The sequence below is a fragment of the Nitrospira lenta genome, from assembly GCF_900403705.1.
Lineage (GTDB): Bacteria > Nitrospirota > Nitrospiria > Nitrospirales > Nitrospiraceae > Nitrospira_D > Nitrospira_D lenta.
The window spans coordinates 286,505-399,342 of the sequence record NZ_OUNR01000017.1 but is presented as its reverse complement, the minus strand read 5'-3'; the positions used below and the strand labels follow the sequence as shown (position 1 = coordinate 399,342).

General features: G+C 57.8%; 109 protein-coding genes and 5 tRNA genes (1 of these 114 cut by a window edge). 61 read left to right on the top strand and 53 right to left on the bottom strand.

The features are described 5' to 3' along the window. Positions 1-210: the 3' portion of a BolA/IbaG family iron-sulfur metabolism protein gene (locus NITLEN_RS13615; protein ID WP_121990152.1), read on the top strand. The gene continues 30 nt to the left of window position 1, outside the view; 210 of the gene's 240 nt are visible here — the last part of the coding sequence; the start codon falls outside the window, past its left edge; the stop codon is at positions 208-210. Between the two features lie 9 nt (positions 211-219). Continuing rightward, a complete protein-coding gene (locus NITLEN_RS13610) occupies positions 220-543 on the top strand; it encodes a glutaredoxin family protein (RefSeq protein WP_121990151.1) in 324 nt (107 codons plus the stop codon). A 109-nt stretch (positions 544-652) separates the two neighbouring features. Here the strand turns inward: NITLEN_RS13610 and NITLEN_RS13605 are convergent, their stop codons facing one another. The 9 genes from NITLEN_RS13605 to NITLEN_RS13565 all read right to left on the bottom strand — a co-directional run bounded on the left by NITLEN_RS13605 (position 653) and on the right by NITLEN_RS13565 (position 8,083). Beyond that, entirely contained in the window at positions 653-1,057 is a 405-nt protein-coding gene (locus tag NITLEN_RS13605; protein WP_121990150.1) for a hypothetical protein, read from the bottom strand. Between the two features lie 151 nt (positions 1,058-1,208). Further along, positions 1,209-1,943: an SDR family NAD(P)-dependent oxidoreductase gene (locus NITLEN_RS13600; RefSeq protein ID WP_121990149.1), complete on the bottom strand. Its 735-nt coding sequence runs from the start codon at positions 1,941-1,943 to the stop codon at positions 1,209-1,211. Between the two features lie 27 nt (positions 1,944-1,970). Further along, the gene (locus NITLEN_RS13595) at positions 1,971-2,735 is read right to left on the bottom strand and encodes a TIGR04282 family arsenosugar biosynthesis glycosyltransferase (protein WP_121990148.1); all 765 of its coding nucleotides are present in this window, start codon (positions 2,733-2,735) and stop codon (positions 1,971-1,973) included. Between the two features lie 4 nt (positions 2,736-2,739). Continuing rightward, a complete protein-coding gene (locus NITLEN_RS13590; protein ID WP_121990147.1) occupies positions 2,740-3,432 on the bottom strand; it encodes a TIGR04283 family arsenosugar biosynthesis glycosyltransferase in 693 nt (230 codons plus the stop codon). 47 nt (positions 3,433-3,479) lie between these two features. Continuing rightward, positions 3,480-3,884, bottom strand: coding sequence for a hypothetical protein (locus NITLEN_RS13585; protein ID WP_121990146.1), 405 nt, complete (start codon positions 3,882-3,884; stop codon positions 3,480-3,482). Positions 3,885-3,886: 2 nt separating this feature from the next. Beyond that, positions 3,887-5,041 carry a 2'-deoxycytidine 5'-triphosphate deaminase gene (locus NITLEN_RS13580; RefSeq protein ID WP_121990145.1) on the bottom strand — a complete coding sequence of 385 codons (1,155 nt, stop codon included), beginning with the start codon at positions 5,039-5,041 and terminating at the stop codon, positions 3,887-3,889. Next, entirely contained in the window at positions 5,038-6,216 is a 1,179-nt protein-coding gene (locus tag NITLEN_RS13575; RefSeq protein ID WP_121990144.1) for a KamA family radical SAM protein, read from the bottom strand. Before NITLEN_RS13575 ends, NITLEN_RS13580 begins: the two co-directional genes overlap by 4 nt. Before the next feature lie 99 nt (positions 6,217-6,315). Then, on the bottom strand, positions 6,316-6,561 hold the full coding sequence (locus NITLEN_RS13570) for a glutathione S-transferase N-terminal domain-containing protein (RefSeq protein ID WP_121990143.1): 246 nt from the start codon (positions 6,559-6,561) through the stop codon (positions 6,316-6,318). Between the two features lie 73 nt (positions 6,562-6,634). Continuing rightward, entirely contained in the window at positions 6,635-8,083 is a 1,449-nt protein-coding gene (locus NITLEN_RS13565) for a hypothetical protein (protein WP_219999451.1), read from the bottom strand. A 270-nt stretch (positions 8,084-8,353) separates the two neighbouring features. Between NITLEN_RS13565 and NITLEN_RS13560 the strand changes: the two genes are divergently transcribed. The 6 genes from NITLEN_RS13560 (at position 8,354) to NITLEN_RS13535 (ending at position 15,221) form a co-directional block, all read left to right on the top strand. After that, positions 8,354-9,820 carry a phosphatidylglycerol lysyltransferase domain-containing protein gene (locus NITLEN_RS13560; protein WP_121990142.1) on the top strand — a complete coding sequence of 489 codons (1,467 nt, stop codon included), beginning with the start codon at positions 8,354-8,356 and terminating at the stop codon, positions 9,818-9,820. Next, complete coding sequence (locus tag NITLEN_RS13555) at positions 9,817-12,927, top strand: PAS domain S-box protein (protein WP_121990141.1); 3,111 nt, start codon at positions 9,817-9,819, stop codon at positions 12,925-12,927. Before NITLEN_RS13560 ends, NITLEN_RS13555 begins: the two co-directional genes overlap by 4 nt. A 93-nt stretch (positions 12,928-13,020) precedes the next feature. Next, positions 13,021-13,839 (top strand): CbbQ/NirQ/NorQ/GpvN family protein, encoded by an 819-nt coding sequence (locus tag NITLEN_RS13550; RefSeq protein ID WP_121990140.1) that lies wholly within the window; start codon positions 13,021-13,023, stop codon positions 13,837-13,839. A gap of 29 nt (positions 13,840-13,868) precedes the next feature. Further along, entirely contained in the window at positions 13,869-14,186 is a 318-nt protein-coding gene (locus NITLEN_RS13545) for a DUF167 domain-containing protein (RefSeq protein ID WP_121990139.1), read from the top strand. Next, positions 14,186-14,620 carry a glycine zipper family protein gene (locus tag NITLEN_RS13540; protein ID WP_121990138.1) on the top strand — a complete coding sequence of 145 codons (435 nt, stop codon included), beginning with the start codon at positions 14,186-14,188 and terminating at the stop codon, positions 14,618-14,620. Before NITLEN_RS13545 ends, NITLEN_RS13540 begins: the two co-directional genes overlap by 1 nt. A 166-nt stretch (positions 14,621-14,786) precedes the next feature. Beyond that, the gene (locus tag NITLEN_RS13535; RefSeq protein ID WP_121990137.1) at positions 14,787-15,221 is read left to right on the top strand and encodes a cell envelope biogenesis protein OmpA; all 435 of its coding nucleotides are present in this window, start codon (positions 14,787-14,789) and stop codon (positions 15,219-15,221) included. Between the two features lie 351 nt (positions 15,222-15,572). On the opposite strand, the gene NITLEN_RS17905 is transcribed toward NITLEN_RS13535, so the two are convergent. Together NITLEN_RS17905 and NITLEN_RS13525 are read right to left on the bottom strand one after the other, a co-directional pair. Beyond that, positions 15,573-16,190 carry a hypothetical protein gene (locus NITLEN_RS17905; RefSeq protein ID WP_146216190.1) on the bottom strand — a complete coding sequence of 206 codons (618 nt, stop codon included), beginning with the start codon at positions 16,188-16,190 and terminating at the stop codon, positions 15,573-15,575. Then, positions 16,187-16,618 carry a ferredoxin-thioredoxin reductase catalytic domain-containing protein gene (locus NITLEN_RS13525; RefSeq protein WP_121990135.1) on the bottom strand — a complete coding sequence of 144 codons (432 nt, stop codon included), beginning with the start codon at positions 16,616-16,618 and terminating at the stop codon, positions 16,187-16,189. Before NITLEN_RS13525 ends, NITLEN_RS17905 begins: the two co-directional genes overlap by 4 nt. Positions 16,619-16,734: 116 nt before the next feature. On the opposite strand from NITLEN_RS13525, the gene NITLEN_RS13520 reads away from it, so the two are divergent. The 9 genes from NITLEN_RS13520 (at position 16,735) to folE (ending at position 25,412) form a co-directional block, all read left to right on the top strand. Beyond that, on the top strand, positions 16,735-19,767 hold the full coding sequence (locus tag NITLEN_RS13520; RefSeq protein WP_121990134.1) for a nitric oxide reductase activation protein NorD: 3,033 nt from the start codon (positions 16,735-16,737) through the stop codon (positions 19,765-19,767). Between the two features lie 4 nt (positions 19,768-19,771). Continuing rightward, a complete protein-coding gene (locus NITLEN_RS13515) occupies positions 19,772-20,182 on the top strand; it encodes a hypothetical protein (RefSeq protein ID WP_121990133.1) in 411 nt (136 codons plus the stop codon). A gap of 124 nt (positions 20,183-20,306) precedes the next feature. Further along, a complete protein-coding gene (gene mdh / locus NITLEN_RS13510) occupies positions 20,307-21,245 on the top strand; it encodes a malate dehydrogenase (protein WP_121990190.1) in 939 nt (312 codons plus the stop codon). A 97-nt stretch (positions 21,246-21,342) separates the two neighbouring features. Continuing rightward, entirely contained in the window at positions 21,343-21,930 is a 588-nt protein-coding gene (locus tag NITLEN_RS13505) for a urate hydroxylase PuuD (RefSeq protein WP_245924472.1), read from the top strand. A gap of 224 nt (positions 21,931-22,154) precedes the next feature. Further along, positions 22,155-23,447 (top strand): NADH-quinone oxidoreductase subunit NuoF, encoded by a 1,293-nt coding sequence (nuoF, locus tag NITLEN_RS13500; RefSeq protein ID WP_181416861.1) that lies wholly within the window; start codon positions 22,155-22,157, stop codon positions 23,445-23,447. A gap of 9 nt (positions 23,448-23,456) precedes the next feature. Next, entirely contained in the window at positions 23,457-23,819 is a 363-nt protein-coding gene (locus NITLEN_RS13495; protein ID WP_121990131.1) for a 2Fe-2S iron-sulfur cluster-binding protein, read from the top strand. A gap of 64 nt (positions 23,820-23,883) precedes the next feature. Then, the gene (erpA, locus tag NITLEN_RS13490) at positions 23,884-24,204 is read left to right on the top strand and encodes an iron-sulfur cluster insertion protein ErpA (RefSeq protein ID WP_121990130.1); all 321 of its coding nucleotides are present in this window, start codon (positions 23,884-23,886) and stop codon (positions 24,202-24,204) included. 122 nt (positions 24,205-24,326) lie between these two features. After that, a complete protein-coding gene (locus NITLEN_RS13485) occupies positions 24,327-24,758 on the top strand; it encodes a 6-carboxytetrahydropterin synthase (RefSeq protein ID WP_121990129.1) in 432 nt (143 codons plus the stop codon). Between the two features lie 54 nt (positions 24,759-24,812). Next, positions 24,813-25,412, top strand: a complete 600-nt coding sequence (gene folE, locus NITLEN_RS13480; protein ID WP_121990188.1) for a GTP cyclohydrolase I FolE — start codon at positions 24,813-24,815, stop codon at positions 25,410-25,412. A 22-nt stretch (positions 25,413-25,434) separates the two neighbouring features. Here the strand turns inward: folE and NITLEN_RS13475 are convergent, their stop codons facing one another. Further along, positions 25,435-26,229 (bottom strand): alpha/beta fold hydrolase, encoded by a 795-nt coding sequence (locus NITLEN_RS13475; RefSeq protein WP_121990128.1) that lies wholly within the window; start codon positions 26,227-26,229, stop codon positions 25,435-25,437. Positions 26,230-26,343: 114 nt separating this feature from the next. On the opposite strand from NITLEN_RS13475, the gene NITLEN_RS13470 reads away from it, so the two are divergent. Together NITLEN_RS13470 and NITLEN_RS13465 are read left to right on the top strand one after the other, a co-directional pair. Next, the gene (locus tag NITLEN_RS13470; protein ID WP_121990127.1) at positions 26,344-27,639 is read left to right on the top strand and encodes a replication-associated recombination protein A; all 1,296 of its coding nucleotides are present in this window, start codon (positions 26,344-26,346) and stop codon (positions 27,637-27,639) included. Positions 27,640-27,688: 49 nt separating this feature from the next. Then, positions 27,689-28,078 (top strand): PilZ domain-containing protein, encoded by a 390-nt coding sequence (locus tag NITLEN_RS13465; RefSeq protein WP_121990126.1) that lies wholly within the window; start codon positions 27,689-27,691, stop codon positions 28,076-28,078. 70 nt (positions 28,079-28,148) lie between these two features. Here the strand turns inward: NITLEN_RS13465 and NITLEN_RS13460 are convergent, their stop codons facing one another. Both NITLEN_RS13460 and NITLEN_RS13455 read right to left on the bottom strand, forming a co-directional pair. Then, on the bottom strand, positions 28,149-29,993 hold the full coding sequence (locus NITLEN_RS13460; RefSeq protein WP_121990125.1) for an ABC-F family ATP-binding cassette domain-containing protein: 1,845 nt from the start codon (positions 29,991-29,993) through the stop codon (positions 28,149-28,151). A 101-nt stretch (positions 29,994-30,094) separates the two neighbouring features. Then, positions 30,095-30,170, bottom strand: a tRNA-Ala gene (locus tag NITLEN_RS13455). Between the two features lie 299 nt (positions 30,171-30,469). Between NITLEN_RS13455 and NITLEN_RS13450 the strand changes: the two genes are divergently transcribed. From NITLEN_RS13450 to NITLEN_RS13440, 3 genes are all read left to right on the top strand, one after another. Beyond that, positions 30,470-31,783 (top strand): adenylosuccinate synthase, encoded by a 1,314-nt coding sequence (locus tag NITLEN_RS13450; RefSeq protein ID WP_121990124.1) that lies wholly within the window; start codon positions 30,470-30,472, stop codon positions 31,781-31,783. Positions 31,784-31,857: 74 nt separating this feature from the next. Beyond that, positions 31,858-31,933 (top strand) — tRNA-Lys (locus NITLEN_RS13445). A 202-nt stretch (positions 31,934-32,135) separates the two neighbouring features. Then, the gene (locus tag NITLEN_RS13440; RefSeq protein WP_121990123.1) at positions 32,136-32,795 is read left to right on the top strand and encodes a MarR family winged helix-turn-helix transcriptional regulator; all 660 of its coding nucleotides are present in this window, start codon (positions 32,136-32,138) and stop codon (positions 32,793-32,795) included. A 43-nt stretch (positions 32,796-32,838) separates the two neighbouring features. On the opposite strand, the gene NITLEN_RS13435 is transcribed toward NITLEN_RS13440, so the two are convergent. Continuing rightward, positions 32,839-33,228 (bottom strand): hypothetical protein, encoded by a 390-nt coding sequence (locus NITLEN_RS13435; RefSeq protein ID WP_121990122.1) that lies wholly within the window; start codon positions 33,226-33,228, stop codon positions 32,839-32,841. Between the two features lie 226 nt (positions 33,229-33,454). Then, positions 33,455-33,937 (bottom strand): hypothetical protein, encoded by a 483-nt coding sequence (locus NITLEN_RS13430; RefSeq protein WP_121990121.1) that lies wholly within the window; start codon positions 33,935-33,937, stop codon positions 33,455-33,457. A 211-nt stretch (positions 33,938-34,148) separates the two neighbouring features. Between NITLEN_RS13430 and NITLEN_RS13425 the strand changes: the two genes are divergently transcribed. From NITLEN_RS13425 to NITLEN_RS13415, 3 genes are all read left to right on the top strand, one after another. Then, positions 34,149-34,226, top strand: a tRNA-Glu gene (locus tag NITLEN_RS13425). Between the two features lie 127 nt (positions 34,227-34,353). Beyond that, the gene (locus NITLEN_RS13420) at positions 34,354-35,208 is read left to right on the top strand and encodes a formylglycine-generating enzyme family protein (RefSeq protein WP_121990120.1); all 855 of its coding nucleotides are present in this window, start codon (positions 34,354-34,356) and stop codon (positions 35,206-35,208) included. A 132-nt stretch (positions 35,209-35,340) separates the two neighbouring features. Further along, positions 35,341-35,808, top strand: coding sequence for a hypothetical protein (locus tag NITLEN_RS13415; RefSeq protein ID WP_146216188.1), 468 nt, complete (start codon positions 35,341-35,343; stop codon positions 35,806-35,808). A 33-nt stretch (positions 35,809-35,841) separates the two neighbouring features. On the opposite strand, the gene NITLEN_RS13410 is transcribed toward NITLEN_RS13415, so the two are convergent. The 3 genes from NITLEN_RS13410 to bioF all read right to left on the bottom strand — a co-directional run bounded on the left by NITLEN_RS13410 (position 35,842) and on the right by bioF (position 39,414). Further along, the gene (locus tag NITLEN_RS13410) at positions 35,842-37,011 is read right to left on the bottom strand and encodes a PilT/PilU family type 4a pilus ATPase (protein WP_121990118.1); all 1,170 of its coding nucleotides are present in this window, start codon (positions 37,009-37,011) and stop codon (positions 35,842-35,844) included. A 25-nt stretch (positions 37,012-37,036) separates the two neighbouring features. Further along, on the bottom strand, positions 37,037-38,101 hold the full coding sequence (locus NITLEN_RS13405; RefSeq protein WP_121990117.1) for a type IV pilus twitching motility protein PilT: 1,065 nt from the start codon (positions 38,099-38,101) through the stop codon (positions 37,037-37,039). Positions 38,102-38,253: 152 nt separating this feature from the next. Further along, complete coding sequence (gene bioF, locus NITLEN_RS13400) at positions 38,254-39,414, bottom strand: 8-amino-7-oxononanoate synthase (protein ID WP_219999450.1); 1,161 nt, start codon at positions 39,412-39,414, stop codon at positions 38,254-38,256. A gap of 137 nt (positions 39,415-39,551) precedes the next feature. On the opposite strand from bioF, the gene NITLEN_RS13395 reads away from it, so the two are divergent. Beyond that, positions 39,552-40,307 carry a tetratricopeptide repeat protein gene (locus tag NITLEN_RS13395; protein WP_121990115.1) on the top strand — a complete coding sequence of 252 codons (756 nt, stop codon included), beginning with the start codon at positions 39,552-39,554 and terminating at the stop codon, positions 40,305-40,307. 57 nt (positions 40,308-40,364) lie between these two features. On the opposite strand, the gene NITLEN_RS13390 is transcribed toward NITLEN_RS13395, so the two are convergent. Next, positions 40,365-41,630, bottom strand: a complete 1,266-nt coding sequence (locus tag NITLEN_RS13390) for a lytic transglycosylase domain-containing protein (RefSeq protein ID WP_121990114.1) — start codon at positions 41,628-41,630, stop codon at positions 40,365-40,367. A 344-nt stretch (positions 41,631-41,974) separates the two neighbouring features. On the opposite strand from NITLEN_RS13390, the gene NITLEN_RS13385 reads away from it, so the two are divergent. The 12 genes from NITLEN_RS13385 to NITLEN_RS13330 all read left to right on the top strand — a co-directional run bounded on the left by NITLEN_RS13385 (position 41,975) and on the right by NITLEN_RS13330 (position 56,285). Continuing rightward, a complete protein-coding gene (locus NITLEN_RS13385) occupies positions 41,975-43,117 on the top strand; it encodes a pyridoxal-phosphate-dependent aminotransferase family protein (RefSeq protein ID WP_121990113.1) in 1,143 nt (380 codons plus the stop codon). A gap of 10 nt (positions 43,118-43,127) precedes the next feature. Next, entirely contained in the window at positions 43,128-44,711 is a 1,584-nt protein-coding gene (serA, locus tag NITLEN_RS13380) for a phosphoglycerate dehydrogenase (protein WP_121990112.1), read from the top strand. A 27-nt stretch (positions 44,712-44,738) separates the two neighbouring features. Further along, entirely contained in the window at positions 44,739-45,845 is a 1,107-nt protein-coding gene (gene hisZ, locus NITLEN_RS13375; RefSeq protein WP_121990111.1) for an ATP phosphoribosyltransferase regulatory subunit, read from the top strand. Continuing rightward, positions 45,842-47,194: a replicative DNA helicase gene (gene dnaB, locus NITLEN_RS13370; protein ID WP_121990110.1), complete on the top strand. Its 1,353-nt coding sequence runs from the start codon at positions 45,842-45,844 to the stop codon at positions 47,192-47,194. Before hisZ ends, dnaB begins: the two co-directional genes overlap by 4 nt. Before the next feature lie 84 nt (positions 47,195-47,278). Further along, positions 47,279-49,135, top strand: coding sequence for a tetratricopeptide repeat protein (locus NITLEN_RS13365; protein ID WP_181416860.1), 1,857 nt, complete (start codon positions 47,279-47,281; stop codon positions 49,133-49,135). Positions 49,136-49,635: 500 nt separating this feature from the next. Further along, positions 49,636-50,253 (top strand): type IV pilin protein, encoded by a 618-nt coding sequence (locus NITLEN_RS18715; protein WP_121990108.1) that lies wholly within the window; start codon positions 49,636-49,638, stop codon positions 50,251-50,253. Positions 50,254-50,340: 87 nt separating this feature from the next. Further along, complete coding sequence (locus tag NITLEN_RS13355; protein ID WP_121990107.1) at positions 50,341-51,267, top strand: hypothetical protein; 927 nt, start codon at positions 50,341-50,343, stop codon at positions 51,265-51,267. A 10-nt stretch (positions 51,268-51,277) separates the two neighbouring features. Further along, positions 51,278-52,243 carry an ABC transporter ATP-binding protein gene (locus NITLEN_RS13350; RefSeq protein WP_121990106.1) on the top strand — a complete coding sequence of 322 codons (966 nt, stop codon included), beginning with the start codon at positions 51,278-51,280 and terminating at the stop codon, positions 52,241-52,243. Continuing rightward, positions 52,240-53,001 (top strand): ABC transporter permease, encoded by a 762-nt coding sequence (locus NITLEN_RS13345; RefSeq protein ID WP_121990105.1) that lies wholly within the window; start codon positions 52,240-52,242, stop codon positions 52,999-53,001. Before NITLEN_RS13350 ends, NITLEN_RS13345 begins: the two co-directional genes overlap by 4 nt. A 110-nt stretch (positions 53,002-53,111) precedes the next feature. Beyond that, positions 53,112-54,230, top strand: a complete 1,119-nt coding sequence (locus NITLEN_RS13340; protein WP_121990104.1) for a DegT/DnrJ/EryC1/StrS family aminotransferase — start codon at positions 53,112-53,114, stop codon at positions 54,228-54,230. A gap of 140 nt (positions 54,231-54,370) precedes the next feature. Continuing rightward, positions 54,371-55,390 carry a S1C family serine protease gene (locus tag NITLEN_RS13335; protein WP_121990103.1) on the top strand — a complete coding sequence of 340 codons (1,020 nt, stop codon included), beginning with the start codon at positions 54,371-54,373 and terminating at the stop codon, positions 55,388-55,390. Between the two features lie 58 nt (positions 55,391-55,448). Continuing rightward, positions 55,449-56,285, top strand: a complete 837-nt coding sequence (locus tag NITLEN_RS13330; protein ID WP_121990102.1) for a hypothetical protein — start codon at positions 55,449-55,451, stop codon at positions 56,283-56,285. A gap of 63 nt (positions 56,286-56,348) precedes the next feature. On the opposite strand, the gene ilvD is transcribed toward NITLEN_RS13330, so the two are convergent. The 15 genes from ilvD to NITLEN_RS13255 form a co-directional block, all read right to left on the bottom strand. Then, positions 56,349-58,022, bottom strand: coding sequence for a dihydroxy-acid dehydratase (ilvD, locus tag NITLEN_RS13325; RefSeq protein WP_121990101.1), 1,674 nt, complete (start codon positions 58,020-58,022; stop codon positions 56,349-56,351). Positions 58,023-58,199: 177 nt separating this feature from the next. After that, complete coding sequence (locus NITLEN_RS13320) at positions 58,200-58,553, bottom strand: PepSY domain-containing protein (RefSeq protein WP_121990100.1); 354 nt, start codon at positions 58,551-58,553, stop codon at positions 58,200-58,202. Positions 58,554-58,577: 24 nt separating this feature from the next. Then, on the bottom strand, positions 58,578-59,204 hold the full coding sequence (locus NITLEN_RS13315; RefSeq protein ID WP_121990099.1) for a Spy/CpxP family protein refolding chaperone: 627 nt from the start codon (positions 59,202-59,204) through the stop codon (positions 58,578-58,580). 48 nt (positions 59,205-59,252) lie between these two features. Beyond that, positions 59,253-59,888, bottom strand: coding sequence for a MarC family protein (locus NITLEN_RS13310; RefSeq protein WP_121990098.1), 636 nt, complete (start codon positions 59,886-59,888; stop codon positions 59,253-59,255). Between the two features lie 32 nt (positions 59,889-59,920). After that, positions 59,921-60,940 (bottom strand): DnaJ C-terminal domain-containing protein, encoded by a 1,020-nt coding sequence (locus NITLEN_RS13305; RefSeq protein WP_121990097.1) that lies wholly within the window; start codon positions 60,938-60,940, stop codon positions 59,921-59,923. 215 nt (positions 60,941-61,155) lie between these two features. Then, entirely contained in the window at positions 61,156-62,130 is a 975-nt protein-coding gene (locus tag NITLEN_RS13300) for a 3-keto-disaccharide hydrolase (protein ID WP_121990096.1), read from the bottom strand. Positions 62,131-62,192: 62 nt separating this feature from the next. Further along, positions 62,193-63,284, bottom strand: a complete 1,092-nt coding sequence (locus tag NITLEN_RS13295) for an SGNH/GDSL hydrolase family protein (protein WP_121990095.1) — start codon at positions 63,282-63,284, stop codon at positions 62,193-62,195. A 108-nt stretch (positions 63,285-63,392) separates the two neighbouring features. Beyond that, entirely contained in the window at positions 63,393-64,289 is an 897-nt protein-coding gene (locus tag NITLEN_RS13290; RefSeq protein WP_121990094.1) for a phytanoyl-CoA dioxygenase family protein, read from the bottom strand. Next, positions 64,289-65,419: a glycosyltransferase family 4 protein gene (locus tag NITLEN_RS13285; RefSeq protein WP_121990093.1), complete on the bottom strand. Its 1,131-nt coding sequence runs from the start codon at positions 65,417-65,419 to the stop codon at positions 64,289-64,291. The genes NITLEN_RS13290 and NITLEN_RS13285 overlap by 1 nt, the downstream gene beginning before the upstream one ends. A 217-nt stretch (positions 65,420-65,636) precedes the next feature. Beyond that, entirely contained in the window at positions 65,637-66,260 is a 624-nt protein-coding gene (locus tag NITLEN_RS13280; RefSeq protein WP_121990092.1) for an acyloxyacyl hydrolase, read from the bottom strand. 22 nt (positions 66,261-66,282) lie between these two features. Continuing rightward, entirely contained in the window at positions 66,283-67,221 is a 939-nt protein-coding gene (locus tag NITLEN_RS13275) for a PP-loop family protein (RefSeq protein WP_121990091.1), read from the bottom strand. After that, on the bottom strand, positions 67,218-67,436 hold the full coding sequence (locus tag NITLEN_RS13270; RefSeq protein WP_121990090.1) for a MoaD/ThiS family protein: 219 nt from the start codon (positions 67,434-67,436) through the stop codon (positions 67,218-67,220). The genes NITLEN_RS13275 and NITLEN_RS13270 overlap by 4 nt, the downstream gene beginning before the upstream one ends. Before the next feature lie 91 nt (positions 67,437-67,527). After that, on the bottom strand, positions 67,528-68,910 hold the full coding sequence (locus NITLEN_RS13265; protein WP_219999449.1) for a CCA tRNA nucleotidyltransferase: 1,383 nt from the start codon (positions 68,908-68,910) through the stop codon (positions 67,528-67,530). Beyond that, positions 68,911-69,915 carry a galactose-1-phosphate uridylyltransferase gene (gene galT, locus NITLEN_RS13260; RefSeq protein ID WP_121990089.1) on the bottom strand — a complete coding sequence of 335 codons (1,005 nt, stop codon included), beginning with the start codon at positions 69,913-69,915 and terminating at the stop codon, positions 68,911-68,913. A 112-nt stretch (positions 69,916-70,027) separates the two neighbouring features. Then, complete coding sequence (locus tag NITLEN_RS13255; RefSeq protein ID WP_121990088.1) at positions 70,028-72,232, bottom strand: glycoside hydrolase family 57 protein; 2,205 nt, start codon at positions 72,230-72,232, stop codon at positions 70,028-70,030. A gap of 76 nt (positions 72,233-72,308) precedes the next feature. Between NITLEN_RS13255 and NITLEN_RS13250 the strand changes: the two genes are divergently transcribed. The 3 genes from NITLEN_RS13250 to NITLEN_RS13240 all read left to right on the top strand — a co-directional run bounded on the left by NITLEN_RS13250 (position 72,309) and on the right by NITLEN_RS13240 (position 74,749). Further along, the gene (locus NITLEN_RS13250) at positions 72,309-72,746 is read left to right on the top strand and encodes a VanZ family protein (protein WP_181416859.1); all 438 of its coding nucleotides are present in this window, start codon (positions 72,309-72,311) and stop codon (positions 72,744-72,746) included. Positions 72,747-72,902: 156 nt separating this feature from the next. Next, positions 72,903-74,006: an aminoglycoside phosphotransferase family protein gene (locus NITLEN_RS13245; RefSeq protein WP_121990086.1), complete on the top strand. Its 1,104-nt coding sequence runs from the start codon at positions 72,903-72,905 to the stop codon at positions 74,004-74,006. Between the two features lie 5 nt (positions 74,007-74,011). Continuing rightward, complete coding sequence (locus NITLEN_RS13240; RefSeq protein ID WP_245924485.1) at positions 74,012-74,749, top strand: nucleotidyltransferase family protein; 738 nt, start codon at positions 74,012-74,014, stop codon at positions 74,747-74,749. Positions 74,750-74,756: 7 nt separating this feature from the next. Here NITLEN_RS13240 and NITLEN_RS13235 read toward each other — a convergent pair whose 3' ends face one another. The 3 genes from NITLEN_RS13235 to NITLEN_RS13225 all read right to left on the bottom strand — a co-directional run bounded on the left by NITLEN_RS13235 (position 74,757) and on the right by NITLEN_RS13225 (position 78,691). Beyond that, positions 74,757-76,166 carry a sigma-54-dependent transcriptional regulator gene (locus tag NITLEN_RS13235; protein WP_121990084.1) on the bottom strand — a complete coding sequence of 470 codons (1,410 nt, stop codon included), beginning with the start codon at positions 76,164-76,166 and terminating at the stop codon, positions 74,757-74,759. Positions 76,167-76,257: 91 nt separating this feature from the next. Further along, positions 76,258-77,589, bottom strand: a complete 1,332-nt coding sequence (locus NITLEN_RS13230) for a DUF1015 domain-containing protein (RefSeq protein ID WP_121990083.1) — start codon at positions 77,587-77,589, stop codon at positions 76,258-76,260. A 133-nt stretch (positions 77,590-77,722) separates the two neighbouring features. After that, complete coding sequence (locus NITLEN_RS13225; protein WP_121990186.1) at positions 77,723-78,691, bottom strand: polyprenyl synthetase family protein; 969 nt, start codon at positions 78,689-78,691, stop codon at positions 77,723-77,725. Between the two features lie 264 nt (positions 78,692-78,955). On the opposite strand from NITLEN_RS13225, the gene gltB reads away from it, so the two are divergent. The 8 genes from gltB to NITLEN_RS13180 all read left to right on the top strand — a co-directional run bounded on the left by gltB (position 78,956) and on the right by NITLEN_RS13180 (position 90,690). Further along, positions 78,956-83,473 (top strand): glutamate synthase large subunit, encoded by a 4,518-nt coding sequence (gene gltB, locus NITLEN_RS13220; RefSeq protein ID WP_121990185.1) that lies wholly within the window; start codon positions 78,956-78,958, stop codon positions 83,471-83,473. Positions 83,474-83,486: 13 nt separating this feature from the next. Continuing rightward, complete coding sequence (locus tag NITLEN_RS13215) at positions 83,487-84,923, top strand: glutamate synthase subunit beta (protein ID WP_121990082.1); 1,437 nt, start codon at positions 83,487-83,489, stop codon at positions 84,921-84,923. Positions 84,924-85,235: 312 nt separating this feature from the next. Continuing rightward, positions 85,236-86,396, top strand: coding sequence for a hypothetical protein (locus NITLEN_RS13210; protein WP_146216187.1), 1,161 nt, complete (start codon positions 85,236-85,238; stop codon positions 86,394-86,396). A 10-nt stretch (positions 86,397-86,406) separates the two neighbouring features. Continuing rightward, positions 86,407-87,054: a hypothetical protein gene (locus tag NITLEN_RS13205; protein ID WP_146216186.1), complete on the top strand. Its 648-nt coding sequence runs from the start codon at positions 86,407-86,409 to the stop codon at positions 87,052-87,054. A gap of 665 nt (positions 87,055-87,719) precedes the next feature. Then, a complete protein-coding gene (locus NITLEN_RS13195; RefSeq protein WP_181416858.1) occupies positions 87,720-89,147 on the top strand; it encodes a Fic family protein in 1,428 nt (475 codons plus the stop codon). Between the two features lie 29 nt (positions 89,148-89,176). Continuing rightward, positions 89,177-89,632 (top strand): DUF5069 domain-containing protein, encoded by a 456-nt coding sequence (locus NITLEN_RS13190; RefSeq protein ID WP_121990077.1) that lies wholly within the window; start codon positions 89,177-89,179, stop codon positions 89,630-89,632. A gap of 9 nt (positions 89,633-89,641) precedes the next feature. Then, positions 89,642-89,857: a hypothetical protein gene (locus NITLEN_RS13185; protein ID WP_121990076.1), complete on the top strand. Its 216-nt coding sequence runs from the start codon at positions 89,642-89,644 to the stop codon at positions 89,855-89,857. Between the two features lie 416 nt (positions 89,858-90,273). Next, positions 90,274-90,690 carry a hypothetical protein gene (locus NITLEN_RS13180; protein WP_121990075.1) on the top strand — a complete coding sequence of 139 codons (417 nt, stop codon included), beginning with the start codon at positions 90,274-90,276 and terminating at the stop codon, positions 90,688-90,690. Positions 90,691-90,806: 116 nt separating this feature from the next. On the opposite strand, the gene NITLEN_RS13175 is transcribed toward NITLEN_RS13180, so the two are convergent. The 6 genes from NITLEN_RS13175 to NITLEN_RS13150 all read right to left on the bottom strand — a co-directional run bounded on the left by NITLEN_RS13175 (position 90,807) and on the right by NITLEN_RS13150 (position 95,744). Beyond that, a complete protein-coding gene (locus tag NITLEN_RS13175) occupies positions 90,807-91,238 on the bottom strand; it encodes a hypothetical protein (protein WP_121990074.1) in 432 nt (143 codons plus the stop codon). A gap of 118 nt (positions 91,239-91,356) precedes the next feature. Beyond that, positions 91,357-91,740, bottom strand: a complete 384-nt coding sequence (locus NITLEN_RS13170; protein WP_146216185.1) for a hypothetical protein — start codon at positions 91,738-91,740, stop codon at positions 91,357-91,359. 84 nt (positions 91,741-91,824) lie between these two features. Then, the gene (locus NITLEN_RS13165) at positions 91,825-92,508 is read right to left on the bottom strand and encodes an NlpC/P60 family protein (RefSeq protein WP_121990072.1); all 684 of its coding nucleotides are present in this window, start codon (positions 92,506-92,508) and stop codon (positions 91,825-91,827) included. After that, the gene (locus NITLEN_RS13160) at positions 92,498-94,060 is read right to left on the bottom strand and encodes an AAA family ATPase (protein WP_121990071.1); all 1,563 of its coding nucleotides are present in this window, start codon (positions 94,058-94,060) and stop codon (positions 92,498-92,500) included. Before NITLEN_RS13160 ends, NITLEN_RS13165 begins: the two co-directional genes overlap by 11 nt. Positions 94,061-94,113: 53 nt before the next feature. Then, positions 94,114-95,019, bottom strand: coding sequence for a formylglycine-generating enzyme family protein (locus NITLEN_RS13155; RefSeq protein ID WP_121990070.1), 906 nt, complete (start codon positions 95,017-95,019; stop codon positions 94,114-94,116). Then, a complete protein-coding gene (locus NITLEN_RS13150) occupies positions 95,019-95,744 on the bottom strand; it encodes a hypothetical protein (protein ID WP_121990069.1) in 726 nt (241 codons plus the stop codon). Before NITLEN_RS13150 ends, NITLEN_RS13155 begins: the two co-directional genes overlap by 1 nt. Here NITLEN_RS13150 and NITLEN_RS13145 point away from each other — a divergent pair. Then, complete coding sequence (locus NITLEN_RS13145) at positions 95,738-96,514, top strand: hypothetical protein (RefSeq protein ID WP_121990068.1); 777 nt, start codon at positions 95,738-95,740, stop codon at positions 96,512-96,514. The genes NITLEN_RS13150 and NITLEN_RS13145 overlap by 7 nt on opposite strands. Before the next feature lie 28 nt (positions 96,515-96,542). Then, the gene (locus NITLEN_RS13140) at positions 96,543-97,184 is read left to right on the top strand and encodes an MBL fold metallo-hydrolase (protein ID WP_121990067.1); all 642 of its coding nucleotides are present in this window, start codon (positions 96,543-96,545) and stop codon (positions 97,182-97,184) included. A 7-nt stretch (positions 97,185-97,191) separates the two neighbouring features. On the opposite strand, the gene NITLEN_RS13135 is transcribed toward NITLEN_RS13140, so the two are convergent. The 9 genes from NITLEN_RS13135 to NITLEN_RS13100 form a co-directional block, all read right to left on the bottom strand. Then, positions 97,192-97,494 carry a hypothetical protein gene (locus tag NITLEN_RS13135; protein ID WP_121990066.1) on the bottom strand — a complete coding sequence of 101 codons (303 nt, stop codon included), beginning with the start codon at positions 97,492-97,494 and terminating at the stop codon, positions 97,192-97,194. A 274-nt stretch (positions 97,495-97,768) separates the two neighbouring features. Further along, complete coding sequence (locus tag NITLEN_RS13130; RefSeq protein WP_121990065.1) at positions 97,769-98,044, bottom strand: hypothetical protein; 276 nt, start codon at positions 98,042-98,044, stop codon at positions 97,769-97,771. A gap of 120 nt (positions 98,045-98,164) precedes the next feature. Beyond that, positions 98,165-98,473 carry a hypothetical protein gene (locus NITLEN_RS13125; protein ID WP_121990064.1) on the bottom strand — a complete coding sequence of 103 codons (309 nt, stop codon included), beginning with the start codon at positions 98,471-98,473 and terminating at the stop codon, positions 98,165-98,167. 227 nt (positions 98,474-98,700) lie between these two features. After that, positions 98,701-98,850 (bottom strand): hypothetical protein, encoded by a 150-nt coding sequence (locus tag NITLEN_RS18170; protein ID WP_181416857.1) that lies wholly within the window; start codon positions 98,848-98,850, stop codon positions 98,701-98,703. 318 nt (positions 98,851-99,168) lie between these two features. Further along, entirely contained in the window at positions 99,169-99,585 is a 417-nt protein-coding gene (locus NITLEN_RS13120; protein ID WP_121990063.1) for a hypothetical protein, read from the bottom strand. A gap of 220 nt (positions 99,586-99,805) precedes the next feature. After that, positions 99,806-100,483 (bottom strand): SAM-dependent methyltransferase, encoded by a 678-nt coding sequence (locus NITLEN_RS13115; RefSeq protein WP_245924468.1) that lies wholly within the window; start codon positions 100,481-100,483, stop codon positions 99,806-99,808. A 157-nt stretch (positions 100,484-100,640) separates the two neighbouring features. Further along, the gene (gene trpS, locus NITLEN_RS13110) at positions 100,641-101,636 is read right to left on the bottom strand and encodes a tryptophan--tRNA ligase (protein ID WP_121990061.1); all 996 of its coding nucleotides are present in this window, start codon (positions 101,634-101,636) and stop codon (positions 100,641-100,643) included. Between the two features lie 166 nt (positions 101,637-101,802). Next, positions 101,803-102,543 carry a site-2 protease family protein gene (locus NITLEN_RS13105; protein WP_121990060.1) on the bottom strand — a complete coding sequence of 247 codons (741 nt, stop codon included), beginning with the start codon at positions 102,541-102,543 and terminating at the stop codon, positions 101,803-101,805. A 12-nt stretch (positions 102,544-102,555) separates the two neighbouring features. Next, positions 102,556-104,514, bottom strand: a complete 1,959-nt coding sequence (locus NITLEN_RS13100; protein ID WP_121990059.1) for a penicillin-binding protein activator — start codon at positions 104,512-104,514, stop codon at positions 102,556-102,558. Positions 104,515-104,708: 194 nt separating this feature from the next. Here NITLEN_RS13100 and xerD point away from each other — a divergent pair, with 194 nt between their 5' ends. From xerD to ybgF (NITLEN_RS13050), 10 genes are all read left to right on the top strand, one after another. Next, positions 104,709-105,638 (top strand): site-specific tyrosine recombinase XerD, encoded by a 930-nt coding sequence (gene xerD / locus NITLEN_RS13095; RefSeq protein ID WP_121990058.1) that lies wholly within the window; start codon positions 104,709-104,711, stop codon positions 105,636-105,638. 128 nt (positions 105,639-105,766) lie between these two features. Beyond that, positions 105,767-105,842 (top strand) — tRNA-Val (locus NITLEN_RS13090). A 129-nt stretch (positions 105,843-105,971) separates the two neighbouring features. Further along, positions 105,972-106,048, top strand: a tRNA-Asp gene (locus NITLEN_RS13085). Between the two features lie 77 nt (positions 106,049-106,125). Then, on the top strand, positions 106,126-106,827 hold the full coding sequence (locus NITLEN_RS13080; protein ID WP_121990057.1) for a MotA/TolQ/ExbB proton channel family protein: 702 nt from the start codon (positions 106,126-106,128) through the stop codon (positions 106,825-106,827). Further along, positions 106,824-107,267: a biopolymer transporter ExbD gene (locus tag NITLEN_RS13075; protein ID WP_121990056.1), complete on the top strand. Its 444-nt coding sequence runs from the start codon at positions 106,824-106,826 to the stop codon at positions 107,265-107,267. Before NITLEN_RS13080 ends, NITLEN_RS13075 begins: the two co-directional genes overlap by 4 nt. Before the next feature lie 14 nt (positions 107,268-107,281). Then, a complete protein-coding gene (gene tolA / locus NITLEN_RS13070; RefSeq protein WP_121990055.1) occupies positions 107,282-108,319 on the top strand; it encodes a cell envelope integrity protein TolA in 1,038 nt (345 codons plus the stop codon). Positions 108,320-108,322: 3 nt separating this feature from the next. Continuing rightward, positions 108,323-109,645 (top strand): Tol-Pal system beta propeller repeat protein TolB, encoded by a 1,323-nt coding sequence (gene tolB, locus NITLEN_RS13065; protein WP_121990054.1) that lies wholly within the window; start codon positions 108,323-108,325, stop codon positions 109,643-109,645. Between the two features lie 85 nt (positions 109,646-109,730). Continuing rightward, positions 109,731-110,429 (top strand): peptidoglycan-associated lipoprotein Pal, encoded by a 699-nt coding sequence (gene pal / locus NITLEN_RS18320; protein ID WP_219999448.1) that lies wholly within the window; start codon positions 109,731-109,733, stop codon positions 110,427-110,429. 72 nt (positions 110,430-110,501) lie between these two features. Beyond that, positions 110,502-111,995 carry a tol-pal system protein YbgF gene (gene ybgF / locus NITLEN_RS13055; protein ID WP_181416856.1) on the top strand — a complete coding sequence of 498 codons (1,494 nt, stop codon included), beginning with the start codon at positions 110,502-110,504 and terminating at the stop codon, positions 111,993-111,995. A 5-nt stretch (positions 111,996-112,000) separates the two neighbouring features. After that, positions 112,001-112,774 (top strand): tol-pal system protein YbgF, encoded by a 774-nt coding sequence (gene ybgF / locus NITLEN_RS13050; RefSeq protein ID WP_121990052.1) that lies wholly within the window; start codon positions 112,001-112,003, stop codon positions 112,772-112,774. Positions 112,775-112,838: the final 64 nt, after the last annotated feature.

Sequence of the window (112,838 nt, the reverse complement as noted above, 5' to 3'; positions counted from 1 at the left end):
GTTCTGAAGAGTATGCCGGATGCGGCGGTGACGGTCACCGATCGCACCGGGACGATGGATCACTTGAAAGTGATCGTGGTGTCGGAGGCGTTTCGGGAGAAGAATCTGCTGGATCGGCACAGGCTCATCTATCAGGCACTGGATGTGCCATTGAAGGATGGGCGGATCCATGCGTTGGAATTGACGGCCCGCACTAAAGACGAAGCATAGGAGGATACGATGGCCGAACCGATAGAAGACGAAATCCAGAAGGAAGTCAAAGCGCATAAGATCCTGATCTACGGCAAGGGGACGAAGACCATGCCGATGTGCGGATTCACGCGCGAGACGATGCAGTTTTTCGAGAAGTACGGATACCCGTATGAACTGATCGATGTGCTCTCGCAGCCGACCAAGCGGGAGGCCCTCACTAAGATGACCAATTGGCCGACGCTGCCCAAGGTGTTCATCGACGGGACGTTCTATGGCGACACCGACATTCTCGATCCGATGGAAAAGAAGGGTGAGATGGAGCCGCTGCTGAAGAAAGCGTTCGGCAAGTAGGCGGTCGTCACTCGCGGGTTATAGATAACGGTAAAACGGAAGCCGGCGGGGTGCTCGTTGGAGTACCCGCCGGCTTTCTTGTTTGGTGCCGCGTTGAGAGAAGGGCGGTCTATCCTTTCGCTTCCGGCGGCGGCCAGTTCATTTCCGTATGACGCCCGCAGTAGAAGCAGGTGAGTCGGTAACGGCCTTTTCGCCTGGGATTCGGCATGGAGATGAAGGTGATGGGGGTGTCGTCGAACGGACAGGTTGGCTGATCATGCAGGAGGTGTACTTCGGCCATCATCGTGATCGAAGCCACGTCCCAAGCCGGTGAGTGCTCCTCCTTGCCCGTGATCTTTTCTACCATATGACAGCGTTCGCACGTCGCTTCATAGGCCTTGATGCGGGCATTATGCGGAGTGAGGTCGGCGACATCCATCGCTCCGCCACAACCGGGCTTGGAGCAGGTCAGATGCTCATGCTGGAGCGCTTGGACAAATCGATGATGGGCTTCGCGTTCTTGATCCGTTTTCATTTCTTCTAGTCTCCCTCTTCTCTCTCAGGGACTGTGCCCGTGGCGGTTTCCCTGCGCACATTGAGCGAGCACCGCCCTTAATCTAAGGTTTCGATTGTTCCGGGTGCGCGTTCAGTGAGCAAGGAAGCGCCACGGGTACAGTCCCATTTCCCTATATTCCCCATGCCCCGCTGATCTGAATGTTCGCGCCGTTCACGTAGCGCGCATCCTCACTCAATAAGTAGCGCACGGCGGCGACGGTGTCGTCGATAGTGCCGATATAGCCAGCGGGAATCCGTTTCGTCATGCCGGCCAGTTCTTCCGGCGGCGCGCTGCCGGAATCGATGAAGCCCGGCGAAATCGCATTTACGGTGATGCCGTGCGGCGCCAGCAACTTGGCGAGCGTCCTGGTCAGGATGAGCACGCCGGCTTTGGCAATGTAGTGTGCCGTGACATCCGGTTGCGAGATCATCTGTTCCGCATTGGCCATGCTGAAATTGATGATGCGGCCGGATTTTCGGGCTTTCATGCCCGGCGCGATGGCTTTGGCCAGATAGAAGATGGGGTGGAGATTGCCGTCGAACATTTCGTTCCATCCCTCGATCGTCTCTTCGAACAGATTCACGCGGTGGTAGGGCCCGGCGCCGTTGACGAGGACATCGATGCCGCCCCACGTGTGTTCAACCTGAGTCACGAGGTCTTTGGCCGCCGCGGGGTCTGCGACATCACAGCGAATGGCCAGCGCCTGCCCGCCGCGCTCGGTGATGGCCAGCGCAGTCTTCTGCGCCTCGGCTTCACTGGTGCGGTAGCAGATAGCGACTTTCCAATGCTGCGCAGCCAGGTCCAATGCGATCCCACGCCCGATGCCTTTCGCTCCGCCGGTGATGAGTGCGACACGTTCGTTCATGGTCGATGTCCGTGGTGAAAGTGGTGGTTATGTCTTTGCCCGTAAGCGCTTGGCCAGATGCTGGAGCGCACCGGCGGTGCGTGCTGAAAAGACCTGCTCAGTTTTCGGCTTCTTTGCGTCCGCAGCGCTAGCGTCCATCAATGCCTGGAGATCGTCGATGGTATCAACATCGCGCCAGGCAGGAAGCAACGCCACCTTCAAGCCGAGGCCGACAGCTTTCTCCTGTGTGGCCACGAGTACGCGATCGGTCGACCAGACAATGTCGGCGAAGAGTTCGGGCCGGGGTTGCGTGAGGCCGATCAAATAATATCCGCCGTCTAGTGCCGGTCCTAAGACGACGTCGTGGGCATCCAGCAGAGCCAGGGCCTGCTTATAATGATCGAGCGGCAGCGACGGGACATCGGCGCCGACGATGAAGACCCGTTGATAGCCCTTCCCGAAGAGGGTCGCGAACGCCTGCTGCATGCGCGCACCTAGATCGTCGCCGACTTGATCAATTAGCTTCACGCTCTGCCGCTCTTCCATGATCTGGAAGAAGACCAGTGTGGAGGATGGCGCGCAGGCCAGGTAACGATCAAAGGGTAACTTCAGCTTTGCCGTGGCGACTTTGGTGCGCTCAAGCATGTCGATGACAAAGCTGCCGTGCAGAGTGGCGGCTTCGTCAGGCGTCAACGGCGGGCACAGGCGGGTCTTCACTTGGCCCGGGACAGGCGCCTTCGCGAAGATCACCAGGGCGGCGGACGGTGGTTGTGTCGATGCAGACTGGGACGATTTGGGTGATGGTTTGTTCATACGCTTATCGGACTGCACGATACCATTGGTTGAGTCGAGTGGGGCTGACCCCCAGCCAATACAGGAAGCGCAGCGTCCACATCAAGAAAATTGTGCGCAGAGGCCCGTTTTTCTCCCAGCGCCGGAACGAGGTCGTGACGCGATCCGCGAGCGCGGCGGTTGGCCCCCGACGTTTCAAATGCCGGCTGAATGCAATATCTTCCATCAGCGGAATATTCGGGAAGCCGCCCATCTGTTCAAAGATCTGACGGCGGACGAACATGGCCTGGTCGCCGGTGGCGATGCCGGTGAGACGTGAGCGCCGGTTCATGAGCCAGCTGATGATCGTGCCCCATCGGGACGGACGATCGAAGCGGACATCGAACCGCCCGCCGACGATCTGAGGATTCTTCACTGCGGATTCAATCGCCGTTTTCGCATGCGGCGGAAGTTCCGTGTCGGCATGGAGAAACAGCAGGATGTCGCTGCGGCAGGCTTTCACGCCTTCATTCAGTTGCCGGGCTCGGCCGGTCGGTGCGGTGACTAACCGTACGACCGGCACTCTGGCACAGCAGGCTTGGACCATCTGGAGCGTAGGATCGGTGCTGCCGCCGTCACTGACGACAATTTCGTCGAATCCCAAGGCGACGGTGTGTGTCAGGGTGCGCGCAATCGTCGAGGATTCATTCAGGGTGGGGATGATGACGGCGATGGTCATCTGGGCAGCTTGTCGAGATGGTCCGGCGGCGGCGGACAGCGGTCGTACTACCGGTCCGGCGTTTTCGGTTCTCTGAACATGAAGTACATGACGACGACCACGGTCGTCCAGAAGACGACTTGTTTGTGCCAGAAGAGCACTTCGCCGTAGTGGAAGAAGCCCAAGCCGATCGCGATCGCGACGATCATGACGCTATAGCGCCAGGTGGGATTCTCGATCACGGCATTGGCCCACACGGCGATTCCGCCGAAGTAGATCAGCAAGGGGACGGCATTGATTTCAAATCCGCCGCTGATCGACAGAAAGACATTCAGAAAGCCGATAAAAATCAGCGCGGTGCCGGTCATCATGCCGGCGACGCTGAGTTGCTTGTCTTCGCTCGTCTCGCCGTCCACATGGCCCGGCGACGAAGCCGGAGCGGGATCTTTTTGCGGAAGGTCTGTAGGTGCCATGGTTACACTTTGAAATGTTTGCTGAGTGTGAGCGCTTGCCCTTGATACGACGATCCTAACGTGGTGCCGTAGAGCTGTGAGGGTACGTCGAGCATGCGGTCATATACAACCTTAAAAAATGTCTGCCCGTCGTGGATCAAAAATGGCACATCGTGGGGGCGGACTTCCAACACCACTTGCGTCCCTTTGATCTCTCCTTTTGCTCCATACCCGAAGCCCGGGTCGAAGAATCCGGCGTAGTGTGTGCGCAGCTCTCCGCAGGCTGCTTCGTACGCGACCATCTCAGCGGCGTATCCGGCCGGCACACGAATCCGTTCCTTGGAGGCGAGGATGTAAAACTCTTCGGGTTCCAGGAGCAGGCTGTCATGCCGGTGCCGATGGAGCGGTTCCCAGAAATCTGCGGCGCTATAGTGCCCGACCTTGGCCAGATCGATGACGTGGCTGTTCTTCTTGGCCCGATAGCCGATGATGCCCGAGTCCGTCCGGTCGTCGCCTTTCAGGTCGATGCGCAGGAAGAGCCCGCGCTCGGCGCGGAACTCGCGTTGTCCCAGTACTTTTCTGGTCGGGCTGTTGTGATAGAGCAGCGGGGATTTGCTGTGCAGCGTCTTCAGCGACGCATCGCTGACGGTGGCTTCGCCGCGGACGAACCGGATCTGATTCAGCGATTGGCCGGTGCGGACTTTGACCGCGAACGAACGAGGCACGACTTCGAGGAACAGGGGCCCGTGATAACCGGAACGGATTTCGTCGAAGCCCGCATTCAAATCCGTCACGACACGGGTAAAGACATCGAGCCGGCCGGTGGTGCTTTTGGGATTGGCCCGCGCGCGCAGATTTTTGGGGAGTTTCAGATGTTCCAGCAGCGGGACAAGATAGACGTGCCCTTTTTCCAGGATGGCTCCTTCCGTCAAATCCATCTCGTACATGACGAGATCCGATTGATAGAAGTCGAGCACGTCGAGCCGTGAGGAAATAGGGGAGAGTTCCGGCAGAAAACTGCTGATCAACCGGTAGGCTTTGCGCCCTAGGCGCAAGTCAAGACTGGCCGGTTGAATCTGCCGGTCTTCGATCGCGGGGGATGCCGTGAGGGCCCCGGTGACGATCAGCTGCTTGATGTCCTGATAGGGGAGGATGCCCTGGGTCGGTGTTTTGCTCACAGCTCGTCTGTATCTCCCCCGCAACTGTTGCCCAACGAAGAGAACCCGTCGCGGTCAGGGTAGCTATTTTCGCTGGCCTCGTAGTCGAAGCCGGCCCGTGCGCCGACCATCGGCAACTCGCGGCTGCTACCGGACTTCGGTTGCGGATAGCGGAACGTTTTACTCTCGTAATTCTGTAGCACGGCACCGTCTTCATCCAGGTGCACCAGGTAGTCGCTGGGGAGGAGCGGGATTTTCCCTCCGCCGCCGGGCGCGTCGATGACAAAGTGCGGAACGGCCATCCCACTGGTGTGACCTTGAAGGGCCTTGATGATGTTGAGGCCGGTCTCAACCGATGTGCGGAAATGGTTGGTGCCCTTGGTCAGATCCGCTTGATAGAGATAGTACGGCTTGACCCGGGCTAGGAGCAGTTGATGGACCAGGCGCTTCATCACCTCGGGGTCATCGTTGACCCCTTTCAACAGCACGGTCTGGGCTCCGAGCGGCACACCGGCATCCGCGAGCATGCCGCAGGCGGCTTTCACGGCCGGCGTGAGTTCGTCCGGGTGGTTGAAGTGCAGGTTCATATAAATCGGATGGTACTTTTTGACGAGTTCGCACAACTTCGGTGTAATCCGTTCCGGCAGCGTCCCGGGGACTCGCGATCCGATGCGAATCAGTTCCAGATGCGGGATGGACCGCAACGCTTTAAAAATGCGTTCCAAGAGATAGTCGGGCAGCAGCAACGGATCGCCGCCTGAAAGAATGACGTCCCGTACCTCGGTATGTTCGCGCAGGTAGGCGATAGCGCGATCCAGTTCGCCCTTCTTCAGAAAGCCCGGCTTCCCTACCAGCCGCTTTCTGGTGCAAAAGCGGCAATAGATCGGACATTGGTTGGTGACCATGAGGAGGACGCGGTCGGGGTACCGGTGGACAAGGTGGGGCACCGGACTCATCAGGTCTTCTTCGAGCGGATCGTCTTCCGCATCGATATCGTCCAGCTCCGCGATCTCCGGGACCACCTGTTTCCAGATGGCGTCGCCTTTTGCCTTCATCGTCCCGAGGACGGTCGGGGTGATCCGCATGGGATACGGACCGACGATGGCTTCTATTTCTTTCTCGTCGAGTCCGAACCGGTCAGCCAGATCTTTCGGCTTCACGATGCTCTCAGCGAGTATGCGTCTCCATTCCTCCACGGGCGTCAGGGCCTCCTGTTTGAGAGATGCAACCACTCGCGGCAGGGGTGGACACACCCTGTCGCCGATCGTGCGGGAAGGGAGGGATTCTGGATAGGTCTACGAGGATGTCTTGGCATAGTGCTGATCGAGGTAGGCCAAGATGTCGTGTGTCTCGGTCAGGACGGTGTCTCCGTCCGTGAGCACCGGCACATAATATTGGCCTGACACGTCATGGACCTGTTTCCGCATCGGGCGGATGTCGGGAACGATGATGCCGTTGTAGGGCACCCCGAGTTCCGCCAGCTTGTCGCGGACGACTTCGCAGTCAGGACACCAGTCGACATGATAGAGCGTTAACGCCATCGTGGCCTTAGGCTACCATGGAAAACGGTAAAAGTGGAATGAGGCATATGGGGAAAAGGACGTGGGGCTTGCGTTACGATTGCGACAGCGCGCAGGGAACCATGATGGCATCTTTCATCCCATGGATAATTTTCTTTTCCGCGGAACAGACGGTGGCCAGAATCCCGGCCAATTCAACCTTGCCGTCGGCCACGAAATAGTACGGTGACAGGCGTGCCCGTCCGTTCATCCGCACGAGCTGGTTGGCTGCCGGATCCCAATAGTCGAGTTCGTAGATGCGGCCCTTATGGAATTCCTGGAGGATGTAGGGCGTCGCCGAAAACGACGCGAGGGCCTGATCGATGGCCGCGGCCCATTCGGCTTGCGGAAGATCGTGCCCCACCGATACGCCGCGACTGCCCCAGGCCAGTTCTGAAAATCCCGACGGTTTGACCACGTAATGCCGTTCTTTTTGCGTGGCGGCGGCGAGATCGCGCCAATTGGTCACGGCGCGGTCGCCCATCCGCAATCCGGGAATTGTCGCGGACGGGGGAATCGGCGCCGGGTCAAGCAGCCAGGTGCGCGGCATGATGGTTGTGAGGTCCAGCAGGGTGGCCTCGCCGAGTTCTTTTTCCCAGAATGGGCGGAGCACCGGATGGTGCAGGAGCGCAAAGGCCGACTTTTCTTCCAACGCTGGTTTGTAAGGCGGGGTGACCGCCACGAATTCTTTTTTGGCGGCGTACTGAATCAACTCGGCTTTCGGGATGTTCAAGAGATCGAACAGTTCGTAAAACCGATAGAGCACGGCGATAGGCTCCTCACCGGTCTCCAGCCCAAGTCGCAAGCCCGCTTCCGTGAAGCGCACATCCCGCGGCTCGACACAGTAGGCGGGTACGCCCTGCTCACGGAGTCGGGCGGCCAGCCAGGTCATTTCGGGGCGGTACTCTTTCGCCTCTTCCGATGCGACGATGGCGATGCAGCCGGTTCGTTCTCGCTGGATCGCCTTCAACATCGTGGCAAATCCGCGGACCATGCCGTCGCGGCCGCCGACGAGCGGCAGAGGAATATCGTCGAGGCCGCTATAGATGGCGGACAGGCACGCGGTCAGGCCGATCCCGCCCGGGACCGAGTCCAGCTCGGTAATGACCATGCCGTCTTGGGTCGGAATCACATCTGGTCGGATGACTGCGGGCAGATCGTCCCGGAAGCGCTTCATGCGGCTATACGCAATCAAGGCGTCGGGTTTGCCCTGGTCGAGATACTGCGCGACCCATTTCGGCTGAGACCCCTTCACGCTTTCGAGATAAAGGCGGTTGTGGGCCCGGTAGAAAGCCAGGAGTTGGGGGCCCAGTTTGGTGAAGAATGCCGTCTGCTCCGGTGAGAGGAAAAGCGGGCAGGGGCTGATTCGCCAAGAGTTGGTCGCCTGCGGTGCGGCCGCCGAAGCAAACAGGCCGGCGGTTTCCAGCTGTGCGCGGATATCGGCACAACGGCGGACGGCGAGGTCCGGCGCCAGGGACGAACAGGGTGACGGTGCGTGTGCCAAAGGACGCTTCCTTCGTGGGGCGTTGTGCGAGTCTCAGAATGTCAAGGATGTGTGCGCGAATGCTACCATGTGGGGCAGGGACGGACAAGGGGTGTTTGGGCCGCGGCGGCCTATAGCTGGCGATAAAGCATGGACGCAGAACATTCGGAGAGGGCGAGGGACGGTGCGGATGAGTGATCGCTCCTTGCTCGATGGGCGAGCCCATCGTAGTATGCAGCGTAGTACGGTGGGGCCGTCATGACGCGTGAATAGCTGGAGTCCAAATCGCACGTGAGCCTGTCCGATCCACTGCCGCAATTCGTTCCCGGTTCCGTGTGTGTGCAATGTGATGTCTGTTGCCGATTTCCCGAGTCGGATAGTTTTCTTCGCCCCTACTTTACGCGGAATGAAATCGAGGCTGCGGTAGCGCAGGGCCTGTCGCCCGCGCTGTTTTCGGACCCCGTCGGATCTCAAATTGCCCTGGTCAAAGATTCACAAAGCGATGGCTACCTGTGTCCGGCCTTCGATCCGGCGACGTCACGCTGCGGCATCTATGCTCACAGGCCGTTCGATTGCCAGCTCTATCCGTTGGCGCTGATGTGGAGTGAGGATGGCACCGCGGTCGAATTAGGCTGGGATACCAAGTGCCCTTTCATGCGGGAGGCCGTTCCCGCAGAAATTCACCGGCATGCCGGGTTGGTTCAAGCGCTCCTTCAGCGGGAGACGACGCTGCGGATGCTGGCGAACAATCCGCGTTTAATCGGCCGGTTTCAAGAGGATGTGATTGTGCTTGCCGCGCTGCCGGAATTGACGGACCGTCTCCGTCTCCATCAGCCGGATCCGCGTCTCCGTCCGCTGCGGCTGGAGGATGCGCCCCGGATGAAGCAGGCGTTGGAGCGGTCCGAATGTCCGGGCCATGAGGCACTAGCGGCCTACGCGTTTGTGTATCACTATATATGGGCGACGACATTGTCCTATTGGTGGATGGAGCGGGACGGTGTATTCTTCCTGTTCGCCCATTCTCCCGATGGCTGGTTTATGCCGGTGCCCCCGCTTGGGGCACGATCGCTGGAAGAATCGGTGGGAGAGGGGCTAGCCGATTTGCATCGATGGAATCACGGTTCTTCGGTCAGCCGGATCGAGAACGTCACGGACCGTCAGAAGCGTGATCTTGCCGGCAGCCCTCTGCAATGGTCGGACAAATTCCCGGACTATCTATACCGGGCCGACTCGCTGGCGCAGCTGGCTGGAGATTCCTATAAGTCGCAACGCGCGCTCTGTAATCGGATTGAACGGGCCGCGTCGGTGACACTCCGTCCATATACGGAGGCCGATCAGCCCGCGTGCCGTGACCTGTTCCGTCGATGGGTGTCGCAGAAACGAGAAGGAACGCTGGATACGATGGGTCAGTTCCTGCTAGAGGATGCCGACGCGGCGCATGAACTCATTTGGGCGGTGGGTGATCGGCTGGGTCTTGCCGGCACCGTGGCCTGTGCGGAGGATCGAGTGGTGGGCTATACGTTCGGCTACTGGCTGGCGCCCGAGACGTTTGCGGTGCTGGTCGAAGTCGCCGACCGATCCATGCCCGGCTTGGCGCAGTATGTGTTTCGTGAGACCTGCCGCGCCGCGCGCTGCGGTGGCGCCGAATATATCAATGCCATGGATGATGCCGGCCTTCCCGGTCTCCGAGCCGCCAAGCAGGCGTACCATCCAGTGGCCACAATTAAAAGTTGGATAGCGAGTCCGTTGCAGCCATGAGTTTTCCCGTTGCCTCACCGCTTGCGCAGTCTTCACGCCGTTACGGATGGCTTCCGTTTCTGATCGTCTTGGTCACGATCCTCGCGCTGGGCATCGGGGCGGTGTTGCTGCGGTATGTCGAGCGGCGGTTGGTGTGGGCCTCGGGAGAACAGTTGACGCTCGCGGCGGCGGAAGTGACGGACAAGCTGGACCGGTTGTTGTTTGAGCGGTACGGCGATGTGAAGATGATGGCTCGCGCGTTCGCCCTGCGGTCATCGGACCGACCCTATCTGGCCAGCTATCTTGCCTGGATGAAGACCGCCTATGCGCCGATGTATTTCTGGCTGGGCGTCACGGACCAGCAGGGCGTGATGATCGCCTCAACCGACGACGTCCTGGTTGGAAAAGATTTCAGCCAGAGCGAGTGGTTTCGAGGTGCGCATGAGTCCCGGCGGGTCCTGATGGGGGATGTGTCGAGACATGAGATCGATGAGGGCGTGGAAACGGTGGCCTTTACGGCGCCAATTCTTGATGCCGAAGGAACGTTCTTAGGGGTGATCACGACGCGGGTGGCGGTGCCGGTATTAGAGGACGTCACGACGCGGACTATTCGGTCGCTGCAACGGCGCGAAGGGTTTGGCGGCGCGGTCGAATATCAGATGCTCACGAAGTCCGGCGAGGTGTTCGTCGATTCGAGGGTGCCGGTACACGAGAAGATCAATCTGCTCGAAATGGGGCTTCCCTCCGTGAAGCTAAGTCAGGCGGGAGAGCCGGGCTATGTGATCGAAGAGCATCTTCGCCGGCGGGTGCAGGTCGTGACGGGTTACGCGGTGACGACGGGCTACGGAGAATTTCCCGGCCTGGGATGGACGGTGCTGGTGCGGATCGACCGCGACGCGATTCTGGCGCCGATACGCTCCGTCGTGCTCTGGAAGGTCGGCGGTGCGGCGCTGGTCATCTGGTTCCCGCTCCTGGTGTTGCTGTTGTGGTCGACGGTGCGGCTGCGGGCGGAGTATCGCCAAGCCCAACAAGAAAGTGCCTGGGCGCGTGCGGCCGAAGCCGCACTGCTCCAGAGCCAGGAGCGCAATCGCGCCATTGTCGATACGGCGCTGGATGGGGTGATTACCATCGACGCGGCGGGTGTCATTACCGATTGGAATGCCCAGGCGGCGGCGATTTTCGGTTGGTCTCGCGACGAAGTCCTGGGGCGGATCCTGTCTGAAACAGTGATCCCCGAACGAGATCGCGCGGCGCATAACCACGGGCTTCGGGAGTTTCTCCGGACCGGCGTCGGGCCGATTCTCAATCGCCGAATCGAAATCACGGCGCGGCATCATGACGGCCGGGAGTTCCCGGTGGAGTTGTCCGTGTCTCCGGCCCGGATCGGCGAGGCCTATATTTTCAGCGCGTTTGTGCGCGATATCACCGATCGGCGGAAGGCCGAGCGGCGGTTGGCGTCGCAATATGCGGTGACCCGGGTTTTATCCGAGTCCTCGACACTGGAAGAAGCCGTTCCGAAGATCGTGCAGGCGGTCGGCGAAAGCCTGGAATGGGACCTCGGGGTGTTTTGGCGGTTTGATAAGCAGACCGGCGTGCTGCGCTGTTTGGATCAATGGCAGGCGCCGACGTTTCAGGGCGATGCCTTTGCTTTGGCGGCATGGCACCAGTCGTTTGCGTCGGGGGAAGGATTGCCGGGACGGATTTGGGCCAGCGGTCAGCCCTGTTGGATCGTGGATGTGGCGCTCGACTCTCAATTCCTTCGGGCCGATGTGGCGGCGCAGGTCGGGCTGCATGGCGGTTTTGGGTTCCCGATTCGAGTCGCGGGCGAGATCGAAGGCGTCATTGAGTTCTTCAGCCGGTATGTGCGGGAACCGGATGACGAGCTGTTGAAAATGGTCACGGATATCGGATTGAAGATCGGCCAGTTCGGCGAGCGCACCAAGGCTGAAGACGCGCTGCAACAGACCGAGGCGCAACTCCGGCAGTCGCAGAAGATGGAAGCGGTGGGACGGCTCGCCGGTGGCGTCGCGCATGACTTCAACAATCTGCTGACGGTGATTCGAGGGTACAGCGAATTGATCCTGGGCCGGCTGGCAGCCGGCGATCCGGCCAAGCGCGAAATGGAAGAGGTCAAGAAAGCCGCAGACCGTGCGGCCGGCCTCACGAGTCAGCTGCTGGCGTTCAGCCGCCGCCAGTTTGTCGCGACGAAAGTGGTCGATCTGAATGCGATTGTCACGAATATGGATGGGATGCTGCGGCGTCTGTTGGGCGAGGATATCATTGAGTTGTGTTCGGAGCTGGATCAAAGTTTAGGGGCCATCAAGGCTGATCCGGGACAGATCGAACAAATTGTGATGAATCTGGCGGTGAATGCCCGCGATGCGATGCCGACCGGAGGCCGGTTGACCGTCGAAACGCGGAATGTCTCGATCGGCAAGGGGCCGCGCCGGGAGACGATGCCACTCGAATCCGGCGACTATGTGCTCCTGGCCGTCAAGGATACCGGGCAGGGAATGAGTGAGGAGACGCAGTCGCATCTCTTCGAGCCTTTTTTCACCACGAAGGCGAAGGGCAAAGGCACCGGGTTAGGTTTGTCGACGGTCTATGGCATCGTGAAACAAAGCGGCGGTACGATCGGGGTCGAGAGCAAGATCGATAAAGGAACGACGTTTAAGATTTTCTTCCCGCGAGTGGATGGGGTGGCGCAGAGCGGCCAGGCGGTTCCTGCGAATGCCGATCGCGTGCATGGACGCGAAACGATTCTCCTTGTCGAGGATGAGCCGGCGGTGAGGGGGTTGGTCCATGAGACGTTGCGGCTGCATGGCTATACGGTGCTGGAGGCCCGGCACGGCATCGAAGCCTTGCTGACCGGCACGCGGCATCTCGGCCCGATTCATCTCTTGTTGACCGATGTGGTGATGCCGCAGATGAGCGGTCCGGAAGTCGCTGAAAAGCTCACGTCGGTCCGGCCTGAAATCAAAGTGCTGTATATGTCGGGCTATCCCGATCATCCCGTCTTTGCGCAAGGCGGGATCAAACGGGACACCGCGTTTCTTCAGAAACCGTTTACCCCGAACGTCTTGGTGCAGAAAGTCCGTGAAGTCCTGGATGGTGTCAAGGTCGCGTAGCCAGACGGCCTGATCTCTCGCCGATCGGCTTGATCTTCCCCCTTGGTTCCGTTTATCGTGCCCCAAAATACTTCACCGCAGGATGGAACAGGTATGAGCCAGTCAGGATGCGAACTCGATATTCAGGCCTTTCGTATTGAGCGGGAACCGTTTTACGCCGAAGTGCGCGGCGAAGTCGGTTTGTTCACGATTGCCGCCAAGAGCAAAATGCCGGTGATGCTGAAGGGGCCGACCGGGTGCGGGAAGACCCGATTTGTGCAACACATGGCGCACAAGCTGGGCCGTCCGTTGATTACCGTCGCCTGTCATGAAGATCTCACCGCATCCGATCTGGTGGGCCGCTATTTGCTGAAGGGGCAGGAGACCGTGTGGATGGACGGTCCCTTGACCGTCGGCGTGAAGCACGGGGCGATTGTGTATCTCGACGAAGTGGTCGAAGCGCGGAAAGACACCACCGTGATCATCCATCCGCTCAGCGACGATCGTCGCGTGCTGCCGATCGAGAAGAAGGGGCAGATCATCGAGGCGGCGGATGACTTTATGCTGGTGATCTCCTACAACCCCGGCTATCAAAGCGTGCTCAAGGATTTGAAGCAAAGCACCAAGCAGCGATTCATGGCGATCGAGTTCGACTATCCCTCCCCCGTCGTCGAAACGACCGTGGTGGAGCGAGAGGCCGGTGTGAGCCGTGACCTCGCCGAGAAGCTGGTGAAGCTCGGCGGCAAAGTCCGCAACCTCAAGAACCATGGGCTGGAAGAGGGTGTGAGTACTCGGTTGCTCATCTATGCCGGGACGCTCATTAGGCAAGGGGTCGCGGCCGATCAGGCCTGCGACGTGGCCATTGCCCGTCCCATCACCGATGACGGGGATATGCAGCGCAGTATTCATGAACTGGTCAAGGCCATTTTCTAGTCCACGCCGAGTCGCGATTCCATACGTGCATGACGCATCCGATTGTGCAGGATACTAAAGGCGGCGCGATCATCACGATTCAGGTCCAACCCAAAGCCTCGAAATCCGAGTGTGTCGGTCTGCACGGTGATGCGCTCAAGGTTCGTGTCGCGGCGCCGCCGATTGATGGCCGTGCGAACGACGCCTTGCTCGCGTTTCTCGCGGCGCAGCTCAAGGTACCTCCGTCCACGCTGGCGATTCAGGCCGGGGCCGTGGGGCGGCATAAACGGGTGCTGTGCACGACGCTGCATGCGGCGGAGGTGCTGGCGAGACTGGGCCTGACCGCAGCAAAAGGACCGGTGGTCTGATGAACAGATGGGGCATGGCGGTCGTGGGTGCGCTCTGTATGGCGGCGTCGGCCTGTTCGGGCGCGAAGCCGGTCTTGTACCCCAATGCGCACTTGCAGTCGGTCGGCAAGGACGTCGCCGCGCAGGACATCGAGGCGTGCAAACAACTGGCTGAGTCTGCCGGCGCCGAAGAGGCGAGCGGAAAGGGAAGCCGGGTTGCGACGAGCACGGCGGTCGGAGCGGGTGTGGGTGCCGCGAGCGGCGCAGTCGGAGGCGCGATTTCCGGTGCAGCCGGGAGTGGGTCGCTCATTGGCGCGGCGAGCGGCGCGGTCTGGGGCCTCCTCACAGGAATTTTTTATGCGTTCGCGGGTTCCCCACAGCCGAATCAGGCCTACGCGAATTTCGTGAATCGGTGTTTGCAAGACAAGGGATATGAAGTGACGGGATGGCAGTGAGGGGGAGTGCCAATCACCTTGGTCAATGCGCTGTGCTCGCTGACCGCCCACGCAAGACGCAATCAAATGTTCAATTGAGGGCGGTGGCCGATCGATGCGCGCAGTGGCGCATTGACCAAGGTGATCGGCTGGTAATTTGAGAGAAGATGATCGGAGGAGCAACGTCGTGCTGAATCAATCGATGTGCCGCATCGTCGCTGTTTTACTGCTGCTTAGTCTTGGAGCTTGTACGGCGCCGGGGCCGGTGTTGCGCTCGAACAAGCATCTGCAATTGAACGGGAGGGAAGGGGCGGAACAGGATATTGCCGCCTGCCAGGACAAAGCCGAGCGGGCCGGGTTGAAAGCCGGTGTGAACCGCACGGGGAGTATCGCCAGCGGCGGGGTGTTGGGGTTGATCATCGGGGGCGTCGGTGGAGCTTCAGCCGGGTTGATCGGAGGCGGCGTGGGTGTGGCGATCGGCGCGGCGGTTGGTGGCGGCTTGGGTTTCATCGGCGGCCTAGCCGCCGGCGCATACAAACCGGCGGATCCTGACCCGGCCTATGCCGACTCTGTCGTGCACTGTCTCATTGGCAGGGGCTACGACGTCAGCGGATGGGAGTGAGGGGTGAGTAGGACGGATCGGTGAGTCTCCTTGCTCGCTGTCCGCGCACGATCAGACTGTGCTCGGACAACGCGCGCAGCCAGAGACTCACCGATCCGTCCTATGGGTGGTAGAGAAGAAGAGTCGGAGGTAGGGTAGTTGGGTTATTTCCGTGCTCGCCCAACGCGCGGCCTAGGGGGAGTGGGCGTCTCGGCGCCGCGAGGGCGGGCGGGTGAGAACGGACCTGGCCCTCGTTGGATGCGCGCAATAGAAACAACCCCCATGCCCAGGCCTATAGTGAGTGAGGAGAATGGTCGCTCAATGCGCGCAGTGAAACCAATCGCAGTAGAAGTCCTAAAAGGAGGGATTCGGTTAACAGAGGGTGCTTTTGCAGTCGGTGATGACGAGGTTGGTCGCTTTTTCTCCTGCTTCAAGTTCTATGTTCAGCCATGCAATTCCTGCTGGTCCGTCCTCTTTTTGTGAGCTGCCCTCAATCGCGCTGACGATGTAATAGCGCCCTGCCGGAATCTTGGTGAACCAGAAGTGGCCGGTTGGATTGGCTCTGGTGGTGCGGAGATAGGGGAGAAGGCGTTTGTCCATCTCCAGTTGGCGTACTGCCTCCTGGGCGCAGTGCAAGGGTTGGGGTGACGTTGGTGTGCTATTAGTTGTCGCTGGATCACCCGGTGGCGGACAGGCGGTTGTCTTTACGCTATGGTCGAACCAATAGCGGGTGTATTTCGTCACTGGAATCAAATGAACTGGCACACCGGCTTGTGTGACGGCTTTCCCCGACGAGGCTCCGAGGAAGACTTGGCCTGACAAGGTGCCATGGCCTTTCTGTTTATAGGCAACAAACTCTTTTTCATTGAAGACCGGAGCGGGCGCGGGGCTTGATTCCACGGCAGCCCCGCGACTTAGGCAGAGGATGCTGGTCAGAACCAGTACGGCTGTCCCGAGCGAGAGGCGCTGGACCGGTCGCAGGGCGGTCATTTTACGGAAGGGGCCGGTTCGTCGGGAGGAGCCGGCGTTGTGGCAGCCTTGTGTTTCAGCGCACGGCCTTTATCCGGCGTTGGATCGGTAATGAGGCCGTAAATTTCCCGCCCCTCGTGGCCTTCCGGGAGATATTCGGTGATCGGCATGCCGTCTTCTCTGACAAACAGCAAGCAGTGGCAGTATTTGTAGATTTGCATCTCATCGCAGGCGCACATCCACCGGCGGAGTTTGGCTTCAGCCTGTTTGTCTTTGTAGAAATTGCATGGGCAGAGGGGTTTTCCCAGCTCATCGATATGCATCGCCAGCCCCTTCACCACGGCTTCGGTGACCGCGGGGGTGGGGTGCATGACGGTGCCGCTCTTCTCGGCGAACCCTTTCACGTATTTCAATATTTTGTCGAGGCTCTCTTGCTTGGGTTCGGCCATGGTGTCTCCCTTCGCATACGCGCATCTGGCGCTGTACACGCTAGTTTACAAGCGCCAGGGCGTCCTTTACAATCCACCACTTCTCAAATTCGGCATCAATGTGGATAGATCGGGCCATGGCGGACTCTCGCGCGGCAACAGAGTTGATCAATCGGATAAGCGGCGATCTGGGGCAGGCCTCGGCGGAGCAGCTGGTCGCCCAATTAGCTGCGGTTGGGGGGAAGCCGGAGCCGGTTGCGGCGGTCCTATCGCTCTTGGAAGAATTGAACGAGGTATCTGAAAAGGTCGGCCGCGCTGCGGTCGAGGCCCTTCCTGAATTGGCGCGCCGGGCCGGTCTTGCGCCGGTCGTCGCCTGGCTCAATCTTGGTATTGTCCTAGTGGAATCCTCCGGTGCCTCTGCGCTGAAATACTTTAAAGAAAGCCCGCGCATGCTGGGAGTGGTGGAACAGCCGGCGGCGCGCAGCGCCATTCTTGCCATTGGCGCCGAGCTGGCGGAGCAAGATGCCAATGTGACGCTGGAATATCTTCGGACGGCGCCGCTGCTCCTCGACGTGATTCCCGCGGAGCAGTTACAGCCCTGGCTTGAGGTCGGGGTGGAATTGACGCAGATCGATGTGGTGGTAGGCCTGGAGTATATCCGGCAATTGGCCGCCATTGCGCCGGTCCTGCCGCTGAGTGAGGTGCGGGGGTGGGTCGGGTTCGGCATGAAGCTGATTCAGCCGAATGCCATCGGGAACCCCGACTATCTGGGCACGCTGGAGTTTCTCCGGACCAGTCCGGCGATTCTCGGAGATCTGGAGCATGCGGCGCTTCGTCCGAAAGTCTTATCGCTCGGGGCGGTATTGGCTGAGCATTCGCCGGAGTCCGCCATTGCCTGGTTAGCGGAGGCGCCGGCATTGCTGCGGGCATTGGCTTCGGTCGAGTGGCAGCTCAAAGTGGTGCAGTACGGGGGACTCATTGCTGAACGGGATGCGGCGGCGACACTCGCGTATTTGCGGCGCGCTCCTGAGATCGTCGCCATGATCGGAGTTTCCCCCGATGCCGGCGTGCGATTTGAAAACTGGTTCAAGGCGGGAATGGAAGTCCTGGCCTACAGCGTAGAGGGCGCGCGCGCGTACTTCGGGTTGGAGTCGCAGCGGTCGCTGGCGTCGGTAGAGCAGGCGTTGAGCGGCGTGCCGCTCCGGCAAGTGGCCCGGACGATCAAATTGTTTGTGCAGGGACTCTGTGGCTCGGACGTGCAGATTCAGGCGCTCCCGGATACGGTGACGGATATCCCTGCTCGCGCAACAGTCAGTGCCGATGGACGTATCATCGCGCTTCCGGCGCTACTCAGGAAATATCAGACCTATGATGAAAATGTGCGGCTCTATCTGGTGATGGCGGCGCATGAAGCGGGACATATTGAGTGTGGCACCTATCGACTGACGCTCGGCTCGCTTCAGGATGTGGTGACGGCCGTGTGTGACCGGTATGGGCGTGGGGCGCAACAACCGGCATCGCTGGCGGCGCTCTTCCGGCTCTATCCGCACCCACGCTTGATGCAGGATCTCTGGACGGTGCTGGAGGATGCGCGAGTTGAGGCGCATTTGCAGCGGGAGTATCCCGGTCTTCAGCGGGATCTTCAGCGGGTGGCCGGCGAAGCGGTAACCCCGCGCGATCCGGCGCATGGACTGACCGTAAAGGAACTGCTGGTCGATTGCCTATTGCGTCTCTCGACCGGCGAATCGATCGAATCGGCGGTGCCTCGGGCAGTGCAGGGTGAAGTTGCGTTGCTCTGGTCGATGTGCGGTCCGGTGTTGGCGCCGGGGGTGTCTGCGGAAGAGGCGCTGCGCCTTGTCCACGCGGTGTATGTCCGCATGGAAGAGTTGTTAGCGCCCAAGGCCGAGATGATTCAGGGTGATCCGGTTCAGGACAATCCGGAGGAGTTGGGCGTGGGGCCGACGGGGTCCGAAGAGACCGGCGAGCCCTATCGTCCGATGACCAACTGGGTGTATCGGGGAGAGATGAATCCCGAGTTTATCTCGCGGGATCAGGCCCCGGGACAACAGGATATGGATGCCGAGGGGCAAGCGCCCGGCGAGCGTGTGGCCAGCGGCGGCGGTGGATCCAAGGAACACAGCGGCAACCAGAAAAGTTCAGGCGGTGAACGGCACGATTCAATGAGCGACGTGATGGGGGGCGGTCGTGCCTTGCCCGCCGTCGTGGATGAGTTGTTGGCGTTGCCGGTCGAAGAGCGGCCATTGGGCAAGGCCGCCGGTGCGAAAGGGATTCGGTATCCGGAATGGGATGTGACGATCCAGGATTACCGGGTGCAGTGGTGCCAGGTCGTGGAGCAACCGGCTGAATCCGGATCGGATGACGCTGTCGTGGCGGCTCTGACGACTCATCGAAGCGCGGTGAAATCGCTCCGCCGGTTTTTTGAGAGTCTTCGTCCCCCGGCCTTCCGGCGCACAGCGGCGCAGGCCGACGGCGAGGATTTGGATATCGACGCCCTGGTTCGCCGGGTGGCGGAACAGCGGGCGGGCATGGAAGGCAGCGATCGTATCTATGTCCGGCATGAGAAAAAAGAGCGGGATGTGGCCGTGGCCTTTCTCGTGGATGTCAGCGGGTCGACCAGCCGACAACTTGAAAGCGGACGGCGGGTGATCGACATCGAGAAGGAAAGTCTGGTACTTCTGTGCGAAGCGCTGGAGGCGGTCGGCGATCAGTATGCGGTCTATGCCTACTCCGGACAGGGCCGGGCGCAGGTCGAGTTTTCGATTGTGAAGGAATTCGATGAGCCCTTAGGCCGTGCCACGGCACATCGGCTGGGTGGGTTGGTGCCACGGCAGCAGAATCGCGATGGTGCGGCGATTCGCCATGCGACAGCGAAGCTGCGGGCCTGTGAGGCTAGAACGAAACTCCTAATGCTGGTGAGTGACGGCCGTCCTCTGGACGGGGACTATAAAGACGACTATTCGCTCGAAGATACCAAGGCGGCGCTCCGCGAGGCGCGGCAGGCTGGGATCGATCCGTTCTGTGTCACGATCGACGCGGCAGCCGATGCGTATCTTCGGCGGATGTATGGCGATGTGCGGTTTGCCGTGATCGACCGGGTGGAATCTTTGCCGGCCCGGTTACCACGAATTTATCAACGATTGACGACGTAGGCCTATGTCCGATACATCTGCACGACCTGCGGTTCCGCCCTGGCTCTATAAATTGTTTACGGGGCACCAGTATCCCTATGTCCGTCGGCTGGCAAAGTTCGGCCAGGCGGTGATTCCTGGCGAGGACCGCCAGGAGCCCACCAAGGACATGATCGATGCCAAGTTCTGGGAGGTCTATCCGCGCTGTTGGGCCAAGATTCTTCAAGAAGTCAAAGTGGGGATGATCGTGGTTTTTCATGACTTGGGTGAGTATCCGGCAGGCGGGTATCAGGCGCTCGTGGACGATCCCGAAGCGTTCCTGTCGGCGACCTACGGCAAGAAGAAGATCAAGGTCAATTTCTACGACGGGGATAACTTTGTCTGCACGATCAATTTCAAGGTGGCGGGTTGGACGGAGCATGAGGGCGGGCATTGACGGGTTCTGCGCCTCCGTTGTATTCGCGCGTGCGCGCAGTGGCCGTGAGGGTTGCGCTAAGCCCGTCAAGGGGGATGGGGAATAGGAAGCGAAGAGGATAAGACCTAGGAACTGAGGTGTGATGATGGGGCGACCGAAGATTACAGTGGTGGGCGCGGGCAACGTGGGCGGGACGGCGGCGCAACGGTTAGCCGAGCGTGATCAGTACGATGTGGTGCTGGTCGACATTGTCGAAGGCGTTCCCCAAGGGAAGGCCCTCGATATGGCGCAGGCCGGTCCGGTCTGCGGCTACAGCACGCGCGTGGTCGGGACCAACGGATATGAGGAAACGGCCGGCTCGTCGGTGGCGGTGATCACGTCGGGGATTGCCCGGAAGCCAGGCATGAGCCGTGACGAACTGCTGGCCACCAATGCCAAGATCGTGCAGTCGGTGGTGAAGGAGCTCATCGCCCGTTCGCCGGAGGTTATCTTACTGCTGGTCACCAACCCTCTGGATGCGATGGTGCATGTGGCCTTGAAGGTCAGCAAGTTTCCCAAGTCGCGGGTGATCGGCATGGCCGGCGTGCTTGATTCGGCGCGCATGCGCGCGTTCATCGCGCACGAGCTGAACGTGCCGGGCCCTGATGTGGAGGCGATGGTGCTGGGTGGACACGGCGATACGATGGTGCCGCTTCCCCGGTACACGACCGTCAAAGGCAAGCCGGTGTCGGACCTCATTTCCAAGGACCGGCTGGATGCAATCGTCAAGCGCACGCGAGAGGGCGGGGCGGAGATCGTGGGACTGCTAAAAACCGGCAGTGCCTTTTACGCCCCCTCTGCGTCAGCGGTCGATATGGTCGACGCGATCATGCAGGATCAGAAGCGCGTGGTGCCGTCGGCGGTGTTGTGCGAAGGCGAATACGGGTTGAAGAATGTCATTATCGGAGTGCCGGTGAAGCTGGGCCGCGGCGGGGCCGAGCAGGTCATTGAATATGAGTTGACGGCGGGTGAGCGCGCGGCGCTGGAGGCTTCTGCCACGGCGGTAAGAGAGCTATGTGCGAATGTCGATCGATTGATGATGTAGTGTCAGTGTGCCGGCATTGTGTCGGTGGCGTGACAACTGTGAGGGGGCTGCAGCAGGATGGGCAGTCGAGCAATAAACCGTGTGAGGAGAGGGAGCTATGAAATTTCTTGAAGATCCGATGCAGACGATCGGTGCGGGATTCGCACTGGCCGTCGTTTTGATAGTGGTGTTTCTCGGCATGTCCGGGATTGGCGCAGGCGAGGTCGATTGGGTGGGTATGATCATGCGCTGGGTGCACTTCTTGGCAGGGATTACGTGGATCGGGCTGTTGTATTTCTTTAATCTTGTCAATGCTGCTTTTCTGAAAAGTCTGGATGGGCCTACGAAAAACATCGTGATTCCGAAGCTGATGCCGTTAGCACTCAACTGGTTTCGGCATGGGGCCACGGTGACTGTGCTGGCGGGCATTGGGTTGTATGGCTATCTGTACGCCAAAGGCGGAACCGGCGCCATGGCGTTGGGGATCGGCGGGTTGTTGGGCATCATCATGATGGCCAATGTCCACGCCATCATCTGGCCCAATCAGAAGAAGATCATTGCGGCAGTGACGGCAGCGGCGCAGGGAACCCCGGCACCTGCCGAGATGGCAGCGTGGGGGAAGACCGCGCTCTATGCGTCACGTGTCAACGTTATGCTCTCGATTCCCATGTTGTTTTTCATGGGGGCCGGCAGCCATTTCAAGTAAGTGGATTTTCGCCATTTCGCCGGTCCGGGAATGTCCGGCCGGCGAAATGGATCCGCCCTACTGGTTACTGCTCCCGATTGCCCTACATGCCTAGCAACGCCATAGGGCCCTTGCCCTAACTGCTTGAGATTCAGGCCTATTCCCCATGAGTTGCCTTGACGGAGACGCGCAGTCAGCCGTATAGTACGGCTTCTAAACTCGCGGATTTTTTCGAAGGAATGTCTATGTCCATCGCGACCGAGCCCCGTCTAGTCCAAAAGCTTGAAGGATCTCCCTGGGAGATTGAAGGCTACCTCAAGGTGGGGGGCTATGAGGCGTGGAAGCGGTGTGTCGACGGCATGAAAGCCGACGACGTCGTGGCCGAATTGAAGAAGGCTGGGCTGCGAGGGCGGGGCGGCGCCGGATTCCCAACCGGGGTCAAATGGGACAAGGTGCTGAACCATCGAATCAAGGAACACTACTTTGTCTGCAACGCAGGCGAACATGAGCCGGGGACGTTCAAAGACCGATTTCTCCTCAAGACGCTTCCGCATCAATTGATCGAAGGCTGTTTGATTGCCGCCCATACTGTTCAGGCCAAAGCCGCTTTTATTTATGTGAATCATGAGTACGAAGAAGAGCGGGAAAATCTGAAGAAGGCCTTGGCTGAAGCTCGTACGCGCGGGCTGGTTGGGAAAAATGTGTTAGGGAAGGGTTTCGACATCGAGTTGCAGGTATTCGAAGGCCACGGGAGTTATGTGGCCGGTGAAGAGACCGCGATGTTGGAGTCGATGCAAGGCCGTCCGGCGATGCCCCGTCAGAAGCCACCGTTTTATCCTACTGATTTCGGCCTCTACGGGAAGCCGACCTTAGTAAACAATGTGGAGACGCTCTGTAACATTCCGCGGATCCTGTATAAAGGCGCCGCCTGGTTTACGCAGGTTGGAACGGAGAAATGTCCCGGCACGATGATGTTTTCGTTAAGCGGCTCTGTGAATCGCCCGGGTGTGTATGAAATGCCCATGGGTGTGACGATCCGCGAGTTGATTGAAAAGTGCGGCGGCGGCGTCAAGGGTGGCCGGCAGATCAAGGCGGTTTTCCCCGGTGGCCCGGCCTTCTCGATGGTGACGGCCGATCAACTCGATTTGCAAATGGATTTCGATTCACTTAAGAAAGCTGGAACCGGATTGGGGTCGGCGGGAACGATTGTGATCGACGATGCGACCTGCATGGTGGCGGCGACGCTGAAATATTCGAATTTCTTCAAAGGCGAGAGTTGCGGGCAATGTCCGCCCTGCCGGATGGGGACGAACAATCTGGCCACGTTGATGGCGAAGATCGAAGAGGGGCAGGGGACGCAAAAGGATATGGATAGCCTGTTGCAGCTTTGCGGGTTCGTGAAGGGAACGGGCTACTGTACGTTGGTGACCGGTGCGGCTGTCCTGGTGCAGAGCAGTGTGAAGCTTTTCCAGAAAGAGTACGAGGAGCATCTTCGGTTGCAGCGTTGCCCGTTTACGCCGGCGGCGGTAGAGGTATAGGGATCGATTATGCCGCGTGTGACCTTCATTCATCCTCAGGGGAAGAGCGGGACGGTGACCAGAAACCTGACGTTGCTGGATGCCGCCAAGGAGCTGGGTTTCTCGCTGAATCATGATTGCGGAGGCAATGCATCGTGCACGACTTGCCGAGTAGAAGTGCAGTCCGGCAGTGACCAGTTGTCCGAGATCGACTTTGACGAGCAGGATTTGTTGGATCGGGAAAACTTGAGTGAGCCCTGGCATCGACTGGGTTGTCAGGCCAGAGTGCTAGGCGATGTCGTCGTACGGGTTCCGGAGTCCAAGTTTGCGGATCCTAAGTTTATGGAGCCTTCGGCCATACAATCAGAGACGCAGGGAGTTGATATTCGGTAGAGAGGTGTTACACTAAGCCAACCCGGGTCGCAGGTTGCGGATCTGGAGATACAGGAGGAAGACCATGGTTACTATTTCAGCGGTTGCAGAACAGAAGATCCGAGAGCTTATGGCGGAAGAGAAGGATGTAGTCGGCCTTCGCGTCTATGTCCGTGGCGGCGGATGCCATGGCTATCAATATGGGATGGCGTTTGAGTCCAAGATGGGCGAAGACGACACCGTCGTGGAAAAGGGCGATGTGAAGGTCATCATGGATTCTCAGAGCGCTCCTCTCTTGCAGGGTGCCGAAGTCGACTATGTCGACAGCGTGCAGGGGTCAGGATTCTCGATCAAGAATCCGCAAGCCAAGACGACCTGCGGCTGCGGCAGTTCCTTCAGCGCCTAAGCGGATTGACCGGAAGGAAGAGGACTCGCACTCTGCCTACAGTTTTCAGATAGTGGAAAGCCAGGGTTGCCCGCGAGGGGAATCCTGGCTTCGTCTTTTTCACCGATCTCAGTGTGAATGGTATGGGACAGGGCAGCATTACCAGGCGGTATCGATTCTGTGCGGCCCATCGGTTACACACCGACTATTTATCGATTGAAGACAACCGGGCGGTCTTCGGTAAGTGTAACAATCCCAACGGGCACGGGCATAATTACGTGGTGCTCGTGACAATCGGGAGTCCCGGTGTCTCGCAGAGCGGGCGAACGATGGATATCGACGCGCTTGATCGCATCGTCACCGAGCGAATTGTGACTCGATTCGATCACCGGGATCTCAACCAGGACCCCGAGTTTGCTACGCGGACGACAACCGGTGAAAATCTGGTGCTGCTGATCTGGGATTTGCTCGTCACACAGGTTCCGGAAGGGCAACTCAAGAAAGTGGCCGTCGTTGAGACGAGAGACAACTATTTCGAATACACGGGGTCGGCCTTGGTTGCGGCGAGATCCTAGGGAGACACTATGGCCAAGCAAGCAGCGAGCCGCCGGCGGAAGCCGGTTGAGGATATGAGCGGGACGGGACGACCGGCAGATCTGGGCGTATTGCAAGCTCTCGTCACAGAGACTTTGCTGGCGCTGGGAGAGAATCCTGGCCGTAACGGATTGCTCAAGACTCCCGAGCGTGTGGCCAAGGCGCTCGCATTCATGACGCAGGGATATCACCGTGACATCGATCAGCTTTTGAACGGGGCGCTTTTCCCGATTGAGTACGATGAAATGGTCATCGTGAAAGACATCGATTTCTACAGTATGTGCGAACATCACCTGTTGCCCTTCTATGGCAAAGTGCACGTGGGGTACTTGCCCAACAAGAAGGTGGTCGGGCTCAGCAAGATTCCCCGCATCGTCGATACCTTCGCGCGGCGGCTCCAAGTGCAAGAACGGCTTACCGTGCAGATTGCGGAGACGCTCAAGACAAAACTGAACGCGCATGGCGTGGGCGTGGTTGTCGAGGCTCGTCACCTGTGCATGATGATGCGCGGCGTGGAAAAGCAAAATACGGTCGCGGTGAGCAGTTCCATGCTCGGCGCCTTCCGGACTCAGCAGCAAACCAGGCTGGAGTTTCTGAAGCTCATACGCCGCAGTGGTGTCGGCACTTCGGACTAGATCGCAGGATAGTGCCCGCCAGTTAGTTCTTCAGTCCCGATTGAAATTCTGCAATAAGGCGGGTAAACGCTTCTGGCTGTTCCAAGTTCGCGAGGTGCGCGGCGTTGGGGATGATGGCCAGTTTCGCGTTGGGGATCTGTTCCGCCATGAGTTTCGCATCGGCCGGTGGTGTCGCGTGGTCCAGCTCGCCGACAATGATCTGTGTGGGGCAGCTGATCTGTTTCAAGAACGGTACTGAGTCTGGCCGTTCGGCCATTGCCATCAAGTCTCCGGCGATCCCGCTGATCTGATTTCCTTCAATCATCGCTCGAACCCGCTGAACGATCTCTGGTCTGCTCTGAATGGTTGCTGGACTCAAGAGCTTCGGAAGCATGATGTCGGCGATCGCAGACGGTCCCTGTTTGTAGGCGATCTGGGCCATCTGGAAGCGCCCCGCTTTTCCCTCGGGCGTATCGGCCTGGGCCTTCGTATCCGCCAGTACCATTCCCTTCACCTGATTCGCATATATTCGATAGAACGCTAACAGGATGTAGCCGCCCATCGATAGGCCGACGAAGAGGGCCTGCCGGATCGAGAGATGATTCAGCAACGCGTGAACATCATCTGCGGCCTGATCGAGGCTGTAGTGCCACAATGGGGCATCGGATTCCCCGTGTCCCCGCAGATCAATGGTGATGACTCGATGGCGTGATGAGAGGGCCGCTTCCTGCTCAGCCCACATGGTGCGATTGAGGGGGAAGGCATGCAGAAAGACTATCGGAAGACCGGTCCCGGTATCATTGTAGGCCAGCGTGATGCCGTTGAGTGTTGCTTGCATCAAATCCCTCCTTACGCTGGCGCTGTTCGTAGCATCGGCGGTATCGATGGTCAAGGGGCGGTTTGCGATCACGGTATATGGCGTATACAATCGGCTGCTTAATAGAGGTAACTGATGGCGACCCCGCGGGAACCAGGGCCTGATTTGTTTGCTGTGCCTCAAACGGAGAGGAAGGCCGACGCACCGTTGGCGGAGCGGATGCGCCCGCGGGAGTTCGCCGATTTTGTCGGGCAGGATGAGATTGTCGGCCAGGATCGGCCGCTGCGGAAGGCCATCGAGTCTGATCGCCTGTCCTCGGTAATCTTCTGGGGCCCGCCAGGATCGGGCAAGACCACGCTGGCGCATCTCATCGCCAGACATACAAAAGCCCACTTCGTAGCGTTTTCAGCTGTCACGGGCGGCATTCCAGAGCTACGCGAAATCATCAAGGCCGCCGAGCACCGGCTCGTGTTGCAACAGCAGAAGACGGTGCTTTTCGTCGACGAAATCCATCGCTTTAACAAAGCCCAGCAGGATGCTTTTCTTCCCCACGTCGAACGAGGGACGGTGATTCTCGTTGGGGCTACGACCGAGAATCCCTCGTTTGAAGTGATCAGTCCGTTGATGTCGCGATCGATCCTGGTTGTGCTCAAGTCTCTCTCTGATGAGGCGCTGGGGATGATCCTGGACCGTGCACTTACCGATTCAGCCGTCGGTCTGGGGCAATTGAAGGCGCGTCTGTCGCCGGAGGCGCGGCAGCGCCTGATCGCATTCGGTAACGGGGATGCGCGTGCGTTGTTGACGGCTGCCGAGTTTGTGGTGACGCAGGCGCCGGTCGGCGCGGATGGTACTCGGTCAATCGATGAACGGCTGCTCGCGGCCTCGCTGAATAAACAGGCGCTCCGTTACGACAAAACGGGAGAGGAACATTACAACGTCATTTTTGCCTATATCAAAAGTCTACGTGATTCCGATCCGAACGGGGCCCTCTATTGGCTTGCCCGGATGTTGGAAGCGGGCGAGGATCCGAAATTCATCGCTCGCCGCATGGTGATTTTTGCTTCGGAAGACGTTGGCAACGCCGATCCCATGGGGCTCTTGGTGGCCAATGCCGTGGCTCAGGCCGTGCAATTTGTCGGGCTCCCCGAGGCTCAGATCAACCTCGCTCATGGGACGACCTACCTGGCGGCTGCACCTAAAGACAATGCATCCTATATCGGCTTATTGGAAGCCAAGGAGGATGCTCAAGCCCATGGAAATCTTGGAGTCCCGCTGCATTTGCGGAATGCCGTAACCTCCCTCATGAAGGGAATTGGATACGGGAAAGGGTATCGGTATGTTCACGATGATCCCCAGGCCAAGGTTGACCAGGCGCATCTCCCGGATGTCTTGAAAGAACGGCAGTACTATCGGCCGAAGCCTCGCCCATAAGTCTTTTTAGGTGGTTTACAAAGTTTTCTAATCGGTTATACTTAGGCCTATGAAGCGCGGAGAGTCGAAGCAAGCAGTTGCCGCCGCGGTCGTCAGCGAACGACGGAAGTTCGTTCGTGCAACATTGGTGGGGTCTGCTCTCATTGCGCCGAAGAGCGGTGGCCGTGCCAGTACGGCCGTGCTCGACAACGTAAATAAGATTGGGGCCGGCCTGCACACCAAGGATCGTTTTCCCATCAATGAGCGAGTGACCGTGTCGCTTGCATTTTTAGATTCAGACGGCGCCGACCAGCAGGAAAAGCTGGAGGGGACGGTCGCCTGGGTGAAGGATTGGGAAAAAGGATTTTTGACGGGAGTGGTGTGGGACGATCTGGTGACGAGAGAAAAGAACCGCTGGCTTTTCTACTACCTTGAAGAAACGATCAGGTCTTCCGTCTAGTTGACGAGGCAGGTCCTTCCGGGTTCGCTTTCCATCGTACAATGCTTCGCCTGATGTATTCTGGATTCCGCTAGGCGAAGGCCGTCAGCTTCTGCTTGACGTCTTCCAGTTCAGCTGAGAGGGTTTCCCACCGGGCGGTGAGTCGCACCAGGTCCTTCTTCCACCCATCATACTCGATCTGCAGATCGCTCCATGCCGTGGACTTCTCTTTGTAGAGAGAGGGATTAGCCAGTTCAAGGTCCCGCGCTTTGATTTTAGTTTCACACTCGGCAATCTCGGCTTCAGCCCGCGCAACCTGTTTTTCCAGTCTAGCCTGGGTTTTGTTCAAATCTCGGCGATCTCCGGCAGCGGACTTGGCTGGAGCCTGTGACGCCATGGCCCTGGTTGGTCCGGCGTTTTTCCCGCGATCCGCGCCCTTCAAGTCGTCGCTCGATTCCTTGATGGAGTCGATTTCCTGTGCCTTCTTCCACAAGTAATACTCGTAGTCGCCCGAAAAGCTGCGGGCCTTGCCTTCTTCGATTTCAATGACGCGCGTGCAGACTCTGGTCAGAAAGGTCGGGTCGTGCGAAATGAAGATGATCGTACCGGGGAAGTCCGAGAGGGCATCGGTAAGCATATCGACCGATGCTGGGTCGAGATGGTTGGTCGGCTCGTCGAGCAATAACGTATTGGCCGGTTCGACCAGCATGCGCGCGAGCGCGACGCGATTGCGTTCCCCTCCGCTCAGCGCCTTGATCGGTTTCTTTTGATCGTCGCCGGTGAAGAGAAAGGCGCCGGCAATTCCACGGAGGAAGTTCATCTCCGCTTGATGGGATACTTCTGAGAGGGATTGGAGAATCGAATGTTCCGGATTCAAGGTCTCGGCCTGGTGTTGCGCAAAGTAATGGAGCGTGACGCCATGGCCGACCGATCTCTTGCCTTTATCCGGTTCTAACGCTCCCGCCAGCATCTTGAGCAGCGTGCTTTTTCCGGCTCCGTTTTCTCCCACCAATGCGACGCGCTGTCCGCGCTCGATCGAACAATCAACTCGATCATAGACCACTTTTTCGCCATAGCGCTTGGCCGCGCCTTCAAGTTCGAGGACCTGCCTGCCGCTTGCTGCGGGGAGCGGGAACTTAAACTTGACTCGTTTGGGATCGCGCTTGATCTCGATCATCTTGACCTTCTCAAGCTGCTTGATGCGCGACTGCACCTGACTGGCTTTGTTTGCCTGGTAGCGGAAGCGATCCACGAAGGTTTGAACCCGCGCGACTTCCTTGGCCTGACGCCCGGCGGCGGCTTCACGCTGCGCGTCCCGCTCGGCCTTGAGCCGCTGGAACGCCGCATAGTTGCCGCGATATTCTTCGATCTTATGGTGCCGCAGATCCCAGATGTGGGTCACGACGCGATCGAGAAATGCCGTATCGTGGCTGATGAGTAACAGCGTCATTTCCGAGTCCAGAAGGAATTGCTCGAACCAGCGCTGGGTTGGTTTGTCCAAGTGGTTCGTCGGCTCATCGAGCATGAGGACGTCAGGGTTGGTCAACAGCAGGTGCGCTAACGCCACCCGCATTCGGTATCCTCCGGATAGCTTTTCAACCTGACGAGTAAAGTCGATCTCCGAGAATCCTAATCCCATGAGGATCCGTTCGGCCTCATGTTCTGGGTAGAGGTCGCGATGGGTGGCGTCCAGCACATTTTTGCCGATGATCGTTTCGAGCTCCTGCGGCAGGTACCCGACGCGGAGCCGCGGGCGCTTGCGGATCGAGCCTTTGTCCGGGGATTCTTCTCCGAGGATCATTCGAAAGAGCGTGGTCTTGCCGGCCCCGTTCGGTCCGACCAGCCCGACCCGTGAATTCGGACGGAGATGCGCGGAGGCGCCTTCAAGCAGAATTCTCGTGGAGTATTGCTTATGGACTGATTCGATTTGTAGCATAGCGATTATTCAATCGAGCAGAGAGGTGAATGAGACGTGGTGGCCCGCGCGCGCAAATTACTTTAACGATCTAGCGGGCGTGGTTCAACCGAGGGTTGGTTTGGTGGAGCTGGCCGGGATTGAACCGGCGACCTCGTGAATGCCATTCACGCGCGCTCCCAACTGCGCTACAGCCCCACACCGTTGGTCTAGAGATACGTACTCCGCGAGAAGTTCTGGCATGCTAACACGCAGGTCACACCCAGTCAAGAAAGCGAAACATGGAGGAGAGCTGGAAGCGGTCTTCATCGGGACCGCCAGCGGGGTTGATGCCGATGTGCGTGGGGTGAGGGGATGGCGCTGCGCTGAGTATTTTAGACGGAGATTGGCTTGACAAACGGGTGGGCGGTACCTACGATGGGCCCCCGCGGCTCTGATCTCCCCATCGGGTCAGAGCCATTTTTTCGTGATTGAACGGGCTGAGAGGAAGTGGTGGTATGGGAAATCTCGTCATAATCGGCGCCCAATGGGGCGATGAAGGCAAGGGCAAGATCGTCGATATTTTGGCGAAGGATGCCAATATTGTCGTGCGGTATCAGGGCGGCTCGAACGCGGGCCACACCGTGATCAATGAGCGCGGGACCTATATTTTCCATCTGATTCCTTCCGGGATTCTTTATCGCGGCACCACGTGTGTCATCGGGAATGGGGTGGTCGTCGATCCGGGAGCGCTGATTGAAGAGATGGATCGGCTCCAATTGTTGGGCATTGCCTTTGGGAAGAATTTTGCTGTCAGCCAGCGGGCGCACATGATTCTGCCGTACCATAAAGCGATCGATCGGGCATCCGAGCAGTCGAAGGGGTCGCGCAAGATCGGCACGACCGGTCGCGGGATCGGGCCATCCTATGCTGATAAAATGGCTCGCGTTGGGATTCGTATGGGCGATTTGTTGAACCCGGCGCTGTTCAGAAAGAAGCTGGAAGAAAATCTCATCGAAATGAATTGGTTTTTGGAACGGCTCTATAAAGTTGAGACCTTTCAGGTCGACAAGGTTTTCGACCAATACATGGGTTATGCGGAACGCCTCAAGGGGTATATCGTCGATACGACCACACTGTTGAATCGGGCGATCAGCAAGGATAAGACGGTGTTGTTTGAGGGGGCGCAGGGCACGCATTTGGATGTCGATTTTGGAACCTACCCCTTTGTGACGTCGTCCAGTTCTGCCGCCGGCGGGGCCTGCACCGGGACCGGTGTGGGGCCGACGATGATCGATGCGGCGATGGGGATCGCCAAGGCCTATACGACCCGGGTCGGAAGCGGACCGTTTCCAACGGAGTTGACCGACGAAGTGGGCCAGGGGCTGCAGGAGCGCGGGCGTGAGTTTGGCTCGACCACCGGGCGCCCGCGGCGATGCGGCTGGTACGACGCGGTCGTAGTGCGCCACGCGGTTCAGGTGAACGGCCTGACGTCGCTGGCGGTCACAAAGCTGGATGTGCTGGACGGATGCAAAGAATTGAAAGTGTGCGTGGGGTATCGGCATGAAGGCGTTCTCTATAAAGAAATGCCGTCTGATCTGGATACGCTCATGCAGTGCGAGCCGGTCTATCAACGGATGAAAGGCTGGACGGCTTCGACAACTGGGGCGACCACGTATAAACAGCTTCCTGCTGAAGCCAAGCGTTATCTGGCTCGTATTGAAGAGCTGGCGGATTGCCGCATTGATATGATCTCGACGGGATCCAAGCGTACCGAAACCGTCACGCTGCGCAATCCGTTGAAGTGTTCCCGACGTCGCCCACGTTCCTAGACGGCCGGATTGGCGCCCCTTGGACTCTTCAGGGGTTGACAATCGCCTGGCTGGATGACAGCATTTCGCATCGTGAGCCGGTAGCTCAGTTGGTAGAGCATCGCCCTTTTAAGGCGAGGGCCCTGGGTTCGAGTCCCAGCCGGCTCACCACGTTGCGAATGGCATCCGCGCCTGGCAGGATGCCCCCTCCCTCCGTGTCGATCCTGCGTCAACGCGCACGAACATACATCAAAAGAGACCGTTGTGATTTTTGGGTTAGGAAAAACGAGGGGGAGACTTGACGTCTCAATAATGCAACCAATACACTGGCTACTATACGTAGGTTTCCCACACTTTGAGCGAGGAACATAACATGCCCTTGATGAAGATTGATCGAGAGGAGCTCCCGGGTCGATTGGTAACGGGTCTTTCGAAAATTGGCCTGGCAATGAAGAGTCGGCCGTGGCGTCGGCAGGGACGGCAGGGAGTTGGGCCATTGCAAGTTCAGGTGTTGTCGTTTTTACGAACACAGCCCAATCGTTGCGCGATGGTCTCGGTCATTGCGAAAGAGCTGTCGGTCAAGCTTCCCACGGCGTCGGAAGTGATTCGTACGCTGGAATTGAAGCAGTTGGTCCGTCGCCGCCGATCAGATACGGATAATCGCGTGGTGACCGTCCATTTGACGGCGAAGGGAATGAAGGCCAGTCAGGTGGGAACGGGATGGCCGGAAGCATTAGCCGCTGCGACGCAGCAGTTGTCAGGGCAGGAGCAGGCCAACCTTCTTGCCATTCTCGTCAAGATGATTCGAGCCTTACAGTTACAGGGAGAAATTCCCGTGGCACGGATGTGCGTGTCCTGTCAGCATTTTAGTCCCAACGCGCATCCCAATAGTGCGGCATCCCATCATTGTCAATTTATCGATGCTCCGCTGGCGGATCAATCGCTACGCCTCGATTGTCCAGATTACACCGAGGCGGCTCCCTCGGTGGCCAAGCAGGCTTGGGAAAAGTTTATTCAAGCCAAATCTGCATAAGGGTGAAGCCGAGAGAGGCTGTGTTGTCTGTAGCGGCACCAGACTAGGATTTATCGCCTCCGACCGGTTCTTTTACCAGATACAACGACCGATCCGATTCAATACTCGTGAGGAGGTCTTCCAGCGCTAACTGGAGGGCCGCCTCAATGGGATCGCGATCGGATGCCGTAACCCACCGCACAGAGGATCCGGTCGCAGATCGTTCCACATCATAGGTCTTGATGGATCCTGTCGTTGTTCCCATGTTTGTCTGGAGGCGGACATGGTAGACGTAGGGGCCCCGTGCGATCATTGCTAGTCTGGCGGTTACTGTCATAACCAGATCTGCGGACCCTTCGGACACGGATGCGAATGTGCCACGGTTGCGGACGTATTCCATTGTGGCGCGAGAGAGATCCGAGGTGCGCCACTCCAGGAGTGTAATGCCCGGCATGTGATCGGCGCCTTGAATGGTCAAGCTGCTGATCGCCACCTGTAGTGAGCGGGGAATAGCACTACTTGCTGGATGGCTTGGGATCGGATGAACTTCAATCCGGCGCACGCATCCAGGAAGAGCTGTGAGGCTGAGCAACAGGAGGCCCAGCCATCCGCCTAGTAACAATCGAGTGAGAGTGGGGAATCTATAGGTCCAGCGCATGGTCGCGATATCGAGCCGAAGGCTAGGGAAGCGTGTGTGTCGTGGGCGGGGACAGGATCTCAAGGTCTTTCAGCGCCCGTTGAGCCTGCTCGCGGTATGAACGGTCGGTAGGATTAGTATAGGTATCGACAATTCTCTGGTAGGTGGCACGTGCTTGCGCGGGCTGCTTCTTGATCGAGAAATATTGGCCCAGCGCGAGCCAGTTTTGCGCCGCCGCTTCATTGGCCGTTTTCATCAAGGCAAATTCCCGTTCTACTTGTGTGGTGCCCTGCATCTGTGCCCGTTTCCGAACCGTCTCCCCCATCTGACTCGCCATGGCTTCAATTTGCTCGTTCTCGCGCACGGCTGCCTCGACATGGTTAGATTTCAGGTGTGAGTAGAATGCCTCGACATGGTCTTTCACGATGTCGGCTCGCTGTTGATAGGTATCGTGGGTACATCCGAAGCTGAGCGTCAGCAGGATTGCGAGGCCAGCGGCGGCCAAATGTAGGGTAGATCTGACCATAGCAGCGTCCTTTCTCGGTCCGGCCAACGCTAGTGTCATAGACGTTGGCCGGACGAGTTTACCACATTCAATCGAGAGTCGGTATGCGGTGTAAGGAAGGTGATGCCGACAGCTTAGAGCGGCCTCGAGCCGAGGTGCGAAAGGCGTAGTGACAGGGCGTTCATGAGTGTGGTACAACTCCCGCGGTTCTTGCCACGATCGTTGTTTCTATGTCCCCATCGTCTAGCCTGGCCTAGGACATTGCCCTTTCAAGGCAGTAACACGGGTTCAAATCCCGTTGGGGACACCAACCATTCTTTAACTCAATTTTTTCAGTATCCCGTTGAGGCTTCCGTTGTGTTTGCGGATCCTGCCGGGTACACTTTCTTTGCTAGCCGTGTGTGCTGATGGCGATGACTGCAAGAGGGGGGCGGACAATGCGGCGGGGAATCTACTGCGGTCTGTTCATTGGCTTGGTAGCTGCGCTGTCATTGGTTGAAGCGGCTGATCTGCCTTCCGCGAAAAGCGCTCCGTCAAAATCTGTCGAAGCCATCAAAGGCAACGATGGTGCTCCGATGCTCCTGGTTCCCTCCGGGCCATTTCTCATGGGGACCAATGACGGATTGCCAAATGAACGGCCGGAACACACGGTGACCATCAAAGCGTTTTACATTGATCAATATGAGGTCACATCAGGGCGGTATCAGCAATTTCTTGAATTAGGCAAGCGCGGTGAGGCGGTCCCTACCGATGAGGATTCGGGGCGCTCTCTGGAGGATCGTCCTGTCGTTGGGGTGACTTGGACGGAAGCTGCCGCCTATTGCGTGTGGGCTGGAAAGCGGTTACCCACCGAAGCCGAATGGGAAAAAGCGGCCAGGGGGACTGATGGTCGGCGGTACCCTTGGGGGGCGATGCAGCCCTTTGTCGATATTGCGAACTACAACCGGGGTCTTTGGGTAAGTGAGGTCATCACGTTAGTGCCGGTCGGCAGTGGACTGGATGGAATGAGCGTGCGTCATGGATTGAAAGACGGGGGCCGGAGTCCCTATGGATTGGCACACATGGCGGGGAATGCCGCCGAATGGGTGAACGATTGGTATGATCGTGAGTATTATCAGAAGAGCCCCGACACCGATCCATCGGGTCCGAAGAGCGGAGAGAAACGGATTCTTCGTGGTGGATCCTGGGCGGATCTGCCGACGGCGTTGCGCGTGACCGCTCGATTTTCAGCAGAGCCAGAATTTGAAGATCGGACGGTTGGATTTCGATGTGCCTTGGATGCGGCGAAGTAGTCCGGATCGTCCCTTTACTCCAACGTAGAATAGCTGCCACAACACTATCCTTGAATTCGCATGCAGGTTGATCCATCCGAATCATCCGCTTCTTCTTCTCGCGCCACGCCACCTCCGGAACGTGCTGCGATCATGATCGTAATGGGGATAGTGCTGCTCTATGCACTGTGGACCCTGCGCATCGAGCCTGCTCCATCAGCCGGCCCCGTGGTTTCAGTGAATGCAGGGCCGACTTCGCTGACGGCAGAGATGATTCCGCTGGTGTCCGGTGACGAACCGATCGTAGAGGTTTTCACCAAGGTCGGTTGTCCGGTGTGCCACGTGATTCCTGGAATTCCTGGCGCGAATGGCCAAGTTGGCCCGCCGCTTACTCTCGGTGTGACGGGAGTGCAGCGGCTAGCTGATCCTACCTATCGAGGGAGAGCCAGCACCGTGCACGAATATGTCGTGGAGTCTGTTGTCGATCCGGCAGCATTCGTTGTTCCGGGGTATCCGGAGCGGACGATGCCGGTATGGTATGGGGCAAAGTTGAGCGCGCTGGCATTGGAGAAGATCGCGGAGTACCTGGAGCATCAGACGGGGAATGTCCCGGCAAAGTAAGCGATTGAACGGCATGGGTTTGCCACGCGTGCGTCAGCGCTTTTTGAGTGGGACTACATTCCCGTTTCCCTGAATCTTGAACGCGTCGCTTTGCTGATGTGAAGGGTGCTTATCCAGTAGGGCATTGACCGCGTCATCGCCTTTGAGCCCTTCCAGCTTGATCTTGAGACGGAGATTGTTGGCACTGTCTGCATTGATCAAGGCCTGTTCAAGGCTGATCTTATTGGCTTTGTAGAGTTGGAAGAGGACGTAGTCGAAGGTTTGGCAGCCTTCATCAACTCCCTGCTCCATCGCTTCTTTGAGTGTATCGATTTCCGCTTTCTTGACGAGGTCCTTCACGCGCGGGGTATCCAGCATGATTTCCAGCGCCGGCACGCGCCGTCCATCGAGGGAGGGGATGAGACGTTGTGAAATAATGGCGCGGAGGTTCAGCGAGAGCTGAAGGTAGATTTGTGGATGCCGCTCGACCGGGAAAAAGTTCATGATGCGCTCGATGGCCTGGTTGGCATTATTCGAGTGCAACGTCGCGATGCACAAGTGTCCGGTTTCTGCGAACGTGATGGCGGCTTCCATGGTTTCGGTATCCCGGACCTCACCGATGAGAATTACGTCGGGGGCTTGCCGGAGAGTATTCTTCAGGGCATTCTGAAAGCTCAGGGTATCGAAGCCGATCTCTCGCTGTGTGATCAGCGATTTCTTGTGGCTGTGGACGAATTCGATCGGATCTTCGACTGTGATGATATGCCCTTGGTGAACGGAGTTCCGGTGGTCGATCATGGCCGCGAGCGAGGTTGATTTACCGGAACCGGTGGCGCCGACGACCAACACGAGCCCGCGTTTCGTCATGGCGATGTCTTTGATGATCGGCGGGAGTTCCAGCTGATCGACGGATTGAATCTCTGCTTTAATCAGACGGAAGACGAGGCCGACATTGCCCCTCTGGCGGAAGATATTCACGCGGAACCGGCCCAGCTCTTTGTAGTAGAGCGCCAGGTTCATCTCCATTTTTTCTTCGAACTCTCCCCGTTGCTGCCCGCGCATGAGCGCCAGGGCCAAGGCTTCCAGCTGTTCGTTGCTGAACGGGGGCGCGTCCGTTTGTTGCGTGGATCCGTGGATTCGATAGATCGGGGGCGCGTCGACCGTGAGGTAGAGGTCGGAGGCTTCCCGATCGACCATGACTTTTAAGAGGCTGCGGATATCCATGCCTGTCTCCGTGGTCTTGCAGTGGTTACGCGGCGCCGCTGAGTGAAGCGGCCGATCCGAAGAGGTTCGGATTCATGCTGCGCGATTGCGCTTCGGCTTTCGTGACGACGCCACGCGTCGCCAGCTCGAGTAACGCCATGTCCATTGTCTGCATGCCATCTTTCTGGCTGGCCTGCATGATGCCGGGGATTTGATGGAGTTTGGCCTCGCGGATCAGATTGCGGACGGCTGTGGTTGCAACCATGATTTCCAGTGCCGCGACGCGTCCTCCCGTCTTTTTCTTGAGCAGCGTCTGAGTAATGACGGCTTCCAATGCTTCTGATAGCTGTGTCCGTATCTGCGCCTGTTGGGCCGGTGGAAAGGCGTCGATGATGCGGTCGATGGTTTTGGGCGCGCTGGAGGTGTGGAGCGTGCCGAAGACCAGGTGCCCGGTTTCTGCCGCAGTCAGTGCAAGCTGAATGGTGTCCAGATCTCGCATTTCCCCCACGAGCACGATATCGGGGTCTTCGCGAAGTGCGGACTTGAGGGCATTGGCAAAGGACAGCGTGTGGACGCCAAGCTCCCGTTGGTTCACCAGACATTTCTTCGACTTGTGTACGAACTCGATGGGGTCTTCGATCGTAATGATGTGGCCTTCGAAGGTATTGTTCAAATAGTCGACCATGGCGGCGAGTGTCGTCGACTTACCGGATCCGGTTGGCCCGGTAACGAGGATGAGCCCTTTTTCCTTGTCGCAGAGCTGACGCAAGGTCGGCGGCATGCCGAGCTTTTCAAGTGGAAGAATTTCCGTGGGGATGTTTCGGAAGACCGCTCCGAGTCCGCGCTGCTGCACAAAGACGTTCACGCGGAAGCGAGCGATATCGCCCAACTCGAACGAGAAGTCGCATTCCCGGTGCTCTTCAAAGTTTTTTCGCTGAGTATCCGTCATCATGTCGTAGATCAGGGCGTGTGTCTCATCCGGTGTAAGGGCCGGATGATCCAACTTCTTCAGATCGCCGTGTATGCGAATCATCGGAGGCTCGCCCGAGCTGATATGACAGTCGGACGCGCCCTCTTTGACTGAAAATGTCAGGAGTTTTGAAATATCCATAGGTATGACTCCGTAGTAAGGCTGGTCGTCGGTCGTGCGTGGGTACTGCGGCCGGTGCAGCGGTTTCCCCTGATGAATGACTTGTGAGCATCATGCCATAGCAAGGCGGGAAAGCAAGAAATTCACGGGAAGGTGCGGAGCGCGGGCCGCGGCTAGAGCAGGTGCACCGATTGTCCCGCACGCTCAAATGCTGACAATGCGAGGTCAATCTGTTCGGGAGAATGCTCAGCGGTGATGGTCACGCGAATGCGGCTGGATCCATCAGGGACCGTCGGTGGGCGGATCGCCGGTGCATAGACTCCTTGTGCCAGGAGTTGTTCGGCAAAGGCGAGCGCCTTCTCGGCGTGACCGATCAGAATGGGAAGAATCGGGCTGGCGGAGTCGGTGAGGTGAAATCCAAGGCGGGTCAGGCCTGCAAACAAATGGTCGCGATTGCGCCACAGCCTGGCGCGACGCGACGGGTCTTGCTGGAGTATGGTCAGCGCGGCACGCGCGGCGGCTGCCGAGGCGGGTGGCGGTGCGGTTGTAAACATAAAGGGGCGGCTGGTGTTCACCAGGTATTGAATCATGTCCGTAGGGCCGGCGATATAGGCACCGCTGCTGCCAAGTGCTTTGCCAAGGGTGCCCATGTGAAACGGAATCCGATCCTCGACTCCGAAATGCTCAAGTGTGCCACGGCCCGATTGGCCCATCACTCCAGTGCCGTGGGCATCATCGACGTAGAGTGTCGCCCCGAATCGTTGAGTCAGCGTTGCCAGTTCAGGAAGCGGGGCCAGGTCGCCGTCCATGCTGAATAAACCGTCTGTCACGATGAGCACGGGTCGCCCAGGGGGTGTTCGTTTGAGGAGGGACTCGAGGTGATTTAGATCTCGATGCCTGTAGACCCGCAGGTCGGCGCGACTGAGCCGAGCCCCATCAATGAGGCTGGCGTGAGAGAGCCGATCAGCAAAAATCTGCCCGCCTCGTGTGATGAGCGAGGGGATGACACCTATATTCGCAAGGTATCCTGATCCATAGACCAATGCGGATGGGGTCTGTTTAAAAGTGGCCAGGGCTTGTTCCAGCTCCGTGTGAGGAGGAAGTGTCCCGCAGACTAAGCGCGCGGCTCCCGCACCTGTTCCATACTGCGTCGTAGCCTGGATGGCGGCGTAAATGACGTCGGGATGGGTGGCGAGACCCAAGTAATCATTGGAGGCCAGCAGGATGACCGTGCGCCCTGCGAGCTGGATAGTCGGCCCAGTCGCAGAGCCAAGTGTATGGAGATGCCGTGTCAGTGATTGGGTATCTAGCTGTTGGAGTCGGCTACGAAACATGGAGGGACTTTCTCTGGCCATGTGGCGCTCGGGGCCCGTGGGTCGTATCAGGATGTGTTACGTTGACAAGGTAAATCAATCCCTAGTATAAGGCCCAAGTTCATTCGAAACGAAATCGCAGTTCGCCAGGATATCTTATGACCTATCGTATTAAAGTTCCACCACGGACTTTGCCGGTTGACGAGGCGCATCTGGTCAGCAACCTTGAGCATTGGCTGGATGGTGTGCGCGTCTATCGTGGTCCACTGTTGGTAGGAGCAGCGATTCTTGTGCTCGCGGCTGGAATTGTCGGCGGGGTGCTGTGGTATGACAGCCAGACGATGCAAAAAGCGCAGGACCTTGAGCGGGAGGCCACGCTCCACTACTTCACCAGGCCTGCAGATGATCCCAAGAAATCCGATACGAATCTCAAGGAAGCGGTGACGCTCTATAAGAGAATTGTGGAGGAGTATCCACGGACAGCAACCGCTCCGCTTGCGGCCTTCCAACTTGGGAATGCGTTGGTTCAGGCTAATGAGTTGGATGCGGCGATCGAAGCGTATAAGCGTTTTGTTTTGATGTATGGATCGAATGCGTCGCTGTTGGGTTTGGTTCAGCAGCGCTTAGGCTACGCGTATCTTTTGAAGGGGGATCGCGATCAGGCCGCCAAGGCCTATTCGGCAGTGCTCGATGTTCCCGGCGCGTTGAATCGAGACCATGCCCTGTTTGAGTTGGCCAGGTTGGAAGAGAGCCTATCGAGGCCCGAGGGGGCGCTGGCGCATTATCAAGACTTGATGAAGAACTATCCGAATTCCCCGTTGGCAAACGAAGCCGCCGTGCGACTCAAGGTGCTTGAAGTAAAGAAGTCGCCGGATCCTGCCCCTGCTTCTCCCGCTCCGCCTAAGAAACCATAACTCGCCGGCTTCTACGGTACTGCTGCTTCAGGCCTATGCCTGAAGCAAGGGTATGTATCAGCGTGCGATGATCAAGAGCTCTCCGGCTTTGAGGACGGAGCTGGTCAGGTTATTTTTCGCCTTCAGTGTTTTCATGGGTACGCGGAAACGCTTGGAGACTTTCTCGAGTGTGTCCCCTCCGCGTACGCGATACCATTTGCTGCTGTCGGCTTTGCTGCGTTGGGCTTTGACTGCCGGGAGCGGTGGAAATTTATATGAGGGAACGCGATCCAGAAGCTGGGCCACTTTGGAACTGGTTCCTACCGGGACTTTGAGATGATAGGCCGATTCGCCGGGCGGCGTGGCGTCGCGTCGGAGTTCCGGGTTCAGAAGACGGAGCTCTTCGTAGGGGATCCCGGTGGTATTGGCGATCGCATGGAAATGAAGCGGCCGATTGACCACGACTTCTTCAAACTGGTGGGGCGTGACGGGATTTTGCGGGAATCCGTATTGGTCAGGATTTCTCGCAATCACGGTGGCGGCCATGATGCGGGGTACGTATTGCTTTGTTTCGGTGCGGATCAATTTGGTGTTCGAGATGTCAGAGAAGGTCTCTCCTTGGACCTTATGGAGCGCTCGCATGACTTTACCTTCACCGGCATTGTAGGCCGCCATGGCGAGAGGCCAGGTTCCGAACAGATCATAGAGATCGCGGAGGTAGCGAGCTGCTGCGACGGTAGACTTGATCGGGTCGCGGCGTTCATCTACATAATTGTCGATGCGGAGACCGTAGACCTTTCCCGTACCTTTCATGAACTGCCACGGTCCGGTCGCTTTTGCGCGGGAGAAGGCGTAGGGATTGAAGCCGCTTTCGACTAATGAGAGATAGACCAAGTCGCTGGGAATATTGAACTCTGAGAAGATTTTCTCAACCAGGGGCTGATAGCGGCTGAGCCGTATCAGCCACTGCTCAAAGCGTGATCGGATCGATATATTGAAGAAGCGTATATGACTCTGCACGCTGGGGTCTATCACGATGGGGATGTTATAGACGGTCTCGCCATTGACGGATTGGATGGGGCTTGGAAATAGTATTGTCGAGTTTGACGGATTTTGCGATGCGGCTCCGATTGCGGAGCCTGAATCCTGCGCGAATTCGGTAAACCCTGGAGGGAGGATGGCTAATTCAGGCTCCAGGGGAACTAGATTGGCATCCTGTTCGTCGTCTTCTTCTGGAGTATTCACCTCTGCCACCCCATCCGGCGATGGAGCGTCGGCAAAACTTTCCGTGATCGGGGCTGAGAAGGTTCCGATCGCAAGGATGCAGAGTGCGAGAAATAGCATAGAGAGATATCGCTGGTTCAAAATGGACCTCAAGTTCTGGTGAACGACGTGTTTCTTTAAGTAGACTATCGATCAGATGATGAGTTGTCAAGAAATTGAATGGGTTAGAGCGTCCTTCTTTTGAGGCAAGTCTTCGTCCGCAGTAGGGTTGGAGGCACGAGTCTGCAACGTGGGAATATGCTGAGGATGCGCCAAGGATTGTGAGGCGAAACCTCCAGCGATTTTAAGCTCTTGCGGTCCTCCATTTCTTGACAGTCTTGTAGCGCTAGTGGTAGCGTACCGCCTCTTTTCTAGTCGCATCCCCACCGGATGATATTGCGGGTGATATTGAAGGAGGATCGTCAATGTTGAAGCGGTATTTGCTGGCTCCTGGCCCTACGCCTGTACCTCCAGAAGTGCTATTGGCGATGGCCCGCCCGATGATTCATCATCGGGCCCCCGAGTTCGATCCGATCTTCGCAGAAGTTCGTGAGGGGCTTAAGTGGCTATTTCAAACTCGAAATGACGTCATCATGTTGGCTTCTTCCGGTACTGGAGGGATGGAAGGATCGATCTCCAACTTTCTGTCTCCCGGCGACAAGGCCCTGTGTATCAATGGCGGGAAGTTTGGCGAGCGGTGGGGAAAGATCTGTAAAGCGTTTGGTGTGCTGGTCACGGAAATTAAGGTTGAGTGGGGTCATGCGGTCGATCCGAAGGTGGTGGCTGATGCGTTGAAGGCAGACCCTTCGATTAAGGCGGTCTATGTCCAGGCCAGTGAGACGTCGACCGGTGTGTCGCACGACGTGAAGGCGCTGGGCGAGATCGTCAAAGGGTACGAGAATACGATTTTAGTCGTGGATGCGATTACCGCGCTAGGTGTATTCGATATTAAGACGGATGCCTGGGGATTGGATGTCGTCATTACCGGTTCGCAGAAGGCCCTGATGCTTCCGCCGGGCATGGCATTCGTGAGTGTCAGCGACAAGGCTTGGGCGGTTGCAGAGAAAGCCAAGAACGCGTCGTTCTATTTCAACTTCAAGAAAGAACGCGAGAATCAGGCCAAGAACCAGACCTTATTTACGCCGACGGTGTCTTTGATCATCGGTCTTCAGGAAGTGTTTAGAATCATGAAGGCCGAAGGGTTGGATAAGATGTTTGCGCGGCAGGGACAATTGGCTCACGCCATGCGTGAAGGGATGAAGGCTGCGGGATTAGCGTTGTTTCCCAAGAATTCCCCCAGCGACGCCTTGACGACGGTCTGTGCGCCGGACGGAGTTGATGGACAGGCCATCTATAAGAATCTCCGTGTTCAATACGGGATTACCGCAGCCGGTGGACAGGACCAATTGAAGGGGAAGGTGTTCCGTCTTTCCCATATGGGCTATGCCGATCGATTTGATGTGATTACGGCCGTAGCCGCAACGGAAATGGTCTTGAAGGGACTGGGCCATTCCGTGAAGTTGGGCAGCGGAGTGGGTAAAGCGCAAGAAATTTTGATGGCGAAATAGGCAGGTCTTCATGAAAATCCTGATCAGCGACAGTTTATCGAAGCAAGGCGTCGAACTCCTCGAAAAGGCGGGTTTCACCGTTGTCGTGAAATCAAAAATGCCGAAAGAGGAATTGTTTAAGGAGATTCAGGACGCGGATGGGTTGATCGTGCGGTCCGGCACCAAGGTCACCGATGAGTTGATCGCGGCGGCGCCGAAGTTGAAGATCGTGGGGCGTGCAGGCTCTGGTCTCGATAACGTCGATACGCCGGCGGCCACGAAGCGCGGCATCGTCGTCATGAATACGCCGGGCGGCAATACCGTCACGACGGCCGAACACACGATGTCCATGATTTGCGCGATGAGCCGGCGAATTCCGCAAGCCACCGCGTCGGTAAAGACCGGCAAGTGGGAAAAAGACAAGTTCATGGGGGTCGAGCTCTATAATAAGGTGCTCGGCATCGTCGGCGTCGGCCAAATCGGCAGCCATTTGACGAAAATGGCGCAAGGCATCGGTATGCGAGTGATTGCGTATGATCCCTATTTGGCTGCGGATCGAGCAGAGAAAATGGGCGTGACGATGATGGCGTTGCCTGATTTGTTTAAGAGCGCCGATATCATCTCGGTTCATACGCCGTTGACGCCTGAAACGAAGGGCATCATCAACGCACAGGCCATCGCCACCATGAAACCCGGTGTAATGATCGTGAACTGCGCCCGCGGCGGCATCATTAACGAAGGCGACCTTGTCGAGGCATTGAAGAGCAAGAAAGTGGCGGCTGCGGCGTTTGACGTGTTTGAAGAGGAGCCGGTCAAGGCGGACAATCCTCTCTTAGCCTTGGACAATTTTATTTGCACGCCTCACATCGGCGCGCAAACGACGGAAGCGCAGGAGAATGTTGCGGTTGGGATTGCCGAGCAGGTCGTGGATTACTTTACGAAGGGTGTGGCCAGGGGGGCGGTGAATATTCCGTCTATTGCGCCGGAACTGTTGCCGCGGTTGCAGCCCTATCTCACGCTCGTAGAGAAAATGGGATCCTTACTGTCACAATTGTGCCAGGGTGGAATTGAGCGGGTCACGGTGGAATATAGCGGAGAAGTGGCGACGCTCTCGATTGCGCCGCTGACGATCGGCGTGTTGAAAGGCTTGCTGACGCCGATTATGGAAAACCCGGTGAACTACGTCAATGCTCCGGTTGTGGCGAAAGAGCGGGGCATCGAAGTCAAAGAGGTCAAAAGTACGGATGCAGGCGATTTTACCAGCCTGATTCGCGTCAGGGTCGAGGCCGGAAAAGCCTCGCACCAGGTGGCTGGCACGCTCTATCATAAGAAAGACGCCAGGGTGGTGGAGATCGACAGCTTCAAGGTCGAGGTGGTTCCCGAAGGGCACATGCTATTTATCCACAATGTCGATCGCCCTGGGGTGATTGGGATGGTGGGACAGGTGCTCGGCGAGAACAATATCAATATCGTGCGTATGCAGTGCGCGCTTGAAAAGCGCGGTGGGAACGCCTTATTGATCATTGCCTCGGATACTGTGTTTCCGGTGGGCGTACTGGATAAGATCAAATCCAGCTCAAATATTCTTTCAGTCAAAGTAGCAAATCTCTCCTAACCGGTCATAGACGCGCATCGGTCTGCTATGCCTCCTGCTCCTTTGAAGACGCGCGTTGATCTCGGTCAGACCCATCCCTTGCGTGATCGGTCGCTGGTCCCGTCTGGGATGGCGACCATCCTGCCTGCCGCAGCGAAACAAGTCAGAGCGCTTGAGGCGCAGTTACTCGGACGTCTGACCAGCCGGGGTTACGACGAGATCATTCTGCCGACATTTGAGTATCTCGATGTCCTGACTCCAGGGCTAGAGCCTGAGCTAATCGAGAAGTGCTACAAATTCGCTGATCGCACTACCGGTCGCATCCTACTCTTGCGACCGGACGCGACTGCTCAGATTGCTCGAACCGTGGCGATGGGTATGATGGGGGCGCAGTTGCCGTTGCGGTTGGCCTACCGCACGTCGGTGTTTCGCTATGAGCCGGAGCATGCCGGGCGCGATCGGGAAATTTTTCAGGTTGGTGCAGAACATATCGGGGCCGATGATGCCGGCGCTGATAGTGAAATGCTGATCCTTATGATCGAGTGTTTGAAGCAGGTCGGTCTCCGCTCCTTTAAGATCTCGCTCGGGCATGTGGGATTTTTTAAGGGCTTGCTGATTCGGGCAGGGCTCTCACCTGCTGGACAAAAGCGAGCCGAACAGGCTGCGGCTCGCAAAGATCTTCCTCGTCTACAAGAGATTCTTAGCAGTGAACGGGTCACGAGCCGCTACGCCACGTCCATTTTAGAAGCGCCCGAGCTATGCGGGCAAGTCGAGGTATTGGCCAGGGGCCGAGCGTTGGCAAAGGGCGATAGGGCCGCCGTACAGGCGCTTGATCGGTTGACCATGGTCTATGAGACGCTGTGCAAGGCCGGCCACCAAGATGCCTTCCTTCTCGATTTGGGCGAGTTCCGAGGATTCGATTACTATGATGGCGTGGTGTTTGACGTATTTGCGGATGGGGTTGGGGTTGAATTGGGAGGTGGGGGCCGCTATGACCATCTCATCGGCCGGTTCGGCCGGAATATTCCATCTACGGGTTTTGCCTTAAACGTCGATCGTTTGTTTCGTGGGTTGCAAGCGCAGTCTCCTGATGGTGCAGCAGGGGGGACTGATGCGTCCAAACGGATCCGAAAGGGATCGAAGAGGACGTCATGAAGCCATTCGCAACCGTCGATCTTTCTCAGCCGAAATTGCCGCCGCAGAACCTTGAAGCGGAGCAGTCTGTGTTGGGCGCTATTCTGCTGGACAATCAGGCCATGCCGAAAGCGATGGAATTGCTCGTCGAGGAGAATTTCTACCGCACGGCCCATCGCAAAATATATCGGGCGATGCTCGACCTATCCGATGTCGGAGAAGTCATCGACCAGATCACGTTGACGGAGCGGTTGAAAGCGAAGGGGGAGCTGGAGTCGATCGGCGGCGCGGCCTTTCTTGCTGAATTAGTCCAGTCGGTGTCCAGTTCAGCCAATATCCGGTACCACTGCAAGATTGTGCGCGATAAGGCAGTGGCGCGGGAACTCATTCACACCTCGACGGAAGTGCTGACGAAAGGCTATGAAGGGACGACCTCTATTGACGATCTGCTCGATTTTGCCGAGCGTTCCGTCTTCAGTATTGCCCAAGGCAAATTAGAACGATCGTTTACCCCGATCAACGACATCATCAAAGAGAGTCTTGATCTTGTCGATAAGCTGTCGAAGCGGAAAGAGCATGTCACGGGAGTCCCGACGGGGTATTACGATCTTGACGATCTTACCGCAGGGCTCCAGCCGTCTGACCTTGTGATTGTGGCGGCTCGTCCTAGTATGGGCAAGACCAGCTTGGCCTTGGGGTTTGCGACGCATGCCGCAATTCACGCCAAGGCCGTGGTCGGCATTTTCAGTCTCGAAATGTCCAAACCGCAAATTGTGTTGCGCATGTTGAGTTCAGAGGCGAGGGTCGATTCCCATGGACTCCGGACGGGCAAACTGCAAAAGGAAGATTGGTGGCGGCTGGCCGAAGCCGCGGGAAGGCTGGAGCAAGCGCCGATCTATATCGATGACACGGGTGGAATTACCGTGCAGCAGATGCGCGGGAAAGCTCGCCGCCTCAAAGCTGAAAAGGGGTTGGATCTTCTGATCGTCGATTATCTACAGCTTATGCAGGGGCGGAGTGATTCGGAATCGCGGCAACAAGAAATCTCCGATATCTCCCGGTCGCTCAAGGCGTTGGCGAAAGAACTGAATGTGCCGGTGGTGGCGCTCTCGCAGCTCAGTCGAGCCGTAGAGGCGAGAAAACCTCCGATCCCCATGTTGGCCGACTTGCGTGAGTCCGGTGCGATCGAACAGGATGCCGACGTGGTCATGTTTATCTATCGCGAAGATGTCTATGACCAGAACTCTGAGCGGAAGGGCATTGCCGAGATTATCATCAGTAAGCATCGAAACGGTCCGATCGGCAAGCGGGATCTGTTTTTCCATGATCGGTTCGCCAAGTTTGAAAGCCTCGACAATCGCGAATCGTAAAGTCGTTTGACGGGTCTTTTCTCCTATCGGTATAATTCCTTCCAGCTGACGATGCACTCCGAGTCCTTTTCCCCAAAGGCTATTGTGAATACACGACGCTGGTTTTCGTTCGCCTCCTCATTGTCATCCCCTGGTCCCCTGCCGCTGTGTGCGGGGCGTGGATTCTTGGGGATCCTCATTCCTCTCGTGGTGGCGGCCTGTGCGGCGGCGCCGCATCCGCAAGAAGCGGCGTCAGCTGGCGCCGTGCCGAAAAAGCCGGCCGTGGCTCCGGCTGCGGACGCCTCAGCGTCGTATCATTTCATGCTGGGATATCAAGCGGAGCTGGCCCAAGACAACGATAAAGCAATTCAAGAATATCGTACGGTGCTTAAAACCGATCCGAACTCGCGCTCAGTCAAAGCGCGATTGGCCGGGATCTATTTCGGATTGGGTGATCTGGCCAATGCGGCTCGTTATGCGGAGGAAGTCGGTGAAGGAACGGGTCAAGATGCTCAACAGCTCACGCAGATGGCCGGCATTCTTGCCAGTGCAGGCAAGCCGGATCGAGCGCTGCGACTGTTGGATCTGGCGATTGAGCGTGATCCAGGCCAGGGCGATGCCTATTTCCCCAAAGCGATTATCCTCGTCAATCAGAAGCGGCTGGCGGAAGCGGAGCAGACCGCAAAGCAGGGATTGAAAGTCTCGCCGGAGTCGCCGATCGGGCACTATTACCTCGGGCGGATTTTCCTCGAATCAGGCAAACAGGATGAGGCGCTGGCAAGTTTCGAACGGGCCATCACGGTCAATGCGGGGTTTGAACCGGCGTACCTTGCCCAGGCCTCGCTCTATGAAGCCCGCCAAGAACGAGAAAAAGCGATTGCAGTGCTCAAACGGTACCTAGAACGGGTGAACCCCAATAATAAAGATATCCGCCAGCATCTGATCCAGCTTTATGTCAGTACCAAGGACTACGCCGGAGGCCTCGCGGAACTCGACAAGATGTTGGCAGAAGAGCCTGGCGATCTCGATGCGCAACTGCGGATGGCACTGATCTATGGAGAGAAAAGAGAGTTTTCTAAGGCCATTGAGCTGCTCCAGGCGGTGCTGAAAGCACGGCCTGCCGAACTCAAAGTGCGAGACTATCTCGGCTATCTCTATGAGGAAACGAAGGAGTCTCAGAAAGCGGCGGAAGCGTATCAGTTCAATATTCAGCTTGACCCTACGTACGCAGACAGTCACATGCATCTCGGTGTGTTGCAGTATCGACTCAAAGCCTATCCCGCTGCAATCACCCACTTGACCGAGGCGACGCGGATCAATCCCAAGCAGCCGGAACCCTTTATCGTACTGGGACTTGCGTATCTCCAGTCCGAGCAATTCGAGGCAGCCCTGAGCGCCTTTGAAGAAGGCCTTCGCCATCATCCGAAGAATGCGGATCTGCATTTCAACCTAGGGACTGCGTACGATAAGCTTAATCGCTTTGACGATGTGGTGAAGTCAATGGAATTAGCTCTGAGCCTCGACCCGCACCATGCCGATGCCTTGAACTATCTCGGGTACAGTTATGCCGAGCGGGGCGTCAAGGTGGAGCAGGCCCTGTCTTTGACCAGACAGGCTGTCGCGCTTAAGCCCGACAATGGATATTATGTCGATAGTCTTGGGTGGGCATTCTATAAGGCCGGGCAATTCAACGAGGCATTGACCGAGATCAAGCGCGCAGCCGCGCTGGTGGGTGACGATCCAGTGATCTATGAGCATCTTGGAGAAATCTATGTGAAGCAGCAGAAGCTGTCCGAGGCGAAGGAAGCCTGGCTCCATTCACTGGAACTTGATCCTTCGAACGAAAAGCTGTTTCAGCGGTTTCGTGAGCAGGGCCTTGGTGATCCTGTCAGCGAGGATCGTATCCAACAAGCCAAACGTCGCGTATCAGAGAAGATACAGTCTAAACAATCCGCTCCGTAGTCGTATTTATTCCGATCAGTTGGTACGATCCGCCACGGATTGCTGCGCCCTTTTCTTATAAAGAGAGCGAGCAACCGGGCCCGGCAATCAACGATTCTTTGACGATCATTCACAAAGTTCATGAATAGTTTCAAGGAGATCATTCTCCATGGAACAGTCTCGATCATTTACTCTCCAGAGACTTCAGACTCCCGCTTAGAACTGAATCAGCCTATGAATTTCGTCCGCTTTCTGTGCAGGAAGAGGAGATAAGATGCCAATTATCGGCAGTTTTGAGCAGATTGTGGAAGAGATGTCGGCTATAGATCGGAAATTATCCGTCGGATGATTTCTTGTAACTTGTTGATTTCCAGGGAGATGGTGATACGTTCGTCTTTAGCACCGACCGGCATCAAACCTGCTATAGCCCTGGTAGGCGCCAACACGAGCGCCTCGGGTAGCAAGAAGAAGCAGCGTGTGAACGTGGGCGGTCAGTGAACCATCAACCAGGAGGCAGTACGATGTTTAAGGCATTGCGTAAACAAGAGGGTTTTACCCTCATCGAGTTGATGATCGTCGTGGCGATCATCGGCATCTTGGCGGCCATCGCCATTCCGAACTTCCTGACCTACCAGATTAAGTCTCGGCAGTCAGAAGCGAAGGCGAATCTTATGGCGATTAAGACCTCCGAAGTGTCGTGGCAGGGAGAGCGTGGTTGTTTCTTGACCACCGCCGCCTGGCCAGCTGCCGCCGTACCGGCTGCAGGTACCAAGAACACGCCGTCCAGCTGGTTCCTTCCGGCTGCCCCTGCGGTGTCGGCCAATCCTACCTGGTGCGTGGGCGCGGCTGGTGCGGGTGTGACGACGGGTTCGTTTGCAGATCTTGGTTTCGTGCCGAGCGGTCTCGTGATGTTTAATTATGCAACGGGTACCTACGCTGCCTCACATAGTTCGTGCATGGGTCCTGTTGCAGTGCCTGCTGCTAACATTACACGCGAACCAGGGACCGTTGATGGCGGTGTTGCTTCGAGTGGGTTTAGAGCGACGGCTGCTTCAAACCTGGATGGGGATGGAACGATCTCTGTGTGGGCATCGTCTGATGGCCAGGGTGCTCAGGACTGCACGACAGGCATCTACTAGAGTCGAGCCTGTTCGTGAGCGAGGCGTCCCGTCGGCTGGAAACAGCCGGCGGGACATCCTGTTTTAAGGATATGCATAGGTTCCAACATGTCTGCCAGTTTTTCTTTCATTTCATCAGACCAATCAACATCCGCGGCCTCGGTGAAGCTAGTCTATCCTTTAGTCTTTGCCACATTAATCGTACTTCTTGGTCTCTTGACCTTTCTTCAACAAAATCTAGATCACCGTTCTGATCGAGTCACAGCGAAAATTGAAGAACTGGCACAATTACCGCGTGGTGAGATCCTGCGGCCAGCCTTGCTGGGGTACCAGCATCTGGGAGCAGACATTCTCTGGCTCAGGACGCTCCAAGTTCTCGGCAAGAAAAAGAACTCCATAGACGAGCACGTGTGGCTGTATCATGCGATGGATGTGATCACCACGCTCGATCCCCTCTATGCCTATGTGTATTATGTGGGAGGGGTGGTCCTGACCGATATGGCAAACAGGGTTGATCTTAGCAATCAACTCCTGGAGAAAGGCCATGCGGCGAACCCTAGCGAATGGAATCTGCCTTTTCTGCTTGGGTACAACCACTATTTTGTACTTGGTGATCCGGCGATAGGGGCGGACTATATCAGCCGTGCAGCAAGGACTCCAGGTGGCCCCGGCTTTCTCCCAGGTTTGGCGACCAGGATGTATGCAGAATCAGGGAATCCCGATGTGGCATTGGAGCTTCTTGAGGCAGTATGGAGAGAGAATCCAGATGTTGCAGCTCGCGAGAAACTGAAGGAACGGGCAAGTGAGGTTATGATCGAGAGAGATCTTAGGCGCCTTGATGCGGCGATTCATCGCTATCAACAGACACAGCACAAATATCCAAAAACGTTGTCGGACTTAGTCTCGTCCGGCATACTTCCAGCAATTCCAGAAGAGCCGTTTGGAGGCTCGTATCTGCTAGATTCTGGAACGGGACAGGTCTTAAGTAGCAGTCATCCCAAACGGCTTAAAGTATTCAGGTTGGATAAAGAGTAAGAGTCTCAAGATGCGTTCTGTCACCGACCATGTTGTCAAGATTCAAGCCATCCATAAAGTGTTTCGTGTCGGATTCTGGGGCCGGCGCGTGACGGCGGTGGATCAGTTGTCATTGGATGTTCGTCGAGGTGAGGTCTTCGGCTTTCTCGGACCTAACGGAGCCGGGAAAACAACCACTATCAAGATGCTGATGGGGCTGATCTATCCTACGAGCGGATCTGCTTCAATCTTTGGTCATCCGGCTGGCGATCCTGCTGCCAAAGCCAAGCTCGGGTTTCTTCCGGAGTCTCCCTATTTCTATGATTATCTGACGAGCCGTGAGTTCCTCAGCTTCTATGGCCATCTATTCGGCCTGTGGGGGGCTGCTCTCAATAAACGCGTGGATGAATTGCTGGAGCTAGTGGGGATGACGCATGCACGGGATCTTCAGCTCCGCAAGTTCTCCAAAGGCATGTTGCAACGCGTTGGAATCGCACAAGCCTTGATCAATGACCCGGAGCTGGTGGTGCTGGATGAGCCGATGTCCGGGCTTGACCCGATTGGACGGAAGGAAGTGCGCGACCTTATCTTCCGTCTCAAGGAATCCGGCAAGACAGTCATGTTCAGTTCGCACATTCTGCATGATGCCGAACTGCTCTGTGATCGAGTCGCCATGATTATGAAGGGCCGCTTGGTGGCTTGCGGACAGGTATCTGAGTTGGTCCAACAAGGAACCACGCAAGAAGTGGAGATGGTCATCGATCGGCTTTCGCCGGAAGGTCTGGAGCAGCTTCGTGTCCTGGCAACGAAGATGGTGTTGAACGGGGAGCGAGTCATGGTCGTGCTGAGTAACCAGCGCCAGGTCGATGAGTCTCTTGAAGTGATTAGGGCGGCTCATGCCAAGCTGATTTCGCTGACTCCTCATAAGGCATCGCTGGAGGATCTGTTCATTCGTGAGGCCAAAGGGGCACAGTCGCCTGTGGAGGCGCGGGTATGAAGGTTCTATCGATTGCGCTCAATACGTTCCGTGAAAACCTGCGCGACAAGCTGCTCTACAACCTCCTGGTGTTTGCGCTGCTCATGATTGGGAGTTCTTTGCTGCTGATGCGGTTGACACTAGGAGAGTTCCATCGCTTGTTGCTGGATGTGGGGCTTGGGAGTATCAACATTTTCGGGGTGCTGATCGCAATCTTCGTCGGAATTGGACTCGTCAACAAAGAGATCGAGAAGAAAACGATCTATACCATCGTGTCGAAACCCGTCGCGCGCTACCAGTTTCTGGTTGGAAAATACCTTGGTTTGATACTGACGCTCTTTGTCAACACCCTGATTATGGCCGGGGGGCTGTTACTGGTGCTCGTCGCGCAAGATGTGCCGATTGAGAGCATGTTGTTCAAGGCGCTGGGATTGATCTTTATGGAGTTTATGGTCATCACGGCGGTGGCCTTGTTGTGTTCGACCTTCACCAGTGCGACACTCAGCGCTATTTTCACGCTGGCTGTCTATGTGATCGGCCACTTAACGGCGGATCTCAAGACCTTCGGCGAGAAAATGGATGAAGGTCTGCGCGCGGTGGTCACCGGTCTGTATTACATCCTGCCGAATTTAGAGCGGTTCAATCTGAAGGGGAATGTCATCCACCATATTGAGGTATCTGGACCCGACCTCTTGCTCATTGTGGTGTACGGGTTGACCTATGTCGCGTTTCTGCTGATGTCAGCGAGTATCATCTTCCAACGTCGTGATTTTCGCTAACGCGCACCTTGCCAGGTCTATTCTCTACTTGCAAAGACATTGCGTCCAATGTATTGATGGAGTACATGTAATGCGTACATAGAAGGTCTACTTCTGGGCGATTTGTATTCATGAATATTCCTCTCCTTGACTTAAAAGCGCAGTTTCAACCTCTTCGCGCCGAGATCATGGCGGCAGTCCAAACAGTCTGCGACGAGCAGGGATTTATTCTGGGGCCGCGCGTAGCCGCCTTTGAAGAGTCTCTGGCTAAGTATGTTGGTGCCCGCTACGCCATCGGTTGTGCCTCGGGAAGCGACGCGTTGCTGCTCTCGCTTATGGCGATGGGCGTGGGGCAAGGCGACGAAGTCATCACGATCCCGTTTACATTCTTCGCCACAGCCGGTGCCGTGTCTCGGTTGGGTGCGAAGCCGGTCTTTGTCGATATTCAGCCGGATACGTTCAATCTTGATCCTACGCAACTCGAACGTGCCGTGACATCTCGCACCAAAGCGATTATCCCGGTCCATCTTTTCGGGCAATGTGCCGATATGCCGGCCATCAACCAGATCGCCAAGGCAAAGCGACTGCATGTCATCGAAGATGCTTGTCAGGCCATCGGTGCCGGACAAGGAGGTCAGCGCGCTGGGGTATTGGGAGATACCGCCTGCTTCAGCTTTTTCCCCTCAAAGAATCTTGGCGCATTTGGCGATGGCGGGATGATCACGACCAATGATCAGGGACTCGCAGATGCGCTGGCCATGTTGCGCGTGCATGGGAGCCGGGTCCGCTATCTTCATGAAGCGGTCGGGATTAACAGCCGGTTGGATGCATTACAAGCCGTCGTGCTTGATATCAAGCTCAAGTATCTCGATCAATGGGCTGAAGGCCGCCGGCGCAATGCCGCCCGGTACGACCAGCTGTTTCGAGCGGCGGGTTTGCTGGATCGCGTGACCTTGCCATCGACGAAGGCGGGAAATTTTCACGTCTACAATCAGTATACCGTGCGAGTCTCGAAGCGAGACGAACTTCGGGCTCACCTGAAGGAGAAGGGCGTCGGGACCGAGATCTATTATCCGCTCCCTATGCATTTGCAGAATTGTTATCAGGATCTTGGCTATCGGAAGGGTGCCTTTCCCTTATCCGAACGGGCGGCCGAAGAAGTCATGTCCCTTCCCATCTATGCGGAACTCAGCGACGCCCAACTGACCTACGTGGTTGAGATGATCGCCGACTTCTTTAAGCGCCAATAGGTCGCTTCTCAGGTTTTCCACTTGCTCCCGTAACGTTCCCTGGTCAACGCCTCGCGGTTCTGTCCGTTGAGTCATGCAATATTGGCAGCGGGAACGGTCTCTCTCCAATACGGCGACTAGTAGAAGAGTAGGAGATATTGATGAAATATGTACTGATCTTCTTTGCGACTCTGATTGGCCATGGGTACATGCCTGTTGAGGCGAAGGGGCTGACGCCGCGCGAGATCTATGAACAGGCCGCTCCGGCGGTCGTCATGGTCATGGGTCATTCTGATAGCGGAAAGGGAGGTAGTGGGGGAACAGGCTCCATCATTCAGGCCGATGGAGTCGTGCTGACGAATGCGCATGTGGTCATCGATGAAAAGACCGGAAAGCCCTATCCGCGACTCTCCGTGTTCTTGAAACCGGCCCGCGTAAGCGGTGATACCAAAGCCGACCTGGCCCGCATGGTGCGCGCCACGCTGGTGGCCTATTCTTCTCCGCTGGATCTCGCGTTACTCAAACTTGAAAGCGTAACTATTCCGCTTCCGGTCATTGATCTGAGCGACTCGGATCGGACGAAAATCGGAGACCGTGTGCTCGCGATCGGTCACCCTGAGCAGGGAGGGTTGTGGACCCTGACGACGGGGGTGGTCAGTGCCGAAGTCGATAATTTCAACGGCGTAAAAGGGAAACATGTGTTCCAGACGGAAGCCAGTTTGAATCGGGGGAATTCCGGCGGTCCGCTCGTTGACAGTGAAGGACATATGATCGGGGTGAATACGGCGATTGCCCGCGTGGCGTCTGACGGCATGCCGATCACCAGCATCAGCTTCTCGCTCAAATCTTCGGTGGCCCGACAGTGGTTGCGTGAGCAGGGTACTGCATTCAGTCAGCAGCCGGCGCTCCCGCCGTCGGGGCCAACTCGTGCGGCGGTTGAAGTGCCGGCGGATCAGCCCTCGATGCAACAATCCCTCCCGGCGCCTCGACCAGTCCCCAGCCAGGCTCCAGCGCCCAAGATGGACAGCCAGAAAAACCAGCGCGGGCCTGCTCAGCCACTTACAACGCTCCCCGCGCCTCGTGCGTACAACTTGGACGAATTGGTGAGTGACCGCAGCAAGGCCGAGGCTGATCTGGATGGCATGATTTCCGAGATGCGCGGGCGCTTCAAGGAACGGTAGCCTTTCCGGGTTTGAGCGTTTCTTCACTGGAGTAGGCGGTGTATGATGCGCCACCGGCATGCAGATTGATCATCCATGGTTGTGTCGAGTCCTGTTCATCGTCGGGGTTCTCCTGTGTCCCGCCGCGGGCTCGGTCCTTGGCGAGACGACGAGCGATCTCTCAAAGCAAGAATTGACAGGGCCTGTGAAGATGGCGGTGACCCGTCATTCACAACTCCGTACCGTCCATCACTTCAATCGTGATGGACGCCTGACAGAAGTCGAACTATTCCCCACACAAGAAACTGATTCGGTGCAGTATCGCCTATCCTACGATGATGCCGGTCGGGTCACGGAAGAGCAGACGATCAAGCCGGACGGCCATGTCCTGTACCAGAAGTACTACCGATATGGGTTTGACGGGCAGGGCCGGCAAGTTGCCATGCTTGCGGCGACTGATGACGGCCAGCTTGCCTATGCAGAATTCAACCTGTATGACGAACAGGGGGCTCTCACGGAGGACCTCGCAATCACCGGGAATGGGACCGTGGAAAAATCGCTCTATGACATCGGAGGGAAGCTGATCTATCTCGCCCGATATTTTCACGGGCGGCTGGTTTTGGAGTCGACGCATCATCACGGAGCGTTAGACCGGCTTGAGGAGAGTCGGTTCTATTCAGGGAATGGGACGTTGATGCGGAAAGATGCCTATCGATACAACGCCGCCGGGCTGCGGATCGAACAGCAGAGTGAGTTTTTCCGGAGTGCGCATCTCCGCAAGTCTAGGGTGACATATGAGTTCGATACGGTGGGCAATTGGACGAAGGAAACGATTCAGCGATGGACCGAGAAACACGGGGCGCTCTCGCTCATGGAAACCGTGGTCAGCCGGGAACGGCAGATTACCTACCACTAAAAGAATCGGGGAGAAACACAGCCTGTGTTTCTCCCCGACATCACCCGCACAATGCCTGATTCGCTAGCTGGTCACCGCTCCTTCCGAAGCTGAGGACACATGCCGCGAGTATTTGCCCATGACGCCCGTCGTGTATCGGGGCTTGGGATGTTTCACTTTTTTGAGGCGCGCTTTGATTTCTTTGTCCGTGAGCGCCACATCCAGTCGCCGCTTGGCAATATCGAACGTAATCGTATCGCCGTTCTTTACCGCGCCGATCGGGCCTCCCTTGATCGCTTCCGGCGCCACGTGTCCGGCCATCAGGCCGTGAGTCGCGCCGGAGAAGCGTCCGTCGGTGAGCAAGGCCACGGAATCTCCGAGTCCGGCTCCCACGATGGCCGCCGTCACGCCTAGCATCTCGCGCATGCCCGGTCCGCCTGACGGACCTTCATAGCGGATTACGACCACATCACCGGCTTTGATTTTTCCGGCTTTGACTGAGGCGAAGGCATCCTCTTCCCGCTCAAATACTTTAGCCGGGCCTTGGAACTTCATGATCGAGTGGCCGGCGACTTTTACCACGCAGCCTTCCGGTGCCAGATTACCCTTCAGAATGACCAGGCCGCCTGTGGGCTTGATCGGGTTCGAGAGCGGCCGGAGTACTTGTTGCCCGGACGTTTCCTTGGCTCCTGCGGCTTCTTCGCCGATCGTGCGGCCGGACACGGTCGGCTGATTCGGATGCAAAATGCCCGCATCCAGCAACCGCTTGGCGACGAGCGTGGTCCCGCCGGCGGCAAAAAGGTCTGCCGCGGTGAATCGACCGCCCGGCTTGAGATCCGCGAGGAGCGGAACTTTCCGGTTCAGCTTGTCGAAGTCGTCGATGGTCAACTTCACGCCTATCTCCCGGGCCACCGCCAGCAAATGCAGCACGGCATTGGTCGATCCGCCGGTCGTCGCCACGGCGGCGATGGCATTCTCCAGCGACTTGCGCGTGATGATCTGTTTGGGACGCAGATCCTTCTTGAGGAGCTCCATCACCATTTTGCCGCTTTCGAAGGCGACATCGTCTTTGTGTTCATCCATGGCCGGCACACCGTTGCGGCCCATGGCCGACATGCCCAGGAACTCAAACGCGATGGCCATGGTGTTGGCGGTAAACTGGCCGCCGCAGGCGCCGGGGCCTGGGCAGGCGTGATCTTCGAGGTCTTTCAACTCGGCGTTCGTCATCTTGCCCGATGCGTGTTTGCCGACAGCCTCAAACACATCTTGAATCGTCACATCGTGCCCTTGGAAATGGCCCGGCATGATCGACCCGCCGTACAGCATCAATGACGGGACGTTCAATCGGGCGAGCGCCATCACGGTGCCGGGGATGGTCTTGTCGCAACCGGACAGCGCGACGACCGCGTCGAACAGATGGCCGCGAGCCACCAGCTCAATCGAATCGGCGATGACCTCACGGCTGATCAGCGAAGCCTTCATCCCTTCGGTGCCCATCGAAATGCCGTCGGAGACGGCGATCGTGTTGTATTCAATCGGCGTCCCGCCAGCGGCGCGGATACCGGCTTTCACGCGTTCCGACAACCGCCGGAGGTGAAAATTGCAGGGCATGACCTCGATCCAGGTGTTGGCGACTCCGACGATGGGCTTGGACAGGTCTTCATCGGTAAACCCGACCGCTTTCAGCATGGCTCGCGCCGGCGCCCGGCCAGGTCCTACCAATAAATCGTGACTCTTCAGTTTCAACTCTTTCGGCATAACATCCTTCTTTCAGGCTGCTGAAAATGCCCTCCAGCGTCGTTCTCAGTCGTTCGGACCCCTCAACGTACCCTGCCGCGTACGCCTCGGGGTCCTCTCTCCTTGCGGCCTTGCTGGACGGCATTTTGATCAGCCTGGGGAGCGGTCGACTGTTGGTGAGAGATCAGAGAGGAAAAACTACTTTCCTTTCTTCCCTTCTTTCTTCATTTCGTCTTTCTTGTCCTTGGCTTCCGTACCGATCACGGCTCCGGTCACGGCGTCGATGCAGACTTCGGTCATCTTGCCGTCCGCACCGAGCACGTCCACTTCCCAGGTAATTTGGCCGTGTTTGTTTTCAAGTTCCGCCTCGACGACCGTGCCGGGCACTTTCTCCACGGCAGTTTTCACCGCCTGTTCGATCGTGACCGTGGCGTCTTTCGCCCAGGTGGCCACCTCGCCTTCCGCGCCCTTCTTCTTATCACTCCAGGCAGGAGTCCCGAGAGTCAGCACGCTTCCCACTGCGAGTGTGAAGATGAGTGCGAGGGATTTCATGGGCCACCTCCTTCGGAACACAGGTTATTGCACGGACATGTTGCCGGGAGCCGACGGGGTGCTGGCGCCTTTGTGGGGATTGGCTCCGCCGTGGGGATTTGCCGCCCCGCCGCCGTGAGGATTGCCGTGTTTGCTGCCGGCGCCCTTGTGTTCCTGCATCACTTTGTCGTGTTCGGCTTTTTCCTTGGCGCGTTGTTCAGCGGTCAAGAGGCCTAGGACCTCGCGCTTGGTCTTGATGGACGTCATTCGCAGGCCGACCTGCATATCTTCGCTCTGTTTCAGCTTGGCTTCGACGGCGCCAAGATCGGACTTTTCGTCGTCGGTCAGCGCCTTCAGCTCGCGCTCCGCGATCTGGATATCCGCTTCCGCCTTGATTCTGGTTTTGTCCAGATTGAGTTGGATGTCCTTCAGCTTGGCGACTTGGTCCGCCGTGAGGCCGATGTCTTTTTCGTGTTTGAGGAGATGGCGGATCAAGTGGCCGGTGCTGCTATGCATCATGCCGCCCATGCCATGTCCGCCCATGGCGCTATGTCCGCCGCCGGCATGTCCTTCCTTGCCGTACCCTTCGGCCCAGGCGCCGGATGTGCCCAGCGTCAGGCTTACGGCGGTGGCGAGAGTGAGAGTCATGATTGCTGCACGAGATCGTTGCATGCGGTCCTCCTTCGGTTAAACTCGCGTGTGATGACGATGACGAGTGCGCTATTGCGGTAACAGCCCGCCTGCTCCCTTGAGTCCGTTAAACAAGAACTGCACGGCGAGGGCAGCGAGCAGCAACCCCATGAGCCGGGTCATGATTTTTTCCGCCATCGGAGTCAGCCAGATGGCTCCCTTCGCCCCGATCGCCAGGATAATGTAGCTTGCCAGACCGACTACCGCAAGGCAAGCCAGCAAGATGCCGCGCTGCGCCCATCCCGTCGCTTGGGCGTCCAGCAGGATGACGGTCGAAATAGCCGCAGGGCCCGCCAGCATAGGGATCGCTAGGGGAGTGATGGCGATATCGTCCTTTGCGCTGGCTTCCGCGGTCTCTGCGGCCGTTTCTATGACCGGCGAACGCTGAGCGCGGAGCATGTCCAATGCCACCAGGAGGAGCACCAGTGCCCCGGCGACCTGTACGGCGGGGAGGGTAATGCCCAGCAAGTTCAGCAGCGATTGGCCGATCAGCGCAAATCCGGCCAGCACTCCGACCATCACCAGGCAGGCGACGCGGGCCATGCGCAGGCGTTGTTGCATCGTATCGCGCGGAGTCATGGCGAGAAAGGCCGGCACGGTTGCGAGCGGATCGACGATGACAAATAGAGAGCTAAAGGCCAGCAGGGCGTATTCGACAAGCGGCATGCAGAGTCCTGTATCAGGAACGGTGGAGGCGGCTAGTTGTGTTGGGCGGCGGCCAATAGTTCTGCGCGCGGATCGCCCGTCCGCAAATGGCTCAGTTGTTCGTACAGCTTTTGTTCCCCCTCCGTCAAAGGGGACGGCAAGACGATCTGCAATGTGAGGAACAAGTCGCCATGGCCTCCGGCCGCCGTCGGGAGTCCTTTCCCTTTCAATCGCAGCTTGCTTTCAGCGCGACTGCCGGCGGGAATTTTCACGCGGACCGCGTCCGTCAACGTGGGCGCCATGACTTCGGCGCCGAGCGCGGCTTCCCAGGGCCAGACCGGCAGGTTGGCATGTAGGTCGGTGCCTTGTTGGCGGAAGATCTTGTTCGGCATGAGCGTGACGTGCAAGTAGAGATCACCGCGCCGGCCGCCGTTTGTTCCTAGCTGGCCCTTCCCCGGCACGCGGACTCTGGTTCCGTTCTGGACGCCGGCGGGAATTTTGACTTCGATGGAAGTGGACTCCATCCGATGGCCAGATCCCAGACAGGCTTGGCAGGGACGGTTTTTTACTGCGCCGCTTCCGCGGCAGGTGGAGCAGGGGACCGGCTCCATGAGGTTGATCCGTTTGGTGACGCCGCGCAGGACTTCCCGGAGGGATAGATCGACTTCCGTTTCCAGATCTTCACCGGATGACGAAAATTCGTGCTGGCCGGCAGCTCGTCCGCGGCCTCCGAAGAGATTCTCAAAGATATCGGAAAATCCCTCGCCGCTGAACGAGTGCGCCTGGCCACGGTTCTGGGCTCCAGCGGCTTGGCGGGCCCGCTCATAGGCTTCGGCCTGTTCCCATTGGGTGCCGTGTTGATCGTATTTTTTGCGCTTGTCTGGATCGGAGAGGACCTCATGCGCCTCGTTCATTTCCTTGAATTTCTTCTCCATCTCGGTTTTCTTGGCGCCACTGTGCATATCGGGATGAAACTGGCGGGCGAGACGGCGATAGGCCTTCTTGATCTCATCGGCCGAAGCCGTGCGCGGGAGGCCGAGAACCTGATAGTAGTCGCGACCAGAATTTGCCATGGTGCAGTGCTTTCGTGTCGAGTGTTCTGGAAGAGAAGATAATTCCGTAGCTTACGGGGTCAATCCCCAGCTTTGCAAGGGATGAACGGTCCGTGCGGCTTGTCTGCAATAGACATGATCAGGCTGGGCTCCCTTGGGGGAGTGAGCAAGGGGGCTAGTAGTGGGCTTGGGTCATTGGGCTGGTGTGTTGTCAAAATTGGTATCTGGGCGAGGCGCTAAGGGATTTCATTGAGAAATGGGGTGATCACGATATTGCGGAAAGATACACGACCATGATCTCCCTGCAGCATGATGGGGCCGGGCCGGTCTTCATTGCTGTCGAGGGCGGCACCCGTGGGTCCTGGAATGCGTTCGTTGGCGATCACAGTGTGATGGTTCAACCGTACGGCCACCTCTCTTCCGATGAGAGTGACCTCAAGTGTTTGCCACTCACCTGGTTGCTTTCCGACCGACAGGGTCGGCGCGATATGCCCAAAGATAGCGCCGGTCGAGCGAGTGCCAGGCTGCCCATTCCCATCGGTGGTGATTTGGACCTCGTATCGGCCTCGCAGGTATACTCCGCTCCCGCCTTCGTCATCTAGCCGGAACTCTAGATGGAGATGAAAATTCATGAAGTTGACGTTCGATCTCAAATCGGCGCAGGAGTGGTCGTTGAATAAGACGCTCTCTTCGATATGCCAACAATAGGGTGAGGATCCGTTACGCAATGTCCAACCAGAGAGTGTGTGGCCGGTAAAAAGGGCCAACGGCGCTCCTTGCCGTAGCGCAGTAGGTGTCCGCAACTCCGGCGCACGTACTCCAATCCATCGAATGGTAGAACGGTGGTCCGTTGCCGTTCCTGTTAGCGTGTTTCCTGCATATCTGGCGGTGAAGTGTAGCCGTTTCCCCATGAACTGATGAGAGAAGGACAGAATGCCTTCTGTGATCGAAACATCCTCTAGGGGCTCAGCCCCGCCGAAGATCCATACCAGCTGACCGCTCTTGTTCTTGCTTGCAGTGGGCTTAATTTCTAGCCAGGCAGAAGCATAACCATCCACTTCGAAAAGGGTGAGATTCCAGCGGCCGATGAAATCAGATTCTGTAGCCAAAACGGATTGAGTGAACAGGGCGATCGCTACAAGGAGCGATAGGGGAAAGACAACAAAAACCAGAAGGGTTGGACTCTTTCTCTGGATCAGGTTTCCGAGCATGGCATCATATCAAGGGATTCGGCTTACCGTGGCGTTGGTTCTTTCGTTCTGCTTTGTCATCTCTAGGGCTGTGAGGCCGGAGAGATATTGTTGCGAGCTTCTTGGATTGACTCACGTAAGGCTGGAAGGAGCGCGGTAGCTTGAATCACGTACCCCATCCGATTGGCATGTCCGTCGTACGGTAAATGATAAAGTTCTTCCTTCGTCAGCCCGGTTTCTCTGAAGGAAGGGAGGAGCGAAACCGTGGGTATTCCCATTTCCCTCGCCAAGGATTCAGCCCGGCTGAGTTGAATGCGACTCCGATCATCCGTAAATGTGTCGGCTCCGATCCGTTGATGTGTCGGATAGCCGTTGAAGATCAATCGGATATTTCTGTTGGATAGAGTCTGGAGCATGGTTTCCAGGTGATGGGCATATGTTGCCCAGAGCTGTTCATGCCGGGTTGCCGAGTCCTCAGGACTTGAACTGGGTACATCGGCGGATACATGGGGCGCCGAGTAGGTATTCCAGGTCGCTCTGACTTTTAAGAAGTAATTGAAGAGGGCTGTGTCTCGAATGAGTTCATAGACGGTTTTCAGTCCTGTCCGGCCCTTGACCCTCCGGTTTTCCGCAAGGGCTGCGAATTGAGAGGGCTCCGCTTCCAAGTCGGTAATATCATTTTCGCTGAATGTGAGAATGACGATGTCCGGCGCAAGGCTCATGCTTCGTTTGAGTATCTCTACTTGATCCACAATAGTTGTGCCGGGTACTCCACCATTGATGACCTCGACGGAATTCCCTTCTTGTCGTAGCATCCGTTCCAGATTTGCGGAGAGCGTTTCATCATCGTTCACAAACTGGCCGAATGTTCCGGAATCCCCGAGGCAGAGGATTCGAATAACGTGAGGAGGACTGATTCGTTGAAATTCAGGCCCTCGATAGCCGAGCGAGTTGATTGTCGCATGGTAGTGAAGTTTGGGATGAGGGGTCTCCTCCACGGATTGGCTCGGTTCGAACATGCCCGGCACCCGTACAAAGTCAGCGTTTGAGATGGCGTGGATGCTGGCGGTGGAGATGTGGCCTGAGGCTCTCAATGCAAGTTCAGAGGCAAAGGCCGTGACGGCGAGCAGGAGACCTGAAAAGCAGATCAATAGGAATATTCGTCTGGCGCGCATTGAAACCTTCCTAATTGGTGGAGAGGCGCATGAGCTCTGCCCGATGGAACGTCCAACGCAGTTCGGTATTAGGATGTCTAGGCCGAAGAGCGCTACCCAATAGTTCTCCTAGTGCCGTAAGAGGTTCCTGGCCTTGGCCAGAGCCCTCCGAGGATAATAGAGGGCTTGGTTTATCTGTAGTGAGGATTCTAGAAGGGATCGGCTGATGCCTTCTAGGAAGGCATGGCGACGTCGGCGTTCGAAGCCGTGCTGATAGTTCCTCTTGTCGCCAAATCCCAAGACCCGTTGGCCCTCCGGTGTGAGGTTTCCCAGAAAAGCGGCATTGAGAAGGAGAGGGTGGTATCGATAATATTCAACGTCTTCTTGCTGGAGCGGGATACTGGGGTCGTGATAATTCAGGAACACCGCTTGTCGAGGCTCCAAGACGGGCGTGGCCTGCCGGTGGATTCCAGAGGTGTCAAACAGAACAGCTGAGCCGGCAGTCCCCGGAACTTCCATGATCCGCTCCCTGGGAACTTGTGCTAGTTCATGACTCTGAACAAGCCGGGGGTGTTGTTTGCGGTGGCTCCCCTTGATATAGGTGAAAGCGCCCGAGCGAACATCGGTCAAGTAAATGGCAAGCTTCACTTCTCTGGGTATCGTTGAGACCGCGTGTTGATCATACCAGGCATCGCCGTGCCACCCGTGAAAGTTGTTCTTGGTCGGGAGAGATAGCCACCCCTTTGCTTCGACAAGCTGGAACTGAGACCCGATATATTCCTTGAGCACTTGGAGGATAAGCGGGTGCAGCGCGACGTCGAGGAATCCTTGGTCCAGAAGCAGCACATCCTGGATCATGTGGCGATACATCTCGGTGCGTTCATACCCCATCGTGTCGTTCCATGCCATGTGCCGCAAGCGAGTTTCAAAGGCTTGTTGCATCCCCAGTAGTTGAGGCCCGGCGATAAATTCCGGGAGTATCACAATGCCGTCACGGTCGAGTTGGTTCGTTAGATCATGTGCCATCACCGCACCTCAAGGCATGTTGTGTTGTATATAGCGACGGCATCGGAGACCCGCGACTCATGGGAAAACTGTGCGACTGCCAGGGCCCTGGCTCTCACCCGCATTTCTTCCCGCTGTGCCCCTGATGAATAGAGGTGGCAAATATGGGCTGCGAGGGCCACATGATCTCCGGCTGGAAAAAGCGATCCAGTTTGGCCTTGCGTAATGAATTCAGGGATGCCTCCGACAGCACTCCCGATCACTGGCAGACCGCAAGCCATCGCTTCAAGGATAACCAGGCCCGCTGCTTCTTCCCATAAGGATGGGCAAACGAAGCAGTCAGCAGCCTGCATGAACGGACTCACTTCTGCTTGCAGACCGCAGAACGTGATTCGCTCACGGACACCTAGAGATTCGGCCGTGTGTTCAAGCGACAGTCGTTCCGGCCCGTCTCCGACAATCCAGAGTGCGACATTGGTGGGAAGGTCCTTGAGGGCCTGGATGGCAACATGTACACCTTTCTCCTGAATGAGGTGCGCCACGACCAGGACCACAAACACTTTCTCAACCCCTTGGGAACATCGCATGGTTGAACGTATGACAGCGTCGGGCTGGAAACGGCTTGTATTCACGAAGTGGTGATATCTGCCAAGGTTACACCAAATGGCTTGTCGCTCTAATTCCAATAAGACATAGTTGCTGACAGCAAGAACTTTTGAGTAGCTCCCAAGCATCAGTTTCTTGCATGCGCTTGAGAGCGCATGCCGGGTGCGACGAAAAGAGGTTGGTCTGGAGTTGTGATCGGTAAGATAGTGCCGTAACCTGGGTCGCGTGAGACGCAAGGCCGCCGCATATCCGTTGATGGGATGGTAGAGATTCCAATGGACCACATCAATACGATGCTGATCGATCAACTGCTGTAGTTTGCGAAGGGTGAGGATGTTGAATCGCCCGAGGGGCAACGATGTCGCTGCCAGTCCTGCCAGTCTGTATCGTTGTTCTTCCTTTGCCGGCAGTGCTGCTGAGAAAGCAGGGATAAAGACCCCACCCTGTTTGGCAACGGCTTCGCTTGTAAGGAAGATCTGCTCTTCGAGCGACCCATATTTATTTGAGGGGTCGAGGTTCACCACATATAGGACGCGTTCGAGCATAGCCAGACATGCCTCGCAGTTCCAGGGAACGATGGAAGTGCCCTGGCTGATAGAGGCGATAACATCATATTGCGAGGGTCGTTACTACACACCAAAAGGGGGGGTGAATACCTACGGTTTCTTCATAGTGAGTGTTCAATTTTGTTGAAGCGGATTCTTAGGGGAGCCGGTAGCTGTTCGAACGATGTCGCGGGCGGCAGTTCGAGCAATAGACGAATCAGAATGTTTGATAGGTCAGGCCGATAAAGGGAAGTCCAAAATTCAGTCCGGAATTGGGAGAGCGAGTGCCTGCGTTAGAGATGTGCATGACGCGATACCCGGCTTGAACGGCCCAGCCAGGCGCGAACGTGTACGCGCCTCCGGCGCCTCCCCACACGAGAAAATTAAACTGTCCGGGCTGCTCGGGAGTCCGACCGCCCAGATCCGTCCACGCCGGTCCTCCGCCTCCTTCGATGAACGGGCGCACTCGTCCAAATGCCGTAGAGGTGTAGACTATTTTCGGGGTCAACCCGACGCCATAGGCTGTTATCGGACTATGCGTATGGATGGCGGCGAGTTCTGCGCCGAGAGCCAGTTGGCCTTGGTACCAGCCCGTACCGATTGGTTCCGTAATGGTCACCATCCATGAAGGCATGATGGCTTCCCCGAACAGCTTCGACGTTTGGCTGGGTCCTACGCGTAGAGGAAAGAAGGGGCCGGCTGTGAACCCTATGGTGTGAGTGCCGACCGGCGTTGACGCGGGCTCATCGGATGCGGCGGCTGAGGAGGGCAGCCCGTGTATTGTGAGGAGCAGTGGCAGGGCAAGGCTAAGAATATGAATCCAATAAGATCGTTGAGTCATGGGTAGATAAATCGTAAAGAGTTTATGAGGCAGAATGGACTTTGGCTCGCGCCATCATCTTACAGTAGGAACAGATTTCGGCGGTGGTCGGTTGCCCGCAGGTTGTGCAGGGGTGCAGCATGGCCTGGTCTTTCTCGGCCATCGTGGTCGGGGAGGCTTCCGGCTTGCGCTGCTTATCGAGAAAGCCGCAATAAAAGGCCTGTTTGGTACCGGGTGATTCCGTTTCAAGGCGATTCAACACTTCCTTATAGAGCAGTGTTCGAGCCCCTTTCGACATCGGGCATTCCTCAACGATGTAGTCGATCCGGTTCAACACCGAATAGGCGGCCAATTCGCGTTCGGACAAGCGAAAGAGCGGTTTTACTTTCTTGGCGAACCCGTCGAGCGAAGCTGGCAAGTTGGGCGACTGCTTATCCAGATATTCTTCCTGCCAGCGGAGCACGTTGCCCAGGAGGCGCGCCGCTTCGTCGTCGAGATTGTGGCCGGTTGCCATCACGTCGTACTTCTGTTCCAGCGCCACGCGATTGAACTGGTAGCGCTTGATCGTGCCACAGGTACTACAGGTCGGCCGGTGAATCAGCATCGCTAGTTCGCGAATGCCGGCGCCGGCTTCCTGTTCGACGGTGTGGACGTGCAGGACTGCGCCATGCGGGGCGGCCACGGTGTCAGAAAATTTGACCACTTTGGCATGGGACACTTCCGAATACCCGCCGATCCCGAGGTTCACGTAGAGCGCGTCGGCCTTGTAGCCCATCTTGAGGAGGACGTCCCAAAGCGCCAAGCTGTCTTTGCCGCCCGACACCGCCACGAGGATGCGGTCGTCTTTCCCGAACATCTTCTCGGACTTGATGGCCCGGCCGACCTGGTCGTGCACATAGTAGTTGAAACAATCTTTGCAGAAGGCGGCATTGTGGCGCGGGAGATCGATGACCGCTCTAGTTTTGCATTTCGTGCAATTCATCGATCGCTCGCGAGGCGCGGGGAACCGCCGGAGATCACCGGACGGATTTCAATCTGGTCCTGGTCATACAGCATCTCGTCTTCGGTCACCAGTTCATCGCCACGAATGACCAAGTGTGCCTCCACGACGAGGTTGAGCTCTTTCAGGAGGTCTTTGGCCTTTTTCGGACCTTTGATTTCAATGGCTCTGGACGGGTGGCTCAGTTGTACCTGCATGGGGAGATCATATGATGCCGATGCGTGAGGGAGCAAGAGGCGAGAGGTGTCGGGTGCGCGGTGCACTAGATTTGTGAAACGATAGGTGAGGTTAGCTCGACAGGGGGAGTTGTTGGCGTATATAAGCCAGGCCTCCGTCGAGCGTCGTGAACAAGCCGTCCAACTGAGCTTCGTAGCAGTCCTCGAGGTATGTGCCCATCTCCGGCCCCGGTGAAATTCCCATGGTGAGCAGATGCCGGCCCATTACGATGGGGGCCGGAGCCTGCGCTTCGACGTCCAAACCCCGAGCTTTTTCAAGCAACCACTCGCCGGCGGGAAAGCCATCGAACGGTTTCGGCGGCCGCCCGGCATGATCGGCGCGCGCCACGCGCACGAGGCGATCGATACGGCCTACGTGCCTGGCCAGGCGGCGAACCGCACTGTCGGACGCCTGTCCATCGTAAAGCGCGTAGGGGCGAAGGTGACATAGCACGAGGGCCACGACCTCATCGGCTAGGCCGGTTTGATTGGTAAGTCGGGCAAGGAATGCTCTGGTCGGGGCTTCCCCCCCAGCTTCGTGGCCGCGCGAGGTGATGTGCCCGAACTCTTCCTTTGTCGTGGCGGGTTTGCCGAAGTCATGACAGAGGATGCCAAGCCCGACCGTCAGATCATCCTCCGCCTGCCCGGTGCGTTCGCCGGCGAACCAATCCAGGCAATGGAGCGTGTGAATCCAGACATCCCCTTCCGGATGCCATACCGGGTCTTGCGGGCACCCGCGCAGCGCTGCGAGTTCCGGGTAGAGCCGGAGCCAGTCGCAATCGTTGAGCCACTGCAGCCCTTTCGAGAGTATGACGCCTCGGAGTAGAAACTTTTTCCATTCCTCCCAGATCCGTTCGCTCGGGAGACGGTCCTGTGTGAGGGAACGGCAGAGCGCCACGGTCTCCGGCGCCCCCGTCAGGTTGTAGCGCGCGGCGAGTTGCATCCCGCGCAGCACCCGCAGCGGGTCTTCTGAAAATCGTTCGGAGACATGCCGTAAGGTGCCGGTCTTGAGATCGTCGCGGCCGTGGAAGGGATCGTGAAAATCCAGCGTGTCGGGATCCCAGGCCATCGCGTTGATCGTGAAGTCGCGGCGTGAGAGGGCTTCGTCGATCTCCATCTCCGGATCGGCCAGGTGGAGCAGGCCGGGGATCGTGGCGTCATTCAAAGGACGGCGCATGGGGAGCGAGACATCAATCGGCAGGCCGTTGAGCTTGAATACGCCGAAGGCCCGACCGACGAACTGGACGGAGAAGTGCTCCGTGAGCATGGCGTGCAACTGGCCGGGAGGAATGCCGGATACTTCAAGATCCAGATCGCGCGGCTGCCGTTCAAGCATCAGATCTCGCACACACCCGCCCACCAGCCAGAGCCTACCGCCAGCCCGGCGAATCAGGTGTTCGATCTGGCGGAGAGGCGCGGCGAGCGTGGGATCTTCAATGCGGAAACGAACGGGCACCTAGAGCTCCGCTTCCCTCAGGAACTTGGCGGACTCTTCGGGCGCGACGGGATTGATGTAGAAACCAGTGCCCCATTCGAAGCCGGCCACCTGGGTAAGTTTGGGAATAATTTCCAGGTGCCAATGGTAGTAGTCGCCGGTCTTTTCGTGCAACGGGGAGCTGTGAAGGATGAAATTGTAGGAAGGGCGGCCGAGGGCTTTGTCCATGCGACGCAGGGACTCGGAAAGAATCGGAGCCAGAAATTCGAATTGCGATTTCTGGCTCTCTTCAAAGTATGCGGCATGGCGCTTCGGAAGGATCCACATTTCAAACGGGAAGCGCGGCGCATAGGGCGTGACGCAGAGGAATTCAGGATTCTCCGCCACGATTCGGTTACCGTCGGAGAGGTCCTGCCGGAGGATGTCGCAATAGATGCAGCGTTCTTTTTGTTCGTAATGGGCCCGGCAGCCGTCGAGTTCATCCGCCACGCTGGTCGGGACGATGGGCAGGGCGATAAGTTGTGAGTGGCTATGTTCCAACGTGGCGCCGGCCGCGGCGCCGTGGTTTTTGAAGATCAGGATGTACCGGAAGCGCAGATCTTTTCGGAGATCGATCATACGATCGCGATAGGCCCAGAGGACATCCTCGATTTTTTTCGTAGGCAGATCGGCGAGGCCTTCCTTATGGCCGGGCGATTCGATGATGACTTCATGCGCGCCCACGCCGTTCATCCGGTCATACAACCCGATGCCTTCCCGGCCCATGTCGCCCTCCACCTGCAAGGCGGGAAACTTGTTCGGGATGACGCGGACGGTCCAGTTCGGTGAGTTCGCTTCGCCGGGTTGCGGCCGATAGGCCATAATTTCTTTCGGGGTGAGCCGTTCCTGTCCGGGGCAAAATGGACAGATCGCGGTGGCGATGGGTTTCGCTGGTTGCATCTGGGCAAAATCATGCGGCCGGCCGTTTCGCTCGGTCGAAATGATCACCCAGCGACCGACAATAGGATCACGTCTTAAGTCAGGCATAGCATTACTCCGTAGTATCTGAACCGCACTGAGCGCTGAATCCCGAGGGTCTTAGGCAGCGCCAAATTTCACAACGATCAACACCTCGCCCAACGCGCAGGGACTATTCCACTCACACTCTCCACAGTCCCGCTTCAAACTCCGGCCCCGGTACCGTCAGGACGGCCGGTGCATGATGCGGGTAACGGGCCACTTCCAAGCCATGTTCGAGAATCACGAGACTCAGGCGCACCTCTTGTTCCGCTTCAAGGTGGAGGTCCTTCATCGGGATCGCCAGTTCTAAAATGGTGCGCCGGCAAATCGAACGATAGGGACCGATCTCCCGCCAGCTGTCCGACTCGCTCTGCTGGAAGAGGGTGAAGGACTCCGGTCCGGACGGAGCCAGCGAGCAGGAGAGGCGGAAGCTGTGCTGCGGCCCATGGAGTGTGATCTCCATCCCCAATCCATTGAGCCGTGGCTGCGCAGCGCTATCCGGGTCGAGCCGCAAGAGCAGATGGTCGTGGCTCCAGCCAAAGTAGATCGCGGTGAACAACCCTTCGGCCTTCCACATAGCTCCCAGCGGCGGTTGCGTCGTAATGGTCCCGGCTCCGCGCCATTCGAAAAAGTCTGTCACCAGGCCGTCGATGGTGGGGGTGAGGATGGTGACCGGCTGGGTAATGCGATCGGCTGCGGCTTGCTGGGTCATCGCACAGATCGGCTGGTTCAATCGATCGGGGGGCGTGAGCCCCATAAAGAGCCAGACGTTGCGCAAGTGGGTGCGGAAGAGTCGATCGAATTCCTGCTTGTAGTCGGTGTCGAAATCGTCGCCGTACCACCAGAACCAGTCGCTGCCTTCGGCGGCATAGAGTTCCTGCCAGGCCGCCTCCGCACGGTCTGCAGGCAGGGTTGGGGCGACCTCCATGAGACGGGTGCGAGTATGGCCGAGGAGGTCCCAGCCGCGGTTGTCTTCCTGATGCCCGATCCAGATTTTGTAATCCTGATTGATCCAGGATCCTGAATGGAGAGCGGGCAGGTGTTGTGTGGGCGGGACTGCGGCGAGGCCGTCCGACATGGTGGAGGCCGTCAGTTGGACGGCCTGTTCCTGATCTAATTCATGTGCGGTGAACGCGCGATAGAGGCGCGAGAGGAAGTGTTCGCCGCCGTCATGATAATGCTCCCAGGGATTTTCGCCATCAAGAATGATGGGGATGAGGATCTGTTCCTGCGAGGCGTTGTGAATAATGTTTCGGAGGCGGCGGAGCACATCGTCCGCGGCTGAGTCCGGGTTGGTTTTGTGGTACACGAAACCAAAGGCATCGGAAATATCGCGGTCGCGAAAGACCATCGTCATGGTGCGGCCGGATTCTCCCGCGCGATAGGCTTGGTAGAGATCGGTGTGCCGGTGCCATGAGCGATTGCTCAATTCGAACGAGCGGGCGAGTATGCCCTCATCGGTCGCCAGCCAACGGAGTCCGGCGCGATGGGCCAGCGGGAGCAGCTCAGGACAGACGGAGCCTTCTGACGGCCAGAGTCCGACCGGCGGCTGACCGAAGGTCTTGCGGTGAAAGTCGACGGCCTGCTGGAGCTGTGCTTCCGCATCTTCCGGCGCGCGAAACCGGGAGGGCAGGGGCAAGTCGGGACGCGCCCGGCGATTGATATCGGTGTCGATAACGAGCGGCAGGATCGGATGGAAAAACGGGGTGGTGGTGAGTTCGATCTGACCCCGGTCGAGGAGTCGGCGGTAGAGCGGGACAATCTCTTGAATGGCGACGCGCTGTAGGGCGAGGACTTCGTGTTTGTCGTCCTCGGTGAAGTTGCGGTTCTTGTTGCGGAGCGCAACCAGACGCGGATAGCGCTGGAGCGGGCCATATCCGAACCAGGCCAGGTTGTGCCAGACCTGCAGGTCCAGAAAATCCTGGGTCGAAAACTGGCGGGCGACTTTGGCGAGGTCCGGTCCCGAGACGTCGGGGCCGCGTTTCACCAACAGCTCGTGATAGCGTGAGAACGGACGCACCATCGTGGCCCAGTTGGCTGAGAAGAAATGACGAATCAGGAAGGCCTGTTCTTCCGGTGTCAATTCAGCGGCGGGACGTTGGGCCCGTTCAAGAAACAAATCGCGCACGGTGCCGTTGCCGATCTCCTGAAGCTGGAGTAACAACGACGGCGTGAAGTTGAAGGTCGCCTTCACTGCCGGGAACTTCTCCAGCAGATGGGCCATATCGAAATACGCTTTAGTGGCATGGAGGCGCACCCAGGGCATACTCGCCGTTCCCGCAATCGGGTCGGTGTAGTAGGGCTGGTGCATGTGCCAGACAAAACAGACGTGGACGTTCTTCATTGGCGCGTGATTTCTTTCGTTTTTTGAAGTATGTCATAGGGGTGCGAGACGCGCAACGAAGAGAGGAGTTTGTATCGTGACTGAGCAGACCGGAGAATCGGGATGGCGCCGCTTCGCAGCGTACTGGGGACCTGTCGTCGGCTATGCCGGACTGATCTTTTATCTGTCGGCGCAATCGCATCCCGATGACGATCTGCCGTCGCTGTTCGGGGCGGTGAACGACAAAGTGCTGCACGCGCTGGAATATGCAGGGCTCAGCGGGTTGTGCTATCGGGCGTTTCGCTGGGGAGTGCCGGGGACGGCGGCGTCCCGGGCGGTGGTCTTCTCGATTCTGACGGCGTCCCTGTATGGAGTGACCGACGAGATCCATCAATTGTTCGTGCCGTTTCGTGAGTCGAGCTGGCAGGATTGGCTGGCGGACGTGACGGGCTCGATGTTGGGGGCGGTGGCCGCTCACCGGTTGTCGGGCATGACCTGGATCGCGCCCTTTCTTCCCGGGGTCCGTTCGCGCTGACAGATTGAGGCTGTGTCCACGACAACCTTTGGGGCCACTCGATATAGCCCGGCGTATCTGACTGCTGCCAATGGGGCGTGCCTGGTCTGCTCTTGCTGATCAATTCCCGCAGCGTTCGTGACAAACCGTGAGATCGCTCTGTATAATCCGGCGCGTATGACTACTGCGAACCCGGCCCCACCCAAGGGGCCTCTCTCACCGCCAGATCAAGCCCTTGTCGCTCGCACCATTGAATCGCGGCTCAGCCCCGGTCTGGTCTTGCGTGAACTCCAGCCCTTGCCGGGGGATGCGTCGAATCGACGCTATTTCCGCGCGGTCCTGGCCGGCGGGCCGCCCCATTCCGTGATCCTCATGCAATTGGCGGAGCCGGAAGGGTTTAAGCAATCGGAAGAAGCGGTCAGCGGAGCGATGCATCAGATCACCGAGTTGCCGTTCCTGAATGTTCTGGCGCATCTCGGAAAAGCCGGCGTGTCGGTTCCGACGTTGCATTACTATGATCATGCTGCCGGGTTGTTGTACCTCGAAGATTTCGGCGATCTGACGCTGGCGGAAGCGGTGCGCGATGCCGATGCGCCGGGCCTGGAGGCCCGCTACCGACAAGCGATTAATATTTTGGTTCAGATGCAGGTGAAAGCATCGTCGCCGGCCGATCCCGGCTGTCTGGCGTTCCACCGGAGCTTCGACGTGCCGTTGCTTATGTGGGAGTTTGATCATTTCCTGGAGTACGGGATTGTCGCGCGCCAGGGCAAGCCGATGTGCTCGGACGATTGGACAGCGATCCGCGGGGAATTTGAAAAAATCTCCGAACATCTGGCGGGACAGCCGCGTGTGTTCACCCATCGCGATTATCATTCGCGCAATCTCATGGTCGACGGACTACGCCTGGGCGTGATCGACTTTCAGGACGCGCTGATGGGTCCGGCGACGTACGATTTAGCGTCCCTGTTGCGTGATGCCTACATCGCTCTCGATGAACCGCTGGTGGACCGGCTGGTCAATTACTACCTCGATCTGCTGGCCGAGCATCGGCATGTCTGGACCAACCGCGAGGCTTTTCGGCGGTTGTTCGATCTCACGAGTATTCAACGGAACATGAAAGCCGCCGGGCGGTTTGTGTACATCGACCGGGTGAAGGGGAATCCCAAATTCCTGGCCGATATCCCGCGCGTACTGGGGTATGTGAAACGGAATTTGCAGCACTATCCCGAACTCGCCGTGTTGCGCAAGCATCTCACGCCGTATGTGCCGGAATTGCAGTGAAAGCGATGATCCTCGCGGCGGGTTTCGGAACCCGCCTCCGGCCGCTGACTAACACGATTCCCAAACCGCTGCTGCCGGTTGCCGGCACCCCGCTCATTGTGTGGAATTTGATGCTGCTGAAGCAGCACGGATTCCGCGATGTCGTTATTAATCTGCATCATCTCGGCCCGATGATCGAGCAGGCGCTGGGGAGCGGCGCGCAGTTCGGGTTGCGACTGCTCTATTCGCACGAGCCCATCATTTTAGGGACGGGCGGGGGGATCAAGCAGGCGGAGCGGTACTTCTCGAATGAGGCGGTCTTGATTCTGAACGGCGATACGCTGTTTGATTTGGACCTCGCGGCGCTGTGCGCGTTCCATCATGACCGCAAGGCCCAGGCGACGCTCGTGCTGAGAGAAGATCCCGATGCGGTGAAGTGGGGACTCGTCGAAGTCGGGGCAGACGATCGCATCGTCCGGATCAATGGGAAAGGTCGGGCGGAGACGGCCCTGCCGACACAGCCGCGCATGTTTGCCGGCATCCACATTCTGCATTCCCGGCTCTTGCGGGATATTCCACGAGAAGTGGCGTCGTCGATTATCGATCCCTATGTGGCCGCGATCGGTCGAGGCGAATCATTGTTGGGCTATGACCTGAAGGGGTATTGGTCCGATGTGGGGACGCCGGAACGCTACGGACAGGCCGAGCGGGATGTGAAGGCCGGCCTGCTGCGTTTGGAGGACCGAAAGCTTCCTTCGGCCTGACCCCCCGCTAGCTCTCATGCGATTCTGTCCCGTGGTCGAATCGTCCTTCCGGCCGGTCACGTTGCTGCTTAATCAGGCGAGCCAGATAGGTGCGCTGCAAGTGCAGGCGTTCGGCTGCGCGCGTCTGGTTCCCACAGGATTTTTCAATCGCTCGTGTGATGATGTGGCGGCTGTGCGCGTCCATCGACTCGTGATACGGCAGATCGAGGTACGGGAGTCCTGGTCCTTCTTCCCGGCAGAGGTGGGCGTCCTCCGGAAGCAACGCGATCATGTCCGGTTCAATCGCATCGGTCGGACTGAGTACGACGGCCCGGGCAATGACATTGTCCAATTCGCGAATGTTCCCCGGCCAGGGATAGTGCGTGAGGGCCTCCAGCGAGGCCGTACTGAGCGTCGCCGTTGGGCGCTTGGCTTCCCGCGCATGCCGTTCGAGGAAAAATTGCGCGAGGGCGGGAATATCTTCGCGGCGCTCCCGCAACGGCGGCAGGGTGAGGGTAATGACGTTGAGGCGGAAGTAGAGATCTTCGCGGAACTGCCCGGCCTTCACCGCTTGCCGGAGATCTTTATTCGTCGCGGCAATGATCCGGATATTCACGGAGACCGTTCGGGTGCCGCCCACACGCTGAAACTCCCTGTCTTGCAAGACGCGCAAAAGTTTCGCCTGCAACGGCAGCGACATGTCGCCGATCTCATCGAGAAAGACGGTCCCTCCGTCTGCCATTTCCAGCTTGCCCTTTTGCTGCCGGTCGGCGCCGGTAAAGGCCCCCCGTTCGTGGCCGAAGAGTTCATTCTCCAGCAGGGTTTCCGTCAACGCGACACAGTTGATCACTACCAGCGGCATGGCGTGCCGATGGCTCCATTGATGGATGGAGCGGGCGAAGAGTTCTTTGCCGGTGCCACTTTCCCCAAGTAACAGGACGCTGGCGTCGGAGCGTGCGGCCCGCTGTGCGGCTTCGACGACGGTGCGGACGGTCGGGCTGGTGCCGATGATGTTGGCGTAACGGCCGTCGACTTCCGAGCGCAGGTAGGCGACTTGCCGCTTGAGTGAGTCACGCTCAAGGGCTTTGCGGATGACGATGAGGAGGTGATCTTTGTCCAGTGGCTTGGTGAGAAAGTCGTAGGCGCCTTCCTTCATCGCCTCGACGGCGGCGTTCACCGATCCGTGCGCAGTCATGACGATGACGGGCAGATCTTCGACGGGCTTGATCTGAGCGAGCCGCTTGAGGACTTGAATGCCGGTCAGTTTCGGGAGGTCGAGATCGAGGAGAATCAGGTTGGGGGATTCCTGTTCGATCTGATCCAGCGCCTGTTGTCCGTCCCGGGCGATGACCGTCGTATAGCCCGAGGCTTGCAGCCGATCCTCCAGCACGGTGACGATATCCGCGTCGTCGTCGACAATGAGCAGTTTGGCTTTCATGTCCTCAACTACCGCTATCAGATGAGGCGGGGAAGGGGTTCCTCATTGCGCGCATGCACCGAGCACGAGGAGCACTTTCCCAGCCCATCCCTCATCCCTCCATGACGTTCATGACCAGCCCGGTCAACGGTTTCGGGAAGAAGTAGGTGGACTTGTGCGGCATCCGTTCGCCTGCCGTGGCCACATCCTTGACCTCACTCACCTTAGTGGCGTTCAAGAGCAACGCGCCTGTGCCGGTGCCGTTTGCGGCCCAATCCAAAGCTTCGTGGTCGTCTTTGGTATAGAGAATGGCTTCCTGTTCCTGCTGTGTTGGACAGAGCTTCGCGACGACCAACTGTTGCAGGAGTGAGACATCCAGCTTGGTGCGGGGCGAAGCGCTGTCCGGCGGACGATGCGCGGCCTTGAGGGCCAGGGTCAGATAGGCCGCGCGGCCCTTGAGCGCCAATCCAAACATCGGGGTGGTTCGGCCTTGTGTCCGCATCGCGTCGATGAATTGTGCACGAACCGCGGCTTGTGTCTGGCTCGTAAACGGATATTCCTGCAGGTCGAAGGTGTCGGCAAACAGCGCCTTCACTTGATCGAACGACGGCAACGGCGTCGTCGTCACACGGTGTGTGGGCAACACGGTGAGTCCCGGATCTTCGATCGGCGTGAGGAGCATGAGGACGCTGTCGTAGGGCTGCAAACCCTGAACGGTCCCTGTTTGGCCGGCCTGCTGGCGGCGCAGCTTTTGATAATTCAATGCCGTTTCGTACCGGTGATGGCCGTCGGCGATGAAGATGGGCTTGCTGGCCATCGCCGCCACCACTTTCTGAGTGACGGCCGGATCGGAGATGGCCCAGAGGCGTTGCTCGAAGCCGACATCGTCGCGGAATTCTACGGATGGCGCAATCGATTTTGCCGCCTGTGCCAAGGCCGACAGGATGGTGTCCTGGGGATCGGAATAGAGCGACCAGATCGGACTGAAATTCGCGCGGCAAGCTTCCATGAGATTCAAGCGATCGGTCTTGGCGGCGGCGCGGGTGTTTTCGTGCGGATAGATGGCTCCGGTGCCGAACTCTTCCAGCTTGAACGTGGCAATGAATCCCCGCAGCGTTTTTCTCGGGCCCTTCGGATCGGCTCCCGGCGGAACATATTCGATGGTGTGGTAGTAAATCGTCGGCTGCGGGTCCCGTTTCAGCGCGCCCGATTGCATCCATTGCGCGAGCGTGGCGCCGGCTCTGGTGTAGCGGTTGTTGGTCGGGCCGTCACCGGGCTGGTCCATACCCAGTTCCAGGCGAATGACGTTGTGCGGGTTTCGGTCGTAGAGAGCTTTCTGACCGGCCGCGTCGATGATGTCGTAGGGAGGCGCAGCGACATCGCGTGCCGCACCGGCAAGGGTGGCATCGTAGCGCGCACCGCGAAAGGGGAAAATCTGGGCCATGATGGTTTCGTGCTCCTGTGAAAAGTGGTCGGCGTGAATGTGTGATACCGGAAAGGCACTCACCTGACGCCCGGCCCTGTGCCCGTCTTCTCGCCGACACCATGGTGGGGAAAAGAGTGAGCGGGAGGAAAGGTTACCGGTCGCGGGTAATCATGTAGTCGGCGGCGACGATCAGGGCCCGGCGCGCCGACGAGTCTTCAAAGGCTTCCAGTTCGTGCTGCGCGGCGGCAATGTAGGTTTTGGCCCGTTCCATCGCATAGGCCAGCGATCCGGTGCTCTGCATCAAACCCAGAATCCGTTCAAGATCTTCAGGGCTCAGGGTGCGGGTCTCCATCCGGTCCTTGATCATGTTGCGGTCCTGCTCGCTGCAATGGTCGAGCAGATGGAGCAGGGGCAGTGTTGCTTTTCCCTGCCGCAAATCTTGTCCCAGCGTTTTCCCCAAGCGTTCGCCGTCGGCATTGTAATCGAGTGTATCGTCGGCCACCTGGAAGGCGATGCCCAGATACTGGCCGAATCGGAACAGCGCGGACTGTCGCTCCTCGGACGCGTCGGCGAGGATGGCGCCCATGCGGCAGGCGGCGGCGATCAGGCCCGCGGTCTTATGTTCGACGATCTTGATGTAGTCGGATTCCGGCATTGAGGGGTTGCCGTTGTAATACAGCTGAAGGACTTCTCCTTCCGCCATCTTCGTGCAGGCTTCGGCGAGGACCTCATTCATGCCGTGGCTGCGAAACTCCACGATCTGCGCCATGGCTTTGGAGTAGAGATAGTCGCCGACGAGGATACTGATTTGATTGCCCCAGACTTTTCTGGCGGTGCGGCGGCCCCGGCGGATATCGGCTTCGTCGACGACATCGTCATGCAGGAGGGTAGCCGTATGGATAAATTCGATCAGGCTGCCGAGCTGATAGTGCTCGCGGCCGGTATAGCCGCAGAGACGGGCTGATAGCAAAAGAAGAAGCGGACGGACGCGCTTGCCCCCGCTGCTGAGAATATGAGCGGCGACGGTATTGACGAGAGCGACGCTGGAATCGAGATTTTGGCGAACCTGATGCTCGACACCGTCGAGTTCGGCGCGATACGCCTCCCAGACGTCTGCCATGCTATGGATGGTCGAGGTGCTGGGTCCGTTCGACATGCCGCGGATGGTAGGGCAGTAGAGTAAACAAAGTCAAGCAAACAGGGCCGGGATCGGCCCGCGCAATCTTGACAGGGCGGGAGCCCATCCAGTAATGTGCAGTGCAGAAAAGAACAAGAGAGAGACTGCCAATAAAACGACACGATATCGCGTGCTTGCCTCTGCATGTATGAGTGGCCGCTGACCGCGAAGTCATCACCTTCTTCCTAGCGACACGAGATTGCCATGATGCCGATACCCGGGCTTCCACCGAAGCAAGGCCTCTATGACCCTGAACACGAGAAAGACTCGTGCGGAGTGGGTTTTGTGGTCAATATTCAAGGCCAGAAATCCCACACGATTGTCCAGCAGGGCCTGCAGATTCTTGAGAATTTGACCCACCGCGGCGCGCAGGGTTGCGACCCGTGCACCGGTGACGGCGCGGGTATTTTGCTTCAGGTTCCGCATGAATTTTTGAAACGCGCGGCTGGTGATGTCGGCGTGGTCTTGCCGAATGCGGGCGAGTATGGCGTGGGCATGGTGTTCCTGCCGCCCCAGGCCGATCGCAGGCAGCAGTGCGAGCAGCTCTTCGCGAAGGTGATTGCCGAAGAAGGCGTGCGGCTGCTGGGTTGGCGCGATGTGCCGGTAAAGAGCGATGCGATCGGGCCGGTGGCGCGCAGTACCGAGCCGTTCATGCGGCAGATTTTCATCGCCCGCGATGTGCTTAATGAAGCCCAGTTTGAGCGGAAGCTCTATGTGGTCCGCAAGCGGGTTGAAAACGCAGTGGGCCAGTCGGCGATCCAGGGGCGCGAATATTTCTATATCTCCAGTTTGTCCGCGAACACGATTGTCTACAAGGGACTGCTGCTTCCGCATCAGATGTCGGCCTACTATCAAGACCTCAAGGATGCGAGCCTGACGAGCGCGCTGGCGCTGGTCCACTCGCGGTTCAGCACGAATACCTTCCCGACCTGGCCGCTGGCCCATCCCTATCGCTACATGTGCCACAACGGCGAGATCAATACGCTCAAGGGCAATGTGAATTGGATGCGCGCCCGCCAGGGCCGGCTCAATTCCGATCTGTTCGGCAAGGACCTCGAAAAGCTCTATCCGATCGTGTCCGAGCAACAGAGCGACTCGGCCTGTTTAGACAATGCCATTGAGTTTCTGACCATGGGCGGACGGTCGCTGCCGCACGTGATGATGATGCTCATTCCCGAGCCCTGGGTGGCCAATCCGCAGATGGATCTCGATCGTCGCGGGTTCTACGAATATCATGCTGCCATGCAGGAGCCCTGGGACGGTCCCGCAGCGGTCTGCTTTACGGACGGGAAGCTGATCGGTGCCACGCTGGACCGGAACGGCCTGCGTCCCTGCCGCTATCTCGTGACCACCGATGGGGTCGTGGTGCTCGCGTCGGAAGCCGGGGTGCTGCCGATGGAGACGCACAAGATCCGGCAGAAGGGCCGGCTCATGCCGGGCCGTATGTTCCTGATCGATACGGTCCAGGGGCGTTTCATCGATGACGAGGAAGTGAAGGCCGAGATCGTCAGCCGCAAGCCCTATCGCTCATGGGTCACGCAATACCGGATTTCACTGGATGAGTTGCCCGAACCGTTGAACGTGCCGCAGCCCGACCATCCCACCACGCGTCAGCGGCAGCAGGCTTTCGGCTATACAGTCGAGGAGCTCAAAATGGTCCTCACGCCAATGGTGGTGAACGGGGAAGAAGCCATTTCCTCGATGGGCACCGACACGCCGTTGGCTGTGCTGTCGGATCGCCCGCAACTCCTGTTCAAGTATTTCAAGCAGCTCTTTGCGCAGGTCACGAACCCGCCGATCGATCCGATCCGCGAGGAACTGGTCATGTCGCTCACGACGAGCATCGGCCCCAAGCCGAATTTAATGGATGAGAATCCGGAGTCCTGCCGGCGCATTCGGGTGAAGCAACCGATTCTGACGAACGCCGATCTGCAGAAAATTCGGGAGATTGCCGACCCCCAATTCAAGAGCAAGACCTTGAAGATGCTCTTTCGCGTTGCCGAAGGGCCGGAAGGATTGGGCGCGGCGGTGGACGATCTCTGCCGACAGGCGTCTCACGCCATTAAGGACGGGTACAAGTTCCTGATCCTCAGCGACCGCGGTGTGAATGAAGAGTGGGCGCCGATTCCGAGCCTGCTCGGCGTGGCCGCCGTTCACCATCATCTTGTCCGGGAATGCACCAGAACCGAAGTCGGGTTGATTGTCGAAAGCGGCGAGCCGCGCGACGTCCATCACTTTGCCTGCCTCATCGGGTACGGCGCCGGGTCGGTGAATCCCTATCTCGTGTTCGAATCGCTCGTGGACATGGAGCGTGACGGGTATTTGCCGGAAGGACTCGATGCGCAGACCGCTGAAGGGAAGTTCGTCAAGGCCATCAATAAGGGGCTGCTGAAAGTCTTCTCGAAGATGGGGATTTCCACGGTGCAGTCCTACTGCGGCGCGCAGATTTTCGAAGCGATCGGTCTGAACCATGATTTGATCGGCCGCTACTTCACCGGGACGCCGTCCAGGGTCGAAGGCATCGGTATGCGCGACCTCGGCGAAGAAACGCTGCGGCGGCATCGGCTGGCCTATGATCCGGCGCCGATCAGACAGTTGGATTTCGGCGGCGAGATTCATTATCGAATCCAGGGTGAGCATCACAACTGGAATCCGGACACGATCTACAAGCTGCAGCATGCGACGCGAAGCAACGATCCCAAGACGTTCGCCGAGTTTTCGCAACTGGTAAACGATGAGAGCAAGCGGCGCTCCAATCTGCGCGGATTACTCGATTTCAAGTTTCTGCCGGAGCCGATCCCGATCGATGAAGTGGAACCGGCCAAGGAGATCGTGAAGCGCTTTACGACCGGCGCCATGTCGTTTGGCTCGATCAGCAAAGAAGCCCACGAGACGCTGGCAATCGCCATGAACCGGCTCGGCGCCAAGAGCAACACCGGCGAAGGCGGTGAAGATCCTGAGCGATTCAAGCCGATGGCCAACGGCGATTCGAAGAACAGCTACATCAAGCAAGTCGCATCGGCGCGGTTTGGCGTGACCAGCCACTATCTGGTGAACGCGAAAGAACTGCAGATCAAGATGGCGCAGGGCGCGAAGCCGGGCGAAGGCGGGCAGTTGCCGGGCCACAAGGTCGATGAGAACATCGCCAAGTTCCGCTATGCCACGCCGGGCGTGCAGTTGATTTCACCGCCACCGCACCACGACATTTATTCCATCGAAGATTTGGCGCAGCTGATTTTCGACCTCAAGAATGCCAATCCTGAAGCGGCTGTGTCGGTGAAGCTGGTTTCGGAAGTCGGTGTCGGCACCATTGCAGCGGGCGTGGCTAAGGCGCATGCAGACAAGGTGCTCATCAGCGGCGATTCCGGCGGAACCGGCGCGTCGCCGTTGTCTTCGATCAAGTATGCCGGCGGTCCCTGGGAGCTTGGACTGGCGGAGACGCATCAGACTCTGGTGCTGAACGACCTGCGCGGACGGATTCGCGTGGAGACCGACGGGCAGATGAAAACCGGCCGGGATGTGGCCATTGCCACGTTGCTGGGAGCGGAGGAGTATGGCTTCGCCACGGCGCCGTTGATCATCGAAGGCTGCATCATGATGCGGAAGTGCCATCTCAACACTTGCCCGGTCGGCATCGCGACGCAGGACCCTGAACTTCGCAAGAAGTTCAACGGGCAGCCGGAACATATCGTCAATTTCTTCTTCTTCATTGCTGAAGAACTCCGGCAGATCATGGCGAAGTTGGGATTCCGGACGATCAATGAGATGGTCGGCCGCGTCGACAAGCTCAAAGTGCAAAAGGCCATCGACCATTGGAAGGCCAAGGGGCTTGATCTGACGCCGTTGCTGAAGGCGCCGGATGTGGCTGCGGATGTGCCGCGCCATTGCGTGCAGAAGCAGGATCACGGATTGGCCGATGTGCTGGACAATAAGTTGATCGAGCTCTGCAAACCGGCGCTGGATAAGGGCGAGAAGGTCACGCTCGAGCTGCCGATCCGCAACGTGAACCGGACCGTCGGCACGATGCTGTCGAGCCGTATTGCGAAAAAGTATGGGCTGGAGGGACTGCCGCCCGATACCATCTCGATCAAGTTCAACGGCTCCGCCGGGCAATCCTTCGGTGCCTTCCTCTCGCGGGGCATCACGCTGACGCTCGAAGGCGAGTCGAACGACTATATCGGCAAGGGGTTATCGGGCGGGAAGATTATCGTGTTCCCGCCGAAGAACGCGATCTATACGCCCGAGGAAACGATTCTCGTCGGGAACACCTCGCTCTACGGCGCGACGCAGGGCGAAGCGTATTTCTACGGCATGGCGGGCGAACGGTTTGCCGTGCGGAACAGCGGTGTGCGGGCCGTCGTGGAAGGCACCGGCGATCACGGGTGCGAATACATGACCGGAGGCGTCGTCGTCGTGCTCGGGCGCACCGGACGGAATTTCGCGGCCGGCATGTCGGGCGGCGTGGCGTTTGTCTTGGATGAACTCGGCAAGTTCCCGGCGCGCTGCAATACCGGCATGGTCGAGTTGGAGAAAGTCACCACGGCCGAAGACAAGAAATTGTTGCACGAGATGATTACGGCGCACTTTATGTGTACCGGCAGCCGGAACGCGAAGCGCATCCTGGATTCATGGGATGCCATGCTGCCGAAATTCGCGAAGGTCATGCCGGTGGATTACAAGCGCGTGTTGGAAGAGCGGAAGAAAAAAGCGGCGGCGAGCAAATAAAAGGACTACGGGAATGGGCGATCCAAAGGGTTTCATGAAATATGCCCGCGAGGGCCCCAAGCGGAAACCGATCGAGTTGCGCGTGCTCGATTGGAAGGAAATGTACGAGCCCATCGCCGAGGATAAGCTCAAGGTGCAGGGTGCCCGCTGTATGGATTGCGGTGTGCCGTTCTGCCAAGGGAGCACCGGCTGTCCGGTTGTGAATCTCATTCCCGAGTGGAACGATCTCGTCTATCGTGGCCGTTGGAAAGATGCGCTCAAGGCGCTGCACACCACGAACAATTTCCCCGAATTTACCGGCCGACTCTGTCCGGCTCCCTGCGAAGGCGCCTGTGTCCTCGGTATCAACGAGGATCCGGTCTCCATCCGTGTGTTGGAGTGGAACATCATCGACCGAGGATTCAACGAAGGCTATGTCGAGCCGATATTACCGGTCGTGAAGACGGGTAAGACTGTGGCTATTGTCGGGTCAGGTCCATCCGGGTTAGCTGCAGCGCAGCAACTCGCGCGCGCCGGCCATAGCGTCACGGTGTTTGAGAAATCCGACCGCATCGGCGGACTGCTGCGTTACGGTATTCCCGATTTCAAAATGGAGAAGTGGGTCATCGATCGGCGGCTGGAGCAGTTGAAGGCCGAAGGGGTCGAATTCAAGACCAGCGTGACCATCGGAAAAGATATCACCGGCGAGCAGCTGCGCCAGCAGTTCGATGCCGTGGGGTTGACCATGGGTGCCGAGCAGGCCCGCGAGCTGCCGATTCCCGGCCGCGAGCTGAAGGGTGTGCACCTTGCCATGGAGTATCTCGTCCAGCAGAACAGGCGGACGGCGGGCATCGCGGTTCCGGATGAAGCGATCACGGCCAAGGGCAAGCGGGTGATCGTCATCGGCGGCGGCGATACCGGATCCGATTGCGTCGGTACGGCGCATCGTCAGGGTTGCGCGGAGGTGCGTCAGTTCGAGTTGTTGCCGGAGCCGCCTCCGTCCCGCTCAAGTTCGACCCCTTGGCCCCTTTGGCCGATGCAGTTGCGGACCTCGCATGCGCACGAAGAAGGCTGCGACCGGCAGTGGAGCATCTCGACGACGAAGTTTACGGGCCATAACGGCCATGTCACGAAGCTGCACGGAAGCCGCGTGAAATTCGAAGGCGGCAAGTTTATCCCGGTGTCCAACAGCGATTTTGAGATGCATGCGGATCTGGTGCTACTCGCCATGGGCTTCACCGGTCCGGTGAAGAACGGCCTGCTCGACAGCCTTGGTGTGAAGTACGATCAGCGCGGGGCCGTGTCGGTGGATGAGAGTTTCATGACCAACCTCGACGGCGTCTTTGCCGGGGGCGACACCAAGCGCGGCGCCTCCCTCATCGTCTGGGCGATCGCCGAAGGCCGCAAGATGGCCGCGGGGATCAATCAGTATCTACAAGCAGGGAAGTCGGCAAAGAAGTCAGTCGCCTAGATCGATTCCTTCCATCAACCGGATACATTGCCTAGGTATCCCCCGTGCTGGTCACGCGTCTTGCGCCAGGTGGCTGTGCCGCGGAATGCGGCCAGGCGGGCTTCACACACGTCTCATGGTCTAGGGTAAGACCTCCTGAATTTGGTATGCTTGTGCCTTGTAAGGTGAGGTCTGCCGTATCTCGCTGAGCTCTCCTTCCATTTGGAAATCTGCTGGTCTGGTTTTCTGGGCAATGGTAAAGTTCCTAAGAAGGATTCCATTGTGCGGAAGCAGCGTGCGAGAACCGTACTGCATCACAAAGGACACAAGAAGATGAGATATCGAATAGCCATGATCGGGTTCATGCTCGGCAGTTGTGTGTGTGCGACGCAGGCGTTTGCGCAATCGGTACTGGTGCATGTCCAAGGCGAGGAGGGAAGCCGCGAAGCGTACTTCGCCGATATCCTTGTCGTGATGGACCGAACGCCGGTCGATCAACTCTTTGGTCCCACGCGGGTGAAGGAGCTTGATACGACCATCGTCTATGAACATCCTGATAAGCCAGAGTTCAGTTCGCTACGGCTGCAATTTGAATGCGTCGCTAAAGAAACCGTTGACGGGAAGAATATCCCGAAGCAGCCGGCGTTCGATGCCCCGGTGAAGGTGCGGATCGGCGAATTTAGCTGGAAGCTTCGGCGCGAAGATTTAAAGGATGAAAAATTGCCCGCTGGTGATTGGCGCACGTCGCCTTCTCCCGTCTTGTTAAAGCTGCAAAAAATTGCCTGCAATGAAGATGTGATGCGAAGCGCCATTATCAAAACGGCGAAAGCCAAGGATGATGGGGTCATCTTCAGAAAGGAAATTGCCAAGATCGGTCTTCCAAGCGACCTGCAGTTGGTGAAGGCGCAGAGCCCGCCGGACCAACTTGAATTTGTTTGGTGGGTCTTATGGAGTGGGGCGAAGCGCCCGGACCCCTCCGGCAAATGGTCCCGCCGCCCGACCAAAAAAGAGATGGAAGAATATCAAGCCAAGATGGCTCAGATTCAAAAGCAACATGATGAATTCGTCGCTGGGATCAAGCCGCAGCTTGAGGCGAATCTCAAGCACATGGATGCGGAATTCGCCTTCCACAAAATCGCCGCGGAGATCAGGGGCGGGCGAAAACTTTCTCGCAACGAAAGGCATATGCTGACGGTGTGGGAAGGAAAAACGGAACAAGACGTCGCTGCGAAAATGGGGGCTCCCATCGTGTCAGAGGCCGGGAAGCTGCATTTTTTCAGTTACGGTCAAGAGTTTGACAATCGCGTGATCGTTGGGAATCGGCAAGGCGCGGTATGGGAAGAGGGCGTCTATGAACATTGCAGTGTGCAGTACGTCTTGCATCCCGACGACAAGAACGTCTTCCGTGTTGTCGATGTCAGGATTTGGGCGAATTCCAGTCAGTTCGGCCAAGTCGTGTTTGCCTGTGATGGATTGTTGGACGTGCCAAATTAGAGGAGTGCACATGAGAACACGAGGGTGGCTTGTAGTCCTATCAATGCTGGTTGTTTCGGGCGTTGCCGCCGCAGCGTCCTATGATCCGATGGACGACTTGGTTTCAACCGCCAAAAAAGAGATCAATGCGAAGGAGGCCATCGAGAAGTCGAAGGACCGCGTGTTGAATGATCCAAGACGAGAGAAGATGGAGAAGGGGTTTTGGCAATTCTTTCAAGGCAAGAGCGACGCCAAGCCCGGTGAGTATTGCACGGCTGTCTATTGGCAACATGATCAGATGATCACGGTCGTGGGGCCGGGCGGTGAGTATCGAGGGGCGCTTCTGGGGTTTGTCGCGGTTGAGCCGAAACCGACCTTTCCACGGCCGGATAATCCCAAGGAGATTCAGAAGGTCAAGGTGACCTTAACGCAGGGGGCTGATCCCGCCGCAACCATCACGGCTTTTAACCGCACGATTGCGGACTTTGCCGATGAAATACAGTTTGCCGTTCCTACCATTGATGCCGCACTGGCTGGGATGGAAGAGAAGTTGAATTTTAAAATCGAGTATCAAGGCAGTAAAGTTTTTGAACTGGAATGGCATTCTGGTCTTGCCGCGCGGGACATGTTGAAGCGGTGCCTCAAGGGTGAAAATGTGACGGGGAAGGAAGTTCTGTGACGAGACCTTCCTCAGCTTCGGCGCGCAATTCTCATAGGGAAAATAGTGCCAGGAGTCACTGGCTGTCACATGACCAGGTTTGCCGGGGTCTTTACTGTCGACGACAGCAAGCGCGGTGCCTCCTTCATCGTCAGGGCGATCGCCGAAGACCGCAAGATAGCCGAGGATCAATCTGTATCTGCAAGCAGGAAAATCTGCAAAGCAGTCAGTGAAGTAAAGAGGGACTGGCTCCGGCCTCGCCTGTGCCTGTCCCTGCTCCAGCTTCTTGAGGCTGCGGGTCCTGTCACGGCGAACAGCCCCGCCGTGCTCACTCCACCCATCCCCCAGTGGGGCCCTTTCGTTGTGCGCGGCGGGGCGCTCAGTTCGACGTGCCACCCGCCAAATCCGTAGTTACTGCCTCTTGTCCGTGTGTGGGCATTTGTCTATCTCCTTTGGTTGACACGCTTCCCCACAAAAAGTAGCCTGTCCCTATTTCTAGCCTTCGTTCTCGTTTCACATAAGCCCACATGTGCTTAGACCGTTACGCCTCAGGCTCTTGCTCGCTTCAGCTTCGTTGGAAGATCTTTGGGGGGTGGTCGTTTGATTAAGAAGTCAGCTAGGTTCCTTGACGGATGGCGTGTTATGACCGTAGCTTATGTGAAAGGTTTTCACCCGATTGTATTTTTATGGATGAACAAGCTCCAGTAGCCATTGATCTTATCGGTCGTGCTGACAAATCTTACAAGCCTATAGTTGACTTCATAGATTGGTCATCGCTCGCACTAGACGTGCAGGCTTGGAATACCCATCTTTCTATTGTGCAGGAACTTGGTAGCGCCAATTCAGTAAAGCTTGATCGAGCGCGAGAGGTTGCCAAGCGTGCTGCAGCAATTGATACCGGAGCGATTGAAGGGCTTTACCAGCTTGACAGAGGTATCACAATCACAATCGCTGCTCAAACTGCGATGTGGCAGGTTGCATTTGAAAAGGAACAGGAAAAGGTTCGCTTGTTGATCGAGTCTCAATTAGATGCCTATGACTATGTCCTAGATTTAGCGACGAAGTCCGTTCCCATTGCAGAGGCTTATATTCGAGAGCTTCATAGGAAGATTTGCTCGGCTCAAAATACATTTAAAGCTCTGACTTCTGCAGGGATTCAGGAGCAACAATTAAATCACGGAGAGTATAAGAAGTTTCCCAATCATGTTCAGAAAGAAGATGGCACTCTCCATGCGTATGCACCTGTCCAGCAGACGCCTATGGAGATGGGGCGTCTGTGCGAGATCATGCGGAGACAAGACTTTGAATCTGCACATCCTGTGTTACAGGCTGCTTATGTACACCATGCCTTCACACGAATCCACCCATTTCAGGATGGGAATGGCAGAGTTGCACGAGCGTTGGCTTCAATATTCCTATATCGCGCTGCATCAATTCCGCTCCTCGTTTTGGTTGACCATCGTAATGCCTATATTGACGCATTAGAGGCAGCCGATTCTGGGGAGTGCCAAACATTTGTAAACTTTGTAACTTCAAGAAGCCGAGATGCATTTGTTTTGGTTGCGGAAAGCCTTAGGACGGCTGAAGTCGATGATCCAGTTAAGACATCAAGGGCTATAGGAGATCTCTATCTAACCAGGGGGGGATATAAGCACAATCAGGTCGATTTAGCGGGACAGACCTTGTTGCATGCGGTGCAAACGCAAATACAAAAGCAAGTCACCGAAGTTCCGAGGGCTGGAGAGTTACGTTTTGATGTTACTAGGTCTGGTGGAGACATCCAGATGCCACCCACTCCTGATGGGTATCGCACTTTGGTAAGTATCCCCAAAGAGTCGATTGTATTACAGGCGGAGTCGCTGCCGCCTGCTGCGACAAAAGTGAACAGGAATCTAGTAATCTTTGTGCCGAGAAATTGCGGTAGGGATGATGACATTATGATTCTATGCAGGGAGACCAATGATCTCTTGCGAGTGCCAATCTCTAGTGTTCTAGGCAAAGAAAGGATGGTCACTGATTTGAGAGTGGCAATTTTTTCTAACCGTGTTCTGGGAGAGATCCTGTGTCAACTGAAAGCACAGGCTGAATCAGAGCTTAAGCGACACGGTTACTGATTCATGATCTCGAAGAAAGGAATTTGTAAATGGGAGAAGGAAGTTTCAACGTGTCTGGACAATGTCCCCGCAGTCCCAAAGCCTTGCTCGGTGGCATTGCTCACTTGGGGCGGTTTATCGACAAGATTAAACTCCGCCATGCCGGTCAGATTCAGGACTACAACTACATCACGGTCGGGTTCGACAAGTACCTGGTCGATTTCCTGGGGATCGATCCGAAGGCGTTTGAACAAAAAGTATTAGCCAGTGGAACGGATGAGCAATTGCTCGCCTGGGTCGTGGCGAACGGCAAGCCGCATTCGCACGAGGAGATTGCCCAATGGTCGCAGGGGCTGCTTTCTTCAGGACCCAAAGAAGACGCCACGCGCCAACGTTTTCAGGGCCGTCTTGATGAGATTGCGAAGAAACGCGGCGTGCCGGTCAGCTCGCTCCCGCCGGCCTCCACGTGGGTTGATGCGATCGAACTTGACGAAGGCCGTATGTAGGAGATTCCTATGCAGATGGTGAGGCTGGTCTTCCGCTCGTCGCTGAAGGAGCAGGTCCATGCGTTGCTGCACCGCTGTGAGGTGAAGGCGTTCACGGAAGTGAATGAGTCAGTGGGCTATGGCCAGACCGGTCTTGCTGAAGGACTGGCCTTCTACCCCGGCATGAATTCGGTATTCTGGCTTCTCTCGATGACGACCATCAGGCCCGTGTGGCGTCGGCGGTGACAGGCTGGTATGAGGAGACGGCGAAACATCCCGGTTGGCAGAAACCTTCCATTCGCGTCTTTGCTTGGCCCTGTACACAGATTGTCTAGAGCCTTTCGATAGAGACTTGCTGCGGTCCGTTTGGAGTCACGACTTTCTCCTTCTGTGAGCCCTCCCTCTCAATAGCCTGAACGCAAGGCGCCTACTCCCAACGAAGTTTAAAGCTTGGTGTGAGGCGATCTGGATAAGGTGTACCCATTTTGCTGAAGCGTTGTAGCCTTTCTGGGGAGCTCGATTTCTGACCAGCTCACATGGGTGTGAAAGAGGCTTGAGGAAACCATGTTTCTTGTTGGCATCAAGGGTGCTGTATGGTTAGGTAGGCATTCCGTGAGGGATAGGCTCTCGCGAAAATCTGGTGTTCATGCATGGAGGATAGAATGATTCGAACCATCTCGACGGTGACTGCTGCGGCCGTATTGTTTGCCTTTACCCAGGCGCTTGCTCAAGTTCCCGCGCCAGCTCCGGAAGCCACTACACCCGCTCCGGCACCGCAGGCAACCACTCCAGCTCCTGCCCCGGCACCTGCTTCCGCTCCGACGGTGGAGGGGGAAAAGAAGAGCGAGAAGCATGAGATGGGCGATGATCATGAGGGCAAGCGAAAAGGGAAGGGGAAAGGCAAGGGCAAGGGCCACGGTCACGGCAAGAAGCATGGATTGGATCGGGCCGATGAAGCGGCTGGTGAGAACGGCAAGCATGGCCGTGACAATGCTCGGGGACGAGGAAAGCACGGCGATCGCGAAAAGCACGCGGATAAGGACAAGCACGAAGAGGGCGACAAGGCGGAAAAGAATTAAGCGACGTTCCTGCATCGGCAGGAGTGCAGGGTGAAACGGCGGCCGGCTCGAAAGAGCCGGCCGCTTGTTGTTTGTGCCGATGTTAAGAAAAGCAGACTGATGCGAATGCGGAAGAGTTACGCCGCGGGAAGCGTCAGAAGCTTTTTCATCTCGCAGTGCGCCATGACGACGTCAGGGGCGCGCTGTAAAGCTTCGTAGTAGCTGCGCTCAAATCCATCGCCCAGCTCAGAGGGGCGAATCATGCCTCGGACTTCCGTGAGGATTTGCGCAACATCCTCCAGGGTCAGGGTACACTCTTCATCCAGCATCTCATCGATGCGAACCACCACATTGGACAGCGGATGCAGCCAGGTGAACCAGGGATCATTCATCACCAGTTGCAGCAACTGGCCGGTCGAATCGACGCGGCCATAGATCCGTTCGAACGTGAGCTGCTCCGCCACGATCAAGGCCTTGTGAAGCCCCAGCAGCCCCTGCCGCACATCGGTCAGGGTTTGGCGAAGCGGGTTGGTTTTCTGTATCGAGGTCTGTTGCGATGTAGTAGCCATGGGAGAATTCTACCAGGGTTTTTAAATTTTGCAGGCCGTCCATTCCCGGCAATGCATGTCGGGGTCTGGCTACATTATCGGTAGGTCGCTTTCTACACTGTAGAGTCCGGTGATGGTGTTATCGGCCGAATCGACCGCTTCCGCTGGAAGGGGTCTGGCGGTTTGGCGGAGCGGCAGAAAATACGGCGCGATTCGGATTGAATGGGAGCATCGGAGCCGGTGTCAGGTTGTTCGGTGGCAGGGGCGTGCCGAACGCGGAGCGGTTCTGGATCTCAGTCTCGCTGTGTGGTTGTAATCTCACGGGGCTCTCAGTCCCTGGCTTGGTGACGATGTTCCGATTGCCATGCGGATCGGAAGAGAGGCCGATGTCGTCGCCGAGATGGGAGAGGCGCCCGCTGGTGCCGTCATGATTCTGAACCGTGCGACTCTCGGCCAAGCCGATCACGGCAGACAGCGCCAGGCCTGTCATGGCGAGTGCGCACGATGTGAGTATCTGTTTCATTCCCTTCGCGCAGTCCTCGCTAGGACGCACGGTACTTTCCGGTCGAGCGTTCTTCCTGGTACGTACCGGAGCAGCGCGGGTACGTTAATCGGTAATGCGCGTCCCATAAAACGTAAACAATTCTCCGGCCAGATGCCCCATCTCTTCTGAATCAGTCGGCCGTTTTCGGCGGATGTAGTCGTTGAGGATGCGTCCGTCGGCCGTTTTATGCACGTGGGGGAGGGCCAGATTCATGCGGTAGCGTTCGACGGCTCCGGCGACGCGGCTGATAAAGACCACGGTGCCGTCTGATTCGATTCGCTCCACCACGCCGACATGGGTCAACGGATCATTCAATCTGCCGTCGCCGTTGAAGTCCCAGGTGTTGTCGAAGAAGACGAGATCACCGGGTTGCACGGTCGGTCCCTGGTGGAGTCGTCCATGCTGACGCATGTGGTTGTAGATCAACCGAACTCCGTTTGCCCGTCGATCCGTGGTGTTGCTGGTGTACAGATCGATGCCGTGTTCGAGGTAGATGGCGCGGGTGACACCGGCGCAGTCATAGGCCACGCGTCTCCCGTTGCTCTCGATCAGTCTGGCGCCGAGGAGCTTGGTGGCGGTGTGGACGATTCCCGTTCGTGTGACAGTGGCGGAAGGCGACTTCTGGACCGGCGTGATTTCGAAGCGGGAGGCGGGCACGCGCGCGACGGGTGTGTTGGCACAGCCGACGAGTGTCAGGATGGCCACCGTGGCGCCAATCAGCGTGAGACGTCGCGGGTTAGCGGACATTCACGAAACGGCCCTGCGCCGTCTCCCTGAGTCGATCGATATCTTCCCGGCGTGTCACCGACAGCGGGATAGTGTGCGTCAATTCTTCGATCAGTAAATCGGTCGTGAGCGGCGTCTTTTGGTGCAGCGCGCGATAGAGTGCCGCGACGACGGCTTGTTCGATCTCCGAGCCGCTGAAGCCGTCGCTGGCGCTGACGATTTTGCCCAGATCGAATTGCGTGCGGTCTTGCTTGCGGAGTCCCAGGTGAATGTTCCAGATGGCTTCTCGTTCGCCGTCATCCGGCAGATCGACGAAGAAGATTTCATCGAACCGGCCTTTGCGGAGAAGTTCCGGCGGCAGCAGCGTGAGATTATTCGCGGTCGCGATGACGAACACTTCCTGCTTTTTTTCCTGCAGCCAGGTGAGAAACGCGCCGAAGAGCCGGCGGCTCAAGCCCGCGTCGGCATCGCCGCTCCCGCCGCCTGCCGCCATGGCCTTTTCGATTTCATCGATCCAGAGCACAATGGGCGAGAGGGATTCGGCGGTCTCGATCGCTTTGCGGAAATTCTTTTCCGATTCCCCGACGAACTTGTCGAACAGGCGGCCCGCGTCGAGTTTGAGCAGCGGGAGTTGCCATTCTCGCGCGATGGCTTTGGCCGCGAGCGATTTGCCGCAGCCCGGCACGCCGACCAGCATGATGCCCCGTGGCGGTGTCAGGTTGAGCGCTTTGGCCTCGGCCGTGAATCCGACCTTCGCGCGCTCCAGCCAGGACTTCAAATTCATAAATCCGCCCAGCTCAAAGCGGTTGTCTTCAAGCGGATAGTATTCCAGCAGCCCGCCGTCTTTGATCGCCTGGACTTTGCGTTTCAAAATCTTCTGCACATCATCGGCGGACAGCGTGCCGTCTTCGACGACGCATTGCGTAATGACCTGTCTGGCTTGATGCAGCGTCAGTCCACGCAGTGCGCGAAGGATGGCCTCGCGCTCCTGAGCCGAGAGGCCGGCATCGGCCGGCTTGGTGTCGGTGAGGGATCCAAGAATGCTCTGGGCGATAGTCGTTGATCGGGGACGACGGGGCGTGGTTCTGGTTCCGAGCGAGGAGAGGACGCTGTGGAGCATGGATTGCAGTTCGGTGCGATCCGGCAATTGGAGGTCAAGGCGGACGGCCATGGCTTCAAGGTCCGGCGGTAAGACAATCGGATGGCCGGTGAGGATGCAGGTGGATCTGGATCGGCCATAGACCGCCGATACTTCGCGCAGCTGTCGGGTGACGGCCGCGTCCTGTAGGTGGGGGACAAGATCTTTCAGCCAAAAGACGGCTTCGACCGTCAGCCCATTCAAGTGTTGAAGCAGCGCGAGGGGAGTCGCCGTCATCTTGCTGAGTGTGGGGCCGTCGTCGGCGCGGGTGAGGCCCTTTGTGATGGACCATTCGAACAGCGGCATCCGCTCTTGGGCGGCCACGGATTGCAGCAAGGCCAGCACGCGCTCTTCCTCCACCGTCTCAATGACGATCAGTGGGTGACAGGAGCGGATCAGGGTGCGGAGGTCATGGACGCTGGTTGCCAAGGCCATACGAGTGCCATGCTAGCATGTGAGGTGCGCGTCACCAAGCGAACGGATATTTGTTACTTGGACTCCGGCGCCGTGCTCGATACGGATTTCGCACAGCGAAAGCCGATGGTGGCCGAGCGTTGCGCCGGCGGCGAACCGCTACGGGTGGCGGTTCGCAGCATGATGATTTTGCTCTTCCACGATCCGCCGCGCACGCTTCGGTAGCGACCGCTCCGCGGTCCCGGCGGATTCTTTTCCGTCATGTAGGCGTAGTAGTCGAACCCGAACCAGTCCTGGACCCACTCGGCGACGTTCCCCGCCATGTGGTGCAGCCCGTAGGGACTGCGGCCATCCTCAAGCGACTCGACCGGAGCGAGAATCGGAATCTCATGCACATGATACTGCCCGAACATCGCCCGTTTCGGGTCGGGGGGCGCATCGCCCCAGGGAAACAGACCTCCCTCCGTTCCCCGCGCGGCTTTCTCCCACTCGGCTTCGGTGGGGAGCCGCTTTTGCGCGGACAAGCAGAGATCGCGGGCTTCTTTCCAGGTGACATAGAGCGCCGGCCAGCGTGACAGGGTCTCGTCGGTGACGGAGTGGACCGTGATGACATGCCAGATCAATTTTTGGAGCTCGTCGGAGGGCGGCGTCTTCCGCTGCTGCAGAAAGGCGAGATATTCGCCCAGGCTCACTTCGTCGCGATCCATCTCAAAGGCATCGAGCCAGACGCGATTCTGTGGGAGTTCCGTATCGTCGAATTGCGTGCCGATGCCGTACGGATCGTCGTCGATGCGCTTGCTCCCGAGGAGGAAGGTGCCGGCGGGTATGGTGATCGTCGGCGCCGGTTTCGCTAACGCCGCGATGGCGGCGAGGTGACGCGCTAATTCTTGCGACGGTTTGGGCGCGGGGGTGGATCCCGATGCCGGTGTCGAGAGAACCAGCAGAACGCATAGCGAGGGGAGCCAACGGAGGGGTGGCATCAGGTCTTGCTCGGAGATTCCAGCGCCTTGTGGATTTCACCGATCAAGCGCCGCTCGATCTCTGCCGTCTCTTCCTGGCTCACACTCAAGATCCGGCCGCCTTGCGCGACTTTTTCAAATTCGGCGCGGACTCCGAGTCTCGTGATATTCGCAGGAAGGGCCTGCAGGGTGATCAGATATTGATTGCGAAAGCCGGCGACTTCCAGTGAGGCGGGGTTCGACATCTTTCGTTCCGTCACATAGACCGCCTTCTGGTCGCTTTTGAAGCTGACTTTGATGGGATAGCCGTTCTTGGCCAACGATTCTTCTACGACTTTGGCGACGGCCGCCAGTGGCCGCGGCAGCGTCTCGATCTGCGTGCCTTTCTCCTCGATGCGCAGCTGTTGAGCCGCCTGAGCTGAGGCGGTTTTGACGGCTTCGGCACTCGCGCGTTTCGCCTGGGCGAGCTGCGTATTCAATTGATCGGTCAGCTGGCCCATCTCGGCCTTGGCTGATTCCGTGGCCTTCTTCGCATCACGTAGTTCCTGATTCAGCAGATCAATCTGCTGCTGCATAACCTTGTTGCCGTCTTGCAAGGATGAGAGCAAGGATTCCTGCTTCGTCACCTGCTTTTTTAAGGTTTCGTTCTCGGCCTTGAACGGCGACTCATCAGGCTTGCACCCGGCGGTCAGCAGGCAGCAGGCGAGCAGTCCGACGCCCGCTATATGGAAACACAGTCTTGTCACGCTGGGCTCCTGAAAAAGTTGATCGGCCGATTATCTACGGTTCACCCAAGCTTGTCCACGCCGTATTTCTAGAATTGACCGGTCTCCGGCCTGGCGGCTATGCTGAAGTGATGCGCACTAGGATTTATCTCTTCCTGATTCTGTTGAGCCTCGTGATGACGCTGCCGGTCGTTGGTCTGGCCGGGGAGGAGACGGTCGTCTCGATTCCCGTCGAAGACTACGCCCGCTACGATCAGATCATCACCAGTAAGTTTCTCCACTCAGAAACCCAACTCGTGTTGCTCGAACGGAAGACCACGACGCAGATCTCGCCGGAGCAGGACGGGCTGCTGACGAGCGTGTGGTTTCTCAAACAAGCGTATTTCGATGGAACGCTTCCCGTCGAGCTGGCCCGTGGTTTCGTCGCGGTGAATCAAGCGCCGGCGCGAGTAGAAGGCCGGTTTCAATTCGGAACCAGATATCGCTTTGTCTCCGGCAATGCCGTCGAAGAGCCGGAAGTGTCGCTGGCACGGCCGGTCTTGGCCGGCTGGCTCCGATCCGTGCAGGCGATGCCGGTGCTGGACCGGCTGGTGTTTTCGCGCATCGGGTACAACCTTCGCCAGACTGACGCCTTGGTCTATGTCGGCAATCCGCGTCCCGATGGCTCGGGGGCCGGCTTTCTTGTTTGGTTACGCCGGCAAGGAAGCGCCTGGTCGATTTGGGATACGGAAGTGCTGTGGACGGTTCGTATCGAACCGGAGTCTGACGGCGGGCCGTTGCTTGCACCGTGAGCCGTCTCAGCGGTAGCATGCGTGCGCCATGTCGAATCTCATCCGCAAAACTTTTTCAGTGCCCCCGCTCGGGTGCAATTGCTCCATCCTCGGCGATCCGGTGACAAAACAGGCTATCGTCGTCGATCCCGGCGGCGCGCCCGAACGGATTCTGCGCGAAGTGGAACAGTTGGGGTTGACCGTTCGCCATATTCTTCACACGCACGCCCACTTCGATCACTTTCTTGCGTCCGGCGAAATGCAGCGGTTGACCGGCGCCATGCTGTGTCTGCACCAGGATGATCTCGATCTCTGGACGAATCTGGAAGTGCAGTGCCGGATGTTCGGTGTGCCCTATGTGGCCGTGCCGCTTCCGGAGTATTGGATTCAAGATGAAGAGCGCATCATGGTCGGCGGCGTGACCGTCGTGGGCCTCCATACACCGGGGCACACGCCCGGTTCGATGAGCTTTCATGTTCCCGACGAGAGTCTGGTGTTGGCCGGAGATACGTTGTTCCGGGGCAGTATCGGCCGGACTGATCTCTGGGGCGGAGATTTCGATACGATTGAGCGGTCGATCCGCGAACGGCTCTATACGCTCGCCGACGAGACGACGGTGGTGACGGGACATGGGCCGGAAACGGAGATCGGGGTGGAGAAGGAATCGAACCAGTTTTTTCGTGTGGAATAACCGGCGGCTATTCTTTGGCCATCCGTTCTTTCAGGCGGGCAAGGCGCTTCTCGGTTGATTGCTTGATGAAGGCCATGTTCTCGGATAGATGCTGCTGCGCGTTAATCTTCCCTTCCTCGCGACGCTTCAATTGATCGAGTCCAAACTGGGAGATCGCTGCGCCGTCTTCCTTGTTGAGTTCTTTCCAGATGGTGAGACAACGTGCTTGTTTCGCCGGCGGGTAGGCATCGCAAGGGGGATCGACTGTCGCGGCGTGAGCGATGGCCGACGCTGACATCAGTACCGTGAGCGCAATCGTCAAAAGCTTCATATCCAGCCGGTCCTTCTTATTAATCCCTGACTACGCATCGTGAGCGGCACCATACCACAAGTCAGATTGTTGCGCCGACCATCCGGATCTATGAGCAAGGGGCGGTAACGTTTCTGAAGCGCTGGGGTGCTGTCGCAAGCGACCTTGGGCGGAAAGATGAGCTGGCTTGGGTTGCGGAGCAATCTAATTGCGAGTAGGACTGCTGGGTAATTCTTTTGAAGGGCAAGGGACCGGGCACTCGATCCCGAGTCACCCGGTCAGATGCGAGCGTACGTTATTCGGTTTTGGCTTTTATTTCATTGACCTTCCCCTTCGCGCGCTCCACGGCCCCTTTTGTTTTTCCCTTGGCTCGTTCGACGGCGGCGTTGACTTTATTCCCTTTCGCTTCTTCAATTGTGGCCTTCACTTCGCCCTTCGTCTCTTCTGCCATGGCCTTGGCTTCGCCTTTCATCGACTCCGCCTTCGCGGCAACTTCACCGGCCTGCACGATGGACAGGTGTCCGGACACGGCGACGGCGGCTAGGGCGGCGAGTAGAGATATGCGGTTCATAGAGTCCTCCTGTTGAATGGGTGAAGAGCGCGTTTGTCTAGGTGTCGTTTTCGATCCACGGAATATCGCATGAACAATTCTGGATCGGAATGCACCGCAGATCTGCGATCTCCAGAACGGCTACTTTCCTGTTTCCTGCAGAATCTGTTTGATCTCCTGCATGTCTTTCTTAATCGCCGCTCCCTCGGTTTTCATTTGTTCGACGCCCTGCTTAACGCCCTCCTTCTCAGCAGCGACGCGATCCTTGGCGCTCTGCGTGAGGACCTTGGCATCTTCCTTCATGGCTTCGCGGGTTTGGTGTACGGCGTTGACCCCTTGTGTAGTGGTGGTCGACACCGGCTGTGGGGCAGTGGCGCATCCGGACAGGACTGCTGTGCAGCTAAGGGCTGCAATACTCAGAGATACGCGGGTCAGTGAGATTCGATTCATGAAACCCTCCTGTGAGTTAGGACACGATTGACCGATGGGTACGCTTCAATACCTGCTTGGATGCCTATCATCTGATGTGATGCCGTAAAATGCACTCCACTGCTGGTCTATTTTGTCGTAAGGGCATTCTTGATGAGACCGACGATCACCAGAGAACCGCCCTCCGATGCCCGACCCGGCAATGTCGCCTCCAAGCCTGCCGCCGGCTCCGCTTCCGAAGAGGTGCCCTAAGATCTGCCCCCGAGACCGCCGTCGAGGACTCCTGCCAGCGTATTGCCGAGCAGCCCCAGGCTAAAATTTTTCAGCAGCGCGCTCGCCACATTCCCTCCGATGCCGCCGCTGATCAACTCTGCGACTATGCCGGCTAAACCGTCCATGCGAGGCCTCCTTGGTGAGCGAGGGGGAGATAAGAACACACGCCTGTTGCGAGTGTGCCGAATTGAAAATGTAATAGAAGTGTGTGCGTGATTTACTAGGAAAGTCAACCTACGAACGTGCTTGGATGGAGCTGCGCCGGCAGAGGTGCCTACGAAAGAAGAGTGAGTCTGGATGCTTGCCGTGATCCGTACGGTAGGGCGACGCGGCAGTCCAGAACACAGGGTCTTTCCAGAGGTGGCGAGTCTGGATCGTCAAGGCTAGGGCTTGAAACTCACCGAAAATATGGGGCACGGGATGAGGGGGCGAAGGCCGGTAAGCTACTTGGTCGTGACTGACTCGGACGTCTTCCGGTCGAGGGTGAAGTAGATTTTGTCGTCGAAGGTGTAATAGCCGCCTTCGTCGATATCGTGCATGATGCAGAACGGCGAGAAGATAATCGCGCAGCCGAGCACATCGGCGACCACCCACCAGGACCAGGTTCGTGTAATCGTATAGGTCGCGGAGTCGTAACCATCTTTGGCAAGGGTGGCGCGATGGTCCGCCTTGCGGCTGAGGTTGACGGTGCCCGGTGCGAGCAGGTGCACGACGTCATCGACGACGACGTTGGTCTCTGCCGGAGTGGTAAAGAGCGTAACGGATTGATGGTCTCCGTGCATCCAGGTGCCGCAGCCGGTGAGAGCCCCGGCCCATAGAAGAATAACTGCCGCACCGAACCAGCGTCGTGTCTTCTGCATTATAGGAACCTCTCATTCGCTGGGGCGAGAAGCTTCATCCAGCGCGGCCTGATGGTGAACAACTGTCGGCATCTTTCCATGCAGGCAGCCGTTCTTCTAGCATTTTCAGTAATTCTACAGAGCGTGGGCCGGTCGCTCGATCTGCGCCGCTTCGCGTCCTTCGGCGAGCGCATGCGGGCGAGGAACGCCGGTTGTCGGTGGATGCATCACGGCCGCGATATCAGGCCGGCGCGACAACCAGCATGGCGTTGCCGCCTCGCTGAAATTCGTAGGGGACGCGTGCGATTTCAGCGCGATGGCCCTGGCGCGAAAGGCGCTCGATGACCATCGGTACATGAGGCGAGGGGAAGCCGTCCAGGGTGAGCAAGGGGAACAGGCGGACTTCGTGCGCCACACGCAACATGTCGTTCAGCGCCTGCAGATGAAATTCTAAGGATAAGTGCGCGCTGTAGAGGAATAAGAAATGAGACGACAGGGCGATGTCGAACGTTCCGCGCTCAAAGGGAAGCGAGGGTAATTCTCCCGCAATGTACCGGTCGGCGCGTCGCCCGGCTTCAAAGTCGGCGAGAAAGGTTTCCATGGCGGACATGCGAACGTGTCCGAGCGCGTCGATGGAGGGAATGACATCCCAGACATAGTCGTGAGAATTCGCCCGCACTTGATCGAGGACTGTTTGGTAGGTGCCCGCAATGCGTCCCCTGATCTGCTCTTTGTTGAAGGCGTAGAGAGGATCGAGCGAGACGACGGTTCCACCACGTGCGGTCAGTGCTGCGTTGAAGCCGGCAGGGCCATCGCCACAGCCGAGAATCCTTTTGGTCAGGTCCGTATTGGTCAGGCCAAACATGGCGACGTACTCCTCGAAGGAGCGCCCCCAGGGTACGATTGTGTCCAGCGCCATTCCCATTGATCATCCGATCGGCTGGTTATTGATAACGGTCGGTAGGTCTGCGGTAAGAAAGCAGGAGCGGTTGCGTCGTGCGCCGATCCATCGACCTGTAGCGTAGCGAGCGCAGTTGAGGATCAGGGCCCCCTGCGTGGAATGATCGCGACGGGACTCAGATCTTCATCGCCTCGTTCACTTCGGCGAGCGTTGCTTTCGCGATGATCGCGGCGCGCTGGCTGCCCTCCTGCGCGATCTCGTCGATGCGCGAGGGATGGCTGATGAGGGATGCGCGGGCTTCCCACATGGGCGCCATGCGCGCGACTATCTCATCTGCCACCAGTTTTTTACAATCAATGCATCCGATCGCAGCGGTGCGGCAGTCGGTGTTGATCTGCGCCTGCACGGCTGGCGGTGAGTAGATCTTGTGGAACTCATAGACGGGGCAGACGTCGGGGTTGCCCGGATCGGTGCGCCGCACGCGTGCCGGATCGGTGACCATCGTTTTCAGTTTTTGCCGGACCACCGGTTCCGTATCCGACAGGTTGATGGTGTTGCCGTAGCTCTTGCTCATCTTGCGCCCGTCGGTGCCCAGGACCTTGGGAAATTTCGTGAGGTGTTCTTTGGGTTCCGGGAATACGGGCTTCTTATAGATGTCGTTGAAGCGCCGGGCGAGTTCTCTCGTCAATTCAAGGTGCGGCAGCTGGTCTTTGCCTACCGGAACGAAGTCCGGTTTGTAGAGCAAGATATCGGCGGCTTGGAGCACGGGATAACCGAGAAAGCCGTAGGTGCTGAGATCTTTCTCTTTGATCTCGTCCTGCTTTTCTTTGTAGGTCGGGTTCCGCTCCAGCCACGAGACGGGCACCATCATCGAGAGCAGGAGGTGCAGCACGGCATGCTCGGGGATATGCGATTGGATGAAGACGGTCGAGCGCTTGGGGTCGATGCCGGCAGCCAGCCAATCGATCAAGAGCTCGCGCACGAATTCGCGGATGCGGCTGGTATCGGCGTAGTTGGTCGAGAGAGCGTGCCAGTCGGCGACAAAGAAGAAGCACTCATAGTCTTCCTGTAGGGCCTTCCAGTTTTCCAGGGCGCCGAGATAGTTGCCCAAATGCATCAAGCCGCTGGGTTGCATGCCGCTGAGAACGCGCTTACGAGGGGCAGTGGTCATGATGAGGCTCCCGCGCCGAGGCCCAGGGTGTTCGAGAGGGTGGCTCCGGACAGGGCCGTGGCGATTGTGCTGGTGATAGTGTGGAGGACGCGGAGTGCGGTGTCGATGACTCTGATCTGGGCCGAGATTGGCCTGTCACGATGGATCGGGCTCACCTGTGTTGTGGTCACTGTGGGGCTCCCGCGCCGAGGCCTAGCGCTGTAGACAAGATCGTGCCGGACAGTGTCGAGGCGAATGTGCTGGTGATGGTGTGGATGACGCGGAGCTCCTTATCGAAGACGATCAATCCCATGAGGATCATCATGCCGTAGGGCTCCAATCGCGCGAGCGCGAGCGCCGGGGCCGGCGGCAGAAGACAGGTCAGGATGCGCCCGCCGTCGAGCGGCGGGATCGGAATCAAATTGAAGAGCGCCAGAAAGACGTTGATCATCACCGAGTAGAGGGCCATGACGCTGATGGGCAGCAGGATCATTGTGGCCAGGCTCGATGGGTCTGTATCGGCGTTGCCAGGACGTTTGGCCAGTAGGGATGGATCAAAGGCAAAGAGCGCCGCGACGACCAGCGCACCGATGACCGCCAGGACGAGATTCATCCCGGGGCCGGCGGCGGCGACGAGCGCCATGTCGCGCCTGGGTTGGCGCATGTTGGCCGGATCGACCGGCACCGGCTTGGCCCAGCCGAGGAGAAAGCTACCCGGCAAGGCGAGGCAGAGCAACGGCAGAATGATGGTGCCGAGCGGGTCGATATGCGCCAGTGGATTCAGCGTCAGGCGGCCTTGCAGCTTCGCCGTCGGATCGCCGCATTTATCGGCGACCCATCCGTGCGCATATTCATGCAGGACCATGGCGAAGAGGAGCGGAAGGCCCATGTATGAAATCTTATGGAGAATGGGAGCGAGTGTGTCCATAGGGTGGTCAGGCTAGTCGAGTTGGACAAATTTCCCGTGTTTGACTTGGAGCAGTGCGAGGGGGCGTTGGAGCGTGCCTTCAGCGCCGAAGCCGGCCGGCCCCATCAGTGTGGGAAGATCGTGCTGCGTGGTCAGGAGCTCTCGAACGGCGTCGCCCGAGGTTGCTCCTCGGCGGATCGCTTCCAGGACCAATCTGGCCGCATCGTAGCCTTGCATGGTGAACAAGGTCGGAGTGCCCTGAAATCGTTTCTGATAGCGTTGAACGAAATCCTGCACCGCGACATTGGCGCTCTCCGCAAAGAATCCATCCACAAATACGGCGCCGTCTACCGTGCGGTCCGCCGTGCGCAGGAAGTCCGGCGAGTTCCATCCGTTTGTGCCCAACAGCGGGACTTTGATGTCGTGAAAGGCGAGTTGTGCTGCGAGCAGGCCGATTTCACTGGCGCGGCTGGGGATGAAGATCGCGTCGAATCCCGGCGTGTAGAGGATCCGCTTATCGGTTTTGCTGATCGGCTTTCCCGCCGGGCGCGAAGGATCGTAGGGAACCGCGAGCCCGTATTTCTTGAGGTCTTCGGCCTTGAGCTTCTTGATCTGTGGCGAGAAGTCTGAATCGCCTTCTTTGAACGACTCCATGGCGATGATTTCGCCCTCATGCTGCCGGACTTCTTGTGCAAAGAGCCGCGCCTGTTCACGGCCATACGTGGTATCGGGATAGAGAATGCAAAATCGGCGGTAACCCTGCTCGCCGGTGGCATAGCTTGCGATTCGCTTGGCTTGCAGGGCATGGGTCAGGGTGGTGCTGAAGACGAAGCTCCCGAGTCGTCGGACGTTGGGGAACGTGGCTCCTGGAGTAATCAGCGGGACTTTTGCGCCTTCGGCCATTTCGGCCATGACGGGGAGATTCTTCGAGAGCATCGGCCCGATGACAGCCAATGGCCGCTCTTGGTTCAGGAGAGCGGCGTGGTCTTCGAGAAACGAGGGTTTGTCCGATTCATTATCTTTCACGATCAGTCCGACCTGTGGCATTCCCGGTTGTTCGTGGGCGCGTTCGACCGCCAGCTGAATGCCTTCAAGGACCTCGTTGGCGAACGGCGCGAGACGTCCGGACAGCGGTAGGACCGTGGCGATGAAGAATTGATTCGCCTTCAGTCTGGTCTTGAGCAGCGCCAGGGTCTCGGTTGCCTTTGGTCCGTAGGGGTGTTCGGGGAAGTGCGCGAGAAATTGTTGAATCTGGCGTTCAGCCAGATGGTCTTCTCCACGGCCCGTATAGAACTCGATCAGACGGATGGCGGCCAGATCGCCGGGGAACGATTTCGGATAGAGATCGTGCAGGCGCGTGAGCGCTTTCTTGTCCAGTTTCTCGTTGATGAACTCGCGAATCTGCGCACGCGTTTCCGCCACGTGTTCTTCGGTGCCGGCGGCGCTTTCTTGGAGCAAGGCTTCGATGGCGCGGACATATTCTTTCTTCTGCACTAGAAATTCGGCGGTGAGGCGGAGCGCTTCGTGCTTTGTATCATCATCGGTCGTACCCGTGCGCAGTTGGGTGAGCAGGGGAAGCGCCAGGTCGATATTGCCCATGGCTGCGTGGGTGCGGGCCAGCATGATCTTGCCCCGTTCGCCCACGTCGGATGCCGGAAATTCGGTTTGCAGTTGGTTTAAGTATTTGATGGCCTCGGAGTATTCCTTCATGCTGTACAGGGCGGCTCCGAGCAGCAGGTAGGTGTCGTCCAAATGTTCCGGACGCGGGGAGGTTGCGAGAAACCTCCGGAGGACGGTCGCGGCGGACTCTGCCTCGCCCTTGTCGATCAATCGTTTGGCTTGAGATAGCACCGGGGGATCGGGCAGCGGCGCTTTGAGTTCCACAGCCGGAGCCGGTTGAGGCTGGACCGAGACCCCTGCCAGACTCAAGGCAAGGGCGACGATCAGGCGGCGGCAGGCAAGCAGTCGTGAGTATGTGCGCTGAGAACCCATTTAGAGGCAGCAAAGAGCATGCGGATGGTTGTTAGATGACACGCTGTGACTAGTATCGGAAAGGGTGCGGAAGTGTCAAGGAGAACCGCGGTTGGTTCGTTGAGTTCATCTGACGAGTTGGCTATAGTCTTTTGATCGGCAGGCGGCGACGCCGCAGTGTTTCTGATTCGCCCACTCCTCGTGCCTTTCTTCTTATGGCTACATCCACCGATCAGATCCTCGATTCGCTGGTTGAACGGTATCTTGGGCAACTTCGAGTTGAAGGCGGGTTGGCGACGAATACGCTGGAAGCCTATCGGCGTGATTTGGTCAAGTTGCAGTCCTTTCTTGCTCAGCACCGGATCGGAATGGGAGGGGCGGTCGCGCCGCAACAGCTCACTGGGTTTCTCGCGTCCCTGAAAGAGCATCGCCTGTCCTCGGCGTCGATGGCGCGCACGATGTCGACGTTGCGCGGTTGGTTTCGATTTCTCGTACGTGAAGGGTTATTGCCGGTCAGTCCGATGCAGGATCTGTCGGTGGCCCGGCGGGCCGTGCGGTTACCCAAAACGCTGACGATGGCGGAGGTCACCGCGCTATTAGATTTGCCGCCGTTGCCCGCATTGGAAGATCAGCGTGATCGCACGATGCTGGAGTTGATGTATGCGTCGGGATTGCGCGTTTCGGAGTTAGTCTCGGTGGAGTTAGTACGTCTTGATCTGGGCGTGGGTTGTCTGCGGATTCTCGGGAAGGGGGCAAAGGAGCGTCTGGTGCCGATCGGCGAAGCGGCGCGGGAGGCGTTGGCGCACTATGTCGATCATGTTCGTTCCGCCATTTTGAATCGGCGGACATCGCGGGCGCTCTTTGTTTCTCGCCGCGGGGGGCCGTTGACCAGGCAGGCCTTTTGGAAGATCGTGAGCCGGCGTGCTCAGCGCGCGGGGATTGCCAAGCCGATCTCGCCGCATATGCTGCGACATTCATTTGCCACGCATTTACTCGAAGGGGGTGCCGATCTGCGTGCGGTGCAGGCGATGCTAGGCCATGCGGATATTGCAACGACGCAAATCTACACTCATGTTGAACGGGGCCGGCTGAAGCAGGTTCATCGACGGTTTTTCCCTCGGCAGGCCCGGAGTCTCAAGAAATAAAAATCTTGCCGCGCTCTCGTGACGAAGGAAAAGACGCAGGAGCTCAAGAAAACTGCAAGAAGAGTGCGAGAATCGGTTGACAAGGCCGGATGGACTTGGTAGCATCCGCCAACGTTGCTAAGAAAAACGGGCGGATAGCTCAGTTGGTAGAGCGCCACCTTTACACGGTGGATGTCGCAGGTTCGATCCCTGTTCCGCCTACCAGATGTATGCTGGTTGTGTAGGGGACAGATCGAAAGAGGAAGATCGTATCATTTCTTATTTCGGGACTTGAACGGCTGCTCAGTCAATCGTCTTGTCGTTCCGACCATCCGCCGTATAGAAGAATCGCGAGGGGCCGTCGTTCAGCTGGTTAGGACGCCAGATTGTCAATCTGGAGGTCGCGGGTTCAAATCCCGTCGGCCCCGCCATTTTTCTTCAGGGTTGAGCACACTCCATCACACTACGGTGTGTCATGAATAATAGAGGAGGGAGACGCTAGCGTCCTATGTTCCAGTCAGGTCCCATGGCTCTCATTGGATCACTGGGCGTGGTGTCGAAAGTCGTCCTCTTTCTTCTCCTCCTACTGTCAGTCGTATCCTGGGCCGTGATTCTCCTCAAGTTAAGAGTCTTCAAGTCCGCTGACGCGGAAGACCGACGGTTTATGACCGTGCTGTTGAAGGCTAAAGATGTCGATGAAGTGGTGCGTCATGCCCAGCGTTCAACCGGCAGTCCTTGCGCTAAAATTTTCCATGGCGTGGTTGATCGGCTTGGGACGGGGCGCGAGTTTCAGGATGGTGGCGTCGCTCTCCCCGTAGACCGCCACGTGATGGAGCGCACCGCTCAGCATATCGCGCAGGGACAACTCTCTCACCTCGAATCGTATCTTCCCTTTCTTGCCACAACGGGAAACATCAGCCCGTTCGTCGGATTGCTGGGGACGGTGATGGGAATCATCGATTCGTTTAGAGAAATCGGCTCACAGGGAACGGCCAGTATCGCCGCGGTGGCGCCCGGCGTGTCCGAAGCGCTGGTGGCAACGGCGGCTGGACTCTTTACGGCGATTCCCGCGGTGATTGCCTACAACTACTTCTTATCCCGTATTCGCGGCACGGCGTTCCGCATGGATACCGTGACGGTCGAGCTATTGACGTTGATGGCACCGAAGGTAAAACCGGCTTCTCCGGATTCTATAGGGACGAAGGGATGATCCTCGAAACGCGCCAGCGCCGCTTCATGGCGGAGATCAATATTATTCCTCTGGTCGATGTCGTGCTGGTGTTGCTGGTCATTTTCATGGTGACGGCACCGATGCTCTATCGAGGCATGGATATCAAGTTGCCGGTGTCTGCATCGAACACGATCAAGCCGGAAATTCGGGCGGTGCTGACGATCGAGAAGGATCAACGCTTGTATCTCGACAAGGATCAGGTGAGTGCCGTCCAATTGGAACGCAAGTTGAAACTCCTCAAGGAAGAACATGCCGATGTGTCGGTCTATCTTCGGGCCGATCGCGACGTGCCCTATGGCGTGGTGGTGCAAGTGATGGACGGGGTGAAGAAGGCCGGGATCGAGAAGCTGGGGATGGTGACCGATCCTGCCGGACCTGAGCGGGTGACAGACGTGGCGATCCCGCGTCGCAATAAATAGGACATCGGTTGGCCATGGTACAGGTTGCAGCGCACTCCCGGGCTTGGCTGGATGAGGGACTGCAGGACCAGGTGACCCGCCGCTTGAAGCAGGCGGTGATATGGTCCGTCGCGCTTCATCTGGGTGCCTTTATTCTCGTCACCTGGGTGCGATTCCCGCAACATGGCGAGCGGCCGTTGGCATCTATCGAAATATCTCTGGCCAGTCTGCCGACCCCTCCGGTCAAGGCGGTCGAGCCCGTGAAAGCAGTTGAGCCGGTGAAAGCGCCGGTCAAGCAGGTCGAGACTCCGGTCCCGACGCCTCCGGTGAAAGCTGCTCCAGTATTGCCGCCTGTAGTGCCGCGAGAGGTGGCTGCTCCCTCCAAGGCCGCGCAAAATCCGATGCGTGATCTGTTGAAGGGCATTGAGCTGCCTCCGGACGCTCCGAAGTTTGGCGATTACAGTCCGGCCGACAAGCCGAAAAAAGTGCAGGAGCCGGCGGTTGCGAATATCTCGAAGCTGAAGTTGCCGGATGTTCCGGTGGTGTCCGAGGCGAAGACCGCGACAAAAAAACCGGCGGAAACGAAGTCCCGAACGTCGTTGACCGACGAGCTCAATCGAGAGTTGGACGAAGAGCTCAACAAGATTAAAAAGCCGGAGTTGCCGAAAGAGTCCAAGGCGGCCCATGCGGAATCTCAACCGACGCCGGTTCCGCAGTTGGAGACGAAGGCGCCGAGCGTGAAAGCCGTGGACACGACCTTGAAGGTTCCGGGGATGGCCCCGGGATCCAATGTCTACTTGGCGCAGGTGCGCCGCAAGATCAGCAGCATGTGGTCCGCACCTCCCGTTGATGTGACGGCGCAGGTCTACAGCGTGGTGGTGAAGTTTCGATTGCATCGTGATGGGAGTGTGAGCGGCGTGGCGGTCGAGCAGTCGTCTGGAAACGAGTATTTCGATTTGGCGGGGAAGCGAGCGGTGGTGACGGCCAATCCGTTGCCGATGTTTCCCGCGGATCTCACCGAGTCCTATTTCGATGCCCATTTCACGTTTTCAGTTGGAGAGCAAAACGGATAAGCCATGACATTCAGAACGTGGTGCATAACGGGTTGTCTGGTCTTGGGTGGGCTCATCGGGATCATCGAATCCGGCGCGACCGATGTGTTTCTTGAAGCAACCCGGCCAGATTTTCAAAAGATTCCTCTGGGCGTGATCGGGATCCAGAACGTGGGCGGCCCGGAGTGGTTGGGCGGACGGCTGGAAGAGGTGCTGAAAGCCGATATCCGGCGCTCGCTCGTATTTTCGCTCGTGGATCTTCCGAGTCTCGGCATCAAAGTGCGGGATATCGGCACGGGCCCACATCCCGCGTTCAAGCAGGCAAAGGAAAACGGCGTCTCGGTCTTGGTTTGGGGAAAGGCCGGTGCGAAGGCCGGGGACAAGGACGCCGATGTCAGCATGGACGGATTCGTCTATGATGGCGAATCGGATGAAATTGTCGGCGGGAAGCGCTATGTCGGATCTTCTTCAGTCGTGCGGCTGATGGCCCATCGTTTTGCAGATGAGTTAGTGTTTCGGTATACCGGCGAACCAGGCATTGCCCGCACCAAAATTGCTTACGTGTCTGAGCAGGGAACGGCGCGGGAGTTGTTCGTGATGGACTATGATGGGTATGAGCCGCGCCAGCTGACCTCGGATGGATTTTTGAACCTGATGCCGCGCTGGTCGCCGGACCGCCGCTTTCTGGTATTTACGGCCTATCGCAATCGCAACACGCAGGATATCGATATGATCGAATTGGCTACCGGCAAGCGGTGGACGATTGTGTCGCTGGCCGGATTGAATATCACGCCGGCGCTGTCGCCCGATGGTAACTTTCTGGCCTTCGCATCGAGTCATGAGGGCAATTCAGAGCTCTATAAACTCGATACCAGAACCAAGGCCATGCAACGCATGACGACGCACGCGTCCGGAGATCTCTCGCCGTCCTGGGCTCCCTCAGGACGAGAACTGGCGTTTGCGTCGGATCGAAGCGGCGGCCCTCAGGTATTTCTCATGAGCGCCGACGGCACGAATGTTCGCCGCCTGACGTTTGAGGGGGACTACAATGCGGCCCCGGCGTGGTCGCCACGGGGAAACTGGATTGCGTATGTGTGCCGGACACCCAAGAAAGAGTATAAGCTGTGCCTCATTACGCCGGACGGGCAGAAGCGCGTGCAGCTCACGGCGGGGCCGGGGGTTGAGGATTCGCCGTCCTGGTCTCCGGACGGAAGGCATCTGGTGTTTAGCTCGACCGTGGATGGGAAGAGCCAGATTTATATGATTAACGCAGACGGAAAAGATTTGGAGCGGGTCACATTTACTGGCACGCACAACAGTGCGCCGGCCTGGTCGCCGGCGTCGTAATTCACCTGGTCGATACACACGATCACACATGGAAGAGGTCTCGCCGGATAGGCCGGGAGATATCTCTAGAAGAAGGAGTGAATCTATGAGCGCGACGTTATCACAGTGGTCTATTCCAATGCTGGCCGGTCTGTTGCTGGTCACGGTGCCGGGCTGTTCGAAGAAGTCTGTGCAGGCCGGCGGAGATACCCAGTCTTCACAGGCTGGCATGGCCAAAGGAACTCCCGGTGCCGGTGGAATCGGCGGACCAACCAGTGGCGGAGTCAGCTCCAATTTCCCCGACACGTCGCTGGCCGGTCGGGACGGATCGGGCGGGTTACGCGGACTTGATAAGAATCCCGGCGAGGAGCGCGTGAACGGCGGGACGATGATGGCGAAGCTGGACCCCTCCCAGAGCGGACGTCAGATGGATGAAATTCTGTCCGAGCAAGCCGCGGCTGATGCGGCCGGTTTGCGAGATGTGTTCTTCGGGTACGATAGCTTTGCGGTTTCAGAGGAAGGCCGCCAGGCGCTCTCCCGCGACGCCGAGTGGATCAAGGGAAATCCTGGGGCCCAATTGAAGATTGAAGGACATTGCGATGAGCGTGGAACATCGGCCTATAACCTCGTGCTGGGCGAGAAGCGCGCGAAGGCGGCCCGGAACTACTTGGTTGAACTTGGTGTGAGCGCCAATCGCTTGGGCGTGGTGTCGTACGGGAAAGAGCGCCCGTTTTGCAAAGACCATAGCGAAGCCTGCTATGCCCAGAATCGCCGCGGCCATGTGGTCGTGAAGTCGGGGAAGTAAGATCCTATGCGGTGGGGTGCTGCGCGGATGGTGAGAATGGATCAGGATCATCTCCAGCAAGTGAGGTGTGCGGTGGCTGTTGTTCTCGTCATGCTCTTCACATTGTTGTCCGGATGTGTGGCGCAACAAGCCGATCTCAAACAAACTGAGCGCACCCTGCAGCAGAAACTGAAGCAGCAGGACGATCAGTTCTCTCAGACGCGCGCGCGGCAGAGCCAGGAGATTTCCACTCTGCGGGAGCAAGATCTTCCGCAACTCCGCGGGGAACTTGAAAAGGCCCGTCATCAAGCGGAGGATCTCCAGTCCAAGCAGGAAGATCTCAAGCACCGCTCGGCACAGTTGGAACAGCAAACGAAGAAGCTGGAGCAGCTGGCGGCCAAGCTCGAGGCGGATACCAATACTCGGTACGTATGGCTCCAGAAAAGTCTCGAAACGCAAGATGCCAAGGTGAATGCGCGCCTCGACGAGTTGTCCAAAATGGTCAGCAAGGCGACGGACGATCTCAAGCGCGATGTCCTGACGGCCGTGAAGCAGAGCAACGAGGTGCTGGATCGGAAAGTGGCTGAGCGGCTGGATGGGCAGCGGAGGGACTTGGAGGCGAGTCAGCAGAGTTTGGATCAGAAAGTGTCTCAGAATCTGACCCAGTTCAATCAGTCGCTTACAGGATTCAAAACGGCATTTACCAGCTTGAATGATCGCGTTATTCAGGATGAGCAGGAAACTCGGGCGATCTCGGGGAAGGTCGATGCCGAGAATAAAGCGGCGGTGTCCCATATCAACGAGTCCAATCGGTCCATGAGCGGCCATCTTGATGGGGTCAACAAAAGCGTCGCATCCGTCGTGAAGACGCTGGAGTCTGTCAGCCAGAAATTCACGGCGCGGTTCGATGAGCAGGATCGCCGGATCGATTCATTAGGCCGGTCATTGGAACAAGTGGGCCAAAAAAACGGAGGACGGACGCAGAGTCTCAAACAGGCACAGCGGTCGACTCTCTCTCCTGCGCCGGAAGCTCCCGCGCCTGAACGGCACGTACACGAGGCTGAGCCTGCTCCGTCCTCATCCCTGACGCAGTCACAGCCGGTTTCATCGGATGAGGCGGAGAGTTCCGCTGCTCCGGTGGCGTCGATTCCCGCTCCCGTGGACGCTCCGGTTGTTGCTGCCCCTGCTCCAGCGGGCGATATCGCGGCAGACCGCGGACAATATGAACGGGTGCTGGCTCTCTTTCGCGACGGTGACTTAGAGGGAGCGCGCCGGGGATTTTCGGCGTTCATTGCCAACTACCCGAACTCGGATCTTGCGCCGAATGCCCGCTATTGGCTCGGGGAAGCCTATTACGGAGCTAAGGACTTCAAGCGGGCGATCGATGCGTATGACAAGGTCGAATCGGACTATCCGCGAAGCGAGAAAGTGCCTGCCGCTATTTTGAAGAAGGGGTACGCCTATCTGGCGTTGAAGGATAAGAAGCGGGCCTCGTCGGCATTTAAACAAGTGGTCACGCTGTATCCAAGGAGTCCGGAAGCTGGAAAAGCATCTGACAAGCTGGTTCAGTTGAAGGAGGGTCGATAGATTTCATGCACGCGTACATTCTTCCTCACATGACGGCGATCGGCATCGTGGGCTCGTTACTGATCTTGCCGGGCTGCGCTAAGCATGCGGACTTTGTTGAATTGCGCGACCACCTGTCGACGGTGTCGCGTTCCCAAGAACAGGACCATCAGCGGGTCGATGCGGTTTTGAGGCGTCTCGAATCGGTCGAACGCGTCAAGGATGTTGAGTCGGGAAAGCCGCGAGTTGATGAGCTGGCGGCGCGCCTTCAAAAGCTGGAGTCGAAGCTGGCTAAGCTCGAAGACAGTGTCGGTCTTGCATCAGCCCGAACCGACGTAAGCGTGCCCGAGGCACCTAAAACGGCGAAGCCGGGCAAGTCGACGGGGCCCGTCGAGAGTGCCCCGATTGTGTCTGGCATGCCCGGCATCACGCCGACATCCGCCTTCAATCTCGCCTACAACGATTTTCTGAACGGAAAGTATGACCTGGCGGTATCAGGATTTCAGCGGTTCACCAAAGACTTCGCCGGGACTTCATTGACGCCGAATGCGCATTACTGGTTGGGAGAATCGCTCTATAATCAGAAGGACTACGCGCGGGCTACGACGACGTTCGAGTATCTCGTGGCGGAGTACCCCGGGAACGAAAAAGTTTCTGCCGCCCTCTACAAGCTGGGTTTGGCGACGGCGGAAACCGGGGATTTGGTGAAGTCCAGAAGATATCTCAAGCGGGTGATTGAAGAGTTTCCTACCTCGGACGAAGCCAAGCTCGCGAAGAATAAACTCGCCGATATTCGGTGACGGTCCCGGCGCGCGATTCCTGCCTCACGCAGTCGGCCTTCGTCGAGATGCTGTGGAGTGTCGT

Excerpts from the sequence above, each read along its gene's own strand:
- NITLEN_RS13080 (WP_121990057.1), top strand. The coding sequence starts at position 106,126 with ATGTTCCAGTCAGGTCCCATGGCTCTCATTGGATCACTGGGCGTGGTG.
- NITLEN_RS13430 (WP_121990121.1), bottom strand. The coding sequence starts at position 33,937 with ATGGTCAGATCTACCCTACATTTGGCCGCCGCTGGCCTCGCAATCCTG.
- NITLEN_RS13395 (WP_121990115.1), top strand. The coding sequence starts at position 39,552 with ATGACCTATCGTATTAAAGTTCCACCACGGACTTTGCCGGTTGACGAG.
- gltB (WP_121990185.1), top strand. The coding sequence starts at position 78,956 with ATGCCGATACCCGGGCTTCCACCGAAGCAAGGCCTCTATGACCCTGAA.
- NITLEN_RS13435 (WP_121990122.1), bottom strand. The coding sequence starts at position 33,228 with ATGCCGGGCATTACACTCCTGGAGTGGCGCACCTCGGATCTCTCTCGC.
- NITLEN_RS13335 (WP_121990103.1), top strand. The coding sequence starts at position 54,371 with ATGAAATATGTACTGATCTTCTTTGCGACTCTGATTGGCCATGGGTAC.
- NITLEN_RS13440 (WP_121990123.1), top strand. The coding sequence starts at position 32,136 with ATGCCCTTGATGAAGATTGATCGAGAGGAGCTCCCGGGTCGATTGGTA.
- NITLEN_RS13525 (WP_121990135.1), bottom strand. The coding sequence starts at position 16,618 with ATGGCCGAACCCAAGCAAGAGAGCCTCGACAAAATATTGAAATACGTG.
- NITLEN_RS13165 (WP_121990072.1), bottom strand. The coding sequence starts at position 92,508 with ATGTCCGCTAACCCGCGACGTCTCACGCTGATTGGCGCCACGGTGGCC.
- NITLEN_RS13320 (WP_121990100.1), bottom strand. The coding sequence starts at position 58,553 with ATGAAATCCCTCGCACTCATCTTCACACTCGCAGTGGGAAGCGTGCTG.
- NITLEN_RS13405 (WP_121990117.1), bottom strand. The coding sequence starts at position 38,101 with ATGGATATTTCAAAACTCCTGACATTTTCAGTCAAAGAGGGCGCGTCC.
- NITLEN_RS13345 (WP_121990105.1), top strand. The coding sequence starts at position 52,240 with ATGAAGGTTCTATCGATTGCGCTCAATACGTTCCGTGAAAACCTGCGC.
- NITLEN_RS13595 (WP_121990148.1), bottom strand. The coding sequence starts at position 2,735 with ATGAACAAACCATCACCCAAATCGTCCCAGTCTGCATCGACACAACCA.
- NITLEN_RS13170 (WP_146216185.1), bottom strand. The coding sequence starts at position 91,740 with ATGAAACAGATACTCACATCGTGCGCACTCGCCATGACAGGCCTGGCG.
- NITLEN_RS13275 (WP_121990091.1), bottom strand. The coding sequence starts at position 67,221 with ATGAATTGCACGAAATGCAAAACTAGAGCGGTCATCGATCTCCCGCGC.
- tolB (WP_121990054.1), top strand. The coding sequence starts at position 108,323 with ATGACATTCAGAACGTGGTGCATAACGGGTTGTCTGGTCTTGGGTGGG.
- NITLEN_RS13295 (WP_121990095.1), bottom strand. The coding sequence starts at position 63,284 with ATGCGCGCCAGACGAATATTCCTATTGATCTGCTTTTCAGGTCTCCTG.
- NITLEN_RS13100 (WP_121990059.1), bottom strand. The coding sequence starts at position 104,514 with ATGGGTTCTCAGCGCACATACTCACGACTGCTTGCCTGCCGCCGCCTG.
- NITLEN_RS13195 (WP_181416858.1), top strand. The coding sequence starts at position 87,720 with ATGGATGAACAAGCTCCAGTAGCCATTGATCTTATCGGTCGTGCTGAC.
- NITLEN_RS13180 (WP_121990075.1), top strand. The coding sequence starts at position 90,274 with ATGATTCGAACCATCTCGACGGTGACTGCTGCGGCCGTATTGTTTGCC.
- NITLEN_RS13205 (WP_146216186.1), top strand. The coding sequence starts at position 86,407 with ATGAGAACACGAGGGTGGCTTGTAGTCCTATCAATGCTGGTTGTTTCG.
- NITLEN_RS13555 (WP_121990141.1), top strand. The coding sequence starts at position 9,817 with ATGAGTTTTCCCGTTGCCTCACCGCTTGCGCAGTCTTCACGCCGTTAC.
- NITLEN_RS13550 (WP_121990140.1), top strand. The coding sequence starts at position 13,021 with ATGAGCCAGTCAGGATGCGAACTCGATATTCAGGCCTTTCGTATTGAG.
- NITLEN_RS13075 (WP_121990056.1), top strand. The coding sequence starts at position 106,824 with ATGATCCTCGAAACGCGCCAGCGCCGCTTCATGGCGGAGATCAATATT.
- NITLEN_RS13330 (WP_121990102.1), top strand. The coding sequence starts at position 55,449 with ATGCAGATTGATCATCCATGGTTGTGTCGAGTCCTGTTCATCGTCGGG.
- NITLEN_RS13130 (WP_121990065.1), bottom strand. The coding sequence starts at position 98,044 with ATGAACCGCATATCTCTACTCGCCGCCCTAGCCGCCGTCGCCGTGTCC.
- NITLEN_RS17905 (WP_146216190.1), bottom strand. The coding sequence starts at position 16,190 with ATGACCGCCCTGCGACCGGTCCAGCGCCTCTCGCTCGGGACAGCCGTA.
- NITLEN_RS13545 (WP_121990139.1), top strand. The coding sequence starts at position 13,869 with ATGACGCATCCGATTGTGCAGGATACTAAAGGCGGCGCGATCATCACG.
- ybgF (WP_121990052.1), top strand. The coding sequence starts at position 112,001 with ATGCACGCGTACATTCTTCCTCACATGACGGCGATCGGCATCGTGGGC.
- NITLEN_RS18715 (WP_121990108.1), top strand. The coding sequence starts at position 49,636 with ATGTTTAAGGCATTGCGTAAACAAGAGGGTTTTACCCTCATCGAGTTG.
- NITLEN_RS13460 (WP_121990125.1), bottom strand. The coding sequence starts at position 29,993 with ATGCTACAAATCGAATCAGTCCATAAGCAATACTCCACGAGAATTCTG.
- NITLEN_RS13590 (WP_121990147.1), bottom strand. The coding sequence starts at position 3,432 with ATGACCATCGCCGTCATCATCCCCACCCTGAATGAATCCTCGACGATT.
- NITLEN_RS13540 (WP_121990138.1), top strand. The coding sequence starts at position 14,186 with ATGAACAGATGGGGCATGGCGGTCGTGGGTGCGCTCTGTATGGCGGCG.
- NITLEN_RS13475 (WP_121990128.1), bottom strand. The coding sequence starts at position 26,229 with ATGCAAGCAACACTCAACGGCATCACGCTGGCCTACAATGATACCGGG.
- NITLEN_RS13230 (WP_121990083.1), bottom strand. The coding sequence starts at position 77,589 with ATGGCCCAGATTTTCCCCTTTCGCGGTGCGCGCTACGATGCCACCCTT.
- pal (WP_219999448.1), top strand. The coding sequence starts at position 109,731 with ATGAGCGCGACGTTATCACAGTGGTCTATTCCAATGCTGGCCGGTCTG.
- NITLEN_RS13515 (WP_121990133.1), top strand. The coding sequence starts at position 19,772 with ATGTCCGATACATCTGCACGACCTGCGGTTCCGCCCTGGCTCTATAAA.
- NITLEN_RS13495 (WP_121990131.1), top strand. The coding sequence starts at position 23,457 with ATGCCGCGTGTGACCTTCATTCATCCTCAGGGGAAGAGCGGGACGGTG.
- NITLEN_RS13125 (WP_121990064.1), bottom strand. The coding sequence starts at position 98,473 with ATGAATCGAATCTCACTGACCCGCGTATCTCTGAGTATTGCAGCCCTT.
- NITLEN_RS13155 (WP_121990070.1), bottom strand. The coding sequence starts at position 95,019 with ATGCCACCCCTCCGTTGGCTCCCCTCGCTATGCGTTCTGCTGGTTCTC.
- NITLEN_RS13235 (WP_121990084.1), bottom strand. The coding sequence starts at position 76,166 with ATGAAAGCCAAACTGCTCATTGTCGACGACGACGCGGATATCGTCACC.
- NITLEN_RS13105 (WP_121990060.1), bottom strand. The coding sequence starts at position 102,543 with ATGGACACACTCGCTCCCATTCTCCATAAGATTTCATACATGGGCCTT.
- NITLEN_RS13570 (WP_121990143.1), bottom strand. The coding sequence starts at position 6,561 with ATGGCGTTAACGCTCTATCATGTCGACTGGTGTCCTGACTGCGAAGTC.
- NITLEN_RS13300 (WP_121990096.1), bottom strand. The coding sequence starts at position 62,130 with ATGCTCGGAAACCTGATCCAGAGAAAGAGTCCAACCCTTCTGGTTTTT.
- hisZ (WP_121990111.1), top strand. The coding sequence starts at position 44,739 with ATGCCTCCTGCTCCTTTGAAGACGCGCGTTGATCTCGGTCAGACCCAT.
- NITLEN_RS13120 (WP_121990063.1), bottom strand. The coding sequence starts at position 99,585 with ATGCAGAAGACACGACGCTGGTTCGGTGCGGCAGTTATTCTTCTATGG.
- tolA (WP_121990055.1), top strand. The coding sequence starts at position 107,282 with ATGGTACAGGTTGCAGCGCACTCCCGGGCTTGGCTGGATGAGGGACTG.
- NITLEN_RS13240 (WP_245924485.1), top strand. The coding sequence starts at position 74,012 with ATGATCCTCGCGGCGGGTTTCGGAACCCGCCTCCGGCCGCTGACTAAC.
- NITLEN_RS13310 (WP_121990098.1), bottom strand. The coding sequence starts at position 59,888 with ATGCCGCTTGTCGAATACGCCCTGCTGGCCTTTAGCTCTCTATTTGTC.
- NITLEN_RS13610 (WP_121990151.1), top strand. The coding sequence starts at position 220 with ATGGCCGAACCGATAGAAGACGAAATCCAGAAGGAAGTCAAAGCGCAT.
- NITLEN_RS13290 (WP_121990094.1), bottom strand. The coding sequence starts at position 64,289 with ATGGCACATGATCTAACGAACCAACTCGACCGTGACGGCATTGTGATA.
- NITLEN_RS13115 (WP_245924468.1), bottom strand. The coding sequence starts at position 100,483 with ATGGCGCTGGACACAATCGTACCCTGGGGGCGCTCCTTCGAGGAGTAC.
- NITLEN_RS13420 (WP_121990120.1), top strand. The coding sequence starts at position 34,354 with ATGCGGCGGGGAATCTACTGCGGTCTGTTCATTGGCTTGGTAGCTGCG.
- NITLEN_RS13350 (WP_121990106.1), top strand. The coding sequence starts at position 51,278 with ATGCGTTCTGTCACCGACCATGTTGTCAAGATTCAAGCCATCCATAAA.
- NITLEN_RS13600 (WP_121990149.1), bottom strand. The coding sequence starts at position 1,943 with ATGAACGAACGTGTCGCACTCATCACCGGCGGAGCGAAAGGCATCGGG.
- NITLEN_RS13285 (WP_121990093.1), bottom strand. The coding sequence starts at position 65,419 with ATGCTCGAACGCGTCCTATATGTGGTGAACCTCGACCCCTCAAATAAA.
- galT (WP_121990089.1), bottom strand. The coding sequence starts at position 69,915 with ATGCCTGACTTAAGACGTGATCCTATTGTCGGTCGCTGGGTGATCATT.
- NITLEN_RS13160 (WP_121990071.1), bottom strand. The coding sequence starts at position 94,060 with ATGGCCTTGGCAACCAGCGTCCATGACCTCCGCACCCTGATCCGCTCC.
- NITLEN_RS13215 (WP_121990082.1), top strand. The coding sequence starts at position 83,487 with ATGGGCGATCCAAAGGGTTTCATGAAATATGCCCGCGAGGGCCCCAAG.
- NITLEN_RS13255 (WP_121990088.1), bottom strand. The coding sequence starts at position 72,232 with ATGAAGAACGTCCACGTCTGTTTTGTCTGGCACATGCACCAGCCCTAC.
- bioF (WP_219999450.1), bottom strand. The coding sequence starts at position 39,414 with ATGTTTCGTAGCCGACTCCAACAGCTAGATACCCAATCACTGACACGG.
- NITLEN_RS13415 (WP_146216188.1), top strand. The coding sequence starts at position 35,341 with ATGATCGTAATGGGGATAGTGCTGCTCTATGCACTGTGGACCCTGCGC.
- NITLEN_RS13270 (WP_121990090.1), bottom strand. The coding sequence starts at position 67,436 with ATGCAGGTACAACTGAGCCACCCGTCCAGAGCCATTGAAATCAAAGGT.
- NITLEN_RS13485 (WP_121990129.1), top strand. The coding sequence starts at position 24,327 with ATGGGACAGGGCAGCATTACCAGGCGGTATCGATTCTGTGCGGCCCAT.
- ilvD (WP_121990101.1), bottom strand. The coding sequence starts at position 58,022 with ATGCCGAAAGAGTTGAAACTGAAGAGTCACGATTTATTGGTAGGACCT.
- NITLEN_RS13585 (WP_121990146.1), bottom strand. The coding sequence starts at position 3,884 with ATGGCACCTACAGACCTTCCGCAAAAAGATCCCGCTCCGGCTTCGTCG.
- xerD (WP_121990058.1), top strand. The coding sequence starts at position 104,709 with ATGGCTACATCCACCGATCAGATCCTCGATTCGCTGGTTGAACGGTAT.
- serA (WP_121990112.1), top strand. The coding sequence starts at position 43,128 with ATGAAAATCCTGATCAGCGACAGTTTATCGAAGCAAGGCGTCGAACTC.
- NITLEN_RS13520 (WP_121990134.1), top strand. The coding sequence starts at position 16,735 with ATGGCGGACTCTCGCGCGGCAACAGAGTTGATCAATCGGATAAGCGGC.
- dnaB (WP_121990110.1), top strand. The coding sequence starts at position 45,842 with ATGAAGCCATTCGCAACCGTCGATCTTTCTCAGCCGAAATTGCCGCCG.
- NITLEN_RS13135 (WP_121990066.1), bottom strand. The coding sequence starts at position 97,494 with ATGAAGCTTTTGACGATTGCGCTCACGGTACTGATGTCAGCGTCGGCC.
- NITLEN_RS13390 (WP_121990114.1), bottom strand. The coding sequence starts at position 41,630 with ATGCTATTTCTCGCACTCTGCATCCTTGCGATCGGAACCTTCTCAGCC.
- NITLEN_RS13505 (WP_245924472.1), top strand. The coding sequence starts at position 21,343 with ATGAAATTTCTTGAAGATCCGATGCAGACGATCGGTGCGGGATTCGCA.
- NITLEN_RS13305 (WP_121990097.1), bottom strand. The coding sequence starts at position 60,940 with ATGGCAAATTCTGGTCGCGACTACTATCAGGTTCTCGGCCTCCCGCGC.
- NITLEN_RS13315 (WP_121990099.1), bottom strand. The coding sequence starts at position 59,204 with ATGCAACGATCTCGTGCAGCAATCATGACTCTCACTCTCGCCACCGCC.
- NITLEN_RS13470 (WP_121990127.1), top strand. The coding sequence starts at position 26,344 with ATGGCGACCCCGCGGGAACCAGGGCCTGATTTGTTTGCTGTGCCTCAA.
- NITLEN_RS13355 (WP_121990107.1), top strand. The coding sequence starts at position 50,341 with ATGTCTGCCAGTTTTTCTTTCATTTCATCAGACCAATCAACATCCGCG.
- NITLEN_RS13245 (WP_121990086.1), top strand. The coding sequence starts at position 72,903 with ATGACTACTGCGAACCCGGCCCCACCCAAGGGGCCTCTCTCACCGCCA.
- folE (WP_121990188.1), top strand. The coding sequence starts at position 24,813 with ATGAGCGGGACGGGACGACCGGCAGATCTGGGCGTATTGCAAGCTCTC.
- erpA (WP_121990130.1), top strand. The coding sequence starts at position 23,884 with ATGGTTACTATTTCAGCGGTTGCAGAACAGAAGATCCGAGAGCTTATG.
- NITLEN_RS13185 (WP_121990076.1), top strand. The coding sequence starts at position 89,642 with ATGCAGATGGTGAGGCTGGTCTTCCGCTCGTCGCTGAAGGAGCAGGTC.
- NITLEN_RS13340 (WP_121990104.1), top strand. The coding sequence starts at position 53,112 with ATGAATATTCCTCTCCTTGACTTAAAAGCGCAGTTTCAACCTCTTCGC.
- trpS (WP_121990061.1), bottom strand. The coding sequence starts at position 101,636 with ATGACCACTGCCCCTCGTAAGCGCGTTCTCAGCGGCATGCAACCCAGC.
- NITLEN_RS13210 (WP_146216187.1), top strand. The coding sequence starts at position 85,236 with ATGAGATATCGAATAGCCATGATCGGGTTCATGCTCGGCAGTTGTGTG.
- NITLEN_RS13465 (WP_121990126.1), top strand. The coding sequence starts at position 27,689 with ATGAAGCGCGGAGAGTCGAAGCAAGCAGTTGCCGCCGCGGTCGTCAGC.
- NITLEN_RS13175 (WP_121990074.1), bottom strand. The coding sequence starts at position 91,238 with ATGGCTACTACATCGCAACAGACCTCGATACAGAAAACCAACCCGCTT.
- NITLEN_RS13280 (WP_121990092.1), bottom strand. The coding sequence starts at position 66,260 with ATGACTCAACGATCTTATTGGATTCATATTCTTAGCCTTGCCCTGCCA.
- NITLEN_RS13385 (WP_121990113.1), top strand. The coding sequence starts at position 41,975 with ATGTTGAAGCGGTATTTGCTGGCTCCTGGCCCTACGCCTGTACCTCCA.
- NITLEN_RS13140 (WP_121990067.1), top strand. The coding sequence starts at position 96,543 with ATGTCGAATCTCATCCGCAAAACTTTTTCAGTGCCCCCGCTCGGGTGC.
- NITLEN_RS13450 (WP_121990124.1), top strand. The coding sequence starts at position 30,470 with ATGGGAAATCTCGTCATAATCGGCGCCCAATGGGGCGATGAAGGCAAG.
- mdh (WP_121990190.1), top strand. The coding sequence starts at position 20,307 with ATGGGGCGACCGAAGATTACAGTGGTGGGCGCGGGCAACGTGGGCGGG.
- nuoF (WP_181416861.1), top strand. The coding sequence starts at position 22,155 with ATGTCCATCGCGACCGAGCCCCGTCTAGTCCAAAAGCTTGAAGGATCT.
- NITLEN_RS13410 (WP_121990118.1), bottom strand. The coding sequence starts at position 37,011 with ATGGATATCCGCAGCCTCTTAAAAGTCATGGTCGATCGGGAAGCCTCC.
- NITLEN_RS13225 (WP_121990186.1), bottom strand. The coding sequence starts at position 78,691 with ATGGCAGACGTCTGGGAGGCGTATCGCGCCGAACTCGACGGTGTCGAG.
- NITLEN_RS13605 (WP_121990150.1), bottom strand. The coding sequence starts at position 1,057 with ATGAAAACGGATCAAGAACGCGAAGCCCATCATCGATTTGTCCAAGCG.
- NITLEN_RS13190 (WP_121990077.1), top strand. The coding sequence starts at position 89,177 with ATGGGAGAAGGAAGTTTCAACGTGTCTGGACAATGTCCCCGCAGTCCC.
- NITLEN_RS18170 (WP_181416857.1), bottom strand. The coding sequence starts at position 98,850 with ATGGACGGTTTAGCCGGCATAGTCGCAGAGTTGATCAGCGGCGGCATC.